This window comes from Enterobacter cloacae complex sp. P24RS, assembly GCF_014982165.1.
In the GTDB taxonomy this organism is placed as follows: Bacteria; Pseudomonadota; Gammaproteobacteria; order Enterobacterales; family Enterobacteriaceae; genus Enterobacter; species Enterobacter quasihormaechei.
The window spans coordinates 229,114-343,486 of sequence record NZ_JADCKU010000003.1; the positions used below are offsets into that span (position 1 = coordinate 229,114).

The window sequence follows — 114,373 nt, forward strand, 5'->3', positions numbered from 1 at the left end:
CCCGTTCCGTAACTAAGCATTGCCCGATGGCGCTTCGCTTATCGGGCCTACTGAATCGTAGGCCGGGTAAGCGCAGCGCCACCCGGCGCAAAATCCCCCCCGAACGTAAGCCAACGTAAAGATCCCCTGCATTTCGCCCCTCTTCGCTTCATTTTCAACCACTCATCCTCTATCCTGAGCGTTATTACCACTGGGTCCCGGAAGACAAATATGAAACGGACAAAAACGATGAATCACGCGTCGTTCCGCAAAAGCTGGAACGCACGCCACCTGACACCTGTCGCGCTGGCGGTCACTGCCGTCTTTATGCTGGCAGGCTGTGAGCAGAGCGACGAAACGGTCTCGATGTACCAAAACGCCGACGACTGTTCGGCTGCCACCGGTAAAGCCGCCGAATGTACAACGGCCTATAACAACGCCCTGAAAGAAGCGGAACGTACCGCGCCGAAATATGCCTCACGCGAAGACTGTGTCGCTGAATTCGGTGAAGGCCAGTGCCAGCAGGCGCCGGCTCAGGCGGGTATGGCTCCGGAAAACCAGGCGCAGGCTCAGTCCAGCGGCAGCTTCTGGATGCCGCTGATGGCGGGTTATATGATGGGCCGTCTGATGAGCGGCGGTGCGGGCTATCAGCAGCAGCCGCTGTTTAGCTCCAAAAACCCGAACAGCCCGGCGTACGGTAAATACACCGATGCCACCGGCAAGGGTTACGGCGCAGCAACGCCGGGCCGTACGATGACCGTACCGAAAACCGCGATGGCACCAAAACCCGCAACCACCAGCACCATCACCCGTGGCGGCTTCGGTGAGTCTGTGGCGAAACAAACCACCATGCAGCGTAGTGCGGCCGGCTCTTCGACTCGCTCAATGGGCGGCTAATCATGGAACGAGTCAGTATTGTCGAGCGCCCGGACTGGCGCGAAAAAGCCACCGAATACGGTTTCAATTTTCACACCATGTACGGCGAGCCGTACTGGTGTGAAGACGCTTACTATAAGCTCACGCTCGCTCAGGTTGAAAAGCTTGAAGAGGTGACCGCTGAGCTGCACCAGATGTGCCTGAAGGTGGTCGAGAAAGTCATCGACAGCGATGCGCTGATGACCAAATTCCGCATTCCAAAGCACACCTGGAGCTTCATCCGTCAGTCCTGGAAAACAAATCAGCCTTCGCTTTACTCTCGCCTCGATCTGGCATGGGACGGCGTGGGTGAGCCGAAGCTGTTAGAAAACAACGCGGATACGCCAACCTCCCTGTACGAAGCCGCGTTCTTCCAGTGGATCTGGCTGGAAGATCAGGCGAATGCCGGAAACCTGCCGGAAGGCAGCGACCAGTTCAACAGCCTACAGGAAAAGCTGATTGAGCGTTTCGCCGAACTGCGTGAACAGCACGGTTTCAACCTGCTGCACCTCGCCTGCTGCCGCGATACCGAAGAAGATCGCGGTACGGTTCAGTATTTGCAGGACTGCGCAGCCGAAGCGGAAGTGGCGACGGAGTTCCTCTATATCGAAGATATCGGTTTAGGTGAAAAAGGTCAGTTTACGGACATGCAGGATCAGGTGATCAGCAACCTGTTCAAGCTCTATCCGTGGGAATACATGCTGCGCGAGATGTTCTCGACCAAACTGGAAGACGCCGGCGTGCGCTGGCTGGAACCGGCCTGGAAGAGCATTATCTCTAACAAAGCCCTGCTGCCGATGCTGTGGGAGATGTTCCCGAACCACCCGAACCTGCTGCCTGCGTACTTTGCCGAAGATGAGTTCCCACCGATGGAGAAATACGTCGTTAAGCCGATCTTCTCCCGCGAAGGCGCGAACGTCTCCATTATCGAAAACGGTAAAACGCTGGAAGCGGTTGAAGGGCCATACGGTGAAGAAGGGATGATCGTCCAGGAGTTTTATCAACTGCCGAAGTTTGGCGACAGCTATACGCTGATCGGCAGCTGGCTTATTAACGATCAACCTGCCGGGATTGGCATTCGCGAAGACCGCGCGCTGATTACGCAGGATCTGTCACGGTTCTATCCGCATATTTTTGTTGAATAAAACTTGCCCGGTGGCGCTACGCTTACCGGGCCTACGCTCGACATGCAGGCCGGGTAAGGCGAAGCCGCCACCCGGCATGTTTTTACCCCACCTGCACCGACAGCATACTCAAACTCCCCATCTCAATGCCGTCGACCGGGATGGTAATCTCCTCCTGACCATTCCACGTGCCTAACACATACAGCAGCGGCAGGAAGTGATCCGCCGTGGGGTTAGAGAGCGAACCGCCTTCGTGATCCAGATAGTTCACCAGCGGATGCTGTTCAACCGGCCTCTGCCAGGCGAGGTTGTCTTTCACATAGTCGTTAAAAGACGTCGCCCAGGGATACGGGGTATTCTCCCCGTGCCAGCGCGCCGTACGCAGGTTATGCACCACGTTACCGCTCGCGACCAGCATGATGCCTTCATCACGCAGGGTTGCCAGATTGCGGCCCATCTCCATATGCCAGGCCGCTGGTTTAGTGCTGTCGACGCTCAACTGCACCATCGGGATATCGGCCTCGGGATACATTTTAATCAGGACGCCCCAGGAGCCATGGTCAAAGCCCCAGGCTTCTTTATCCAGCGTCACCGGAACCGGTGCGAGCAGATCCACCAGCCGCTGCGCCAGCGCAGGGGAGCCGGGCGCAGGATAGTGCGTGTCATACAGGGCCTGCGGAAAGCCGCCAAAATCATGGATAGTTTTCGGCGCTTCCATGGCCGTTACGCCGGTACCACGGGTAAACCAGTGCGCAGACACCACCACAATCGCCTTCGGCCGCGGCAACGTCTCACCCAGGTGATGCCAGGTGCGGGTATAGACGTTATCTTCCAGAACGTTCATTGGGCTGCCATGGCCTAAAAACAGTGCTGGCATACGAGATGAAGACATGGTGATATCCTTACAGGAGGTGTCAATTTGATGGTTCTACATTACGCGCATTCAGGTGAAGATGAACGCAGATAACCGTGAAGATCATCATCAGGAAATTTGAATGTCAGATACAGCTTAAGGAGAGTGCATGTCAGTACCCTTGATTTTGACCGTACTTGCGGGTGCCGCGACCTTTATCGGCGCGTTCCTCGGCGTGCTCGGACAAAAACCGTCTAACCGCCTTCTGGCCTTTTCGCTGGGTTTCGCTGCCGGGATCATGCTGCTTATCTCGCTGATGGAGATGCTGCCCGCAGCCCTTCATACCGAGGGAATGTCGCCAGTGCTGGGCTACGGCATGTTCATCGTCGGCCTGCTGGGCTATTTTGCGCTCGACCGCATGCTGCCTCACGCGCACCCTCAGGATCTGATGCAAAAGCGCGCGGCTCCCCTTCCGGGCAACATCAAGCGCACGGCCATCCTGCTGACGCTCGGCATCAGCCTGCATAACTTTCCGGAAGGCGTTGCCACCTACGTCACGGCCAGCAGCAATCTGGAAATGGGGTTTGGCGTGGCGCTGGCGGTAGCCTTACACAATATTCCTGAAGGACTTGCCGTTGCCGGCCCGGTCTACGCGGCCACCGGTTCAAAACGGACTGCCGTGCTCTGGGCTGGGGTTTCCGGCCTGGCTGAAATTCTTGGCGGCGTGCTGGCGTGGCTGATCCTCGGCAGCCTCGTTTCGCCAGTGGTGATGGCTGCCATCATGGCGGCGGTGGCCGGGATCATGGTCGCGCTCTCTGTCGATGAGCTGATGCCGCTGGCGAAAGAGATCGACCCTAACAATAATCCCAGCTACGGCGTGCTGTGCGGCATGTCGGTGATGGGGCTCAGCCTGGTTCTGCTGCAAACGGCAGGTATAGGCTGACTCGGATGCCCTCATTGATGAGGGCAATTCCTTGATGCGCCCCGGCGCAGCCGTTGCATTTTACAATGTCTGCGACTCTGTATTTACAATTGGAAAATCAAGAATTTTTATGGATATTTTTAAGCGCAATATTTCCCACTTAAATTGCGCGTAAAAAGCCGCTGCTGCATGAAATATTAACCGGTTACAATAGTAATAAATTATATATTAACCTCCTCTAAAAATATCTTTAAGTCTCATTAATCGCAAACGCCTCCCTCAACCCGTTATACTTTGCGAGTATTCTGAAAATTAATATTCAGATTATGAATTCAATTGAAAAAGGATATTTTCATGTATATGGGTAAAAAAGTACTGTTAGCGGTTGCGATGGCTGCCATTGTTTCGGGTTCTGCTTTTGCTGAAGAACAGGGTTCAGGCAAAATCAAATTCAAAGGTGTGGTCATCGATGCGCCGTGCAGCATTGCACCAGACAGCGTTGATAAAGAAGTTGACCTGGGTGAAGTCACCACCGCCGTTATCAATGCCAACAAAAAATCAACGCCTGTTCCGGTCGATATTAATCTGGAAAACTGCCAGCTTGACGATCCGGCAGACGAGACCGACACGCCAATTACCAAAGTCGATGTCACCTTCACCAGCGCAGCAACGGACGCGACGGATACCAGCCTGATGAGCAACACCTATGCCAGCGGTGCTCAGAACGTGGGTGTGCGTTTGATGGATAACGCGGAGTCTAACATTACGCTGGGACAAGCTAACGAGATTGACCTGCTGCCAAGTTCAACCACGCAGACGCTGCATTTTAAAGCGCTTCTGGAAGTCGCGGCAGGTAAAACCGCGACAGCAGGCCAGGTGGAAGCTACCGCTAACTATGTCCTGATGTACAAATAAAAACGTTGCGTCACGGTATAAACCGACTGGCATTTTATGCCAGTCGGCACGAAATATTATTCTTCGAGTAACAGGATGATGACATATAAATTACAATGGTTACTCATCATTACGTCCCTGTTAATGACGAAAGTCGCCTCTGCCACCGAATTCAACATTAATGCCATCGATAAAGATCAGCGCGGCGGCGTTGATTTGTCGCTTTTTAAAGATCAAATATCCGTTATCCCGGGGCGTTATTTCGTCACGGTTTCAATTAATGATATTCCGCTGGCCAACGGCTGGCAGCTAAGCTGGCGGGAAATAAACGATGCGGTTCAGGTCTGTATTCCTCCCGAGCTGGCCGATACGTTTGCGTTGCAGGATAACGTTCGTCAGGCGTTACCGGTAAAAGAGGGATGCGTTGACTTCACCGCCAGGCCAGACATCAAATTCAACTTTGAGCAGGCCAGCCAGACGCTGAAAGTGACGATCCCCCAGGCATGGTTGCAGTATCGCGCAGCCGACTGGATGCCCCCGGCCACCTGGGATAACGGCGTACCGGGCGTGCTGCTGGATTACAATCTTTTCGCCAGCCATTATCAGCCCGATAGCGGCAGCAGCAATGACAACGCCAACACCTACGGCACCGCCGGTGCGAACATGGGGGCGTGGCGGCTGCGCAGTGATTTCCAGTACACGCAAAGCCATACCGAAGCGGGCTCGGAGCACGACGGCCGTTTTTCTCGCGTCTATATGTTCCGCCCCCTGCCCTCGCTCGGCGCAAAGCTGACGCTCGGGGAAACGGATTTCCAGTCCGCGATTTTCGACGCCTTCACCTACACCGGCGCCTCGCTGATCAGCGACGAGCGCATGCTGCCGTGGTCGTTGCGCGGCTATGCCCCGCAAATTACCGGCATTGCCCAGACCAACGCTACGGTGACCGTTAGCCTTGCCGACCGCGTGATTTACCAGAGTAAAGTGCCGCCCGGCCCCTTTGTTATTCAGGATCTAAACCAGTCGGTTCAGGGTACGCTGGACGTTAAGGTGACGGAAGAGGACGGGCGCGTGAGTACCTTCCAGGTTTCTGCCGAATCTGTCCCCTTCTTAACGCGCAAGGGCCAGCTACGCTACAAGCTAGCGGCCGGGAAGGCGCGCAAGGACGCCTCTCACGACGTTGAAGATAACGGCTTCATGAGCGGCGAGTTTTCCTGGGGCGTACTGTCACAAACTTCCCTGTACGGCGGCACGCTGGCTGATGGCGACCATTATCGCTCCGTTGCCGCCGGGATAGGCCAGAACATGGCGTACCTCGGCGCGCTCTCGTTTGACGTTACGCAGTCCACCAGCCAGCTACCCGGCCAAAGCAGCCAGACAGGCTACAGCTACCGCGTTAACTACAGTAAGCGTTTCGATACGACTGGCAGCCAGCTCACGCTTGCCAGCTATCGCTACTCGGACCCGCAGTTTTTGAGCTACGCCCGTTATCTTGACTATGACGACAGTGACCGCCAGACCGAAAAACAGACGCTCAGCGTTACGGCAAGCCAGTATATTTCGGCATTATCGCTGAATCTGTATGTGAACATGCTGCGCCAGACCTGGTGGAACGACGCGCCTTCCACAACGGGCAGCGTCACGGCGGGCTACAACTTTGACGTGGGCCGCTGGAAAAACCTGGGCGTGAGCGTGTCCTGGAGTAAAACGCATTACGAAGATGAAGACGAGAACGACGACACCCAGTTTTACCTCTCGCTCAGCGTACCGCTCGATCCCGACCATCGCCTGAACTATGACCTGCGCAACAGCGACACGCTCAGCCATAACGTGTCGTGGTATGACACCTCGGACCGCAATAACACATGGGGCGTTTCCGCAGGTGCGGAAAGTGAAAAGCCGGACGCCGGCGCGCAGGTCAGCGGAAATTATCAGCATTATTCAACCTTTGGCGATCTGAACCTTTCCGGCAGCTATAAGGCTGATGAATACACATCCCTCAGCGCAAGCTGGAACGGATCGTTCACCTCAACGGCGAAAGGTGCCGCCCTGCACCGACGCAGCTACGGCAATGAACCGCGCGTGATGGTAAGCACCGACGGCGTGGGCAGTATCCCGCTGAACATGTCGCGGGATGAGACCAACCGCTTTGGCATTGGCGTTTTGCCGTCATTCTCCAGCTATACGCCCTCCAGCGTGCAGGTCAATATGAACAACCTCCCGGATGGCGTGGATGTGGACAACCGCGTCGTCACCTCCACCTGGACCGAGGGCGCCATTGGATACCGTCAGATTGCCACGCGGGCGGGTAAGGACATCGCGGGCATTTTACGAACGCCGTCAGGCACGCCGCCGCTGGGGGCGATCGTTCGACTTAAGGAGAGCGATTTGCAGGTTGGGATGGTCGCCGATGAAGGCCACGTCTGGCTGGGCGCGGTTGAGCCAGAACAACAGTTTCGGGTGACGTGGGGCGACAATCAGCAGTGTCGCTTCTCGCTACCTTCTCACTTAGAAAACAGTATGCAGCTGATACTGCCTTGTCAGTAAGAAATCATGATGAAATTAACCCCGCTTAAAAGTCTGTGCCTGATGCTCTTCAGCGCAGCATTTACCACTCACGCCGCCATTAACCTGGACCGCACGCGCATTGTCTTTCCCGAAAGCGATAAGGCCAGCAGCCTGAAAGTGGACAACCAGAGCAAGGCGCTGCCTTACCTGGCGCTTTCCTGGATTGAAGATGAAAAAGGGCGCAAAGAAGACGCGCACTTTATGGCGCTTCCGCCCATTCAGCGCATTGAGGCAGGCTCCTCATCCCAGGTGAGAATTGTGAAACAAGCCGCGACCGGTCAGCTGCCTAAAGACCGGGAGTCCCTGTTTTACTTCAACCTGCGCGAAGTGCCGCCTAAAAGCAGCAGCGCAAGCGAGGAGCGCAGCGTGATGCAGGTGGCGATGCAGAGCCGAATCAAACTGTTCTGGCGTCCAAAGGCGATCGCCAAAAAACCGGGGGAGATGACGGAAATGCGCATGGAAATTACCGCCAGCGCGAAAGGCCTGACGGTGCATAACCCGACGCCCTACTACATCACGCTGGCGTGGCTGAGCAAAAACGCCAAAACCATGCTGCCGGGCTTTGACAGCCTGATGATTGCGCCTTTTGCCACGGAAACCACCACCACCGGGGATTATCACGGCAGCTATTACAGCATCGGGTATATCGACGATTACGGCGCGCTCAGGAAAGTGGATGCGCAATGCGCGGGAACGGCTTACTGCAAGCTCACCGAACGGAAGGTCAGCCCTGATGCGAAAGCTCATTAACCTCATGCTGCTTCTGCTGGCCTTTTTACCGCTGAAAGAGGCGCTGGCGCTTAACTGCTATCTGGGCGGCTCGGGCGGGCCCGTCGAGGAGACAAAAACGATCTCGCCTTTTGCTATCCCCAGCAACGCGCAGGTTGGGCAAAAAATCTGGGAATCGAACGACATTAAGATTCCGGTGACGTGCGATCACAACGTCACCAGCGGGTTTGAGCCAGAAGATGTTTATGCCTGGGTCAACCCGTACCCCTCCGCAACCGATCCTTACTATGAGCTCGGCGTCACGTATGAAGGGATGGATTACGATGCGACAGGCCAGTCCAACGGCGTTGATACGCATCAGTGCCTGGATAACAATAACATCACGATCTACACCCCTTCACAGATACGCCAGATGGGCTGGGAAAACCGCATCTGCTCCGGTAACCCGGACGATATCCACACCTCGCGCACGTTTATCGCCCGCCTGCGTCTGTTCGTCAAAATCAAGGCCGTCCCGCCCCACGGCTACGTCAGCTCGCTGAGCGATTACATCGTGGTGCAGTTTGACGGCAAGGGCGGGGTGAACCAGATGGTTGACGCGAAGAACCTTAAGTACCACATCAACGGTCTGCAAAACATTACGGTACTGGACTGCGGGGCAACCTTCAGCATTTTCCCGGAAAATCAGGAAATTGATTTCGGCACCTTTAGCGCCCGCGACATTGTGAACCAGCAAACGCGCAAGCGGACCTTTTCGGTCAGAACCACGAAGGTTCAGGACGCCCAGTGCTCCGACGGTTTTAAGATGGATTCGTCGTTTTACACTACCGACACGCTCACCGCGGACGATACCGCGCTGCTGATTGGCAACGGCTTAAAGCTGCGTATTCTGAACGGGACGGAGCCCTATACGTTTAACCAGTATAAAGAGTATGCGGATTTTACGGGCAGCACGTTGCAGTATGAGCAAAACTATACCGCAGAGCTGTCACCGGTGGAGGGAAAAGCGATCCGGTCCGGGCCGTTTGAAACCGTGGTACTGTTCAAAATTAACTACCACTAGCAACAAAAAAGCCGGGTTTCCCCGGCTTTTTCACGTCAGCGCGTTCAGCTGGCCTTGCGCTCATGCGCCTGGCGGTACTCCACCAGATCGTCAATCGTCACCACCGGCATGTTGTGCAGACGAGCAAAGGTGATGCACTCCGGCGCGCGCGCCATGGTGCCGTCATCGTTGGTCAGCTCGCACAGGACGCCCGCAGGCTTGAAGCCAGCCAGCGTCACCAGATCGATGGTCGCTTCGGTATGACCACCACGGGTCAGCACACCGCCCGGCTGCGCGCGCAGCGGGAAGACGTGGCCAGGACGGTGCAGATCGGAAGGTTTCGCGCCATCGGCAATGGCTGCACGGACGGTAGTCAGGCGGTCAGCCGCCGACACGCCGGTGGTTACGCCATGCGCCGCTTCAATGGTCACGGTAAAACCGGTCCCGAAGGCGCTGGTGTTGTTTTCAACCATCATCGGCAGCTCAAGCTGCTGGCGGCGGTCTTCGGTAATACACAGGCATACGATGCCGCTGCCGTGACGAATGGTCAGCGCCATCTGCTCAACGGTCATGTTTTCGGCGGCGAAAATCATGTCGCCTTCGTTTTCACGATTTTCGTTGTCCAGCACCATCACGCCGCGGCCTTCGCGCAGTGCGTCCAGTGCATGTTCAACACGTTGAGTTGAAGTGCCAAAAGAGGAAAGTAGCGTCTGATTCATGGTAAAAAAACCTCATTAACTTTATGGTTACCAGAATCAGGGCAGTCTTAGGAGCGCCGTACAAGCGGCAAAAAAATAACGTGAGCGGGCCTCGCCCGACTTGATCGTTACTCTCTCCCATCCGGACTCTAACCGTCGGCCCCGGAATTACACCGGATCTGCTGACCTTTGAGAATTCACCCAAAGCGCTCGCGGGCTTTCAGCGCTAAGCTGATTTACCGCCGGTGGGGAATTTCGCCCCGCCCTGAGAATAAGCGAGATAACTATAACGCTATTGATTACCCTGGGCAATGCATAAGCTTCAAACAATTTTGTTTAACCCGCGGCATGACGCGCTACAATAGGCACTAACACCTTTTCATCAAGGGAAACGACAATGATTGACCCAAAGAAAATTGAGCAGATCGCGCGTCAGGTTCATGAGTCCATGCCGAAAGGCATTCGTGAGTTTGGTGATGACGTTGAGAAGAAAATCCGCCAGACGTTGCAGGCACAGTTGGTTCGCCTTGATTTAGTCAGCCGCGAAGAGTTTGATGTGCAGACTCAGGTTCTGCTGCGCACCCGCGAGAAGCTGGCGCTGCTGGAACAGCGTCTGAGCGATCTGGAAAACCGTAATGCGCCGGAAGAAGTGAAGCCGGCACCGGCTATTCCGCCGGTGGATGACCAGGAGTAAGTGCGGCCTGTTGTGCCCGGTGGCGGCTCTGCCTTACCGGGCCTGGATGATCGCGTAGGTCGGGTAAGGCGCAGCCGCCACCCGACATAAAAAAACGGGCCAATTGGCCCGTTTTTTACTGACTGTCTTTCTGAATCTTCCTGATGATGTTGGTGGTGGAACACCCGTCCTCAAAGTTGAGCACCATCACTTCACCGCCATTCGCCCAGACCTCTTCGCTACCCGCGATTTGCTCTGGCTTGTAATCGCCGCCCTTCACCAGCAGGTCAGGCAGGATCCCGGCAATCAGGCGCTGCGGGGTATCTTCTTCAAACGACACCACCCAGTCCACCGCTTCCAGCGCACCGAGCACGATCATGCGCTGCTCCAGCGGGTTCACCGGGCGCGTTTCGCCTTTCAGACGTTTGGTCGACGCATCGCTGTTGACCGCCACAATCAGGCGATCGCCCAGCTTGCGCGCGTTCGCCAGATACGAAACATGACCCGCGTGCAGGATGTCGAACACGCCGTTAGTCATCACCACTTTTTCACCGCGTTTACGCGCGGCCGCAACGGCCACCTTCAGCTCGTCTTCGGTCATGACGCCAAAGCCGGTATCCGCACGCCCGCGCACCGCGTTTTCCAGCTCGATTGGCGAAACGGTGGAGGTCCCGAGTTTACCGACAACCACGCCCGCCGCGGCGTTCGCGAAGTAGCACGCCTCTTCCAGGGAGTTACCCGCCGCCAGCGTTGCCGCCAGCACGCCGATCACCGTATCACCGGCACCGGTCACGTCGTACACTTCCTGCGCCTGGGTTGGCATATGCAGCGGTGCCTTGCCCGGTTGCAGCAGCGTCATGCCCTGTTCGGAACGGGTGACCAGCAGCGCAGACAGCTCGAAATCAGCGATGATTTTCATGCCGCGCTCAACCAGCTCTTCTTCCGTTTTGCACTTGCCCGCCACCGCTTCGAACTCAGAAAGGTTTGGCGTTAGCAGGGTTGCGCCGCGATAGCGCTCAAAATCGGTGCCTTTCGGGTCGATCAGCACCGGTACGCTGGCTTTACGCGCCAGCTGGATCATGGTCTGCACGCTCGCCAGCGCACCTTTGGCATAATCCGACAGCACCAGCGCGCCGATATTGCCCAGCGCCTGGCTGATGCGCTCGTGCAGCGGCTCAGGATCAACGCCTTCGAACCCTTCTTCAAAATCGAGGCGGATCAGCTGCTGGTTACGCGACAGCACGCGCAGCTTGGTGATGGTTGGGTGTGTCGGAACAGAAACGAAGTCGCACTTCACGTTCACGTCCGCCAGCGACTGACTCAGCGCACGCGCCGCATCGTCAATGCCGGTCAGGCCCACCAGACGCGAATGCGCGCCCAGCGAGGCGATGTTCATCGCCACGTTTGCCGCGCCGCCTGGACGCTCTTCAATGGTGTCGACCTTAACCACCGGCACCGGCGCTTCCGGAGAGATACGGCTGGTCGGCCCATACCAGTAGCGATCCAGCATCACATCACCGACAACCATAACTCCAGCACGTTCAAACTCTGGCAGTGTTACTTTCATTCCTGACTCCAGAAAGATTCACAATTTGCGCGCGATAATATCACACTTGTTTTGTTACGCACGGTTCCACCAGCCACTTCTGCCAGCTTGTGGTCACCTGCGCGCGTTCATCGCTGAAACAGTCCAGCGCCACATGGCCCGGCTGTTCTTGCAACGCCAGGTGGTGCAGCTCATCACGCAGCGTGGTGTAGGCGCGGGTTAAGGCCTGCGCCTCCTGCTCGTCCATGATGTCGTTCTGTGCCAGCAGTTCCAGAATGCGCACGTTATCGGACCAGCGGGTCAGCTTCGGCTTGTCGTGCGCGTGCAGCAGCACCAGATACTGGGTGATGAACTCAATATCGGTAATTCCGCCCTCGTCGGCTTTGATATCAAAGCGATCGCGATGTTTGTTGCCCAAATGCGCGCGCATTTTCTCACGCATTTCGCGCACTTCAGTTTGCAGGTTGCTGCCCTCACGCGGGGTCGTCATCACTGACTTGCGGATCGCATCGAACTGCGTTTTGAGCTGCGGATCGCCGTACACCACGCGGGCGCGCACCAGCGCCTGATGTTCCCACGTCCAGGCTTCGTTCTTCTGATAGTCAGCAAAAGCGTCCGTCGAGGTGACCAGCATGCCTGCCGCGCCGGACGGGCGCAGGCGCGCGTCCACCTCGTACAGAATGCCCGATGAAGTGCGGGTGCTGAACAGGTGCATGATGCGCTGGGCCAGGCGCAGGTAAAACTGCCGCCCGTCGATTTCACGTTCGCCGTCGGTCATCACGTCAACCGGGCAGTCGTGCAGGAAAATCAGATCCAGATCGGAGCTGTAGCCGAGCTCCCAGCCGCCCAGCTTGCCGTAACCCACCACCGCAAAACCACGGCCTTCGCGGTCGGCAAGGTGCGTCGGCTGGCCGTAGCGGGCCACCATCTGCACCCACGCCTGGTGGACTACCGCATCGATGATCGCCTCCGCCAGCCAGGTTAAGTGATCGCTCACTTTCATTACCGGCAGCGTACCGGCGATATCCGCCGCCGCCACGCGCAGCATCTGCGCCTGCTTAAACTGACGCAGCGCCTCCAGCTGCTGCTCTTCGTCCTCTTCCGGCACGCGCAGCAGATACTGGCGCAGCTCGTCGCGGTAGGCGTCCGTCGCCGTCGGCTGATAGAGCGTATTCGGATCGAGCAGCTCGTCCAGCAGCAACGGATAACGCGCCAGCTTGTTGGCGACCATCGGCGAGGCGGCGCAGAGGGAAATCAGGTGCTTCAGCGCGCCGGGAAACTCGCTCAGCAGTTCCAGGTAGGTGGTACGCGTGACGATCCCGCTCAGCAGCGGCATCATGCGCGACAGCGGCACCGGCGCATCCTCGCGGGAGCAGACGTCGCTCAGCAGATGCGGCATCAGATGATCCAGCACCTGCCGACCGCGCGGGCCAATGGCGCGCTTGTTCAGCTCAAGGCGAAAATCGGCAATCAACGCCACCACGCGATGGCGGGCGTCGTCGCTTAAGTGCGCCAGCACCGGCGTGGTGTCATCTTCCTGGAGCGCGTCCTGCCACAGTTCGCGCCAGTGCTCGGAGAGCGCATCGTCCTGCGTTTCACTTTCGTCGTCACCAATCAGATCGTTAAAGATGCGGCGCACGCCCGCCATATGGGCTTCCAGCCGTGCCGTCAGCGCTGCCCAGTCATCCACCCGCATGCCCCAGGCCAGACGCGCCCGGTTCAGCTCGTCGCCGGGCAACGTCTGGGTCTGTTCGTCGTTAATGCTTTGCAGCAGATTTTCCAGACGGCGCAGGAAGAGATAGGCCTCCCGCAGCGTTTGCGCGTCGCCTTCCGGCAGAAGATGCAGCCGATCGATTGCGCTCAGCGTCGGCAGCAGCGAGCGGGACTGCAACGAGGGCTCACGCCCGCCGCGAATCAGCTGGAAGACCTGCACGATAAATTCGATTTCACGTATACCGCCCGCGCCGAGCTTGATGTTGTCCTTCAGGCCGCGCCGGCGCACCTCACGGGCGATCATCCCTTTCATATTTCGCAGGGACTGGATCACGCTGAAGTCGATGTAGCGGCGGAACACGAACGGGCGCAGCATGGCGCGCAGCTCGTTGGCGTAGGCGTCTTCGCCGTCGCCCATGATCCGCGCTTTGACCATCGCGTAACGCTCCCAGTCGCGTCCCTGCTCCTGGTAATAATCCTCAAGCGCAGCAAAGCTCAGCACCAGCGGACCGCTGTCGCCAAACGGACGCAGGCGCATGTCCACGCGGTAGACAAAACCGTCCTGCGTGGGCTGATCCAGCGCCTTAATCAGCCGCTGGCCCAGACGGGTAAAGAACTGGGCGTTATCCAGCTCGCGACGACCGCCGCGCGTGGAGCCGTTCTCCGGCCAGGCAAAAATCAGGTCAATGTCAGAGGAGAAGTTCAGCTCGCAGCCGCCCAGCTTGCCCATCCCCAGAATCAACAGCGGCTGCGGAACCCCGTCTTCGCTGCACGGCGTGCCCCACTCCTTACAGCAGGCGGCGTAGAGCCAGTCCCGCGCGGCAACAATCAGCGTCTGCGCCAGCTCGCTCAGCTGCTGCAAGGTGCTCTCTTCGCTCACCAACGCCAGCGCCTGCGCCCAGGCAATGCGTACCATCACCCGGCGGCGGAACTGGCGCAGAACGCGCATCAGCGTGGCTTCATCCGCTACCCCTTCCAGCGCGGTTTGCAGCCAGCCAGCATAATGCCGCCACTCGTCAGCCTGCGGGGGCGCGCTTTCCAGCTCTACCAGCCAGTCCGGGTTGGCGCTGATGCTCTCCTGCACAAAATCACTGAACGTGAGCACGCTTTTCGCCTGCTCGCTTAACGATGACGCGGGTAACGACTCGGGCAGACGTTCGCAAACGGTCTGCCAGTGCTGCTGTAACTGCGAAGAAAGCGGCATATCAGGGGTTCCTTGCCAGAATTAACGTTTTCCGCTGTGCAGCCAGTACGGATCCTGCGAAATGGCCTCGTTGCGGAAATGCTCGATCTCAATCTGCTGACGGGTCTCGATGGCATGCTGAAGCCCCTGCCAGTTCTCCAGCCAGGCCTGCGCCTTCACGCCCTCATACGCACCGGACAGCAGCAGCATGCAGTCGATGTTACGCGCCAGACGGGGAAGCTGGTCGCCATACTGGTCGCCCAGCGGATGCGCGAAGGTGGTTCTCAGTTCGGCGGCGTGACGGGACAGATGGATATCCGCGAAGCGTTTGAAGTTCTCCGCGATTTTGGTCTGGCCTTTCGCATCCAGGAACGTGCGCCAGCCGCGGGTCACCAGAAACTCGGTCAGCGCCAGTTTCGCGCTGGCGTTTTGCGGGCTGTAGATTGCCGTTTGCGCCGACACGTCGGAAAGCATCAGCGTTTCGGTTTGGGTGAGCAAATCACGTAAGTGAGCGCTCGCTTTTCGCGGGACGATACCGCCGAACAGCGCCAGGGTATGACGCACCAGCCCCATGGCAGCAAGCACCTGTTTTTTTGCGTTTTTCACGTTACGCGCCCACAGCTCTTCGTGGTACTGCCACTGAGAGAGCGCCAGCTCCAGCGCCGCCTCCATGCCCTGCTCAACGCTGGCTTTCGGCACTACGCGCAGAATCGGGGTTTCCCGCAGCACGCGCGGCGCATTCCCGGCGGCCAGGTGATAGCCGCGCGCCGCTTTACTCAGGCTGCCCTGACGCAGGCCTGGCTGGTTCACCAGCTTGCGCGCCAGCTTCAGCACATCGCTCGCCTCGCCTTCCAGCAGTTCAAGTTCCAGCTCGCAGATCGGCTCCTGCTCTTCACCCGCCTTAATCTCACCCCGATCAAACGCGATTTCAATGCGGCTCTTGCCTTCCGTCACCAGCCATTTCTCGCGCCAGAAATCGGTGCTGAACAGCGGTTTTGCCTCTGCCGACAGCGTTGCGGGCAGCGTCCCTTCAGGCCAGACTTCCGCCGGAAAACGATCCAGCTCAAGTTCTGGCTTACTGATGTCGATATTGTATTCCGGACGCTGGTGCAAACCGCCGACCACGCGACCGGCGATTTTCATCGTCATCTCGTAACGCCCGTTCGCGCCGCGGATGCGCAGGCCCATATCGTGGTTGCGCAGCCAGTTGTCCGGCGTTTCGTAATAGATGTTGAGCAGCTGTACGGGTTCATGTTGCTCGCCGGACAGCGTGTTCAGATGCTGGCGGAGCGCGTCAGCGCTGTCTTTTTCGACGATAAACTTTAATTCAATCTCTTGTGCCATAGCCTTGTACTTTTGCGTGCGTCACAGACGCGTCGATGAAGGCGAACTTCCTCGCCATTTGTTTGTCAGTACATAGTATTTTGCGCCAAATTGCCACGCAATGAGCAATTTGACGGGCGTAAAAGTTTAAAGCGGTGGAAATCATGACACAGATGATTCCGATTGATGATGAATCCTTTGCGTAGCGACACTGATACCACTACTATCGTTCCACTTTTTATGAAAATAACGACTGATATGCTTAAATTACGCCTGATTGGACTTACTTTACTCGCTTTTAGCGCCGCAACGGCGGTCCACGCTGAAGAGAAACGTTACGTTTCTGATGAACTGAACACCTGGGTACGCAGCGGCCCTGGAGACAATTATCGCCTCGTGGGTACGGTAAATGCCGGCGAGGAAGTGACTCTGCTGCAAACTAACGCAGACACCAATTATGGTCAGGTTCGTGACAGCTCCGGCCGCACCTCGTGGATCCCACTGAAAGAGCTGAGCACGGTGCCAAGCCTGCGCACCCGCGTGCCGGATCTGGAAAATCAGGTGAAAACCCTGACCGATAAGTTGAACAACATTGACGGCACCTGGAACCAGCGCACCGCAGAGATGCAGCAGAAAGTCGCGCAAAGCGACAGCGTGATCGCCGGTCTGAAAGACGAAAACCAGAAGCTGAAAAACGAGCTGATCGTCGCGCAGAAGAAAGTGAACGCCGCTAATCTTCAGCTGGATGATAAACAGCGTACCATCATCATGCAGTGGTTTATGTATGGCGGCGGCGTGCTGGGCGTCGGCCTGGTGCTGGGCCTGGTGCTTCCTCACCTCATCCCAAGCCGCAAACGTAAAGACCGCTGGATGAACTAACTCGTCTTCTCTGCCACACTTACGTATCATCTTGCGAAAAGAGAAAACGGGAGTGTAAGGCGTGAAGAGTTATCTGGTCGGTGGTGCGGTACGTGATGCGTTGTTAGGTCTGCCGGTCAAAGATAAAGACTGGGTCGTGGTTGGCGCCACGCCCGAAGCGATGATTGACGCGGGCTACCAGCAGGTAGGCCGCGATTTTCCCGTGTTCCTCCATCCGCAAAGCCGGGAAGAGTACGCCCTGGCGCGTACCGAACGGAAATCCGGTTCCGGTTATACCGGCTTCACCTGTTACGCCGCACCGGATGTGACGCTGGAGCAGGATCTGCTGCGCCGCGATCTCACCATTAACGCCCTGGCTCAGGACGAAAACGGCCATATCATCGACGCCTACGGCGGGCAGAACGATCTGCGCGACCGTCTTTTACGCCATATTTCCCCCGCCTTTTCTGAAGATCCGCTTCGCGTGCTGCGCGTGGCGCGTTTTGCCGCCCGTTATGCCCATCTCAGCTTCCGTATCGCCGACGAGACGATGGCGCTAATGACGGCCATGACCGAGGCGGGCGAGCTGGAACACCTAACGCCAGAACGCGTCTGGAAAGAGACCGAAAACGCCCTGACCACCCGCAACCCGCAGGTCTTTTTCCAGGTTCTGCGCGACTGCGGGGCGCTGAAGGTGCTGTTCCCGGAAATAGACGCACTGTTTGGCGTGCCCGCCCCGGCGAAATGGCACCCGGAAATTGATACCGGCATTCACACCCTGATGACGCTGAGCATGGCTGCCATGCTCAGCCCTGAGGTGGACGTGCGCTTCTCTACCCTGTGTCACGATCTCGGTAAAGGATTAACGCCTAAAGCGCTCTGGCCGCGTCACCACGGGCATGGCCCGGCTGGGGTGAAGCTGGTTGAAGGGCTGTGCCAGCGCCTGCGCGTGCCGAATGACATTCGCGACCTGGCTAAGCTGGTCGCTGAATTTCACGACCTGATCCACACTTTCCCGATCCTCAAACCCGCCACTATCGTTAAGCTGTTCGACAATATCGACGCCTGGCGCAAGCCGCAGCGCGTGGAGCAGATTGCGCTGACCAGCGAAGCGGACGTGCGCGGCCGCACCGGGTTTGAAGCATCCGATTACCCGCAGGGGCGTTTGCTGCGCGAAGCGTGGGAAGTCGCAAAAGCGGTGCCAACGAAAGAGGTGGTGGAGGCTGGGTTTAAAGGCCCGGCGATCCGCGAAGAGCTGACGAAACGGCGGATTGATGCGGTAGCGGCGTGGAAGGAAAAACGTTGCCCTCAGCCGAAAGACTGAGGGCGGTTGGTCATCAGAAGAAGACCACGTACACGGCAGCCGCGACGATAAAGCGGTAGATCGCGAACGGAATAAACGAGATACGCTTAATCAGTTGCAGGAAGGTTTTGATGGCAATCAGCGCCACGATAAAGGCGGTGATAAAGCCTACGGCGAACATCGGAATGTCGCCCACGGTCAGGAAGTCGATGCTTTTGTAGAGGTCCAGCGCGGTGGCGCCCATCATCATTGGCACCGCCAGCAGGAATGAGAATTCAGAGGCGGCGTAACGGCTCACCCCCATCAGCATCCCGCCGGAAATGGTTGCTCCTGAACGGGAGAAGCCCGGCCACAGCGCCAGACACTGGAAGCAGCCAATGATAAACGCCTGGCGATAGGTCATATCGTCCAGACCTTCCGCACGCGGGGTTTTGGGCTTCAGCACTTCTGCGGCAATCAGCAGGAAGCCGCCGACGACCAGCGCGTACATCACGTTAATCGGGTTAAAGAGCGATTTAATGGTGTCGTGGAACACCAGCCCCAGCACCACTGCCGGGATCATCCCGAGCAGGATATGAATCAGCGTCAGGCGCCCTTTGCCCTCTCCTTCACGCTGCGGCAAACGCCCGAAATGGATGCCGATCAGACCAAACAGACGACGCCAGAACATCACGACCACCGCCAGGATAGAGCCCAGCTGAATCACCACCTCAAACGTCTTTGCGGTATCGCCTTCAAAGCCCAACAGATGGCCAACGATAATCATATGGCCCGTACTGGACACCGGCAAAAACTCCGTCAATCCTTCGACCACACCCAGTATTGCCGCCACCAGCAGCGAGTGCATATCGCTCATCTATAAACCCCTAAAAAGATATAAAAAAACGGTGCCCCACACGGACAACCGTGAAAGATACAGCGTTAAGACCGATATAACCTAAAATGGTTTAGCAATTATGACGTTAAATCTTTCCTTTCAGATTTGTGCCACGCTCGATGATGACGCCCACGTTGGCGGCGCGCGCCACCGCGCCCGGCTTGCTCAGCTTGATGCGCACCCACGGGGAGTTAAACTTGCTCAGCAGCAGTTCCGCCACCTCTTCCGCCACGCGTTCCACCAGCGCAAAACGTTGCCCTTCCACGTGGCCGATGACCGCTTCACTGATGTCGGCGTAGCTCAGACAGTCATTCACATCGTCGCTTTTTGCTGACTTGCGGTTATCCCAGCCCATTTCGATATCGAACACCAGTTTCTGCTCGATGGTCTGTTCCCAGTCGTAAACACCAATTGTGGTGATTACCGAAAGTTGCTCTATAAATACAATATCCATCACGACCTGCCTGCTTTTTGGCTAAACCGGATACCACTTCCGGCGAATTATGCGTATTATCCACAGATGCTGAGAATACAGATACATTTTCAAAACGGAACAGCGTTATGAGTGCAATCGCGCCTGGAATGATCATCCTCGCCTACCTTTGCGGCTCAATCTCCAGCGCCATTCTGGTCTGCCGCATCGCGGGGTTACCCGACCCACGCGAAAGTGGTTCCGGGAATCCGGGGGCGACCAATGTACTACGAATTGGCGGCAAGGGAGCAGCCGTAGCGGTTTTGATTTTTGATGTCCTGAAAGGAATGCTTCCCGTCTGGGGTGCGTATGCGCTGGGCGTCACGCCCTTCTGGCTGGGGCTGATTGCCATCGCCGCCTGCGTCGGCCATATCTGGCCCGTTTTCTTTGGTTTTAAGGGCGGCAAAGGCGTTGCCACCGCGTTTGGTGCGATTGCGCCTATCGGCTGGGATCTCACCGGCGTGATGGCGGGCACCTGGCTGCTGACCATCCTGCTCAGCGGCTATTCGTCGCTGGGCGCCATCGTCAGCGCGCTGATCGCTCCGTTCTATGTCTGGTGGTTCAAACCGCAATTTACCTTCCCGGTGTCGATGCTCTCGTGCCTGATCCTGCTGCGTCATCATGACAACATTCAGCGCCTGTGGCGTCGTCAGGAAACCAAGATCTGGACGAAGCTCAAGCGTAAGAAGAAAGACGCTCAGTAAACCGTTCGTTATGCCTTATAACCAAATGTGATTTTTGTCACCTTCTGCCTGTGGTAACTGTTAGGTACACAACACCACTACACAAAAAGAAAATGGCAGAAATCACAGACACAACTCCCCTTCCAACGTCAGGAAACACCCCGGATGGTGACATCAGGTGGGTACGCAGCGCCTCGGACGTTTCACGTCTCGTTAACGACGGCTCTCAGGGCCGGGCAAATGCCCGCATCGTGGTCGGTATCGCGCTCGGGGGAATTTTCCTCGATGCCTACGATCTGGGTGCACTGGCCTTTGGTATCAAAGACATCACCCGCGAATTTAACCTGACGCCCGCCGGTACCGGCATGGTGGCCTCGGCGATTACCTTTGGCGCCATTGTCGGGGCGCTGCTCGGCGGTTACCTCACGGATAAAATCGGGCGCTACCGCGTCTTTATGGCCGACATGGTATTCTTTGTCGTCGCCGCTATCGCCTGCGCGCTGGCCCCGAATGAATATGTGCTGGCGGGCGCGCGCTTTGTGATGGGCCTTGGCGTCGGGATCGACCTTCCCGTCGCGATGGCGTTTCTCAGTGAATTTGCCAGGCTGAAAGGCCCGGGGAATAAAGCCTCCAGCGTCGCGATGTGGTGCCCTACCTGGTATGCGGCGATCAGCATCTCTTACCTTCTGGTTCTCTTTTTCTACGCCGTACTGCCGGAAAGCCACAGCGACTGGCTCTGGCGTCTGATACTGGGCTTTGGCGCGGTACCCGCGCTGGTGATTATCGCCATCCGCAGCCGCTACATGAGCGAATCCCCGGTCTGGGCGGCGAATCAGGGCAACCTGAAAGAGGCGGCGTCCATTTTACGGCAGTCGTACAACATTAATGCCCACGTGCCGCAGGATGCGCTCGACCAGCCCGCGCCGGTGGTCAATAAGGCAAAATGGTCGAACTACCTGAATCTGTTCCGTGGCATCTATCTGCGGCGCACCACGCTCGCCACGCTGCTGTCGGTTGTCTCCTCGTTCGCCTATAACGCCGTGGCCTTTGGTCTGCCGGTAATCATCTCCAGCTTCTTCGTGCAGTCGATGCTGACCACCATTCTGATCTCCCTCGCGCTTAATCTGCTTTTCGCGTTTGTCGGTGGGCTGCTGGCGGTGCGCTATGTTCCGCGCTTCGGTGCGTGGCGAATGTCACTGGCGGGTTACGCCTGCCAGCTTGTGGCGCTGCTCGGGCTGGGGCTGATTGGCCGCCCTGACGGAGCAACGGAAGGCGTGGTCGCCGTCGCGATGCTGGCGCTGTTTCTGTTTGGTCAGGGTTTTGGACCCGGCGCGCACACCATGACGTTTGCCTCTCTGAGCTATCCAACCTCCCTGCGCGGCGTGGGCGTCGGCTTAAACCAGACGCTGATGCGCAGCAGTTCCACGCTATCGCTGTTCCTGTTCCCGCTGCTGGTCGCCTCGCTGGATACCGCCGTGTTCTGGGTGATTGCGCTGGCGCCGTTTATCGGACTGGCGTCCCTGCTGGCGGTCCGCTGGGAGCCGTCGGGGTATGATGTGGATGCAGAGGATTATCGCTAGCCTTTCTTGCCGGGTGGCGCTGCGCTTACCCGGCCTACATTGCACCACCATATCAACAAATTGCGCATCCCCTTGTAGGCCCGTGCAAGCGTAGCGCCGCCGGGCGAAACTTACAAAATGCACTTTATCAACAGTCTGAAACCGGCTCGCATGAGCCGGTTTTTTTATCCATAAGCGACTCATATGACAGCCTTCATTTCCGCCAGGGCATACTGAAACGTATCCCGATAGTGCGGAAATGGAAGCACCATGTTAGCAACTCAGGTCACTGATAATGCATACAAAGGCTGGCAGGCCTCGCTGGCCCTCCAGTTTTGTTATACCCCTGAGAAAACCCTCCTCCGTTCCGCGCGTCATACCGGGCCGCTCACCGTTCAGCGTCCGTTTTATCCCGAAGGGGAAACCTGCCACCTTTATCTGCTGCACCCGCCAGGCGGGATTGTGGGCGGTGATACGCTGGATATTTCTGTGAGGCTCGACGCCAAAAGCCATGCCCTTATCACCATGCCCGGCGCCAGTAAGTTCTATCGCAGCAGCGGTCCGCAGGCCTCTCTCAATCAGCATTTTTATCTCGATGAAGATGCCACGCTGGAGTGGCTGCCGCAGGACACCATTATCTTCCCCGGTGCGCACGCCGCGCTGCGTTCCGTCTTTCACCTGCACGCCACCAGCACGCTGCTGGCGTGGGAGCTGTACTGTCTTGGGCGACCGGTGATAAACGAAACCTTCAGCCACGGCACGCTGGAGAGCCGCGTTGAGGTGTGGGTGGATGGCGAGCCGCGCCTGATTGAACGCCAGCACCTCAGAGAAGGCGATCTCGCGCCCGTCGCGGGCCATCCGTGGGTCGGCACGCTGCTGTTCTATCCGGCCCGGGAAGCACATCTCGACACGGTGCGCGAACAGCTCACCCCGTCAGAAGACGTTGCCGGGGCAACGCTCACCGACGGCCTGCTGTCGGTGCGTTTTCTCTCCCACGACAACCTGATTTGCCAGCGGATGATGCGCGATATCTGGCAGTCGCTTCGCCAGCTGTTAACCCCCAAAACCGCCTGTTCGCCGCGTATCTGGCAGACATAAGAGAAACGCTATGGAACTGACCCCCAGAGAAAAAGACAAGCTGTTGCTGTTCACCGCCGCGCTGGTTGCCGAACGTCGCCTTGCGCGCGGGGTAAAGCTCAATTATCCCGAATCGGTCGCGCTGATCAGCGCCTTCATCATGGAAGGCGCACGCGACGGCGAAACCGTCGCCACGCTGATGGAGGCGGGCCGCCACGTCCTGACGCGCGATCAGGTGATGGAGGGCGTACCGGAGATGATCCCGGATATACAGGTGGAAGCCACCTTCCCGGACGGATCCAAGCTCGTCACCGTCCACAACCCGATCGTGTAAGGAGCGCGTGATGATCCCAGGCGAATACCGGATCCAGCCCGGCAGCATTACCCTTAACGTCGGGCGAGACACCCAAAGCGTGATTGTGGAAAACCACGGCGACAGGCCGATCCAGGTGGGATCGCACTATCACTTTTACGAGGTCAACCCCGCGCTGAAGTTTGACCGGGAAGCCACCAAGGGCTACCGACTGAACATTCCGGCGGGCACTGCCGTGCGCTTCGAGCCAGGCCAGAAGCGGGAAGTGACGCTGGTTCAGGTGACGGGCGCTCAGCGCATTTTTGGTTTTCGCGGCGAGGTCATGGGAGAGGTGAAACATGGCTGACATTTCACGCCAGGCGTATGCCGATATGTTTGGCCCCACTACCGGGGATAAAGTGCGGCTGGCGGACAGCGAGCTGTGGATCGAAGTGGAAGACGATCTCACGATCTACGGCGAAGAAGTTAAATTCGGCGGCGGGAAGGTGATCCGCGACGGCATGGGGCAAGGGCAGATGACCGCCGACGACTGCGTGGATCTGGTGCTCACCAACGCGCTGATCGTCGATCACTGGGGGATCGTCAAGGCCGATATCGGCGTGAAGAACGGGCGGATCTTCGCCGTCGGCAAAGCCGGAAATCCGGATATTCAGCCCGGCGTGACGATCCCGATCGGTGCCGCAACGGAAGTCATCGCCGCCGAAGGGAAGATCGTCACCGCCGGCGGGATCGACACCCACATTCACTGGATCTGTCCGCAGCAGGCGGAAGAGGCGCTGGTTTCCGGCGTCACCACCATGATCGGCGGCGGCACCGGCCCCGCGGCAGGCACGAACGCCACCACCTGCACGCCGGGGCCGTGGTATATCGCCCGCATGTTGCAGGCCGCCGATACGCTGCCGGTGAATATTGGCCTGCTGGGCAAAGGGAACGGATCAAACCCGGACGCCCTGCGCGAGCAGATCGCCGCCGGCGCCATCGGGCTTAAGATCCACGAGGACTGGGGCGCGACGCCCGCGGCGATCGACTGCTCGCTGGAGGTGGCTGAAGAGATGGACATTCAGGTGGCGCTGCACAGCGATACGCTGAACGAGTCCGGTTTTGTCGAAGATACCCTGGCGGCCATCGGTGGACGCACCATCCACACCTTCCACACCGAAGGCGCGGGCGGCGGCCACGCGCCGGATATCATCACCGCCTGCGCGCACCCGAATATTCTGCCCTCCTCCACCAACCCAACGCTGCCCTACACGGTTAACACCATCGACGAGCACCTCGACATGCTGATGGTTTGCCATCACCTCGACCCGGATATCGCCGAAGACGTGGCGTTTGCCGAATCCCGCATTCGCCGGGAGACCATCGCCGCCGAAGACGTGCTGCACGATATCGGCGCGTTCTCGCTCACCTCGTCAGATTCGCAGGCCATGGGCCGCGTGGGGGAAGTGATTATCCGCACCTGGCAGGTGGCGCACCGCATGAAGGTTCAGCGCGGCGCGCTGCCGGAAGAGACCGGCGATAACGACAACTTCCGGGTGAAGCGCTATGTCGCCAAATACACCATCAACCCGGCGCTGACCCACGGCATCGCCCATGAAGTGGGATCGATTGAGGCGGGCAAGCTGGCGGATCTGGTGGTCTGGTCCCCCGCCTTCTTTGGCGTAAAACCGGCCACCATCGTCAAAGGCGGGATGATCGCCTGCGCGCCGATGGGCGATATCAACGCCTCGATCCCCACGCCGCAGCCGGTGCATTACCGCCTGATGTTTGGCACCCTGGGCGCCGCACGCCACGCCACGCGGCTGACGTTTGTCTCGCAGGCTGCTCATGCCAGTGGCGTGCCGCAGCAGCTCAACCTGCAAAGCGCTACCGCAGTGGTGAAAGGCTGCCGGACGGTGAAAAAGGCCGACATGATCCACAACGATTTACAGCCCAATATCACCGTTGACGCGCAAACCTACGAGGTACGCGTCGACGGCGAACTGATTACCAGCGAACCGGCAGAGGTTTTGCCGATGGCGCAACGCTATTTCCTGTTCTGAGGAGTGATGATGATCTATCTAACCCAACGCCTGGACCACGCGCACCCGATCACCGCCAGCGTCACGCTGCCCATTGACGTGCGGGTGAAAAGCCGCGCCCGCGTGGCGCTGAACGACGGTCGCGAAGCCGGGCTGATGCTGCCGCGCGGTTTGCTGCTGCGCGACGGGGATCTGCTGACCACCGACGACGGCAGCGAGGTGATCGAAGTGATCGCCGCCCCGGAGTCGGTTTCCGTGGTGCGCTGCACCGACCCGTTCCTGCTCGCCCGCGCCTGTTATCACCTGGGCAACCGTCACGTGCCGCTGCAAATTATGCCCGGCGAGCTGCGCTACCACCATGACCACGTCCTTGACGACATGCTGCGTCAGTTCGGGCTGGAGGTGACCTTCTCCAGCCTGCCGTTTGAACCGGAAGCGGGCGCTTACGCCAGCGATGCCCACGGCCATAGCCATTCTCACGCCCATTCACATTAAGGATCCATCATGCGTAAGTATTTACCCTTGTTATTGCTGGCCTTTTCCGTTCCGGCGCTTGCCCATCCGGGACACGGCACCGACAGCTTCCAGGCCGGCTTTCTCCATCCGCTTACCGGGCTCGATCACCTGCTGATGCTGACCGGCGCGGGCGTGCTCTCGGCGCTGAGCGGCCGCAAGCTCCTGCTGCCGTTTGCCACCCTCGGCATGATGCTTATTGGCGCGATTGCGGGCAGTCTGCTCGGCGGCTTTAGCGGCATGGAGATGCTGATTATCGCCTCGCTGGCGGTCTGCGGCGTGATGATGTTTAAGACCGAAAAACGCCTGCTGCTGGCGGTGCCTGCCCTGGCGATGTTCCACGGCTGGGCGCACGGCGTGGAGATGTCTGGCCACAGCTTCTGGCTGTTCACCAGCGGTTTTATGCTCGCCAGCGCGACGGTGCTGGGCGCCAGCTTCGCGGCGGGGCTGCTGCTGCGCCGCCACGACGGTCTGCGTAAAACCTTCGGCGGCGGGCTGATCGTCTCCGCCCTGCTGGCGCTGATGAGCTAATGGAGCACGCCCGCCAGTGGCTGCGCCTGATGCAGCTCTCCAGCAGTAGCCTGCCGGTCGGGTCGTTTACCTGGTCGCAGGGGCTGGAGTGGGCCGTCGAGGCCGGGTGGATCACCAGCGCCGACGCGTTCAGACGCTGGCAAATCCAGCAGATGGAGCAGAGCTTTTTCTGCGTCGACCTGCCGCTGTTCATCCGCCTGTACCGTGCCTGCGAGCAGCAGGACGTCGCGGCAGCAAAACGCTGGACGGCATACCTGCTCGCCTGTCGGGAAACGCGCGAACTGCGCGAGGAAGAACGCAACCGCGGCGCGGCCTTTACGCGCCTGGTTAAAAGCTGGGAACCCGCCTGCCCGGCAGAATGGCTGCCGCTGTTGATGCAGAGCCAGCTCGGCGGCATGGCGTGGCTCGGCGTGCGCTGGGGAATTGGCGCGCGCGAGCTGGCGCTGAGCCTCGGCTACAGCTGGATTGAGAGCGCGGTGATGGCGGGCGTCAAGCTGGTACCGTTCGGGCAGCAGGCGGCGCAGCAGCTGATTATCGACCTGAGCGACCATTTTGCCGCCGGGTTTGAACAGGCCTTTTCACGCAGCGACGACGCGCTGGGGGCCGCTACGCCGCTGTCCGCCATCGCCTCTGCGCGCCACGAAACCCAATATTCACGACTATTTCGTTCCTGAGGAGTCAACATGGCTGATTACAAACATCCCCTGCGCGTTGGCGTGGGCGGCCCGGTAGGCTCGGGCAAAACCGCCCTGCTGGAAGCGCTCTGCAAGGCAATGCGCGACACGTACCATCTGGCGGTGGTGACTAATGATATCTACACCAAAGAGGATCAGCGCATCCTGACCGAGGCGGGCGCGCTTGAGCCAGAGCGCATCGTGGGGGTAGAGACCGGAGGCTGCCCGCATACCGCTATTCGTGAGGACGCCTCGATGAACCTCGCGGCGGTAGAAGCGTTAAGCGAGAAGTTCGGCAATCTGGACCTGATCTTCGTCGAAAGCGGCGGCGACAACCTGAGCGCGACCTTCAGCCCGGAGCTGGCGGATCTTACCCTCTACGTGATCGACGTGGCCGAAGGGGAAAAAATTCCGCGCAAGGGCGGACCGGGGATCACCAAATCCGATTTCCTGGTGATCAACAAAACCGATCTTGCGCCCTACGTGGGGGCGTCGCTGGAGGTAATGGAGCGCGATACCAACCGCATGCGCGGCGAGCGCCCGTGGACGTTTACCAACCTGAAGTCGGGTGACGGTCTGGGAACGATTATTGCATTTCTGGAAGAGAAAGGGATGCTGCGGGTGTAGTGCGGATATTGCCCGGTGGCGCTGCGCTTACCGGGCCTACAAAACCGTAGGCCGGGCAAACGAAGTGCCGCCCGGCAAAAAAACTCACGCCTCCGGCAGTTCCGCCAGCGGCCAGCGCGGACGGACGGACACGCTCAGGTCAGCCGTGGCGCCGGCGTTCAGGCGCACCATCCCGGCGTAGGCGATCATCGCCCCGTTATCGGTACAGAATTCCGGACGCGCATAGAACACTTCCCCGCGACGCTTTTGCATCATTTCGGCGAGCTTCGCGCGCAGCGTACGGTTGGCGCTGACGCCGCCCGCCATCACCAGGCGCTTAAACCCGGTCTGATCCAGCGCGCGCTTGCACTTGATCATCAGCGTATCCACCACCGCGTCTTCAAACGCACGGGCGATATCGGCGCGGGTCTGCTCGCTGTCGTCGTTATTGCGGATGGTATTCGCCGCGAAGGTTTTCAACCCGGAGAAGCTGAAATCCAGCCCCGGACGATCGGTCATCGGGCGCGGGAAAACAAAGCGCCCTTCCGTTCCCTGCGACGCCATTTTAGAGAGCATCGGGCCGCCCGGGTAATCCAGGCCCAGCAGCTTGGCGGTTTTATCGAAGGCTTCACCGGCGGCGTCGTCGATCGATTCCCCCAGCAGCTCGTACTTGCCAATACCCGTTACGCTAATCAGCTGGGTATGCCCGCCGGAAACCAGCAGCGCCACAAACGGGAACTCAGGCGGATTGTCTTCCAGCATCGGCGCCAGAAGATGCCCTTCCATGTGGTGAACCGGAATGGCGGGAACGTCCCACGCGAAGGCCAGCGAACGCCCTACCGTTGCGCCGACCAGCAGCGCACCGACCAGGCCCGGCCCTGCGGTATAGGCCACGGCATCAATATCTTTTGCACTCAACCCGGCCTCTTTCAGCGCCGCCTGAATCAGGGGAACCGTCTTACGCACGTGGTCACGAGAGGCCAGTTCAGGCACGACGCCGCCGTAGTCAGCGTGCAATTTCACCTGACTATACAGCTGGTTGGCCAGAAGCCCTTTTTCGTCGTCGTAAATGGCGATGCCGGTTTCATCGCAGGATGTTTCAATACCCAGTACACGCATGACTTGTTTTACCTCGTTTCAATACCGCGCAGTGTAGAGCCTGGGCGGATTGTTGTAAAACTTTGTTCGCCCCAGGAAGAAGCCTCGTGTATACTCCTCACCCTTATTAAAGTCCCTTTCAAAATCGCATCGGTGCTTTACAAAGCAGCAGCATTTGCAGTAAAATTCCGCACCATTTTGAAATAAGCTGGCGTTGATGCCAGCGGCAAACCGAATTTATTAAAGGTGAGAGTTACATGCCGGTAATTAAAGTACGTGAAAACGAGCCGTTCGACGTAGCACTGCGTCGCTTCAAACGTTCATGCGAGAAAGCAGGTGTTCTGGCTGAAGTTCGTCGTCGTGAGTTTTATGAAAAACCAACGACCGAACGTAAGCGCGCTAAAGCTTCCGCTGTGAAACGTCACGCGAAGAAACTGGCTCGCGAAAACGCACGCCGTACTCGTCTGTACTAATCTGTTGAGGGCCAACGCCCTCAATTGACAGACAGAGTTGTAGTCGTAAGGCCGTGCTTCCGGAAGGAATGCGCGGCTTGTTTTCGTTTATAAGTCGCTTAAATTTTTGGGGCATATGGCCGGAAGAATCCCACGCGTTTTCATCAATGACCTGCTTGCCAGAACCGACATCGTCGATCTCATCGACGCGCGGGTGAAGCTAAAAAAGCAGGGCAAGAACTACCATGCGTGCTGTCCGTTCCATAACGAAAAAACCCCCTCTTTCACCGTAAACGGTGAAAAGCAGTTCTACCATTGCTTCGGCTGTGGCGCACACGGTAATGCCGTCGATTTTTTGATGAACTACGACAAGCTCGAGTTCGTTGAAACCGTCGAAGAGCTGGCGGCGATGCATAACCTTGAAGTGCCGTATGAAGCGGGCAGTGGGCCAAGTCAGATCGAGCGCCATCAGCGGCAAACGCTGTATCAACTGATGGATGGCCTGAATTCGTTTTATCAACAGTCTCTTAAGCACTCTGCGGCTGAGCCTGCGCGTCAGTATCTGAACAAGCGCGGACTGAGCGACGATGTGATTGCGCGTTTCGCTATTGGTTACGCCCCGCCCGGCTGGGACAACGTGTTAAAGCGTTTTGGCGGCAATAGCGAAGATCGTAAATCCCTCATCGACGCAGGCATGCTGGTCACCAACGACCAGGGACGAAGCTACGACCGCTTCCGTGAACGGGTGATGTTCCCGATCCGCGACAAGCGTGGCCGGGTGATCGGTTTTGGTGGTCGCGTGCTGGGTGATGCCCTGCCGAAATACCTCAACTCCCCGGAAACCGATATTTTCCATAAGGGCCGCCAGCTGTACGGTCTTTATGAAGCGCAGCAGGAAAATGCGGAACCTCCGCGGCTTCTGGTCGTCGAAGGTTATATGGACGTCGTTGCGCTGGCGCAGTACGACATTAACTATGCCGTTGCGTCACTGGGTACGTCCACTACGGCGGACCATATCCAGCTGCTGTTTCGCGTCACCAACAACGTGATTTGCTGCTACGACGGTGACCGCGCAGGACGCGACGCGGCCTGGCGCGCGCTGGAAACCGCGCTGCCGTACATGACCGACGGACGTCAGTTACGCTTTATGTTCCTGCCCGACGGTGAAGACCCGGATACGCTGGTGCGTAAAGAGGGCAAAGCGGCATTTGAAGCACGGATGGAGCAGGCACAGCCGCTCTCCACGTTTCTGTTTAACAGCCTGATGCCGCAGGTGGATTTGAGTACCCCGGACGGGCGCGCACGGCTCAGTACGCTGGCGCTGCCGTTAATCAGCCAGGTACCCGGCGAAACGCTGCGCATCTATCTGCGACAGGAGCTAGGCAACAAGCTCGGCATACTGGACGACAGCCAGCTTGAACGTTTAATGCCAAAGCAGGCTGAAAACGGCACGGCACGTCCGGCGCCTCAGCTAAAACGCACAACCATGCGTATACTGATAGGGTTACTGGTGCAAAACCCCGAACTTGCTCCGCAAGTGCCGTCGCTGGCGGGTTTGAACCACGAAAAATTGCCCGGACTTGGCTTATTTTCAGAATTGGTCAACACTTGTTTGTCTCAGCCAGGTCTGACCACCGGACAACTTTTAGAGCATTATCGCGGCACAAAAGAGGCCGCTACCCTTGAAAAACTGTCGATGTGGGACGATATAGCAGATAAGGATATCGCAGAAAAAACGTTCACCGACTCACTCAACCATATGTTTGATTCGATGCTTGAGCTGCGCCAGGAAGAGTTGATAGCTCGCGAGCGCACCCATGGCTTAAGCAGCGAAGAACGCCGGGAGCTCTGGATGATTAACCAGGAACTGGCGAAGAAATAAAAAATTTAACGGCTTAAGTGCCGAATATCGATCGGGAAGCCCCCGGCAGCCGCACTGAGAGGCAGCGGCAAAAATATAAGTACGCCCTCGCTTTAAAGGTTGGCAGCCTCATCGCCGACACCAATCAAACGAATTAAGTGTGGATACCGTCTTATGGAGCAAAACCCGCAGTCACAGCTGAAACTTCTTGTCCAACGCGGTAAGGAGCAAGGCTATCTGACCTATGCCGAGGTCAATGACCATCTGCCGGAAGATATCGTCGATTCAGATCAGATCGAAGATATCATCCAAATGATCAATGACATGGGCATTCAGGTGATGGAAGAAGCACCGGATGCCGATGATCTGTTGCTGGCTGAAACCTCCAACAACACTGACGAAGATGCGGAAGAAGCTGCTGCACAGGTCCTGTCCAGCGTGGAATCTGAAATCGGGCGTACCACTGACCCGGTCCGCATGTACATGCGCGAAATGGGTACCGTTGAACTGTTGACCCGCGAAGGCGAAATTGACATCGCAAAACGCATCGAAGACGGGATCAACCAGGTTCAGTGCTCTGTTGCCGAATACCCGGAAGCGATTACCTATCTGCTGGAGCAGTACGATCGCGTTGAAGCGGAAGAAGCGCGTCTGTCCGATCTGATCACTGGCTTTGTCGACCCGAACGCTGAAGAAGATATGGCGCCAACCGCCACTCACGTCGGTTCTGAGCTGTCTCAGGAAGAGATGGATGACGACGAAGACGAAGATGAAGAAGAAGACGACGACAGCAGCGACGACGACAACAGTATCGACCCGGAACTGGCGCGCGAGAAGTTTGCCGAGCTGCGTACCCAGTACGAAGTGACGCGTGACACCATCAAAGCGAAAGGCCGCAGCCATGCCGCCGCTCAGGAAGAGATCCTGAAGCTGTCTGAAGTGTTCAAACAGTTCCGCCTGGTGCCAAAGCAGTTCGACTACCTGGTAAATAGCATGCGCGTGATGATGGATCGCGTACGTACCCAGGAACGCATCATCATGAAGCTGTGCGTTGAACAGTGCAAAATGCCGAAGAAGAACTTCATTACCCTCTTCACCGGCAATGAAACCAGCGAAACCTGGTTCAACGCCGCTATCGCGATGAACAAGCCGTGGTCTGAAAAGCTGCACGACGTGAAAGAAGACGTCCAGCGCGGCCTGCAAAAGCTGCATCAGATTGAAGAAGAGACCGGCCTGACCATCGAGCAGGTGAAAGACATTAACCGTCGTATGTCCATCGGTGAAGCGAAAGCCCGCCGTGCGAAGAAAGAGATGGTTGAAGCGAACTTACGTCTGGTTATCTCTATCGCCAAGAAATACACCAACCGTGGTCTGCAATTCCTGGATCTGATTCAGGAAGGCAACATCGGTCTGATGAAAGCGGTAGACAAGTTTGAATACCGTCGTGGTTACAAGTTCTCCACCTATGCTACATGGTGGATCCGTCAGGCGATTACCCGCTCTATCGCAGACCAGGCGCGTACCATCCGTATTCCGGTGCATATGATTGAGACCATCAACAAACTCAACCGTATTTCTCGCCAGATGTTGCAGGAGATGGGCCGCGAGCCGACGCCGGAAGAGCTGGCTGAACGCATGCTGATGCCGGAAGACAAGATCCGTAAAGTGCTGAAAATCGCGAAAGAGCCTATCTCCATGGAAACACCAATCGGTGACGATGAAGATTCGCATCTGGGTGATTTCATCGAGGATACCACCCTCGAGCTGCCGCTGGACTCGGCCACCACCGAGAGCCTGCGTGCCGCCACGCACGACGTTCTGGCTGGCCTGACCGCCCGTGAAGCCAAAGTGCTGCGTATGCGTTTCGGTATCGATATGAACACCGACCATACGCTGGAAGAAGTGGGTAAACAGTTCGACGTTACCCGCGAACGTATCCGTCAGATCGAAGCGAAGGCGCTGCGTAAGCTGCGTCACCCAAGCCGCTCTGAAGTACTGCGTAGCTTCCTGGACGACTAACCCAGGTAAACAGCAAAAAGCTCCCAATCGGGAGCTTTTTTTTTGTTTATTCCCTCTCCCTGTGGACGAGGGCCAGGGAGAGGGCATCAGGCCGCAGTGGAGCTAAAGCCCCCGCACCATCAGCGCCTCATCAAGTTCCCGGTATGCCTCCACCAGCTTATCCAGCGTCGCCCTGTTCAGCCCGCTCGGATTCGGCAGCACCCACACCTGCGTTACGCCAATAGTAATGTTTTGCTTACCCCACTGAGCACCGCGCTGGCTGAACGCCTGCTCGTAAGCCTGCTTGCCGAGGATCGCCAGCGCTGCGGGTTGGTAGTCTTCAATCTTCTTCACCAGTTCCCGACCGCCAGTGCGCAACTCATGCAGATTCACTTCGCTTGCCTGTACCGTGGGTCGCTCGACCAGCATGGTGATACCGCAGCACGTATCCAGCAGTTGCTGCTCTTCTTCCGGCTTAAGCTGTTTTTCGGTAAAACCGGCCTGATGGATCACCTTCCAGAAGCGATTTCCCGGATGAGCAAAGTGAAAACCGGTGTGCGCCGATGACTTGCCCGGATTGATACCGCAGAACACCACCCGCAGGCCAGGGGCCAGAATATCGTTGATCATCTCTACTCCTGTTTATGCATCATAAGATAAGTATAAAGGATTGATTATGCATTGTTTATAAAAACAGCAGGCAGGTGTGAATGGCTGGATTGCTGAGGGGAGTTACTTTATAATTCACCGCCACGGCCCCTTAGCTCAGTGGTTAGAGCAGGCGACTCATAATCGCTTGGTCGCTGGTTCAAGTCCAGCAGGGGCCACCAAATTTTAGCTTTAGAATCATGCGATTACGCCACTTTCTCATTAAGTGGCGTTTTCATTTCTGCGGTCAGTGTCCCCTTTTTGTCCCCTCATGATCCCCTTTCAGTGCAATGGATCGCAATTCCAACATCCAAAAAAGGAATTTTCATGGCTCTCACAAAGTGTAAAGAGTGTAAAAAAGAAGTCTCAGCGTCAGCAAAAACTTGCCCACATTGTGGCGTTAAGAATCCAGGCGTCACAGCAAAACAGACTCTAGGCGGTTGCCTGGTACTGATTGTTCTGGCTGTTGGGTTTGGTGTTTACATTGCTTCTGACAATGATGAACCGGCGAAGGCCGCACAGAACTGCTCAAATACAGACACGCAGTGTAATTTCGATCAGAACCTTGTAGACGCTGTGACCAAATGCAAGCCGTTAATCCAACAAGCTGCAAAATACGAATATGAATGGACAGACAGCCTTGTGGACACGATTTTTTCTCATGGCCGTATTGATTCAAAAAAAAATCAGCTCACTTTCATAGGCGATAAAGTCAGATTCACCAACGGCTTTAACCCAAAGGTCAACATGACTATGCGTGCACAATGGATCTCAAGTCAAAAAAAATTGTTGGCCTCAAGATGACTGAAGGGAAACTCTGACAGGTAATTGTCATGTTTTTTCGGCGGCGCGGTAATTTTACTTCGATTCATCCAGTGCTCGTATGCTGCTTGCCACGCCTCTGGTTCATCGGCAAAAAGATGTTCTGCAATAGGCAACCACTCAATGCCTTTTGAGCCAAACTCCGAGTAACGTAACCCACATCGAGACGCACCAGCTTCCCCGTATAGTCCTGCGTTGTTCCGGCCGTAATAAACCCCCGGCCGCAGCTGTTCAGCTCCAGCACCAGGCTGGCATCAGCCAGGTGAATTTCATCCGTTGAAAGATATAAACGTTTAATCGGTTTCATGATTATGCCAGTGCGTCATTTACGGGCTTGAGCACGTTGCTTTCAAACCACGTCAGTTTTTCTTCATCCTCGCCAGCGGCCTGGCCACCGTTCTGACCTCCGCCACTTCCCGCCGTTTGCTTCACGGCTTTGGTTTTGCCGCTTGCCCTGGCCTCGCGTTTTTCCTGCACGCTGATATGTTCGGTCAGGGTGAACGTAACCAGCCAGGACATGCGCCCGTCCTGCGGCGGCGCGTCCAGTGTTCCGGTAAAAATCGCCTCGCGGAAATTCACCGCCCGCGCTGCCTCATGTGCAACGCGGTATTTCTGGCGCTGGCCGCTGGCATCCGTCGCGCTGGCCAGCTCAAAGATACGGCGCAGGATCTCCGGATTTTTATACGGAATTTCGCCGGAAACGCGCAGCTCCTTGCCTTTGATGCCCTGCTCGGATTTCGTGGTTGCACTCGTCTGGCCGGACTGGTCTTTGTCCTGAAATTGCTGCGATACGGTCACGCGCATGTTCTTCAGCAGAATTGCTTCACCGTTAAGCGCCAGTGTCGGGTTCGAGGTCATGTATCATTCCTTTTATGCCGTCGAGATTGTCGCCAACCAGCATCATGGCGGCGGTATACACGGAGGACTGAAGCGGGATCCCTTTTACCAGCTCCAGAAGCGTGGACGGCAGATCGCCGCTGGCGGTAAATACCCATGCCCTGGCGCTTTTTCCCTGCAATTCCGTTAAGCCGCTGGCAATGCCAGAAATCAGGCTTTCGCGCTGCTGTTTAAAATCCCCCATCAGCTTTTTTACGCCCGTCAAATCCGCGACGGCTGCGGCCTCCTGCTGGGCTTTCTTCACAGCTGCGGCCGCCAGAGCAGTGCGGCTTGTAGGCACAGAAAGCGGGATCGCCGCGGGCAAACTCTGACTGTATTTCGCCGGAATTTGCATCTTCTCCGCAGCCAGCTGCGCGGCGGACTGCGCCAGCCTCCGCACCTGGGTATCTCATGAAGGAATTGTGAGCGCCATTCGTAGTCCTGTGGGTTACTCATCAATAGGCAGATAGGGCGTAGGGATGGTGATTGTAATATTCGGGCGCATAGTGCAAACTCCTCTTTTCGTCTGAGTGCGTCAACACTCAGTAATATTCACTAAAAGCTACAGAACGGATGTTATTTTAGAACCGATCTATAAATAAAGAGAAATTAGTGTGAGCCTACAAATTAATTTTGACTCAGGTAGTCCTGAGGTTCTGGACAGAGTTATCGAAGCTTACGGATTCAAGACAAAACTAGCCTTAGCCGACCACCTTGGTATCGCAAGCAGCAGTTTAGCTATGCGCTACAAAAGAGGTTTTTTTCCGTCTGATATTGTCGTGCGCTGTATGGCCGAAACTGGAGTCACCCTGGAATGGCTCGCTACAGGTAAAGGCAAAAAGTTTGATGATGAAGCGCTAGACATACTTAACCTCCCCCGCAAGAAGTTGGTAGACGGTCAACTTTATGAAAGCGGATATGCAATGCTTGATAAAGTGTTCTTCCGTGCCGGAGTTCCTCTACCTACTAATCCTTTTTGCCTTTTGGATGAAAAATCACAGTACATCGTTGATAAGTCTTTCTCGGAGGTATATGACGGTGACTGGTTAGTAGATATTGAAGGTAAGATCAGCATCCGAACATTGACTCGAATCCCGATAGGCAAAGTGCGTGTAAGCGGCGTGGGCATGGCATTTGATTGTGCCGTAGAGGATATTGAAGTAATAGGGAGAGTTGTTTTAATAATTTCAGAGAGTAAGTAAATGAATAATCCTGAATCTTTTGAAAAAGAACCTCGTGATAGTACTCAAAAAACGTGCTTCATAATCATGCCTATAGCTGATCATCCGGATTATGATAATGGGCATTTTAACCGTGTTTACGAACATCTGATTAAACCTGCGTGCCTTAAAGCCGGTTATAAAGCAATTAGAGCTGATGATTCAAAAGCCTCCCACATGATAATGTTCGACATTTTGAAAAAAATAATTGAATGTGACATGGCTATTTGTGATTTAAGCTCTAAAAATGCAAATGTTTTTTATGAGCTAGGTCTTAGGCAAGCATTTAACAAAAAGACCATTCTTATCACCGATGGGTTAACCAATACTCCTTTTGATATTACAGGTTTTAGATATGTTCAATACAACCCTAATCTAAGGATTGATACTGTTATTCGCGATGTCAGCGAAGTATCCGCAATGCTAAAAGAGACAGAGGCAGCGCCTGAGGATGATGTAAACTCAATAATTAAACTTCTGAGAATTCAACCTGCGCATATCGATCGTTTACAATTGAGTGCTCAAGACTCAGTTTTATTCGACATGATTAAAAACCTTGACAGTAAAATAAACAAACTCACATCACCACCTACTTTCCCAAAAACTTTAAAACGAGATAATAATTTCACCCTGAGTTTCTCAGAGGCATTACGCCTCGCTCCAAAAACGATAGCTGGAAGAAAATTCAGGAACGCGAGAGGTGTTATTGGGGTCTACGCAGGTGAGACATCAGACGGTTTTCATATATTTAAACAGGATGGCCAAGACATTATATTTGAACCATGGTCTGAATATTTAGACGAGATTTATTGGGATAAGGAAACCGAACAAAAGAATGAACTAGGTTCATAGTTATGTCGATAAGAAAAAAAAAGGATGGCAAATGGATTTTGGACTTTTACCCTGAAGGAAAACCCCAGGGGAAAGCCAGCAAACGCATCCGCAAGACGTTCCCAACCAAAGGCGAGGCTCTTGCATACCAAAATCACATCTTGGAAAACGTCCACGTTAAACCTTGGCTGGACGGAAAAGAGGATCGCCGTAAATTGCGCGACCTAGTAAACCAGTGGTTTGATGAACATGGCGTTACGTTGGACGATGGTGAAAAGCGCAAATCCACAATGGAATTTGCCTGTGAAAGCATGGGCGATCCCCTAGCACATGAATTTGATGCAACCATGTTTTCCCTATATAGGAAAAAACGTCTATCCGGTGAAATATCCCGTACCGTTCGCGTTAAGCAGGTTTCTCCCAGAACTATGAATTTAGAGCTGGCCTATTTTCGGACAGTGTTCAATGAACTAAAGCGACTAGGGCACTGGAAGCTAGACAACCCATTGACCAATGTTCGGCCTTTTAAATCTGAAGAAGCTGAACTGGCATACCTAGAGAGTGAAGAAATAACTAGACTCTTAGATGAATGCTTGAAGAGTCGAAATGAGAGCACTTATTGGGTGGCTTGCTTATGCCTTTTAACTGATGCGCGATGGGATGAGGCTGAATCTTTAACAACCAAACAAATTAAAAACCTGAAAGTCAGCTTTTTCAAGACAAAAGGCAACAGAAACAGAACGGTGCCAATCAGCCATAATTTTTATGAATCACTCCCAAAACCTGAGAGACCTGGTCGTTACTTCAAATCATGTTATTCAGCATTTCGTAAAGCTGTAGAACGTGCCGAATTGAATTTACCAGATGTCCAACTCTCTCACGTTCTACGACATACTTTCGCAAGCCATTTTATGATTAATGGCGGTAATATATTATTACACAACGCATACTAGGGCATACCGATATAAAAATGACCATGCGTTATTCACATTTCGCTCCTGACCATTTAGAAGAAGCGATAAAGTTAAATCCTCTGAATAAGATGAACTATCATGGAACCTAGAAACTCAGTATATGAAATATTCAAAACTTCACGTGATATTCCTGCTAACTATGTAGAAAGACCTCATGTTGATGAAGTTTTTATTGAAACACTCCTTCAAGAAAACCATATCGTTATTTATGGAAGTTCAAAGCAAGGTAAAACCTCATTACGAAAAAAACATTTAGAAGAAAATGATGCTGTTGTTATCACATGCGATAATAACTGGAGTATTGCGGACCTACAGCTAGCAATACTTAAAAAGGTTGGTTTCACCATTGAGGACTCTACAAACATTAAGGTAGATGGCTCCTTGAAAATAAAATTTAAAATCCCTGGGATTGCTGAAATTGAAGCCGGAGGTGGTGCAGGTCGAGATAAAAAAACACATGATTTTGCCATAAACTCCAATGATATCAATGACATAATCCATGTCATTAATAAGATTGGGTTTTCAAAGTATATTATTTTAGAAGAGTTTCATTATCTCCCTATTCAAACACAAAGGGATTTTTCAATTACATTAAAGGCTTATCACGAGCTCTCGAAAGTTTGTTTCATAATCATCGGAGTTTGGTTAGAGAACGATCGAATAACAGCTGCCAATGGTGATCTTACTGGAAGAGTAAAATCTATAAATGCAGACCTGTGGAAAAATGATGATTTAAATAATCTTTTTAGTAAAAGTGAACGTTTATTAAATATTGTTTTTGATGATAAGTTCAAACGAAATCTTATATTAAAAGCAAATGGAAATGTCTTTCTCGTTCAAAAAATATGCCTTAAGGCATGTCAATTAAGCGATGTTCACTTTAGACAACTTGAGAGTAAAACCGTCGGCACCAATATTGCCCTTGACAACGAGATCAAAGAAGAACTTGATATGCAAAATGCAAGATTTCGTCGTCTATTGATGGATTTTAGCAAGGGCTTTGGTAAAACAGAATTAAATCTCTACAAATGGATACTATTTGCTCTGCTAAAAATTGAGAAAAGCATCCTTGAAATTGGGGTGTATGAGAAAGTAATAAGAGAGACTATTAAAGAATCGCATCCTAATAAATTCAGCGTGACTTCTAGGAAGTTATCACAAGCGCTTGCCCGAAGTGTAGAACTACAAACAAGACATGGGATTAAACCTATCGTCTTTGAGTATGACGAAAACAAAACAAAATTAAAGGTACTTGATAAGTATTTTATGATGTGGCGTGAATATCAAGATGTTGGTGAACTTTTTGAACTCGCATCAATATTCTCTGATGATGACACTGAATAACATTTTATCAAGAAACTTGGCTAGTAGGCGGGGTGTCTTGTGGATGCCCCCTTTCTGACCCCTCAGAACTCAAACGCCCAATAAACACCGACAGCATTCAATCTTTAAGTTTATGATATCAATGTAACTTATTGTTTTTAATAGCAGGTGTATCGTTCTCATAATCGCTTGGTCGCTGGTTCAAGTCCAGCAGGGGCCACCAAATTTTGGTTTTAGAATCATCCAGTTAAGCCACTCCCGCGAGTGGCTTTTTTGTTACTTAATGCATGGGTGAGGCAAAAGTGTCGCACAAAAGTAAGAGTGCTCCCTCCCCTCAAGATTATGACAAGCCCTCTCCACATAACTACTACGCCAAAAAGTTGCTTTCCGTAGACTTTTGACTTTAAATTCTCGCGACAAATGAAAGGGAAAGATAAGTAATGGATAAACAAGCGAGATCAACTCATTTACGTGAATGCTTACGTCAGGAAGTAATGATGAGTTCTAAGACATTTTCGTGGTTCAGTGTGCTGCATAAAGCTATCAAATGTCCGGATCGCCGCTTCCACTTCTGGTGGCGCATCGCGTCGCACTGGCATCGCTCGGGCAACAAGTTCCTGAAAAAACGAGCCGCTAAATTAAACAGAAACCTCATTTTCAAATATGGAACTGAGATTCAGTTGGGGGCGCACATCGGACCCGGCATGGTGATTTCTCATCATCACGGGATTGTAATAAATGGTTCGGCTGTAATAGGTCATTCTCTCCGGATAAGACAAAACATCACGATTGGCATTACCGGCGCGAATGTTAATAAAGGACCAATATCCATTATAATTGGCAACAACGTCAGTATTGGTGCGGGTTCCTGCATCATCGCAGATAAGATTCGCATCGGTGACAACGTTGTGATCGGCGCTATGTCATTTGTGAACAAAGACATTCCCAGCAACACCACCGTCTATAGCGAAAAGACTTTGCATGTCATGTCTAACAAATTACATGCAGCATGAGCAGACACTGCTACACATTTCAGTTTTTAAAAGTGACTTCCTGCCCCCAAACCCGCGCCAGCTCTCACCGCGCGGATTTTCCATGTACTTCTCGCCTCCTGTATTTTGATCTTCTTTTTTCACATAAAATCTAAAATATCATTCATTATCTTATAGTTATAAATTTCACTAGATCCTCCGCAGATCCATAAAAGTGAAAAACACTGAAATTCTTTTAATCTTTTCAGTTTGGTTTTCCGCAAAGCCGCCAACCGCATAGCGGGGACGGAACGGATCGGAGAAATTGCCGCTTTTCACTGCCTCAACGAGATCCATCACACGGCCAAACGCTGGCAAATGCATCCCGATGTCAGCTCCGGATAATGGCTTTCAATCTGGCGCTGAACGGGCGTTTTTTCCAGTGGCTTACCCGTAGTACGGTTGCAGGATGTCCTGGTGACAGCCATCGTGTCATTTTGCAGGTGGACTTTTGTCACCCTTTCCCCGCCGGGGCGCAGACTCTGCACCATGTGAAGCGTCATTGAGTTCCCCCGGCTGCCCCCTGATTAAATACATGCGGGATCTCAATCGGGCGATCAGCAAACAGAGCTTTTTCCGCGCCGCCAACATATACCGCACCGCCCGGCAACTGATACCAGACGTAATCCGTAATGCCGAAAGCCTTTCCGAGATTACGCCGTGAAAACTTCCACGCGGCTCATCGGGTCATTGACCCGACCACAAGGGATTTTAATCAAATATTTATCTATCGACTAAATTTCCCCTTGTCCCAGCTCTCGCCGCGGGCCGTTAAGTCGATTGACGGCGCGGCCGCTATTCCCTCAGCATCATAAAAAAATGCGGACGTTGTAAAGCTGTACACGGTGCCGTAAACAGTAAATGAGATATTGTTGCCTATGCCGTCAACTTTCGCGCGGGCGGTGTTCGCTGTAAGCGTGGGCGGGATATGTTGTTTTTCGAGAGCCACCAGCGGATCACCGTCAATCTTGCTCGCTAAAAAATAACGATACACTTCCCCCGTGGTCATGTTCGAGCCGTCATACTCAGTAATATATAACCAGGTCCGGGGCGTAAGCTGGCGAACTTCATATAGCCGATCACTAACAGTTAAACGCTGTATATGTTGGAAATAACAGTACCCCGCGACCGCCAGGGCCATAAGGATAGTGGCGATCCAGTGCAGCGTCCTAAAAGTGATGCTGTTTAACATAGTCGATGCCTTGCTTTATCCAAAATTGGTCAATCGGATCATCACCAAACGGCGGAGCCCCCGTGAAATCACCCCACTCGGGTCTTGATGTGCCGGCTTTCCACTGCGCCGCGCCGGCAGCAATAAGCAAAATCTTTGCAGGGATGCACGCTGCATAACCCACAGCGCCGTAATGGAAATTCCCGAAGTCAGCATAAGCCCGTTTTTGTTGTTTGTAATCCCACGGCCCGCCATTCCTTACTCGCTCATAAAACCATGTATACGTAAGCGGGGCGGCCATATCCTGGACTTCGTGACGCGCCCGCGCGAGCCTTATGTGTTCGCGCAATATCTCCAGCCCGCGGGGTGGATAAATCGGTATACATGCCATCGTTATTCCTTTCTGCCAGGCAAAAAGGGCAACATAAGAGCAATAATGCTAACGCGTACTGCTTAGGATCAATTTATTAATTTTATTTGCAATATCAATAAGTAACGAAATTAAATAACACTAACTTATAACACAATTTGTATCACCTGCGATCCGTTTTTAGCCGTTAATGAGGGTTTACCCTCAACGGAAATGGAGTTTTCAAAATGGCTATTCCTGCTTATCTATGGCTTAAGGATGATGGTGGCAACCCGATTAAGGGATCTGTGGATGTTCAAAATAGAGAAGGTAGTATAGAGATCCTCTCTTTTAGTCACGGCTTGTTAGTTCCGACCGATAACAACACCGGCAAGATCACCGGTACGCGCTTACATGCGCCGCTCGTAATTGAAAAGGAGTTTGATAGCTCCAGCCCGTATCTCTACAAAGCGGTAGCCACTGGCCAAACGCTGAAAAGCGCAGAGATCAAGTGGTATAAGATCAACGATGCGGGCCAGGAGGTTGAATATTTCAATATGCTGCTTGAAAACGTCCGGGTAGTCAGCATTAACCCCGTCATGCATAACTGTAAAGAGCCAGCGTTACAGATACACAATCATAATGAGGGAATACAGCTCCGTTATGAGCGGATCACCTGGAAGTATTGCGATGGGAACGTCCAATACTCGGACGCGTGGAACGAGCGGGTTACAGCGTAAAATAAGGTCGGTTAATCCGCCCTATATTGTTTTTAGAGCCATTTCTTTCGCCCCGTGGGTCTGCCAGCACGTAGTCTCCCCTCGATGGCAATACCCCGTGCGATCACCCGATGCTGTTAAGCATTCTCTGACAGTTATTGCGGCGTACCGCTGCCGCTGCGCGCCTCCGAAGCCCCAAATTTTGGAGTTTCTCGGCTCCCGCATTCAAAAGTGAATTCTAAGGCCACGTATAACTTTGCGTTCATCGTTCCAGAAGGAACGTTCCATCACCCTCACTCCTTCACAACCCCTAAAAACTAAAGAAATCCCCCATCGCGCCGATCATCATCCGTGTGTATTATTTCCTGTAGCGTTGACCACAACTACCCTTAACTCAAATACTTAAGCGCCAGAGCGAAAGGCATCATGAGCACACCGATCAAACGGCTAGAAATCATTAAAAATGCCATTGAGCTGGAAGATGACGACATCATCCAGAGCCAGCTAAAACGCCTCAAAGATGAAGCCTTTGACGATGATCTCCTTTCCATCGTCGCGGCGCTTGAGCAGCAAAACTACACCGCTGCCATCCGTGCTATCACCGCCTGGCTGCAAAACCAGCGTGCCGTTGCCCCGTGGCGCGATCCGCAGCTGGCGGCCAGCAAGCTGGAGCTGAAAGCGCTGGAGGAGCGCCTGCGTGACCTGATTGACCGCCGTAACGCCCGGGTGCAGCAGCTTGATGAGTTCAACGATCTCTATTTTTCGCGCCTCGGGCCGCTGATGCAGCAGATCCTCGTCCTGCGTAAAACGCTGGCGGAGCTGAACCTGCGTCGTCAGCAGGCGGAGGCGCGTCGCCGGGAAGAGGATTACCGCCGCTGCCAGCGCTATATGGCGCAGGCCGTGGAGGTTCTGTCGACGCTCACCCAGCGCTGGCAACAACTGCCTGCGGATTCCGTTCAGGCGGCAGAGGCGCGCAAGCATCTTCAGCAGCAAAGTCATCTTATTGCCACCCTGTTGGCCGAAGCGCAGGAGCTGGAGACCGGACTAACGCGTGAAGAAGAGCCGGCGCGTCAGGCGCGCGATGAGGCCAATGAAGAGTACAGGAAGTATCGCGAACAGCATCATGATGCCGAAGTGCGCCTGCGTAAAGGCAAGGCTCTTTCTGAAGAGGATCGGAACGAACTGAAGCGGCTCTGGCGCCAGGCGAGCAGGCTATGCCACCCGGATCTGGTTGCCGATGACTTAAAAGAAGAAGCCAACCGGATGATGGTGCAACTCAACCAGGCCAAACAGCGCGGCGACGTGAAGGCCATACGCTCGCTGGTCGCCCGTCTGCAACACGGGTTCGAACCGATGATGGCGAGCGACAGGCTGAACGACCTGGAACGTATTCGTAAAAAGATGGCGCAGGTGCGTGAGCAAATCGACGCCCTGGTGAGCGAACTGGCAGAGCTGGAGAAGGAAGAATCCTGGCTGCTCGTCTCGTCGCTCAGCAATATGGAAGCCTACTTTGCCCAGCAGGAGAAAGCGCTGAAAGAGGTATGCGCCTCGCTCGAACATCAGGTGAGCGAAGCGCAACTGGATCCCGCCGCCTGACTATTTTGCGTGCCAGTACGCGCTGGCACGCACCAGCTGCGGGTCAATCGCATCGGTTTCAAACTGACGGCTCAGGCTTTTCACCACCTTTCCCTCTCCGGTCAGCCAGATAAAGTAATCCTCTTCCGGCACGGTCAGCGCGGCCAGATGCTCCGCCACCGCCTGCTCGCTGTGGCCGATAACCCAGGTGATGTTGAACTCGCTCAGGTGCGCCAGGTAGTCTTTATACGACGCATCGCCCACGGTGACGATGGCGTGGATCGCCGGGCGAACCGGCAGTTTTGCGATACCTTCCAGACGGCGGCGCAGCGCGGGCATGCCCGACTCGTCGCACACGTACAGCTGCCAGGCATAATCTTCCGGCACCACCAGCGAACCGCGCGGACCGCCGATGGTCAGCTTGTCGCCCACCTTCGCCTCTACCGCCCAGTTGCTGGCAATGCCGCCATCATGAACGAAGAAATCGAGCACCAGCTCATTTTTTTCGTCATTGTACAGCGGAGTGTAGTCACGCGCCTGCGGACGCACGCCGTCGCCCCAATTAATGCCTTCATCGGTGACGACAGGCGGCACGAAGGTCGTGCCCGGTGCCGGGAAAAAGACTTTGGTATGGTCGTCAAAGCCGCGTGAGCTAAAGCCCTCCAGCGCTTCGCCGCCTAACACAATGCGCTGAAATCCTGGGCTGACGCGCCCGGCGCGGAGCACGTTCAGCTCGCGAAAACGCAAATCGTTGCGGACACGTTGAGGGTAACGGGTAGATGCCATGGTAATGCCCTTCTCAGGTGAATACGATATATCGGAATGAATTTTTAATGATAATGATTGCTATTAACTCAGAAATCAAGATTTTTTAGATTGCATCTGAATATATCTAAGATATAGTTTAGATATATCAAATTGAGGAAAAAACATGCGACACGAACACGACGGGGGTGGACGCAGGCCACGATTTTTTGGCCATGGCGATTTACGGCTGGTGATCCTGGACATCCTGACGCGCAGCGCGAGCCACGGTTACGAGCTGATTAAGGAGATCGAGAACCTGACGCAGGGTCATTACACGCCAAGCCCCGGGGTGATTTACCCGACGCTGGATTATTTGCAGGATCAGACGCTGATCGCCATTACCGAAGAAGAGAACGGCCGTAAGCGGATTGCGATTAACGCCGCCGGAGAGCAGTGGCTGGAAGCTAACCGGGAACAGCTGGAGCAGATCCAGACGCGTATCAAGGCGCGTTCCGTCGGGTTCCAGCTGCGCAAGAACCCGCAGATGAAGCGGGCTTTAGATAACTTCAAAGCGGTGCTGGATCTGAAGGTGAACCAGGAAGAGCTCAGCGACGCGCAGCTCAAACAGATTATCGGCGTGATTGACCGCGCGGCGCTGGAGATCTCCCAGCTGGATTAAGCCAGCACACCGTCGCTCACGCGGAACACGCGCACCAGCTCTTTCAGGTGCATCGCCTGTTCTTTCAGGGATGCCGCCGCCGCAACAGACTCCTCCACCAGCGCGGAGTTCTGCTGGGTGGTGGCGTCTATCAGGCCAATCGCGCTGTTGATCTGCGAGATGCCTTCCGTCTGCTCGTGGCTGGCCTGGCGGATTTCACGCAGGATAACGTCCATCTCCTCCACGTTACCGACCATCCCGTTGATAAGCCCGCTGGCTTTCTCCACAAGGTTCATGCCGTCCTGCGTCTGGCTTGTCGAGCTTTCGATCAGCTGGCGGATCTCACTTGCGGATGTCGCACTCTTCTGCGCGAGCTGGCGCACTTCGCCCGCCACCACCGCAAAACCACGGCCATGCTCACCCGCCCGGGCCGCTTCGACCGCCGCATTCAGGGCCAGAATGTTCGTCTGGAAGGCAATGGCATCGATCAGGTCGATAATGTCGGACATCCGGTTCGATGTTTCGTTAATCAGGCGCATTTTGCTGGTAACCTGCTTCATCATCTCCCCGTTGTTTTTCACCACCGCAGCCGCATCGGCAGACAGGTTGGTCGCTTCCCCGGTGTGCGAGGCGGTGTTCTTCACCGTGGCGGTGATCTGCTCCATCGACGCCGCCGTCTGTTCAACAGAACTGGCCTGCTCCTCCGTGCGCGCGGCAAGATCCTGATTGCCGGCGACAATCTGCGCGGCGGCGCTGGAGATGTTTTCCGACCCGGTCTGCACCTGCTGCACAATCTCCAGCAGGCGCGTTTTCATCTCCATCAGTGCGGTAAGAAGCAGTCCGGTTTCATCTTTACCGTGCGAGGTAATGCTGCGCGTCAGATCGCCATCGGCAATGGCTTGTGCAAAATTCACCGCGTCGTTCAGCGGTCGCGTAATGGATCGCACAATGAGCCAGCCAATCAGGCTGGCTGCCACGACGCTGAACAGCGTAATCACGATCAGCAGGAGACGATTGGTGCGGAAATCGCCTTCCACCTGCACGCCCGCGCTCTGCATTGCCCGGCCCTGGATCGCAATCAGCGCCTGCACTTTCGCTTTGTAGGACTGTTGCAGGTTCAGGGTGTTGGTCATCATCTCGTTTATCGCAGCCGCACGGTCGTTATTCTGCACGGCCTGCAAAATGCGATAGCGCGAGTCGAGATATTGCTGACGTACGCCGCGGATATCCGCCAGCGCCTGTTGAGATTTCTTATCCTCGAGAGCGTTGTCCAGCTCGCTCAGGATTGCGGTGATGCGCTCGCTGATGGCCTTCAGGCGCTGCTCTGACTGCGTCGTGTACGTCCCCTGTTCGTCCAGTAGCATAAGCTGCTGTGTGCTTATAAATTCCTGGAAGTTGTCGATTAGCTGGTTCGCTTTAACCGTGGTTGGATAGTCGCTGGTAAGGATGGTTTGCATTCCATTGTTTGCCCGATTCAGGCTCATCAGAGACAAACTTGCGCTGACGACCATCAGGACAATAAATAATCCAAACGCCAGAAATAATTTCGTGCCGATCTTTACGTCATGTATGAACATATTTACCCCATCGATGTGATTATTTCTCAGACGATCGCTGTTATCGGAAGAAAACTTGCTAACTTTATGACTTTGATCGTTTTTTTCTTTTTCACTCGTAATGAAGTCGGGGCACAAGAATTAAAAATCGGCAGGTTTTTTTAGTTACTTAATATTTCATTAACAACATAACTTATACTGAAAAACAAAAAAGCCGTTTACCCCCGGGGGAATAAACGGCTTTTTCGAAGCAGGCATTTCTTAATGCAGCACGGTAACCGCATCTTCAAGGCGTCCGGCCCGGTGCTTAACCATCGCGGAAATATGTGCGCTCTCTTCGACCAGGTCCGCATTTTTCTGCGTAATGCTGTCCAGCTCCGCCACGGCACGCGTCAGCTCGGTCAATCCCGTGGCCTGCTCGGAGGTGGAATGGCTGATCTGCGCGATAAGCTGCGTGACGTTTTTCACCTGCTCGACAATATCATCCATCGTACGACCCGCAGCGTGTACCTGACTGGCGCCGGACTGCACTTTGCTGGCGCTGGCGTCGATCAGCTTGCGAATATCGTTCGCCGCATTGGCGCTGCGGCTGGCAAGATGGCGCACTTCGCCAGCCACCACCGCAAAGCCTTTCCCCTGCTCGCCCGCGCGGGCCGCCTCAACCGCGGCGTTCAGCGCCAGAATATTGGTCTGGAAGGCGATATCGTTGATAAGAGACGTAATTGAGCCAATGCGCTGGGTACTGTCGGCAATGTCATCCATGGTTTTCACCACGGTCTGCATCACGGTGCCTCCCTGCGTGGCCGCGCTGCTGGCGGCCATCGACAGCTTGTCGACTTCGGCTGCGGTCTCAGAGTTGCTCTGCACCGACGCCGCCATCTGGTTCATTGTGGCCACGGTCTGCTGCACGTTCGCCACGGTCTGGCGCGTGCGGTCGTTGAGATCTTCATTGCCCTGCGCCAGCCTGTCGCTACCGTCGCGCACGCTCACGACCTGGCTGGACACGTCGTTGATCAGCCAGCGGCACATCAGACCCAACTGTCCGACGGCCCGTAGCGTCAGGCCCAGCTCGTCGCTGCGGTTAAGATGCTGAACGCTGTTACGCTCTCCGGTGGCGACCTTCAGCGCCTGGCGCGCCACGTTTTCAACCGGGCGGACGATCTGCTGTTCAAACACCAGGGTGCCAAGCAGCATCACCACGGCCGCCGCTACCAGCGACGTCCATCCCGCAGCACTGGCAACCAGCGTTGCGGCCATCACCGCAAACAGTACCGCCATTACGCTACGCACGCGCCAGCGCAGCGGCATCGCCGGTAATTTACCGAGCCAGCCTTTGCGCACCACCAGCCCTTTATGAATGCGTTTTTTGCAGCGTCCTTCGTTGAGCGCCTTGTAAAGCGGCTCCACCGCGGCTATCTCCTCCTCCGTGGCGCGAGTACGAATCGACATATAGCCCGTCTTCTGGCCATTACGCACCATCGGTACCGCATTCGCGCGTACCCAATAGTGATCGCCATTTTTACGTCGGTTTTTGACAATCCCGCTCCAGGGCTCGCCTTTTTGCAGCGTGTACCACATGTCGGCAAAAGCCGCTTTCGGCATATCGGGATGACGCACGATATTATGCGGCTGCCCAAGCAGCTCCTGGAGCGTAAAGCCGCTCACCTGCACAAAGGTGTCGTTAGTGTGGGTCATGTAGCTGTGGAGGTCGGTGGTCGACATAAGCGTGGTGTCATCGTCCAGCGGATATTCATTCTGGGTGACATAGTCAGGAGAGGACATAGTGAGCATCCCTTGCAGGTTATTTGAATGTTAATTTTGTGGCTTATGTTTTTTCGGCGATAAAAAATTTATCTTTAGTTGTTAACTATGATTGAGATCGCAAATTCGGGTTAAACCGCACTTTTCGTACGTTTTTCTAATTAATTGATTTAAAATACTTTCGTAATGAAACTACCCACAAAGCATCATCCTGTAATGCACCCTTACGTCGCATTCCCTGCCCTGGAGCAGTGCAATTGCTGAAACCTCATCACCGGCCCGCTATCCCTTATTCCGTGCGGCGCGCAATGGCATGATTAAATATTGCACAACTTTGATTTAACCTGGCGTTTATCCCGATTTTCGTTAAGCCCTCTGAGGTGGCGTAATCCCTGCAATACTTACCTCAGTATCATGTGATACGCGATCCCCGGGAGCATATTTTGAACAGGTTACCTTCCAGCGCCTCGGCTCTTGCCTGTACCGCGCACGCACTGAATCTCATTGAAAAGCGAACGCTCGATCATGAGGAGATGAAACAACTTAACCGAGAGGTCATTGATTACTTTAAAGAGCACGTCAATCCTGGTTTTCTGGAGTATCGCAAATCTGTTACCGCCGGCGGGGATTACGGAGCCGTAGAGTGGCAAGCGGGCAGTCTGAATACGCTTGTCGACACCCAGGGACAGGAGTTTATTGATTGCCTGGGTGGCTTTGGTATCTTCAACGTGGGGCACCGTAATCCAGTTGTGGTTTCCGCCGTACAGAATCAACTTGCGAAACAACCTCTCCATAGCCAGGAGCTGCTCGACCCGCTTCGCGCCATGCTCGCGAAAACGCTGGCGGCCTTAACGCCCGGCAAGCTGAAGTACAGCTTCTTTAGCAACAGCGGTACGGAATCGGTCGAAGCGGCAATCAAGCTCGCCAAAGCGTACCAGTCGCCGCGCGGGAAATTCACCTTCATTGCCACCAGCGGCGCGTTCCATGGTAAATCCCTGGGTGCGCTGTCTGCGACCGCCAAATCCACCTTCCGCAAGCCGTTTATGCCGCTGCTGCCGGGCTTCCGCCACGTGCCGTTCGGCGACATTAACGCCATGCGCACCGTGCTGAGCGAATGCCGTAAAACCGGTGACGACGTGGCGGCGGTGATCCTGGAACCGATTCAGGGTGAAGGCGGCGTGATTTTGCCTCCGCAGGGTTATCTGCCCGCCGTGCGTCAGCTGTGCGATGAGTTTGGCGCGCTGCTGATCCTCGACGAAGTGCAGACCGGGATGGGGCGCACGGGCAGGATGTTTGCCTGCGAGCACGAGAACGTCCAGCCGGACATTCTGTGTCTGGCAAAAGCGCTCGGCGGCGGCGTGATGCCGATTGGCGCGACGGTTGCTACCGAGGAGGTGTTCTCCGTGCTGTTCGACAATCCGTTCCTGCACACCACCACCTTTGGCGGTAATCCGCTGGCCTGTGCGGCGGCGCTGGCGACCATCAACGTGCTGCTGGAGCAGAACCTGCCCGCGCAGGCGGAGCAGAAAGGCGATATGCTGCTGGACGGCTTCCGTCAGCTGGGCCGGGAATACCCGGACCTGGTGCAGGAGGCGCGCGGCAAAGGCATGCTGATGGCGATTGAGTTCGTTGATAACGAAATCGGCTACAGCTTCGCGAGCGAGATGTTCCGCCAGCGGATTCTCGTGGCAGGAACGCTCAACAACTCGAAAACCATCCGCATTGAACCGCCGCTGACGCTCACCATTGAGCAGTGCGAGCAGGTGCTGAAGGCGGCGCGCAAGGCGCTGGCGGCACTGCGGGTAAGCGTGGAGGAAGCCTGAAAAACGCCGGGTGGCGCTACGCTTACCCGGCCTACAATAGCCCGGTAAAAGGACAACGCGATGTTTCACGGCTTAAGTGCCTTTCCGTTAACGCCCCTGAAAGACGGGAAGTTTAACGAGCAGTCTTTCATAAAACTTTTGGCACCGCTGGTCGACGCGAGGGTGGATTCGCTGGGCATACTCGGCTCGACGGGCAGCTACGCATATCTCACCGTTGAAGAGCGCACGCAGATCGCCCGCTGCGCGGTGGAGCATGCCAACGATATTCCCGTTATGGTCAGCATCGGCGCACTCCGGCTGGACGATATTCTGCGTCTGGCAGATAACGCGCAGGCGGCAGGCGCGGCCAGCGTACTGATGGCACCGGTGTCGTATCAGCGGCTGACGTCCGATGAGGTGTATTCGCTTTATGAAACGGTGACACGGCAGCTCTCCGTGCCGCTGTGCGTTTACGATAACCCCGCCACCACCGGGTTTACGTTTAGCGACGAGCTGATGGTTGCCGTGGCGGCGCTGCCCAATATCGGCTCGGTGAAATTTGGACGCGTGCCGGAGGATATTGCGCTGGTTCGTGCTCGCCTGCCGGATACGGTCACGATGGGCATCAGCGGGGACTGGCAGGCAGCATCCGCACTGCATGCCGGGTTTGACGTCTGGTATTCAGTGATCGGCGGGCTGTTCCCGCATACGGCGCTGGCGATTGCGCGTTCGAAAGAGACGGCGCAGTCCGATCGGCTGGAACCGCTCTGGGCGCTATTCCGCCGCTACGGCAGTTTGCGGGTGATAGCGGCAGCGGCCGAAATGATGGGGAAAGTGGAAGCGCCGGCGCTGCCGTTCCCGCTACGGGCGATTCAGGGGGAGCCGCGGGAAGCGCTTTCTGCGATCCTTGCGGATTTTGAGCTGGCCTGAAATACGCCGGGTGGCGCTACGCTTACCCGGCCTACAAAATCACCACAACCCCGTACTCGCAGGCCCGGTAAGCGTTAGCGCCACCGGGCAAACCCGGCACCATACCCGTAGGCCCGGTAAGCGTAGCGCCACCGGGCAAAACGTTACTCCGGCAACAGCCCGACGAAACAGCGCTTTTTGCGCGGCTCCGACATCAGCTCCTCAAGCTTATCCACGCACGCCAGATAGTGCGGGGTTTGCTTGTGCGCCAGCACCGCCGCTTCATCCTTATAGGCCTCGTAGATAAAGAACCGGGTTTTCACCCGCGGGTCCTGCAACACGTCAAAGCGCAGGTTGCCCGGCTCCCTGATGGCCCCCTCGTGGTTGGCGCGAAACACCTCCAGAAACTCATCCACCCGCTCGGGCTTGATGTTGATCTCCACTAACGTCACGTTCATTTCGCTTCTCCCTGTTTCTCTTCCTGCCAGAACTGGAACGCCTCGCGAGCGCTCACGTTCTCGTGAACCACTTTTTTCACCGCCTTCAGCATGGCGAGCGGCGCGCTGGACTGGAAGATGTTGCGCCCCATGTCCACGCCCGACGCGCCCTGGTCAATCGCCCGCCAGCACATCTCCAGCGCCTCGAGCTCCGGCAGCTTTTTGCCCCCGGCGATGACGATCGGCACCGGGCAGCTGGCGGTCACTTTTTCAAAGCCCTCGTCCACGTAGTAGGTTTTGACGAACTGCGCGCCCATCTCGGCGGCGATGCGGCTGGCCAGCGAGAAGTAGCGCGCGTCACGCGCCATCTCTTTTCCTACGCCTGTCACCGCCAGCGTCGGCATCCCGTAGCGCGCGCCCGCGTCAACCAGCTTGATGATGTTGTTGATAGACTGATGCTCAAACTCGCTTCCGATGTACACCTGCGCCGCCACCGCACAGACGTTCAGGCGCAGGGCATCCTCCATCGCCACCGCCACGCACTCGTTCGACAGCTCGCCCAGAATCGAGTTACCGCCGGAGGCGCGCAGCACCACCGGTTTGTTCGTCGCGGCGGGCACCTGGCTCCTGAGGATACCGCGCGTGCACATCAGCACGTCGGTTTCGCCAAACAGCGGCGCAATGGAGAGATCGATACGCTCGAGGCCGGTAGTTGGCCCCTGAAAGTAGCCGTGGTCAAAGGCCAGCATCACCGTGCGGTTGCTCTGCGGATTGAAGATGCGCGAAAGCCGGGACTGCATACCCCAGTCGAGCGAGCCGCAGCCCTTCAGGGTGTACGGTACGTTGACCTGCGGCGTACCGATGCCAAAATCCTTGCCGTCTTTGATGTCGTCTAAATCAGCCATTTGCTCCCCCGTCAGAAATCGTATTTGCTGATGTTCTCTTTGGTGAACACCACACGCTCCGGCAGCAGCACGATGCCGTTGCCCTTCGCCTCATACTGATAGCCCTGCACGCTGTTCGGCTCCACCTTCAGCGCTCCGATACCTTTTACGTCAACGCTGTCGCCAGGGTTAAGATCGCCCTTTTTCAACAGACGATCGGCGACGTTTACCGCAATTTTTCCCTGCTGGACCACGTCCCACAGGCCGAAGGCTTTCACCGTCCCGCGTTCAACGTACGGACGCAGGACGTTCGGCGTGCTGAAGCCGACAATCGCCACCCCTTCCCGCTTCAGGTTCTCCGCCGCCTGCGCCGCCGCCGGCAGGGCGTTGGCGTCCGGCGCAATGATCGCATCCAGGTCCGGATACGCTTTTAAGATCCCCTCGGCGGTTTGCAGGGATTTGGTGGCGTCGTTATAGCCAAACTGGGTGGTCACGACCTGCCACTGCGGGTGATCTTTCTCGATTTTCGCCTTCGCCTCTTTCACCCACTGGTTCTGGTCGGTGACGGTGGGGCTGGAGTAGAAGAACGCCACTTTGGCATTCGGTTTGGTGACCTGTTTGCCCGCCATCTCCACCAGCAGGCCGCCCAGCTGTTCCGGCGTCCCCTGGTTGATATAAATGCTGCGGCACTCCGGTTTGGTGTCGGAATCCCAGGTCAGTACCTTTACGCCGCGCTGCATCGCGCGCTTCAGCGCCGGGCAGAGGCCGTCCGGCGACACGGCGGAGACGATGATGGCGTTATAGCCCTGGTTGACGAAGTTATTGATGAGCTGCACCTGGCCGGAAACGCTCGGCTCGGTCGGGCCGTCGTAGGTCACGTCCACGCCAAGATCTTTCCCCGCCTCTTTCGCGCCGTTGCCGCCGCTGGTGAAGAAACCCACGCCCACCAGCTTTGGGATAAAGGCAATACGGTCCGCCGCCTGCGCCGAAGCGAAGCTGAGGGCCATTGCCAGGACGAGCAGTTTTGTTTTCATCATTACGCTCCGGATAGTTTTCTGAAGAGAGATCGCACCCATTCGCGGTGCAGACTCAGCGAACGTCCCATCACCACCACAACCAGCAGCGCCCCCGACAGCGCGCTCGACACCTGGTTGGGGATGCCGACCATCTGTAAACCCTGCTGGAGATACCCCACCAGCAGCGCCGCCAGCGCCGTACCCAGCACCGACCCTGAACCGCCGTAAATATTGGCCCCGCCGAGTACGGCGGCGGTGAGCGCGGGCATCAGCAAATCGCGCCCCAGATCCGAACGCGCAGAGCCGAAATAGGAGACCATCACCAGCGCGGCCACCGCCGACGCCACGCCCACCAGACCGTACAGCGCGTACGGCATGCCGTTCACCGACAGCGCCGCATAGCGTGCCGCGCGCGGGTTTTGCCCAATCAAAAACAGATGGCGGCCAAAGCGCCCGCGATGGGTAATCAGCCAGAAGAAGGCGGTAATTAACGCGAACAGCACCAGCGGGATCGGCAGCCCCAGCACCGTGAGGTTAGCGAACGCGGTAAAACTGTCCGGGAAGCCGCCGATGCCCTCGTAGCCCGTCGCCCCCGCTATGCCGGAGAGCAGCAGCGCGCCGCCGCCGTAGAGGTAGAGCGTGCCGAGGGTAATGACTAAAGGGCTGATGCCGGTGTAGTGGATCAGCGCCGCATTCACCAGTCCGCACAGCAGGCCAAGCAGCAGCGTCAGCGGAACGGCGACCGCCATGGGCCACCCCGCCTGCATCATCACCCCCAGCGCGATGGCGCACAGGCCGATGGTGGAGCCCAGCGAAATGTCGATCCCGCCGCTGATAATCACCAGCGTCAGCGGCAGCGCCACGATGCCGATGCAGATGAAATCGCTGGTGCTGAACAGCAGCATGTTAACGTCGAGCATGCGCGGGTTAATGGCGCCGAAGAGCAGGATCTCCAGCACCAGCAATATCAGCAGCGCGCTTTCCCAGTTGAGCCTCATTTACGCCACCTCTTTGTTGCGTTTGGGAAAGGGGGTGACGTGCTTTCCCCCTCTGTTGCCAGGCTGGAACCGGCCGTACTTCAGCGCCCGCTGATGGCGTGACAGCGCCTGGCGCAGCCGCCCGTCGAGCACCAGCACGCCCAGCAGCACCAGCCCGGCGATAAAGTCGTTCCACCATGCCGGCAGCCTGAACAGCACCAGCACGGTGTCGATTTGAGTCAGGAAGAACGCGCCGAGGAACGCACCGACCAGCGTGCCGGTGCCGCCCAGCAGCGAAAGGCCGCCGAGCACGCAGGCGGCAATGGCCTTCATCTCCAGCCCGCTGCCGGTCTGGTTGGGCACAAAGCCAATCTGCGCGGCAAAGACAATCCCGGCACAGGCCGCCAGCATGCCGTTAAGGGTGAAGGCGATCATGCGCGTGCGGTTCACCGCCACGCCCAGCTGGCGCGCGGCGGCGAGATTATCCCCCACCGCGTAAAAATCACGCCCGAACGCGGTGCGCGACAGCGTCCACGCGCCAACGACCACGAGCATCAACACTCCCACGTCGAGCGGTGAAATGCCGATGGCGGCAGGTTCAGAGAGAGACTTCAGCCCCGGCGGCAGCCCTTCAATCCACTTTCCGCCCGTCCAGAGCAGCATCGCGCCGCGGTACAGCCCCAGCGTGCCGAGGGTGGCGACAATCGCCGGAATGCGCAGGCCCACCACCAGAAAACCGTTGAACGCCCCCGCCAGCGCGCCAATCGACAGCGCGAAGAGAATGGAAACGGGCAGGCTGTAGCCGCCGTTAAGCGCCACGCCCACGGCAATGGCGGACAGCCCGACGGTGGAACCCACGGAGACGTCGATATTGCGGGTCAGCATCACCAGTGCGGCGCCGATGGCCAGCAGGATCAGGATCTGCGCGCTGGCGAAGATCATCCCCAGCGTTTGCAGGCTGAAGTAGGACGGATTCAGCGCCACCAGCACGGCGAACAGCGCCAGAATGGCGAGAAACGCGCTCAGCTCGCGGTTTTTGAGTAAGATCTTCATGATTGACCTCCAAACGCCAGCGCCATCATCCGGTCGAGGCTGACGGCGTGGCGCGGCAGCTCGCCGCTGAGTACGCCCTGATGCATCACCAGCACGCGGTCTGCGAGGCCGGGAAATTCATCGAGATCGCTTGAGATCATCAGCACCGCAACGTTCTGCGCCGCCACGCTTTTAATGAGCTGGTAGATATCGGCGCGTGCCGACACGTCCACGCCGCGCGTCGGCTCATCGACGATCAGCAATAAAGGATTGGCCTCCAGGCAGCGCGCCAGCAGCACCTTCTGCTGATTGCCGCCTGAGAGCGTGCGCACGGTTTGATCCGCATGGTTGAGCTTGATCCCCAGCGCCCGGTGATAGCGCTCCACCACCGCAGACTCACGCTTTCGCTGCTGCCAGAGCGACGGCTCGTTCAGCGCCACCGTGTTCCAGCGCACAGGCGCGTCGAGAAACAGGCCAGACACCTGCCTGTCTTCCGGCAGATAAACCAGCCCTTTTTCCAGACGTGAACCCACCGGATCGGTGGTGATCTCCCGGCTCTCCAGCCACACCCGCCCGCCGCGTACGGGACGCAGGCCGTAGAGCGTTTCGGCAAACTCGGTGCGCCCGGAACCCACCAGTCCGGCAAGGCCGACGATCTCCCCGGCGTAAATCTCCAGGCTGAGATCGATAAAGCCCTCTCCGGTGAGATCTTCCACGCGCAGCACCGGAAAATCCTGCGGCTGGGTGCGGCGGTTGCCCGGCAGCGCCAGCCACAGCTTTTGCGCATCGCTTAAGCCTTTCTCGCGGCTGACCGGCGTCATGGCGGCGATCAAAGCGCTGTCGTCAAACTGGGCGGTTTCGCCGCTGAGCACTACCGCGCCGTCGCGCATCACCGAAACGTGGCTCGACAGCGTGCGGATTTCCGGCAGCTTATGCGAGATAAAGACAATCCCGACGCCGAACGCCTGTAAGGCGCGGATCTGGCGAAACAGCCGTTCGGTTTCGCCGGGCGTCAGCGAGGCCGTGGGCTCGTCGAGGATCAGAATTCTGGCGTTGCGCATCAGCCCGCGCAGGATCTCCACCATCTGCTGGTCCGCCACTTCCAGGGTGCTGGCGGTGGCGTCGAGGTTAAGCTGACATTGCAGCTGCTGGAGTTTCTCCGCCAGGCGTTTTTCCCGATCGCGCTCTCGCGGCAGGCGGAACAGGATGTTTTCCCGCACCGTCAGGTTGGGGAAAAGCAGAGGCTCCTGCGGTACCAGATAAATGCCTAACCGGTGCGCCTGCGCCGGGTTAAGCCGTGCAAAAGACTCGCCCGCAACCGAAAGTTCACCGCTATCCGGCGTTTCCACCCCGGCGATGATCTTCATTAGCGTCGATTTTCCCGCGCCGTTACCGCCCATCAGCGCATGCACCTGCCCCGCAAGCAGCGTGAAATCAATGCCTTTTAAGACCGGCACGCCTGAGAACTGCTTGCTGATATTCCGCGCGTTGAGAAGTGGTGTCATCATCGCTCCGCTATTGAACAAATGATTTTTAGATTTAATAATGTTCAAAAGCGTAGACGGTGAACTATATTTACAACCGTGCAGGGATCACAGTTTTATCGATTGAGATTCAGATTAACCAGAAACGATCTAAAAGATCCGTTTTGCCGCGTGGCTCACATTTTCACGCCGCGCCATTACGAACATATGATCTAAATTTTTATAAGAGTTCAACTATGAGCGATAAACGCACTGCGGAAGAAGGACGGTTTGCCGGGCTGGCACTAGCAGAAGAGGAGCTGGTGGCGCGTGTCGCCTGGTGCTACTACCACGACGGGCTGACCCAGAATGATATCGGCGAACGGCTCGGTCTGCCGCGCCTGAAGATCTCCCGCCTGCTGGAGAAAGGCCGTCAGTCGGGGGTGATCCGCGTGCAGATCAACTCCCGCTACGAGGGCTGCCTGGCGCTAGAAACTGAGCTACAGCAGCGCTTTGGCCTGAAGCTGGTGCGCGTGATGCCTGCCTTAAACACCCCGCCGATGAACGTGCGGCTGGGCATTGGCGCGGCGCAGTCGCTGATGGGCGTGCTGGCGCCCGGCCAGCTGTTAGCGGTGGGCTTCGGTGAAACCACCATGAGCAGTCTGCAACACTTAAGCGGCTTTATCAGCTCGCAGCAGATCCGCCTGGTGACGCTTTCCGGCGGCGTGGGGCCGTATATGACCGGTATCGGCCAGCTGGATGCGGCCTGTAGCGTCAGCATGATCCCCGCCCCGCTTCGCGTGTCATCCGCTGAAGTCGCCGGGATCTTAAAGCGCGAAACCAGCGTGCGGGACGTGATCCTCGCCGCGACCGCCGCTGACGTGGCGGTGGTCGGCATTGGTTCCGTGAACCAGCGCCGTGACGCGACGATACTGCGCTCCGGCTATATCAGCGAAGGTGAACAGCTGATGTACGCCCGTAAAGGGGCGGTGGGCGATATCCTCGGCTATTTCCTTAACGCCGAAGGGGAATGCGTCGAGGAGCTGGAGATCCACAAAGAATTACTGGGCGTCACGCTCGATGAACTGGCGCAGCTGCCCACCATCGTCGGCGTGGCCGGAGGGGAAGAGAAAGCCGATGCGATTTACGCCGCACTGAAAGGTCGCCGTATTAATGGCCTGGTGACGGAAGAGACGACAGCCCGCGCGGTGCTGGCTCTGGCCGAATAAGAGTCGCCCTGCGCTAACAGCGAGGCAAGCTCATGAGTTACCTTTTAGCGTTAGATGCAGGGACAGGCAGCGTTCGCGCCGTGATTTTCGATTTACAGGGCAACCAGATTGCCGTCGGCCAGGCCGAGTGGAAGCACCTGAGCGTGGAGAACGTGCCGGGATCGATGGAGTTCGACCTCGACACCAACTGGCAGCTGGCCTGCCGGTGCATTCATCAGGCGCTGGAGCGCGCGCGCCTGAGCGCGGCGGATATTCAGTCCGTCGCCTGCTGTTCGATGCGCGAAGGGATCGTGCTGTACGACCGCAGCGGCGAGGCCATCTGGGCCTGCGCCAACGTCGACGCCCGCGCCAGCCGCGAGGTGGCTGAACTCAAAGAGATCCACGACTACCGTTTTGAATCCGAAGTGTATGACGTTTCCGGGCAGACGCTTGCCCTTAGCGCCATGCCGCGCCTGCTCTGGCTGGCGCATCATCGCCCTGATATTTATCGTAAGGCCGCCACTATCACCATGATCAGCGACTGGCTGGCGGCAAAGCTTTCCGGCGAGCTGGCGGTGGACCCGTCCAATGCGGGCACCACCGGCATGCTGGATCTCTTTTCACGCGACTGGCGTCCGGCGCTGCTCGACATGGCCGGACTGCGCGCCGATATTCTCTCGCCGGTGAAAGAGACCGGCACCGTGCTGGGCGCTATCACCAAAGAAGCCGCACAGCAGAGCGGCCTGCGCGAAGGCACCCCGGTCGTGATGGGCGGTGGCGATGTGCAGCTGGGCTGCCTGGGGCTGGGCGTGGTCCGCGCCGGACAAACGGCGGTGCTGGGCGGCACCTTCTGGCAGCAGGTGGTTAACCTGCCGCAGGTGCGCACCGATCCTGAGATGAACATCCGCGTGAACCCGCACGTCATTCCCGGCATGGCGCAGGCGGAGTCGATCAGCTTCTTTACCGGGCTGACCATGCGCTGGTTCCGCGACGCCTTTTGCGCCGAAGAGAAGCTGATTGCCGAGCGGATGGGCATGGACACCTATTCCCTGCTGGAAGAGATGGCGGGCCGCGTGCCCGCTGGCTCCCACGGCGTAATGCCAATCTTCTCCGACGCGATGCATTTTAAGCAGTGGTACCACGCCGCGCCGTCGTTTATTAACCTCTCCATCGACCCGGAAAAGTGCAACAAAGCGACGCTGTTCCGCGCGCTGGAGGAGAACGCGGCGATCGTCTCGGCCTGTAACCTGACGCAGATTTCGCGCTTCTCCGGCGTGACGTTTGATAGCCTGGTGTTTGCGGGCGGCGGCGCGAAGGGCGCCCTGTGGAGCCAGATTTTAAGCGACGTCACCGGCCTGCCGGTGCGCGTGCCGGAAGTCAAAGAGGCAACGGCGCTCGGCTGCGCCATTGCCGCCGGAACGGGCGCGGGGCTGTTTGCGGATATGGCCTCGACGGGCGAGCGGCTGGTGAAGTGGAGCCGCGAGTTTACGCCAAACCCGCAGCACCGGGAGCTGTACGACGGCATGATGCAGAAGTGGCAGGCGGTGTACGCCGACCAGCTCGGCCTGGTGGACAGCGGGCTGACGACGTCGATGTGGCAGGCGCCGGGGTTAGCGCGGGCAGCGACGCCGTAAAAAACGCCGGATGGCGCTGCGCTTATCCGTCCTGGGGTTTTGTAGCCCCGGTAAGCGTAGCGCCACCGGGGAAGTTCTTTGAGATCTATCACAATCATTCGATCCCGCTTTTACCTTTCTGCTGCCGCTGGCTAAATTAGTAACTCATCCGACCACATAACAATAATTTTACACTGGAAGAGACTATGAGCCGCTATCCGTCGCTATTCGCCCCCCTCGATCTGGGGTTTACCACCCTCAAAAACCGCGTGCTGATGGGCTCGATGCACACCGGGCTGGAGGAGCGTCCGGACGGGGCTGAACGTCTGGCGGCCTTCTACGCCGAGCGCGCGCGCCACGGGGTGGCGCTGATTGTCACCGGCGGCGTAGCCCCTGCCCCTTCCGGCGTGACGATGGGGGGCGGTGCAGTTCTGAATGATGCGACACAGCTGCCGCATCACCGCATTGTCACGGACGCGGTGCATAACGAGGGCGGCAAAATCGCCCTGCAAATTCTGCATACCGGGCGCTACAGCTATCAGCCAAAGCTGGTTGCGCCATCGGCTATTCAGGCGCCGATTAACCGCTTTACCCCTCACGCCCTCAGCCACGACGAGATCCTGGCGCTGATCGACGATTTTGCTCGCTGCGCCGCGCTGGCGCGTGAGGCGGGCTACGACGGCGTGGAGGTGATGGGCTCTGAAGGCTATCTGATTAACGAGTTCCTCGCCGCCCGCACCAACCAGCGCGAGGACGAATGGGGCGGCGACTATGCCCGCCGGATGCGCTTTGCCGTGGAGGTGGTGCGCGCGGTGCGCGAACGTGCGGGTGCGGACTTTATTATCATCTTCCGCCTGTCGATGCTCGACCTGGTGGAAGGCGGCGGCACGTTCGACGAAACCGTACAGCTGGCGCAGGCGATCGAGGCCGCAGGCGCCACGATTATCAACACCGGGATTGGCTGGCACGAAGCGCGCATTCCGACCATTGCCACGCCGGTGCCGCGCGCGGCGTTCAGCTGGGTAACGCGCAAGCTGAAGGGCAAAGTCTCCGTTCCGCTGGTCACCACTAACCGCATTAACGATCCGCAGGTGGCGGACGATGTGATCTCACGCGGCGATGCCGATATGGTCTCAATGGCGCGTCCGTTCCTCGCGGATGCCGAACTGCTCTCTAAAGCGCAAAGCGGCCGTGCGGATGAGATCAATACCTGCATCGGCTGCAACCAGGCCTGTCTGGATCAGATCTTCGCCGGCAAAGTCACCTCATGCCTGGTGAACCCCCGTGCCTGCCATGAAACCAAAATGCCGGTCGTCCCGGCGGTCAGTCAAAAACGCCTGGCCGTCGTGGGTGCCGGCCCCGCTGGCCTGGCGTTTGCGGTCAATGCCGCCACGCGCGGGCACCGCGTGACGCTGTTCGATGCCGCCGGTGAAATTGGCGGGCAGTTTAATATCGCCAAACAGATCCCCGGCAAAGAGGAGTTCTATGAAACCCTGCGCTATTACCGCCGGATGATCGACCTGACGGGTGTTGATCTGCGACTTAACCAGTTTGTCAACGCGGCGGATCTCATCGACTTCGACGAGGTGATCCTCGCGAGCGGGATCGCCCCGCGCACGCCTGCGATCGAGGGCATCGATCATCCGAAGGTGTTGAGCTATCTGGACGTACTGCGCGATAAAGCGCCCGTTGGCGAGAAGGTGGCGATTATCGGCTGCGGCGGGATCGGATTTGATACCGCGATGTATTTAAGCCAGCCGGGCGAGGCCACCAGCCAGAACATCGCCGAGTTTTGCGTGGAATGGGGCATTGATACCAGCCTCAGTCAGTCCGGGGGCCTGCGCCCGGAAGGTCCACAGCTGCCGAAAAGCCCGCGCCAGATCGTGATGCTCCAGCGTAAGGCCAGCAAGCCGGGCGAAGGGCTGGGCAAAACCACGGGCTGGATCCACCGCGCCACCCTGCTCTCACGCGGGGTGAAGATGATCCCGGGGGTGAGCTACCAGAAGATCGACGACGACGGGCTGCACGTGCTGATCGGCGCTGAACCGCAGCTGCTGCGCGTGGATCATGTGATTTTGTGCGCCGGACAGGAGCCGAAGCGCGATCTGGCCGATCCGCTGCGCGAAGCCGGTAAAACGGTGCATTTGATTGGCGGGTGCGACGTGGCGATGGAGCTGGATGCGCGGCGGGCGATTGCTCAGGGGACAACATTGGCATTAGCGATTTGATTTCTTGCCCGGTGGCGCTGCGCTTACCGGGCCTACAAAACCGTAGGCCTGTGCAAGCGCAGCGCCGCCAGGCAAAACCATCTTACCGACGACGCCCCAGCTTCACCGCTTTCAGCACCACAAACTTGTTGTTCGTCGCAATGGTGACGCAGTTACCGAAGATCTTCTTCAGCTTGTGGAAGTAGTCCAGGTGGCGGTTTGCCACGATGTACAGCTCGCCGTTGATTTTCAGGCAGCGGCGCGCGTGGTGGAACATCTCCCACGCGACGTTATCCGTCAGGGCGTGCTTCTGGTGGAACGGCGGGTTGCAGAACACGGCGTTAAAGCGGAAAGGCTCTACGCCGGAGAGCGCGTTGTTAATCATAAACTCGCAGCGATCCAGCGCCTCCGGCATGTTGGTTTCCACGTTCAGACGGCTGGAGGCCACCGCCATCGGCGACTCGTCACTGAACACCACGCTGGCTTCCGGGTTCTTCGCCAGCAGCGTCAGGCCAATCACCCCGTTGCCGCAGCCCAGATCGACAATTTCCCCTTCCAGATTTTCCGGCAGATGTTCCATAAAGAAACGCGCTCCGATGTCCAGACCGGTGCGTGAGAAAACGTTCGCATGGTTGTGGATGGTCCAGTCGGTGCCTTCCAGCGTCCAGCTCAGGGTCTCCGGCGCGTCGGCCAGTTCCGGCGCGCTAAAGGTACAGTTGATCAGGCGCGCTTTTTTCCAGGCCAGCGTGGTGGTGGTCGGACCGAGCACTTTCTCGAACAGCTCCAGCGTCGAGGTGTGAATATCGCGCGCCTTCGCACCCGCGATAATACGCGTTTCTGGCGTCACGACCTTACGCAGCGCGCGCAGCTGCTGTTCCAGCAGCGCCATGGTTTTGGGCACTTTGATCAGCACCACGCCCGGCGCCTGCGGGTAGTCCGCGGTGCTGTCGAGGAACTTCACGCTGGATTCGTCGATGTCGTTGTGACGCAGGTTTTCACGCGTCGCCAGCTCGCTCAGGTAAGAATCGCCGATACTGTAAGGTGCGTGTTCCGCCAGCGCGCAGCCCAGCGCGCCAAACGCGTCATTCAGGATCAGAACCGGGCCGCGGATTTCAGTCTCATCCAACTGTTGCAGCAGATATTCATCCGCCGCTTCCCACGCCTGAAGCGGGTTTACGTCGTCCGTTTCCGGGAAACGTTTAAGGTTGAGTGAACGGAAACCGTTGTCTAAGTGGCTCATCGGCCCTCCTGAATGGTAAAATTTGGCGTATCCCTGAAAAGGGTGCGTGAGTATACCCGTTTTATTGTCGATTTGGGGCGTTGATGAACCAACTTACTTATCTCCAGGGCTACCCGGAGCATTTACTTTCCCAGGTTCGCAGCCTGATTGCCGAGCAGAAGCTCGGCGCGGTGCTGGAAAAACGCTATCCCGGCACCCACGATTTCGCGACCGATAAGGCGCTCTGGCAGTATACGCAGGATCTGAAAAACCGTTATCTCAGAAGCGCCCCGCCGATCAACAAGGTGATGTACGACAACAAGATCCACGTGCTGAAAAATGCGCTCGGCCTGCACACCGCCATCTCCCGCGTGCAGGGCGGCAAGCTAAAGGCTAAGGCGGAGATCCGCGTGGCGACCGTTTTCCGTAACGCGCCGGAAGCCTTTCTGCGGATGATCGTGGTGCACGAGCTGGCGCACCTGAAAGAGAAAGAGCACGACAAAGCCTTCTATTCCCTGTGCTGCCATATGGAGCCGCAGTACCACCAGCTGGAGTTTGATACCCGGCTGTGGCTGACGCATTTATCGTTAAAGAGTAATGCGCAGTAGCGCACGCGAAATGTCATGATGACGTGCTACAGTGGTTTTAAGTTCCCTGCTACGGAGTACGTAAACGTTTATGATACGTTTCGCAGTCATCGGTACGAACTGGATCACGCGCCAGTTCGTCGACGCCGCCCACGAAACCGGCAAATATAAGCTCACCGCAGTCTATTCCCGCAGCCTTGAGCAGGCGCAGAGTTTTGCGAATGACTACCTGGTTGAACATCTGTTCACCTCGCTCGATGAGATGGCGCAAAGCGACGCTATTGACGCGGTCTATATCGCCAGCCCGAATTCTCTGCATTTCCCGCAAACGAAGCTGTTCCTCAGCCACAAAAAGCACGTGATCTGCGAGAAGCCGCTGGCCTCGAATATTGAGGAAGTGGAAGCCGCCATTCAGCTTGCCCGGGAAAACCAGGTGGTGCTGTTTGAAGCGTTCAAAACCGCCAGCCTGCCGAACTTCCTGCTGTTGCAGCAGTCCCTGCCGAAAATTGGCAAAGTGCGTAAAGCCTTTATCAACTACTGCCAGTATTCCTCGCGCTACCAGCGCTATCTGGACGGCGAAAACCCGAATACCTTTAACCCGGCCTTCTCGAATGGCTCAATTATGGATATCGGTTTTTACTGTCTGGCCTCTGCGGTCGCGCTGTGGGGTGAGCCGCACGGCGTGACGGCCACCGCCAGCCTGCTGGAGAGCGGCGTGGATGCCCACGGTATCGTGGTGCTGGACTACGGTGATTTCAGCGTGACGTTGCAGCACTCGAAGGTCAGCGACTCCGTACTGCCAAGCGAAATTCAGGGCGAAGACGGCTCGCTGGTGATCGAAAAAATCTCTGAATGCCAGAAGCTCAGCATCGTCCCGCGCGGCGGAAAAGCGCAGGAGCTGACGCAGCCTCAGCATATTAACACTATGCTTTATGAGGCAGAGGTCTTCGCCCGTCTGGTAGAAGACAACGAAGTGAACCACCCTGGGCTGGCGATCAGCCGCACCACGGCGAAGCTGCAAACGGAGATCCGCCGACAGACCGGCGTAGTCTTCCCCGCAGACGGCGTGAATGTGGAAGCCGTCGCGTAAAGCTGTGTAATGAAACCGTGCAGAGCATTGACGAAATCGATGGTCTGACATATTTTGTTACCTGCAAAGGGGAGTAACTTCTTCGCCGGTGGATCGTCATTACGATGCGTGCAAAACCGCATCCGGTCGCCGGGCAACCTTCATGGTTGTAAGTGAGACCTTGCCGGAAGGCGAGGTCTATGCATAAAAAGCTAACGGCTATCGTCTTCTGACCATAGCCGTTTTTGTTTTTTTATGTGTAAGGAAAATAGTATGCATTCTGTCGGCACTCCAATGCTGTGGGGCGGATTCGCGGTAGTCGTGCTCATCATGCTGGCAATCGACCTCTTTTTGCAGGGTCGTCGCGGCGAGCATGGCATGAGCGTCAAGCAAGCCGCCGTCTGGTCGCTGGTATGGGTATCCCTCTCACTCCTCTTCTGCGCCGTCTTCTGGTGGTACCTGGCCTCAACCGAAGGCCGTGCGGTGGCGGATCCTCAGGCACTCGCCTTCCTCACCGGCTATCTGATTGAAAAAGCGCTGGCGGTTGATAACGTCTTCGTCTGGCTGATGCTGTTCAGCTATTTTGCCGTGCCTGCGGCCCTGCAACGCCGCGTGCTGGTCTACGGCGTGCTGGGTGCCATCATCCTGCGTACCATCATGATCTTCGCCGGGAGCTGGCTGATTACCCAGTTCGAATGGCTGCTGTACGTGTTCGGCGCGTTCCTGCTGTTCACCGGGGTCAAAATGGCGCTGGCGAAAGAAGACGATACCGGTATCGGTGATAAGCCGCTGGTGAAGTGGATCCGTGGTCATCTGCGCATGACGGACAAAATCGAGAGCGAGCATTTCTTCGTGCGTAAGAACGGCCTGCTGTTCGCCACCCCGCTGCTGCTGGTGCTGATTCTGGTCGAGCTGAGCGACGTTATCTTTGCGGTGGACAGTATTCCGGCAATCTTCGCGGTCACCACCGACCCGTTCATCGTCCTGACCTCGAACCTGTTTGCGATCCTCGGCCTGCGTGCGATGTACTTCCTGCTGGCAGGGGCGGCAGAGCGCTTCTCCATGCTGAAGTACGGTCTGTCGGTGATTCTGGTCTTCATTGGTATCAAGATGCTGATTGTCGATTTCTACCATATCCCGATCGCCATTTCGCTCGGCGTGGTGTTTGGCATTCTGCTGGTGACGCTGGTTATCAATACCTGGGTTAACCGCCAGCACGATAAAAAGCAGCAGGTTTAGTGCGTTTTGCCCGGTGGCGCTGCGCTTACCGGGCCTACACGGACACGATTCGTAGGCCGGGTAAGCGTAGCGCCACCCGGCCTTTCCGTTAATCAATAGTTAAAAAACATGACGCAACACGTAAAATCCAGCATTTTACTCTTCCGCCTTTCCCCGCTTTCCTTGATACTCAACCAGGCAAACAAATATTTACATCCTGAAATAAATGTGACTTAGAGCACATCCAGGATGGAACACAATTTCACTTAGGAATTTAGTATGAGCACACAATCTAAGGGCCTGCTTGCGCGTCTGACGCAGGGCAGCCTGGTTAAACAAATCCTGGTAGGTCTGGTTCTGGGTATTCTGCTGGCGCTGGTATCAAAACCTGCCGCGGAAGCAACGGGGCTTCTCGGAACGCTTTTCGTGGGCGCGCTGAAGGCCGTTGCGCCGGTGCTGGTACTGATGCTGGTCATGGCTTCTATCGCCAATCACCAGCACGGACAAAAAACCAACATTCGCCCGATTCTCTTTTTATATCTGCTGGGCACGTTTTCTGCTGCGCTGACCGCAGTGGTCTTTAGCTTCCTCTTCCCCTCCACGCTGCATCTGACCTCTGCGGCGGGCGACGTTACGCCGCCCTCAGGCATTGTGGAAGTGCTGCGCGGCCTGCTGATGAGCATGGTTACGAACCCCATTGATGCCCTGCTGAATGCCAACTACATTGGCATCCTGGTGTGGGCGATCGGCCTGGGCTTCGCCCTGCGTCACGGCAACGAAACGACGAAAAATCTGGTCAATGACATGTCCAACGCCGTGACCTTTATCGTGAAGGTCGTGATTCGCTTTGCGCCTATCGGTATCTTCGGCCTGGTGTCGTCTACCCTGGCCACAACCGGCTTTGACGCGCTGTGGGGCTACGCGCAGCTGCTGATGGTGCTGGTCGGCTGTATGCTGCTGGTGGCGCTGGTGATCAACCCGCTGCTGGTGTTCTGGCAGATCCGCCGTAACCCGTATCCGCTGGTGCTGACCTGCCTGCGCGAGAGCGGCGTATACGCCTTCTTTACCCGCAGCTCGGCGGCAAACATTCCGGTCAACATGGCGCTGGCGGAGAAGCTGAACCTGGATCGCGATACGTATTCGGTTTCAATTCCACTGGGTGCAACCGTGAACATGGCGGGTGCGGCGATCACCATCACCGTACTGACGCTGGCGGCCGTGCATACGCTGGGTATTCCGGTCGATCTGCCAACCGCCCTGCTGCTGAGCGTGGTGGCATCGCTGTGCGCCTGTGGCGCCTCCGGCGTGGCGGGCGGCTCGCTGCTGCTGATCCCGCTGGCGTGTAATATGTTCGGTATCCCGAACGAGATTGCCATGCAGGTCGTCGCGGTCGGCTTTATTATCGGCGTATTGCAGGATTCCTGCGAAACGGCGCTGAACTCCTCTACCGACGTGCTGTTCACCGCTGCGGCCTGTCAGGCGGAAGACGCGCGTTTAGCGAAGAATGCTCTGCGAGGTTAAAAAGAAAAGCCCGGTGGCGGCTACGCCTTACCGGGCCTACAGAATATCGTATGTCGGGTAAGCGTTAGCGCCACCCGACATAACGCTTACAGCGTCACACCACTCTTAAAGAGCGCCAGCTCGCGGAAGTCGTTCTTCTCGTTACAGGTTTGCTTGCCGCTGGCAATTTCCACGATGACATCAACAAATTCATCGAGCAGCTGTGGCATCGCCTTGCCGTGGATCAGCTGGCCCGCGTCAAAGTCGATCCAGTGCTTTTTCTTCGCCGCCAGTTCGCTGTTGGTGGCGATTTTCACCGTCGGCACAAATCCGCCGTACGGCGTACCGCGACCGGTACTGAACAGCACCATGTGGCAGCCCGCCCCCGCCAGCGCGCTGGTGGCGACCGCGTCGTTACCCGGCGCGCTCAGCAGGTTCAGACCGTGGGTTTTCAGCCTTTCGCCGTAGCGCAGCACATCCACAACCTGGCTGGCCCCCGCTTTCTGAGTGCAGCCGAGGGATTTCTCTTCCAGCGTGGTGATGCCCCCCGCTTTGTTACCCGGCGACGGATTCTCATAAATCGGCTGGTTATGGGCGATGAAGTACTGCTTGAAGTCGTTGACCATGGTGACGGTCTTCTCAAACGTCTCTTCATCGCGGCAGTGGCTCATCAGAATGCGCTCCGCGCCAAACATCTCCGGCACTTCGGTCAGCACCGTGGTGCCGCCGTTGGCAATCACGTAATCCGAGAAGCGGCCCAGCATTGGGTTAGCCGTGATGCCGGAAAGACCGTCAGATCCGCCGCACTCCAGGCCAAACTTCAGCTCGCTCAGCTTGCCCGGCTCGCGCCTGTCGTGGCGCATCACCTCGTACAGCTGATGCAGCTGTTCAACGCCCGCTTCCACTTCGTCGTCCTGGTGCTGACACACCATAAAGTGCACGCGCGCAGGGTCAAATTCGCCCAGCGTGTCGCGGAAGGCATCCACCTGGTTGTTCTCGCAGCCCAGGCCGATCACCAGCACCGCGCCCGCATTCGGGTGGCGCACCATGTTTTGCAGCATGGTGCGGGTGTTGATGTGGTCGTCACCCAGCTGCGAACAGCCGTAGGTGTGGCTGAACAGGTGCACGCCGTCGGTGCCTTCAGCATCGTTGGTCTCTTTCAGGAAGCGCGTCTGGATTTGACGCGCGATCCCGTTCACGCAGCCGACGGTAGGAAGGATCCACAGCTCATTGCGGATCCCCACCTCGCCGCTGGCGCGGCGGTAGATCTGCACCTCACGATCGGCCGTCTGTCCTTCTTCTGGCTGGAAGTCAGGTTGATAGCTGTACTCGTCCAGATCGCTGAGATTGGTGCGGGTATTGTGCGAATGAATATATTCACCCGGCGCAATATCCGCCAGCGCATGACCGATGGGCAAACCGTACTTCACCACGTTCTCCCCTTTCGCGATGGGGATCAGGGCAAACTTATGTCCACGTCCAATGGCCTGGCGTAACGTTACCGACTGGTTGTCGAAGGTAACTTCCGTCCCTTCGGCTAAATCTGCCAGCGCGACGGCAACGTTATCCAGCGAATGGATTTTGATGTATTGCATATCAACCTCAAACGGCCTAGTTCAGTTCAATGGCGAAGTAGTCACGCGCATTGTTAAAGCAGATGTTTTTCACCATTTCGCCCAGCAGCTGGATATCCGCTGGCGCTTCACCCGCGTGCACCCAGCGGCCAATCATCTGGCACAGAATGCGGCGGAAATATTCATGGCGGGTATAGGACAGGAAGCTGCGGCTGTCGGTCAGCATACCCACAAAGCGGCTTAACAGACCGAGCTGCGCCAGTTGCGTCATCTGACGCTCCATGCCGTCTTTCTGATCGTTGAACCACCAGCCGGAGCCGAACTGCATCTTGCCCGGCATACCTTCACCCTGGAAGTTGCCGATCATGGTGCCCAGCACTTCGTTATCGCGCGGGTTCAGGCAGTAAAGAATGGTTTTCGGCAGCAGGTTTTGCTCGTTCTGTTTGCTCAGCAGCTTAGACAGCTCTTCCGCCAGCGGGCGGTCGTTGATGGAGTCGAAGCCCACGTCCGCGCCCAGCAGTTTGAACTGACGCTGGTTGTTATTACGCAGCGCGCCGATGTGGTACTGCTGCACCCAGCCGCGACGGGCATATTCCGCGCCGAGGAACACCAGCACCGCCGTTTTGAACTGGGCGACTTCATGCTCGCTTAACTGTTCGCCGGAGAGACGACGCGCCAGAATGCTGTCCAGTTCGGCTTCGTTGGATTCCGCGAACAGCACCACGTCCAGCGCGTGGTCAGACACTTTACAGCCGTGTGCGGCGAAGTGATCCAGACGTTTGGTCAGCGCAGATTGCAGATCGGCAAAACGGCGGATGTCGGTATCAGACACTTCCGCCAGCTTCGCCATGTAGTCGTTAAAGGTTGCCAGCTCGATGTTGAAGGCTTTATCCGGGCGCCAGCTTGGCAGCACCTTGATGTCAAACGTGCTGTCCTTCGCTACAACCGCGTGGTGCTCCAGGGAGTCGATCGGATCGTCGGTGGTGCCCACCATTTTCACGTTCATCTGCTTCATAATGCCGCGCGCCGAGAAGCTATCCTGCGCCAACAGTTCGTTGCACTGGTCCCAGATTTCATCCGCAGTGGCGGGAGACAACAGCTTACCGGTGATACCAAACGGACGACGCAGTTCGAGGTGCGTCCAGTGGTAAAGCGGGTTCCCGATGGTGTGCGGCACGGTAGCGGCCCAGGCGTCGAACTTCTCGCGATCGGTGGCGTCACCGGTACACAGGCGCTCGGCCACGCCGTTGGTGCGCATTGCGCGCCATTTATAGTGGTCACCCTTCAGCCAGATATCATACAGGTTTTTGAAACGGTAATTTTCGGCAACCTGCTGCGGCGGTAAGTGGCAGTGGTAGTCGAAAATCGGCTGGTCTTTCGCGTAGTCGTGGTACAGGCGGCGAGCAAATTCGGTATCTAACAGAAAATCTTCGGTCATAAACGGCGTCATTATCGTCTTCCTCATTACGGGAGCGTCAGAAAGCTTATGTTCAGATGCTGCAAAGTTATCACACCAATTTCCAGAGTCCGACGTTTTTTTCGTGAGTTAGATCAATAAACGTCGACAAATAAATTACCCTCAAAGGGGTAAACCCTCCTGCAAGCCGCGCCATATCTGGCTTTGCGCGCGTCGCTTAATGACCACACAAAGATTCACACTTTTGTGATGTCACTCACCTTTTAAAGTTGTATGACAAGTTATCTTTTCGCCGTCGCAAACTATAAGCCGACGGAATGCATTACCGGTGTTTGATACATCGGATTTAACGGTACGGAAGCCGACTTAGCACGATTATTTATGGCAAGGTTCGGGCCGTTCCGGGACAGGTTCCCGGTTACGCCCCTCCCGTTACAGAACAGCTCCCGGCAACGGTTGAGTTGTTGCCGTGTCCCGACACGGAAATAACATAACGATGAGGTTTTACATGCGTAAAATTAAAGGGTTACGTTGGTACATGATTGCACTGGTGACGCTCGGCACCGTGCTGGGCTACCTGACACGTAACACCGTGGCAGCAGCGGCACCAACGTTGATGGAAGAGTTGCATATCTCCACGCAGCAATACTCTTACATCATTGCGGCCTATTCTGCCGCTTACACCGTAATGCAGCCTGTTGCAGGTTATGTTCTTGATATTCTGGGTACAAAAATTGGTTATGCCTTCTTCGCCGTTGCCTGGGCCGTGTTCTGCGGCGCGACCGCACTGGCAGGCAGCTGGGGCGGTCTGGCGCTGGCGCGTGGCGCGGTAGGTGCCGCCGAAGCGGCGATGATCCCCGCAGGTCTGAAAGCCAGCTCTGAGTGGTTCCCGGCAAAAGAGCGTTCCATCGCGGTGGGTTACTTCAACGTGGGTTCATCCATCGGGGCGATGATTGCGCCGCCGCTCGTGGTGTGGGCTATCGTGATGCACAGCTGGCAGATGGCGTTCATCATCTCCGGGGTGCTGAGCTTCGCCTGGGCCATGGCGTGGCTGATCTTCTACAAGCACCCGCGCGACCAGAAAAAGCTGTCTACCGAAGAACGCGACTACATTATTAACGGCCAGGAATCTCAGCATCAGACCGATAACGGCAAAAAGATGTCCGTCTGGCAGATCCTGGGCACCCGTCAGTTCTGGGGTATCGCCCTGCCACGCTTCCTGGCAGAGCCGGCCTGGGGTACGTTCAACGCCTGGATCCCGCTGTTCATGTTTAAAGTTTACGGCTTTAACCTGAAAGAGATCGCGATGTTCGCCTGGATGCCAATGCTGTTTGCTGACCTGGGCTGTATCGTCGGCGGCTACCTGCCACCGCTGTTCCAGCGCTGGTTTGGCGTGAACCTGATTGTCTCCCGTAAGATGGTGGTCACCATGGGCGCGCTGCTGATGATCGGCCCGGGTATGATCGGCCTGTTCACCAGCCCTTACGTGGCTATCGCGCTGCTGTGTATCGGGGGCTTTGCTCACCAGTCCCTGTCTGGCGCGCTGATTACGCTCTCTTCCGACGTGTTTGGCCGTAACGAAGTGGCCACCGCCAACGGCCTGACCGGTATGGCCGCCTGGACAGCGAGCACGATGTTTGCCCTGGTGGTCGGCGCGCTGGCGGATACCATCGGCTTCAGCCCGCTGTTCGCGGTACTGGCTATCTTCGACCTGCTGGGTGCGGTGGTTATCTGGACAGTGCTGAAAAGCAAATCTGCCGACGAGCTGGCGAAAGAGTCCCTTGGGGGACCGGCGACGCAGAGTTAGCGTTGTTGTGTCGGGTGGCGGCTTCGCCTTACCCGGCAAAAGCGACGCAAAAGCCGCCTCCGGGCGGCTTTTTTAATGGCGAAATCTGGAGACTGGCACGCAAAAGTGGTATAACAAATCAATCGCCGTACCCTGCCTGGAGCGCATATGGAAATCACCGAATCACGTCGTTTATATCAACAACTTGCCGCCGAGCTGAAAGATCGCATCGAGCAAGGTGTCTATCTTGTCGGTGATAAACTGCCCGCCGAGCGTTTCATTGCGGATGAAAAAAGCGTCAGCCGTACCGTGGTGCGCGAAGCCATCATCATGCTGGAAGTGGAAGGCTACGTTGAGGTTCGCAAAGGTTCCGGCATTCACGTGATTTCCAACCAGGCAAAACACTCCCCCGCCCCGGACGAAAGCCTGGAATTTGCCAGCTACGGCCCGTTTGAGCTTCTCCAGGCTCGCCAGCTGATTGAGAGCAACATTGCGGAATTTGCGGCGACGCAGGTGACCAAGCAGGACATCATGAAGCTGATGGAAATTCAGGACCACGCGCGTAAAGAAAAATGCTTCCGCGATTCCGAATGGGACCTGCAATTCCACGTCCAGGTTGCCCTTGCGACTCAGAACACGGCGCTGGCGGCAATCGTTGAAAAAATGTGGACTCAGCGCGTTCACAACCCGTACTGGAAGAAATTGCACGATCACATTGATTCCCGCACGGTAGACAACTGGTGTGACGACCACGACCAGATCCTCAAGGCGCTGATTCGTAAGGATCCGCATGCGGCAAAACTGGCGATGTGGCAGCATCTGGAGAACACCAAACAGATGCTGTTTAATGAAACCAGCGATGACTTCGAATTTAACGCTGACCGCTATCTTTTTGCCGATAATCCGGTGGTTCACCTCGATACTGCGACCAATCTCGCAAAATAAGCCTTCGTACTGCCGGCAGGCGCACCGCCGCGCCCTCCGGCCAGACAGGGTAAGAAAACCTCTATAGTGTCAGCCTTTGTAAAATCTCTCGCTCCCCTCCATGGCTTACGCCAAAATCGTGTTTCCCCTCAAATTCTGTGACGCAGAACGTCGGGCTTTGTTACAATTGGATTCACTTCGTTATTTTGTAAGTTAGTGCTTGCTAACCAGCCAATTAACAGGGAACAGTGTTGGCCACACCTCAATGTGTCCGCGAGCGACCATAATGAAATCATAACAATGTCGCCGTGCTGTTTTCCCGAATGACAGGCGTGACGTTAACCGATTTCCAGGAACACTGAATGGAACTTTTGACCCAACTACTGAATGCCCTCTGGGCTCAGGATTTCGAAACGCTGGCCAACCCATCCATGATTGGCATGCTCTACTTTGTGTTATTTATGATCCTGTTCCTTGAGAACGGCCTGCTGCCTGCCGCCTTTTTACCGGGCGACAGCCTGCTGGTGCTGGTTGGGGTGCTCTGTGCAAAAGGGGCGATGGCTTTCCCGCAAACGGTCCTGCTTTTGACCATTGCCGCCAGCCTGGGTTGCTGGGTGAGTTATATTCAGGGGCGATGGCTGGGCAACACGCGGATCGTCCAGAACTGGCTTTCGCATCTTCCGGCACATTACCACCAGCGAGCCCACCACCTGTTCCATAAGCACGGGCTTTCCGCCTTACTGATCGGCCGCTTTATCGCCTTTGTACGCACCCTGCTGCCGACCATCGCGGGCCTGTCTGGCCTCAGCAGCGCGCGTTTCCAGTTCTTTAACTGGATGAGCGGCTTGCTGTGGGTTCTGATCCTGACCACGCTCGGCTACGCGCTCGGGAAAACCCCGGTCTTTATGAAGTATGAAGACCAGCTGATGTCTTGCCTGATGCTGCTGCCGGTCGTTCTGCTGGTGTTTGGCCTGGTCGGTTCACTGGTTGTACTGTGGAAGAAGAAATACGGAGCCAGGGGTTAACGATGGTTATCTCCCCGCTCGCCTTGCGTCGTTTCTCTTACGCCATCGTTGCGCTGATGATGTTCAGCGCCCTCATTCTGCTGTGGTCTGCGCTACAGCATCAGGAGTCGACGCTGGCTATCCGTCCTGTGAATCAAGGAACCAGCGTGCCGGATGGTTTTTCCATCTGGCATCATCTGGACGCAAACGGGATCCGCTTTAAGAGCATCACGCCGCAAGACGATGTCCTGCTGATAAAGTTTGACTCCAGTGCGCAAAGCGCCGCGGCGAAAGCGGTGCTGGACCGAACGCTGCCGCAGGGTTACATCATCGCGCAACAGGATGATGACAGCCACGTCGCCTCCTGGATGTCACGGCTACGCGACACGTCGCATCGATTTGGTTAACGACTAATATTCCGAATATTTTCACCTACTTTGGTGAAACTCCCGTTTACTTACTATGCTTAAGTACGCGGAGCACCCCTCAGATGTTCTCCGCAAAGTTCTGGAACACGGCTTACGCCGTAACACAATGGAAGGTTTCTATAATGAAATACCGCATCACCCTTGCTCTGGCCCTTTTTTCTTTAAGCACAGCTTCCTTCGCGATGTCTCTTTGTCAGGAGAAAGAAAAGGATATCCAACGCGAAATCAGTTATGCCGAGAAGCATAACAATCAGCACCGGATCGACGGTCTGAAAAAGGCGTTGAGCGAAGTGAAAGATAATTGTACGGACAGCAAGCTGCGTGCCGATCATCAGGAAAAAATCGCTGAACAGAAGGACGAGATAGCCGAGCGCCGTCAAGACCTGCAAGAAGCGAAAGAGAAAGGTGATGCGGAAAAAATTGCCAAGCGCGAGAGGAAGTTGCAAGAGGCGCAGGACGAACTGAAAGCGCTGGAAGCTCGCGATTATTGAGTTAACGGAAATCTCAACAGGAGAGAATCATGTCAAAAGATACAACTTCAGAAAATCTGCGCGCTGAACTGAAATCCCTGGCGGACACCCTGGAAGAGGTGCTGAACTCTTCTGCCGATAAATCGAAAGAAGAAGTGAGCAAACTGCGCAGCAAAGCGGAGCAGGCGCTGAAAGAGAGCCGTTACCGTCTGGGTGAAACCGGCGACGCGCTGGCGAAACAGACCCGCGAAGCGGCTGCGCGCGCAGACGAATATGTACGTGATAATCCATGGACGGGTGTAGGTATTGGCGCCGCAGTGGGTGTGGTGCTGGGTGTCCTGCTGACGCGTCGTTGATTATGGAAGATCCACGTCACGCACAAGGGCCTGCTAAAAACGTCCTCGGCATCGGCCAGCGTATTCTTACGACGCTGGTCGGGATTGCCGAAACGCGCGTCCGGCTTGCGGTAGTGGAGCTGGAAGAGGAGAAAGCCAACCTCTTCCAGATGCTGCTCATGCTCGGGCTTACGATGCTCTTTGCCGCGTTTGGCCTGATGAGCCTGATGGTGTTAATCATCTGGGCTATCGATCCACAGTATCGTCTGAACGCGATGATTGCCACAACCGTGGTTCTGCTGGTTGCAGCGCTGATAGGCGGTATCTGGACCCTGCATAAAGCGCGCACCTCGACCTTCCTGCGCCACACGCGTCAGGAGCTGGCCAACGACCGCGCCCTGCTGGAGGATGATAAGTCGTGAGCGACAAAGCCGAACGTCAGAAGCGTAAAGCGTATCTGCTGAGCCAGATCCAACAGCAGCGGTTGGATCTGTCCGCCAGCCGACGCGACTGGGTTGAAGCCACGCATCGGTTTGACCGGGGCTGGAACACTGTTCTGAGCCTGCGCTCATGGGCGCTGGTCGGCAGCAGCGTGATGGCGATCTGGTCGGTTCGGCATCCTAATATGCTGATCCGCTGGGCACGCCGCGGCTTTGGTGCCTGGAGCGCCTGGCGTCTGGTGAAAACCACGCTGCGTCAGCAGCAGCTGCGCTAGCCTTCTCGCCGGGTGGCGCTGCGCTTACCCGGCCTACGGTAAAAAGTAGGCCGGGTAAGGCGTAGCCGTCACCCGGCAACATCTCTTCATGCTCCCTTACTCAATATCTTTGAAAAAGATTGACAGTTTTCCTTGCTAACAATTGCCACCCGCCCCGTTTACACTCCTCTCCATCGACAGCAAAGACGCGGTATCTACCCGATTTTGCAAGCAAATAACGTTTAGCCGCTGATGTGGTTTCCTGGAGAGTAAAATGAAAAAATTAGAAGATGTGGGTGTACTGGTAGCGCGTATTCTGATGCCAATTCTGTTCATCACCGCGGGCTGGGGCAAAATCACCGGTTATGCGGGTACCCAGCAGTATATGGAAGCCATGGGCGTGCCGGGGTTCCTGCTGCCACTGACTATCCTGCTTGAGTTCGGCGGCGGCCTGGCGGTGTTGTTCGGTTTCCTGACCCGCACCACGGCGCTGTTCACCGCAGGCTTCACCCTGCTGACGGCGTTCCTGTTCCACAGCAACTTTGCCGAAGGCGTGAACTCCCTGATGTTCATGAAAAACCTGACCATTGCAGGCGGCTATCTGCTGCTGGCCATCACGGGCCCTGGCGCTTACAGCATCGACCGTCTTCTGAATAAGAAGTGGTAAGCACGCTATACTGATTAAATTCAAAGCGAGGAGACATCTCCTCGCTTTTGCTATCTGACGGAGGAGTAAAAAATGGGACAACTCGTAGACGGCGTCTGGCAGGATGTCTGGTATGACACCAAATCCACCGGCGGACGCTTTAAGCGCTCTGTTTCGGCCTTCCGTAACTGGCTGACCGCCGACGGCGCACCCGGCCCGAGCGGCGAAGGGGGCTTTGCGGCGGAGAAAGATCGTTATCATCTGTACGTTTCTCTCGCCTGCCCGTGGGCGCACCGCACGCTGATTGTGCGCAAGCTTAAAGGCCTCGAATCGTTAATTCCGGTTTCGGTGGTGAACCCGCTGATGCTGGAAAACGGCTGGACCTTCGACAGCGATTTCCCTGCCGCGACGGGTGATGAACTTTATCACCACGATTTCCTGTATCAGCTCTATCTGCGCGCCGATCCGCACTACACCGGACGCGTAACCGTACCTGTGCTGTGGGACAAGAAAAACCAGACGATCGTCAGCAATGAATCCGCTGAAATCATTCGCATGTTCAATACCGCGTTTGACGCGCACGGCGCCCGCGCCGGGGATTATTATCCGGTGGAGCTGCGCGAGAAAATTGACGAGCTGAACGGCTGGATCTACGACAACGTGAACAACGGCGTCTATAAGGCCGGTTTCGCCACCAGCCAGGAAGCCTACGACGAAGCGGTCGGAAAAGTTTTTGAATCCCTGGAGCGGCTGGAGCAGATCCTCGGCCAGCATCGTTATTTAACGGGCGATCGTCTGACCGAAGCGGACATCCGCCTGTGGACGACGCTGATCCGCTTTGATCCGGTTTACGTCACCCACTTCAAGTGCGACAAGCATCGCATCAGCGACTACCTGAACCTGCACGGTTTCCTGCGCGACATCTATCAGATGCCCGGGATTGCGGAGACGGTCGATTTTGACCATATTCGCACCCACTATTTCCGCAGCCACAAGACCATCAACCCAACGGGCATCATCTCCATTGGCCCGTGCCAGGATCTGGATGAACCGCACGGGCGCGACGTGCGTTTCGGATAATTATTTAGGGAATCAATTGATTCCCTTTTTTAATTCACAGCATACATCTATCCTTACCTCGATCGCTTAGAAAACAAGTGATTGACTGATTAAGAGGCAAGGAAAATGGACTGGTATTTAAAAGTACTGCGCAACTACGTTGGATTTGGTGGCCGCGCCCGCCGCAAAGAGTACTGGATGTTCGTTCTGGTGAACTTCGTCCTGATTATGGTGCTGGGCATTGTGGACAAAATCCTCGGCTGGGAGCGAGAGGGGGGTGAAGGCATACTCACCACCATTTATGGTGTGTTAGTTCTGCTGCCTTCATGGGCCGTGCTGTTTCGTCGTCTCCACGACACCGATCGTTCGGCGTGGTGGCTGCTGTTGCTGTTGATCCCGCTTATCGGCTGGATCGTGATTTTGATTTTCAACTGTCAGAGCGGAACGCCGGGCGAAAACCGCTTTGGTCCGGATCCTAAGACAAGCGCGTAAATTCTGCCCGGTGGCGCTTACGCTTACCGGGCCTGCACGCTTATTTGTTGTGATGCGCAAAGAGCTTGGGTATTTCTCGCAAACACCACGATTTGGCTTCGCCCATGCTGTCGCGACGCCACGCCATAATGATATCCACTTCACTGGTGTATTCCGGGCTGACCACGCGCAGCCGCCCCTCAGCAATATCCTTTTCGACGAACGGATACGGCATGGTCGCCACGCCCAGCCCGGCGAGCAGCGCCTGGCGCTTATCTTCCAGCGACGTCACCGTCAGACGCGGCTGTTTATCCAGCAGCTGAACCGTCAGCACCGGACGCTCGCGCGCGGTATCCGCCACCGCCACGCCGCGGTACTTCACGCGCGTCACTTCAGAGAGCGGCTCCGGCTCCTGGTGAATCGGGTGATCCGGCGCGGCGACGTAGACGTTCATCACGCTGTAAAGTTTGCGCGAGTTGATTTCTGACGATGAGCGGAAATGCATGTCCGGCGCAATGACGATATCCGCCCTGCCCGTCTCGAGCCGCTCCCATGCCCCTGCCAGCACCTCGGTGATGATCGACAGCTGGGTATTGGCTTTTGCGGCCAGCCTGTCCACCAGCGGGAACAGCGCCTCGGTGGGCACCAGCGCTTCGGTCACTAACGTCAGATGGGTTTCCCAGCCGCGGGCCAGCGCCTCGGCGTCCGTCGTCAGCTTATCCGCCGCTTCCAGCAGCACGCGGCCGCGTTCCAGCAGCATTCGCCCCACGTTGGTGAATTTTGTTCGATGACCGGAGCGATCGAAGAGCACAACATCCAGCTCCTCCTCCAGCTTTTGCATGGTATAGCTCAGCGCAGACGGAACGCGCCCCAGTTCATCTGCCGCGGCGGCAAAACTGCCACGCCTGTCAATCGCGTCCATGACGCGAAGCGCCTCAAGCGTCAATGCTCTCTCTTTAGCCATCTCGTTCTCATTCAGGAAATTTGAACATACCGGGCAGAATATCTGGCTAACAATGCAGCGTCCATACCTTTACCATTGATTTAGTGTAAAGAGAGGTCAAGTTTATGATTACGACAAGAACAGCGAAACAGTGCGGACAAGCCGATTTCGGTTGGTTGCAGGCCCGCTACACCTTTTCCTTTGGACACTACTTTGACCCTAAACTCCTTGGTTACGCTTCACTGCGCGTACTGAATCAGGAGGTGCTCGCTCCGGGGGCGTCCTTCCAGCCGCGCGCGTATCCGAAAGTCGATATCCTGAACCTGATCCTGGAAGGCGAGGCAGAATACCGCGATAGCGAGGGCAATCATGTCCAGGCAAAAGCTGGCGAGGCGCTGTTAATTTCTACGCAGCCCGGTATTAGCTATAGCGAGCATAACCTCAGCAAAGACAAGACGCTGACCCGCATGCAGCTGTGGCTGGATGCCTGTCCGGAGCGGGAAAATCCCCTTGTGCAAAAGATCGACCTGAAGGGCGATAAACAGCAGCTGATTGCCTCGCCAGACGGCAGCAAAGGCAGCTTGCAGTTACGCCAGCAGGTATGGCTGCACCATATTGAACTGAAAAAAGGTGAACAGGTGAGCTTCCAGCTTCATGGCCCGCGCGCCTATTTACAGTCCATTCACGGTACGGTACATGCGGTAACGCATACGGAAGAGAAAGAAGCGCTCACCTGCGGTGACGGGGCGTTTATTCGTGATGAGGCGAATATCACCCTGGTGGCAGATACGCCGCTGCGCGCGCTGCTGATTGATTTGCCGGTTTAACCCCCCTCACCCTGACCCTCTCCCCAATGGGGAGAGGGGAAATTTTTACACCTTACTCGCCATAATCTCAATAATCTGCCGGTCCGTTGCCTGCATTGAGCGACACGCCAGCGCGCACAGGTTAGAGATAGACTGTTCCACGTCGTGGGCCACAATCCCCTCGTTACCCGTCACGGCTGTATCATCCAGCGCCATCATCACGGCTTTCCAGGCGCTGGTGACGCTGGTCGAGACCTTCATGGCGCAGCTGTTAGACGCCCCGTCGCAGATCATCCCGCTGACGTCACCGATCATACTGCCGATAGCCATTGCAATCGTCTGATAGCTTCCGTCCATCAGCCACGCCATTCCCGCCGCAGCGCCCATCGCCGCCGTTGTCGCCGCACACAGCGCGGACAAACGCGGAAGCTGGTAATGGATGTAGATAGCCGACAGATGCGAGAGCATCAGCGCCCGCGCCAGCCGTTCGTCATCGGCCTGAATGTGTTCAGCGACCACGACAACCGGCATGGTGGCCGTAATCCCCTGATTCCCGGAGCCCGAGTTGCTAATCGCCGGCAGCGTCGCGCCGCCCATGCGAGCATCCGAAGCCGCGCTGGTGCGGATAACGATGTCTGAACCCAGATCCTGCCCCATCCATCCGCGTGCGCGCTGCTTATTGAGCGTCGCGCCAACGTGCAACCCCCACTTCCCATTGAGTCCTTCACGAGAGAGCGCATCGTTCAATTGCCCTGCTTCCAGGATAAAGCGGATCGCGTCGAACGGCACCTGCTCCACAAACTCCAGGATCTGCGAGAGCGTGGTGTTTGACAGTACCGCCAGCGAATCTTTATTTACATCGGTCTGCCGATCGTCAAGCCTGAAGCGCGTTTCGCCCTGACAAACCACCTCCACCACTCGGGTATGCCCGCCGGCGATAGTCACCATCGCCGAGGCGTCTCCAGCGTACACGCAGGCACGTGAATAAAGGATCTCATCGCACGGCTCCTGCAATTTCACCTGCACCAGGCCTACTTTGAGCATGGCTTTGGCGCGCGTTAGCGCCTCGGCAGAAGCGTCTTTCAACACCTCCAGCCCGGCGTGGGCATTACCGCCCGTCGCCCCCAGCGCCGCCGCGATGGGTAAACCGACCATGCCGGTGCCGGGCACCGTTACGCCAAGCCCATTTTTCATCAGGTTTGGCGATACCCACGCCTCAATACGCGTCACCTCACCGGAAAGCTCTCCGGCAGCCATCGCACAGGCCAGCGCCAGCGAGACGGGTTCGGTACACCCCAGCGCAGGCTTTACCTCCTCCTGCACGGCGCGAATAAAATGGTTCCATAAAGGATTAATTTGCTCAGACATCGTTACGACCTTATTTAACCTCATGAGAAGGCGAGGAAAGGAGAAACACAAAGCAGCAGCCCGGTAATCACAATAATCACCAGCGACACGCCTTTATATTTATGAAGGGCGGGTACTTTGTAGACCAGCCACGCCGGAATTAAGCAGCCCACCATCCCGAAAATAGGGCTACAGATGGAGGTGAAGCTCAGCACCGGCGCGTTTAACACAATCGCGCTCCAGGCGAGCAGGATGGCGAACAGCATAATCCCGCGCTGGACGGTGCTTTCATTAATACGTTCAGCCGGCATTTTGCGGCGCAGGATATTCATCACGATGCCCTGCGTCGCTTCACGAAAGCCCAGGTAGACGCCGAAGAAGGCAGTCATGACGGCAAAGATATTGAGAACCACGCTGACGATTTTGACCCAGCCCGCGCCGTCGCCGCTGATAAACTGCGCCGCGATTGCCAGGGCGGAAATGTTCTGCTCGTAGGCTTTTACCGCCTCATCGTGCCCCATCGCCAGGGTGAAAGAGACGGCGTAGAAGAAGACCGTCACAAACAGTATGCCAAAGGCGATATTCATCGCCCGCAGCGCCTTATGACGCGCCACCTCAACGGATTTTTCCCGCGAACGATAGGAAATCACCATCGGGCTTAATGTCTGGATAAACAGAATGGAGGTTAAGGTGAAAGGCAGCGTAATAATGGCGTTTTTAATCAGCAGCCCCATCGGCGGCAGCATACCGACGTTGGCTAAATGCCAGAGGCCGATCATCGAAAGCCCCAGCGCCGCCACCACAAATAATTTGGTCAGCACCATCAGGCTGGAGACTTTAAACAGCAGCTTCTCACCGCGCGACGAAATGGCGACCAGAATGCAGATCAGGAATAAGCCGTAGAAGGGATTTTCCGACAGCAACCCCTCGGTGACGCCGAAGGTGTGCAAATAGGATGCGCTGTCGTTGGTGATAGCCGTGGAATAAACAAACATCCAGATGACCAGCATCACGAAATAAAGTGCACCCAATAAGATGCCCCAGTTTTTACCTAAATAACCGCTAATCACGCTCGGGTAGTCTTTGCATTCCGGGGATTCCGCCAGTGTATTAATAAATAATCGCTGGAAGAGGTACATGGCCGGATAGCCAATTATCGACGAGAGCAAAAAGACCCACAGCCCCATTAATCCAACCTGTACCGGAAGAAAAACGATACCCGCGCCGATAGCCATCCCGATACTCATGATGACCCAGCCGGTATCGGTGCTGTCGAATTTGATCGCCTCTCGCCATTCGCTTTCGCTCATTCCCGCCCGCCTTGCCGCCGAGGAATCACTCACAATCACACTGCTGTTTGTTGTCATATTCATTGGGCACTCGCTTATTTTGTAGGGTAAGTAATTGTTTTTATGCGGTTCCGATCGCCAGCGATTGCGAGTCAGAGAGTGCAGGTGTGTGTTATTGGTATGGGATGATCATATCCGTAGCGCGGGAGAAAAAAGTCACAATCTTTATGCGGCCTTCCTGAATTTAGAGAAAAAGCGCCTCATTTTTAATGATAGTTGGTAAAAAATTCTAAAAGTGATGCATTTCACAGAATCACTATGTTGAGGAAATGGTTCTTTTTTAGGAATTTATAAAGATGATTGTTCTACTTTCAGCCTTCAAATTTTTATACGATAGCATCACTGAAACCACTCTATTAGTATGGCTATGATATGGATACCGTTGAAGAGCTCAATGGAACATACTTCTATAAAGGTATATGTAATATCTCGGCGTCTGAGTTATTTTTTTGGATTTTCCTTGATAATACCGATGAACAGTTCGGCGGATTAAAAGATGCAGTAATGATGGCTACTATGATCCTTGGTTTACCTATACTTGAGACCAGAACAAAGCCAGAAACAGCTACTATAGGTACCTCCGTGGCTTCTAAGTATCTTCGCGATCTTCTGAATGTACAGCTACCACACCGATTACCTTCGATTACACTCGCAAGCTTTAAATACCGAAAACCAATGTATACCAAAAACTTAGGTGCATTCATTGGTCGATGGATCCCTGCATTGGGGATAACCATACTTGCTGCTGATCTTGCAACGATAAGTTACAAAACACTCTCACGATATAATACGATTGCTCACCCTAAAGATCGGATTTGGTGAATATGAATAGTGAAAATGATGTTTTGAAGTTCTTCAGGGAAAATTTACCAGAACAGGGAACATTTACGGGCAAGAGGATCCCGCTCGAGTTAGACGATGTTCTACAGGATTACACCGATCTGGATGATATCGTTTATGCCATTGAGAAGTTTGAGAAAAACTATCTTATCAATGTGCCCACGCAAAACTATTTCCCATGGACTCAAACCTGGTTTTTCAGAAAATGGTTTACGCAAGAACCCGTTGAACAAATATCAAAACCATTAACCGTAAGAATGTTTGCTGAGGCGGTAAAAGCAGGCACATGGATCCACCACTGATTTTCGAAAGGAGCATGATTTATGGCTGTACCGGTTCATATTTGGTTTTTTGATGATGGCGGCTCACTTATTAAGGGTTCAAGTGATGTACAGGATCGGGAAGGGAGTGTTGAAATTAGAGGGTTAACCCATAATTTAAGTATTCCAACAGATCCTCTTTCCGGGAGATTAACCGGAACGCGCAAACATGCCCCTTTCTTGTTCGAGAAGGAGATAGATAGTTCATCTCCGTATCTTTATAAGGCTGTGGCTACAGGGCAAAACCTAAAAAAAGTTGAGATAAGATATTATCGAATTAACGATGCGGGAAGGGAAGTTGAATACTTCAGAACTGAACTGGAAGGTGTAAAGGTCGTATCAATCTCCCCTATTGTTAACGATACACGTAACTGTCCCGGTACGGGCCACCTTGAATCCATTCAGTTGAGATACGAAAAAGCAATTTGGACTTACTGCGACGGCAATATTCAATTTTCTGATGCATGGAATGAACGAACATCTACATGATTTTCAGCAGACAAAAAAGCCCCCTTATCTGAAGGGGGCAGATTATTTGGCCTGCGTCACATCGCCTGCGTAAACGTCCGCGAAATCACGTCCTGCTGCTGCTCGCGCGTCAGGGCGTTAAACCGCACCGCATACCCCGAAACGCGGATGGTCAGGTTCGGGTAGTTCTCGGGATGAGCAATGGCATCCAGCAGCATCTCCCGGTTCATGACGTTGACGTTCAGGTGCTGCCCGCCTTCGATAGACGCTTCGTGATGGAAATACCCGTCCAGCAGCCCCACAAGGTTGGTTTTGCGCACCAGTTCATCCTTGCCCAGCGCCTGCGGCACGATGGAGAAGGTGTAGGAGATCCCGTCCTTCGCATAGGTGAACGGCAGCTTGGCAACCGAGGTTAACGACGCCACCGCCCCTTTCCTGTCGCGACCGTGCATCGGGTTGGCGCCAGGCGCAAACGGCGTACCGCCGCGTCGTCCGTCCGGCGTGTTGCCCGTTTTCTGGCCGTAGACCACGTTGGAGGTGATAGTCAGGATCGACTGCGTCGGCACCGCGTTGCGATACGTCGGCAGCGCCTGGATCTTCTTCATAAAGCGCTCCACCAGGTCGCAGGCGATGCTGTCCACGCGATCGTCATTATTGCCGTACTGCGGATAGTCGCCTTCTATGACGAAGTCCACCGCCAGGCCGGTGTGGTCGCGCACCGGTTTCACCGTGGCGTATTTAATCGCCGACAGGGAATCCGCCGCCACCGACAGCCCGGCGATGCCGCAGGCCATGGTGCGGTAGACGTCCCGATCGTGGAGCGCCATCAGCGAGGCTTCGTAGCTGTATTTATCATGCATATAGTGAATGAGATTCAGCGCGCTGATGTACTGCACCGCCAGCCAGTCCATAAAGTGATCCAGGCTCGCCATCACGGTGTCGTAATCCAGCACCTCATCCAGCAGCGGCTCGGTTTTCGGGCCGACCTGGATCTTCAGCTTCTCATCCACCCCGCCGTTAATCGCGTACAGCAGCGTTTTCGCCAGGTTGGCGCGGGCGCCGAAGAACTGCATCTGCTTGCCGATCACCATCGGACTGACGCAGCAGGCAATGGCGTAGTCGTCTCTGTTGAAGTCGGCGCGCATCAGATCGTCGTTCTCATATTGCAGCGAGGAGGTGACGATCGACACCTGCGCGGCGTATTTTTTGAAGGCGATCGGCAGCTGTTCGGACCAGAGGATCGTCAGGTTTGGCTCCGGCGCAGGCCCCATGGTGTGCAGGGTATGCAGGTAGCGGAAGCTGTTTTTGGTCACCAGCGTGCGACCATCCAGCCCCATGCCGCCGATCACTTCCGTGGCCCAGATCGGATCGCCGGAGAAGAGCGTGTCGAACTCCGGCGTGCGCAGGAAGCGCACCATGCGGATCTTCATGATGAAGTGGTCGATCAGCTCCTGGGCCTGCATCTCGTTCAGCCTTCCTGCCTGAATGTCGCGCTCAATGTAGATATCAAGGAACGAGGCCGTGCGCCCCAGCGACATCGCCCCGCCGTTCTGGGATTTCACTGCGGCAAGGTAGGCAAAGTAGACCCACTGCACCGCTTCCTGCGCGTTCATCGCCGGACGTGAAATATCAAAGCCATAGTTCGCCGCCATCTGCTGGATCTGGAGCAACGCACGCTTATGCTCCGCCAGCTCCTCGCGCAGGCGGATCGTTGCCTCCAGATCTTCTCCGCGCTCCAGTTTTCCCTGAAGATCGGCGAACTGGAGTTCACGCTCGCGCACCAGATAGCTGATGCCGTACAGCGCCACGCGGCGGTAATCGCCGATAATGCGCCCGCGTCCGTAGCCGTCCGGCAGACCGGTCAGCACGCCAGATTTACGGCAGCGCATCATCTCCGGGGAGTAAACGTCAAACACGCCCTGGTTGTGGGTTTTGCGCAGGTCGGTGAACAGGTATTCAAACTGCGGATCCATCTCGCGACCGTAGGCTTCGAACGAGCTGCGGATCATGTTGATCCCGCCGTACGGATGCAGGGCGCGCTTGAGCGGCTTGTCGGTTTGCAGGCCGACGATCGTCTCCAGCGCCTGGTCAATATAACCCGGCCCGTGAGCGGTGATGGTGGTAGCGATGTTGGTGTCAAAATCTACCGGAGCGTGGGTGGCATTCTCCTGGCGAATGCCGACCATCACCTTCTGCCACAGCGCCGTCGTTGCAGGCGTCGCCTGCGCGAGGAAAGCTTCATCGCCTTCATAAGGGGTGTAGTTATGCTGAATAAAATCGCGGACGTTAACGGCATTTTTCCATTCTTCACCGCGAAACCCGGCCCATGCGTCGCTGTAGGGCGCGACGCCCGTATCGATTGTTACTTTCATCAGATTCTCGCTTTATCAGGCGTAAGCCGCAGCCGGGGTGACCTTCCCAAGACGGAGGGCGTCCAGCGCGATCATTTTTTCTTCATTGGTAGGGATAACCGCGCAGGTTACGCGGGAGGTATCAGTGGAGATGACGCGCTCACCCGCGCTGCCCGGCAGAGCGTTTTTGGCCTCGTCGAGCGCGATGCCAAACACCTTCAGGTGTTCCGCCACCAGCGCGCGGATCAGCGTGGAGTTTTCACCGATGCCGCCAGTGAAGATCACGCCATCCAGACGGTGCAGGGACGCGGCGTGACCGGCGATATGCCGCGCTATGCGGTGGACAAAAGTGTGTATCGCCAGCTCCGCCCGCTCGTTGCCGTCATGCCAGGCTTTCTCCAGCGCGCGTAAATCGGAGGAGATGCCGGAGATCCCGAGCAACCCGGACTCTTTGTTGACCACGCGCTCCAGATCCTCGAACGACTGGCCGGTCTGCTGGGCAATCCACGCCATCGCGCCGAAATCCACGTCGCCGCACCGCGTGCCCATCACCAGCCCCTCCAGCGGCGTCATGCCCATGGACGTGTCCACGCTCTCGCCGTTACGCACCGCGCAGATGGACGCCCCGTTGCCGAGGTGGGCGATCACCAGGCCGCTGTCCTCGGGGAACAGCCCGAGGAGCACGTGTGCCTGCCCGGACACATAGCGGTGAGAGGTGCCGTGGAAACCGTAGCGGCGCACGCCCAGCTCTTCAAAATAGCGGTACGGCAGACCGTACAGATACGCCTGCGGCGCCATGGTCTGGTGGAAGCTGGTGTCAAATACCGCCACCTGCTGCACGCCGGGGAACAGGCGCTCTGCGGCTTCCACGCCGCTCAGGTTGGCGTAGTTATGCAGCGGCGCCAGCGGGGAAACCAGGCGGATCTGCTCAATGACCTCTTCCGTGATGAGGGTCGACTCGCTGAAGAGATCGCCGCCGTGAGCGATGCGGTGGCCAATCAGGGCCACGCTGCTCATCAGGTCGCGCTTCTCCAGCTCGAGGGCGATGGCGGCCAGCGCCCCTTCGTAGTCCTGGTGAGCCAGTCTGACCGGCTCACCCCCGTTCACGGAAATAAAGGCTTTTTCAGTGTTGATGCCGTCCGCAATGCCCGTCAGCAGGGCATCGCAGCCTGCTGCGTCCAGCACCGAAAACTTAACGGAGGACGATCCGCAGTTAATAACCAGTACTACCGGAAATTCAGTCATGTGTTACTCCGCTCTTCCTGAGCTTTGGCTTAAAACAGTTTGTAGACGATGTTCAGAATGGTCAGCAGGCCGACCACGGTCACGAAGATGTTCTCGGTCCGGCCTTTGTATTTCGCCAGCGCGGGCGCTTTACGGATCGCGTACATCGGCAGCAGGCACAGCAGAGAGGCGATAATTGGTGCTCCCATGGCTTCAATAAGGTCGAGAATGTTCGGGTTGGCGTAGGCCACAATCCAGGTGGAGCCCATGATGAAAATCATGCTGATGGTGTTCAGCTTGCCAACAGAGACGCTCTTCTTATCGCCTTTGTAGCCGAACTTGAGGATCAGGCCGTTCAGCCCCTCCAGCGTGCCCAGGTAGTGGCCGAAGAAGGATTTAAAGATAGCGACCAGCGCGATGATGGATGCGCCGTATTCCAGCACCGTGGCGAACGTGGATTTACTGCCCGACATCGAGGCAAAGTGGTTCGCCAGGTAAGAGAGCACCGGAATATTCTGCGCTTTGGCATCCGCCATGTTCTGCGGAGAGAGCGTAAACAGGCAGCTAAAGGCGAAGAACATCACCACTGCCACCATCAGCAGGCTGGCGCGACCGATGATTTTGGAACATTTCTGCTCGGTGAATTCTTTCCCGAACTCCGGCTCGTACTCTTCGCGCTTGGAGACCACAAATGAGGAGACGATAGGCGAGAAGTTAAAGGAGAAGACCATGATGGAGATCCCCAGCCACACCGTGACCAGAATGCCGTCATGTCCGGTGAAGGCGATATCGCTCAGGTTGACCTGGTCGATCACCGCCGAGTTCCAGTACGGGATCAGCGACAGGGAAATCAGCACCAGACTGGCGATGAACGGGAACACCAGGTAGCTCATCACCTTCACCATCAGGTCTTTCCCGAACCAGATCACAAAGGCCATCAGCAGCAGCAGGAACAGCGCCACCACGCCGCGGTTCAGGGCTGGCAGCTGGAGCTGGTTTTCCCAGAAGGTCATAAAGGTGTTGGTAATGGTTACACCGTAGATCCACAGCAGCGGGCAAATGGCGAAGAAGTAGAGGAAGGTGATCACCACCCCGCCGGTTTTGCCGAAATGCTCTTCCACCGTTTCGGTGATGTTGCCGGAGACGTTACTGCCGGACAAACAGAGGCGCGCCAACGCGCGGTGGCAGTAAAACGCAATCGGGAAGGCGAGAACCAGCATCAGCAGGATAGGGATCAGGCCGCCAAACCCTGCGCGAATGGGGAAGAACAGCACGCCTGCACCAATGGCGGTCCCGAACAGGCCCAGCGTCCAGGTGGTATCCGATTTACGCCAGGTAGACGTTTTTGTCTGGCCAACGGTAATGCTTTCAGTGTTGCTCATAAGTCATCCTTTATGCGTCAACGAAGCCGGTAATTTGTGAAACACGGGAGAGATCGATATTGCCGCCGGAAATAATGCAGACGGTTTTACGGCCCTGAATATAGTGGTCCAGTTTGCCGCTTAATAACGCCGCGCAGGCCAGCGCGCCCGCGCCTTCCGTCACCACTTTATTTCGCTGAATAAGGGCAATCATGCTGTTGCGAATTTCATCTTCACTGACCAGCACAATGTCATCGACCAGTTCACGAACAATTTCGAAGGTTAAATTACCCGGACGAGACACGTCGCAACCGTCGGCTAATGTGCCGGTAACGCGATGGCTGGTTATTTCTCCGGCCTGCCAGGAAGCCGCCATGCCGTGAACGTTTTCAGACTGCACGCCGATAATATTGATTGTCGGGTTAATAGATTTAATCGCCGTTGCAATACCGGCAATTAAGCCGCCGCCGCCGATAGGGACAATGACGTTATCCACGTCGTAGAGATCTTCGAGAATTTCGAGGCCGATGGTACCCTGGCCGGCAATGACTTTCGGATCGTCATAAGGCGGAATAAAAATGCGCCCCTCCATCTCGACGATTTCGCTCACCTTAGCGATGGTGTCGTTGAAGTTCTCGCCGTGCAGCACCACTTCCGCCGAATAGTCGCGGGTAGCGGCGACCTTGGATTTTGGCGCGCCCATCGGCATCACCACTTTGCCGTCGATACCGAGCATGGCGCAGGAGAGCGACACCCCCTGTGCGTGGTTACCTGCGGAGCAGGCCACCACCCCTTTGCGTTTTTCTGCATCCGTCAGCGAACTTAACTTATTAAACGCCCCGCGTATTTTAAACGAACCGGTACGCTGCATATTTTCAAACTTAAGAAATATCTCGCCCTTACAGCGTTCGCTGAGATAATTTGAGCGCGGCATGCCGGTTTTATAAATTTTTCCCGCCAGGCGTTTTCTGGCGTCCTGAATATCTTCAATGGTCACCGGGAGATCGTAGGTAATGTGCATAATATCCTCGTTATAATAATTCATTGTTTTCAGGCAAAGTCAGGGTATCAGAGCGTTAAAAAGCGTCGCTCCGGGTGTTTTAAAGCGTGATTATTTTTATCGTCGTTTATCGATATTCATCGACGAATATTGTTTTGCCAGTTCAACTAATACTGACGCCGATTTTTTAATACTGTAATTTTTCGACCACACGGCGGCATAACGCGCCACGGGTAATTCATCCTCCACCGGCAGGACGATAAACTGGTCCGAACCGAACGGCGCAATCATGTCACGGGGGATCACCGTCAGGTAATCGGCATTAAGGACAAGGTTATAGATAGTGACGACGGAATCAGTCTGGACGATGTTTTCAATGCTGATGTGGTTGTCTTGCAGGGTGGTCAGGAGTTCGTTGTAGTAGCCCATATCGGTTTGCGGCATCACCCACTGCTCATGCGTAAGTGATGCCAGTCTGGTCGGGCCGGTGCACGTTCGTGATTTACTCGCCACCAGCACAAACTCGGATTCAAACAGCGGCTCAACGTGAAGATCCTGAAGCAACATTCCGTCGCTCAGCGTGCCGATGGCAAAATCCAGCCGTCCATCGCGAATGGCGGGCAGGAATGAAGAGAGCTGCGCTTCATACATGGAGACGCGCGCTTTCGGGAACACTTCCCTGAATTTTTTGATCATCCCGGACAGGAAGGTGAAGCCAATCAGCGACGGATAGCCAAAGGAGACGTCCATGACGGTACTAAAGCTGAGACTGTTGATTTCGCTCACCATGTTTTTCATTTCGCGGGTGATCGACTCAGCGTATGACAGCAGCACCTGACCGGCGGCAGTGAGTTTTACGCCGGTGTTTTTACGCACCATCACCTCTACCCCGAAGTAGGATTCGATGTCGCTGATGATTTTGCTGACGGCAGGTTGCGTCAGCCCCAGTTGTCTTGCAGCAGAACCTATGGAGCCACTTTTAATGACTTCCTGAAATACCACGAGGTGCTGTGTTTTCGGTAGAATAATAGTATTCATCATATTCCGCGCTTATTTCCCTATGACGCAGCGGATTCTACCTAATAATGTTTAAGGGGGTATGTGCTGTTACTCACAATTCGCCGGAACGCCCTATTTACACCCATCATCAAAACCATTTAAATACTTATAAATCAATAACATAACACAATTAAAATACGCAATTACGCTGATATTGATCAACAAATTACGAGGTAATAAATTTATTCTATGGCAATAACCCGCGTGAATTTTTTTGCCTTAGAAATATTAATAAAGGCTATCTTTCAGGCAATTAAATGTTAATAAATCAACACTATCAATTTAAAACATTTTTGTGGTTTATCAACTTTACCAGGAATATTAATACTATTTCAGAATAAAGAGTGGGATATATCACACATTCACCAGAAGAATGTTTTTAGATTCAATATTTGATTATCAATTAGAAAAACATTTATTTTCAGCAAATCAACAAATGCAACATCTAATCAACACTAAAATTTTCTTATTTTATAGCGTTAAATTTCGTGATTACGATCATCTACGGAGGATGAGAGGAGCGCGTGGCGGAGTAAACAGTGAAATGTGCTTAGCGTCGCAAAATTGAGAATTGATGTCGTCTGGCGCAGCGCTTACCCGGACTGTTTTCTTCAGAAAGCAAAAACCCCGCCGAAGCGGGGTTTCGTAAGAAGTTGAAGCTGACCGATAAGGCGGCTTCGTTCAACGATACGTCAGGTATCTGCGGCGCTGGGGTTGTCGTGTGTCGCAGACTCGATCGCAGTTTGTGTTACAGAGCAAACCCACCGAGTGAAGCACTTTTCACACCCAGCCATGCCTAATTGCTAACATTTGTAACACGCCAATGATAAAAAACAACAGACTGACAACCGCCAAGTATATCTCCACGTAGAACGGGCCAATAAGCCGTTTTGGTAGCCCACGTATAAAGTCCTTGTCATCGTTTTTGGTCAGGATTGAGCTTTTATTCCACAACAGCGGCATGTATATAAAACTCACTTTTGTGCTATATGCTACTTTGACATAAAGCGTGTTGACGTTCTCGAACAGCAATACAGCATCGGGCAGACTACCGTATTTTTCTTTGTACAGGATGCAGATCTCCTTAAATCTATCCCTGTTCAGAACTGAGGCTATGATACTGGCTATACCGAAGCCGAAAGCAAGTGCTCCGATGATTACTGTTACCTTGGCGCTAAGTAGGGCATTAATGGTCATTACTTGTAACCTCATATAGCGATTCACCAACGAAGCCACCGAACGCAGATGTAGCTTTATCGCTACCATATGCAATAGCGCCATTTACTCCGAGCGTACAAAGTAATGCTCCAGCACCTGCGGCTTCTATAGTTGCAGCGCCAAGCATTATCGCACAGACAGTATTTGCTGCGGCTGTACCCGCAATTTTTCCAGCTATCGCACCGCCGATCAGGCTCCCGGAAAATTCACCAATGGAGGTAAACGACGTTTTCGCACAATCTCTGCCCACAGTGCAGGCTTCCGTGATCTTTGCGGCGGTATCGAGTGCAGACATGCCAATCCCGATCTTCCCAGCGGTTTCCATCCACTTGACGTACTTCGCCAGCTTCTCGATGTGGGTGGCGTAACCCTCAATATCGCTAACGCCTGTTTCATTCCAGCGATGGGTGATTGAACTACTGGACAGGCCAAGGGCGTTTTTCAGGTCTGCGTATTCATTGAACATGAAACGATGCTTCATGAACATCTTCAGCACACTATCGAGTTGACCGAATAACCGGCGGCGCTCGACAAAAAATTGTTCACCGATCAGTGTGCCACTGGTGATGTACTGGTTCTTGTAGGTTTTCTCTATCTCGACAAGGATTTTTTCTACCTGTTCAAAATAACCTTTCGCGGCTTCGGTTGCTTTTCCTGAGTATCCATAAGTATCGCTCGCCGTACTGGCAGCAGCAGCGAACATCTCAATGGTGTCTTTGTACTTGTAGAGAAAGTTAGCTTGCTGAATGGAGAGAGGAGCTAACGCTGCATCAACTCGCGCTTTCGCGGCCTGCATATGTGCAATTTGTTCGCTGTCCTGCTTATCAGGGTCAACCACCAGCATAATAGAACCAGCTTTATATCTTTCATGCGGGCCGTTCAACGCGGCAAAGAGTTCTTTTACCCCTGCTGGTGGGTTCTCTGTGAATAACAGACGTTGCCAGGCTTCTGTTGTCCCACCATACGGAATAATGGTAAAACCAGCATCTATACCTTTAGGTTTATCAGATTTGGAATCTTTCTTTGTAGATTGTGCCTGATGAATGGGTTCAGGCACTTCAGACAGGTTGGCAATTCGCTGTGAGCCAATGCTGGCTGGCGTCACTTCAATATCAAGCTCGTAATTATCATCAAAGTTTGAGGGAACAAGGCGCGATCTACATGGGCAAGAACTGCGGCTATGCAAAGTACCTGCAATTCTCTTACCATGGATAGTGTCGCGAATCCCTCCCGCAATACGGTAAAGCCCTTTATGCTTGCCACAGGTTACTCTGTGACCTTCGCAGACCATGTCTTTCCCAAAGTGCTGATGGTCAGGACATCCATCTATGATTACACCGCCACAGGTGGTTTTATCACCTCTGAAAAGATAATTACCTTTGACTCCCATTATAAGTCCCTTTACTTGATGTCGTTCTATTTAACCCAAATCCTCATTGTACAAATAAACTACATCATTCGGAATGTATTGTTGTTAAAATAAAATGGCATCTCGAATTATTCATTATACGGATATTACTGTGTTCTTATTCTGTTGATGAATTAACGAAGCTCTTATTATTGAGCCTCAACAGTAAACATTTTTATGATCAGAATAGTAGAATTTGTATATGGTGTTGCAGGAGGTAATAATAAAGGTTATTGCGACCGTTGATGTATCTCATTTCACTACCTGAGACACATCAACGATCGTTTTAGAAGAAGTTGAAGCTGACCGATAAGCCGGGTTCTGTCGTGGACAGTCATTCATCTAGGCCAGCAATCGCTCACTGGCTCAAGCAGCCTACCCGGGTTCAGTACGGGCCGTACCATGTGAACCCCTATTTGGCCTTGCTCCGGGTGGAGTTTACCGTGCCACGGACTGTTACCAGCCGCGCGGTGCGCTCTTACCGCACCCTTTCACCCTTACCTGATCCCGCTTGCGCGGGCCATCGGCGGTTTGCTCTCTGTTGCACTGGTCGTGGGTTTCCCCCCCAGGCGTTACCTGGCACCCTGCCCTGTGGAGCCCGGACTTTCCTCCCCTCCGCCCGTCTCCCCCGAAAGGGACGACGACGAAGCGGCGACTGTCTGGTCAGCTTCGGCGCGCAGTATAGAGGGTTTGCGCGCCGCTGTCACCCCTGGCTACGCATGCCTATCTGCAATGTGGCCGCGATATTGCGCGAGGCGCGGTAAATGTTGTCATACGCGCCCCGGAACGCCTCTTCCAGTGAGCCGATGCTGGTCAGTACGCTGAACACCGCGTCGATGCCGTACTGGTGTACCACGCCCACGTCCTGCGTCAGACTTCCGGCAATCCCTATCACCGGCTTATGGTATTTTTTGGCGACGCTCGCCACGCCGACGGGCACTTTACCGTTAATGCTCTGGCTGTCGATGCGCCCTTCGCCCGTCAGTACCCAGGTGCAGTCGTGAATATGTTCTTCAAGATTGAGCGCCTGAGTGACAATCTCAATGCCGCTTTTCAGCTCAGCCCCCAGAAAGGCCATCAGCGCCGCGCCCATGCCGCCCGCCGCTCCTGCCCCCGGAACCGGGTTCACGTCGATGCGCAAAGATTTTTTGATCACCCCGGCATAGTGGCTAAGATTGGCGTCGAGTTCGAGGATCATCTCCTCGGTGGCGCCTTTTTGCGGGCCAAAGATACGCGACGCGCCGCTTTCACCGACCAGCGGATTCGTCACGTCACAGGCGACGCGGATTGCGCATCCCTGAAGACGCGGATCGAGCGCCGAAATATCAATACGGTTAAGCGCCATCAGGCTACCGCCGCCGTAGCCGATCTCCGTCCCGTTGGCATCCGTAAACCTCGCGCCCAGCGCCTGCATCATGCCGGCGCCCCCGTCGTTGGTGGCGCTCCCGCCGATACCGATGATGATATTGCGCGCGCCTTTATCCAGTGCGCTGAGGATCAGCTCCCCCGTCCCGCGAGACGTTGTGACCAGCGGGTTACGCAGCGCGGGAGGAACAAGAACCAGGCCGCTGGCGGCGGCCATCTCGATGAACGCGGTCGTCCCGTCGCCAGAGATCCCCCAGCGGGCATTCACCTTTTCCCCTAACGGACCGGTGACGACAGCCTGCTGCCAGGTGCCCTGAGTCGCGGCGATCATCGCTTCAACCGTACCTTCCCCACCGTCAGCAACGGGAACCGACACGTAATGAGCGTCGGGGAAAATCTCACGAAATCCTTTTTCTATCGCCTGCGCCACCTCGGTGGCAGACAGGCTTTCTTTATAAGAGTCTGGCGCGATTACGATTTTCATAGTTATAAGCCTGGACCGTAGGCCCGGTATGCGTTGCGCCACCGGGCAGGACGTCATTAGCGAGTAATTTCGACCTTCGCCAGTTTTTCGTAGTAGCACGCGAGCGCGCTGTGATCGGCAGTGCCAAGACCGTCCGCACGCAGCGCCTGCATCATCTCCATGACGGCGGCAGTCAGCGGCAGCTGCGCCCCCACGCCGTGTGACGTATCCAGCGCATTCGCCAGATCTTTAATGTGCAGGTCGATACGAAAACCTGGCTTAAAGTTACGATCCATCACCATCGGTGCCTTGGCATCCAGCACGTTGCTACCCGCCAGACCACCGCGAATGGCCTGATAGACCAGATCCGGATTCACCCCCGCTTTGGTGGCCAGCGTCAGCGCCTCCGACATGGCCGCGATGTTCAGCGCCACAATCACCTGGTTTGCCAGCTTGGTGACGTTACCCGCGCCGATGTCACCGGTGTGCACCACGGAGCCAGCCATCGCTTTCATCAGGTCGTAGTATTTGTCGAAGACGGCTTTATCGCCGCCCACCATCACCGACAGGGTGCCGTCGATGGCTTTGGGCTCGCCGCCGCTGACCGGTGCGTCCAGCATCTCCACGCCTTTCGCCTTCAGCGCCTCGCTGATTTCGCGGCTCGCCAGCGGTGCGATAGAACTCATGTCGATCACCACCAGGCCCGGCTTCGCGCCGTCGATAATGCCGTTCTCACCCAGCGCCACCTCTTTCACGTGCGGAGAGTTTGGCAGCATGGTGATGATGACATCGCACTGCTCGGCGATCGCTTTTGCGGTTGTCGCCGTTTCCGCGCCGGCCGCAATCACCCCGGCCACCGCGTCTGAATTACGGTCGAGAACCACCAGCGAGTAACCTGCTTTGATGAGGTTTTTGCTCATTGGTTTGCCCATGATACCCAGGCCAATAAAACCCACTTTCAGCGTCATAATCTGTTTCCTCAATGATGGTTATTTTTTAAAAGCGTCTGCTAATCTCTGCGTGGCCGCGCGGAATACGCCGAGGTCGCTGCCGACGGCAACAAACGTTGCGCCCCACTCCAGGTAGCGGCGGGCGTCAGCTTCCACCGGCGCCAGAATGCCGCACGGCTTACCGTGGGCTTTGGCACGGGCAAAAATGTGCTGGATCGCGCGCTGTACGTCCGGGTGGCTGGCATTGCCCAGATGACCTAAGGCGGCAGCCAGATCGCTCGGGCCAACGAAAATACCGTCTACGCCTTCGGTCGCGGCAATGGCGTCGACGTTATCGACACCCTGCTGGCTCTCGATCTGAACCAGGATGGTGATGTTCCTGTTGGACTGGGCGAAATAGTCCGGCACGGTGCCAAACATGTTGGCGCGGTGCGAAACGGACACGCCGCGGATCCCTTCCGGCGGATAGCGGGTCGCCGCTACGGCCAGCACCGCTTCTTCTTCCGTTTCAACAAACGGGATCAGGAAGTTGTAGAAGCCGATATCCAGTAAACGCTTGATGATAACCGGCTCGTTGGTGGGCACACGCACCACCGGCGCGCTGTGGCTGCCTTTCAGCGCCATCAGCTGCGGAATAAACGTGCTGATATCGTTTGGCGCATGTTCGCCGTCCAGCACCAGCCAGTCGAATCCGGCCAGGCCCAGCACTTCCGTGCTGATGGGGTTTGCCAGCGCAGACCAGCAGCCAATCTGGATCTGGTGCGCCGCGAGGGCTGCTTTAAACTTATTCGGGAAGATATCGTTACTCATCGCTTATACCTTTTTTAATTCCGCAGTTTTAGCCAGCATCATTTTTATTTATTCCGACGCAGCGTCAGGGTTATATTTATTTTCTGACTGAATTTTGGCGTTATAAAATCGTCATTCAGTATAATCGCCGCCCGACGGCAGTACATTGTTTCAATGCTCAGTTATCGAGTGGAATCTGAACGCTATCTTGAGCATATGCACAAAGCAGTGGGCGCTGATGCACAGAATCAACGATTAGTGTTTCGGGAGCGATCGCGATCACATTCTCACCTTTCCTCTCCTGACATTCTTTATTTCTTCAATAAGAAACAATTAACCATCTGGCTATATTTAGTATCAGATATTTTGCTGGAGAAGCGTAAACAATGGCCGATATTCAAATTCGACAGGCGTCGCCGACGGCGTTCTATATAAAAGTGCACGATACCGACAACGTGGCGATTATTGTCAACGACAATGGCTTAAAAGCGGGTACCCGGTTCCCGGACGGGCTGGAGCTGATTGAGCACGTTCCGCAGGGGCACAAGGTCGCGCTGGTCGATATCCCCACGCACGGCGAAATCGTGCGTTACGGCGAAGTCATCGGCTATGCGGTACGCCCTATCCCGCAGGGCAGCTGGGTTGAAGAGTCGCTGGTTGAGCTGCCAGCGGCCCCGCCGCTGGAGACGTTGCCGCTGGCGACCCGCGTCCCTGAGCCGTTGCCGCCGCTGGAGGGCTATACCTTCGAAGGTTACCGCAACGCGGACGGCAGCGTGGGAACCAAAAACCTGCTCGGCATCACTACCAGCGTGCATTGCGTGGCGGGCGTCGTGGATTACGTGGTGAAAATTATTGAGCGCGATCTGCTGCCGAAATACCCCAACGTTGACGGCGTGGTGGGGCTTAACCACCTGTACGGCTGCGGCGTGGCGATCAACGCGCCCGCGGCGGTCGTGCCAATCCGCACAATCCACAATATCGCCCTCAACCCAAACTTTGGCGGCGAGGTGATGGTGATTGGCCTCGGCTGTGAGAAATTGCAGCCTGAACGCCTGTTGCAGGGTACTGAGGATGTGAAAGCCATTCCGGTAGACGATGCCAGCATTGTTCGTCTCCAGGACGAACGTCACGTCGGATTTCGTTCCATGGTCGACGATATTCTTCAGGTGGCGGAGCGCCATCTGGACACGCTGAACAAACGCCAGCGCGAAACCTGCCCGGCCTCTGAGCTGGTAGTGGGGACACAGTGCGGCGGCAGCGATGCGTTTTCCGGCGTCACCGCCAACCCGGCGGTGGGTTACGCGTCGGATTTGTTCGTGCGCTGCGGCGCCACGGTGATGTTCTCCGAGGTCACCGAAGTGCGTGACGCCATCCACCTGCTTACGCCGCGCGCCGTCAACGAGGAGGTGGGCAAACGCCTGCTGGAGGAGATGGCCTGGTACGATAACTATCTTGATATGGGCAAAACCGACCGCAGCGCCAACCCGTCCCCGGGTAACAAGAAAGGCGGCCTGGCGAACGTGGTGGAAAAAGCCCTCGGATCAATTGCCAAATCTGGCCAGAGTGCGATTGTGGAAGTGCTCTCTCCGGGCCAGCGGCCAACCAAACGCGGCCTTATTTACGCGGCAACGCCTGCCAGTGATTTTGTTTGCGGCACCCAGCAGGTGGCGTCCGGCATTACGGTACAGGTCTTTACCACCGGGCGCGGCACGCCGTACGGCCTGATGGCGGTACCGGTGATCAAAATGGCGACCCGCACCGAGCTGGCAAACCGCTGGTATGACTTAATGGATATCAACGCGGGCACCATCGCCACCGGGGAAGAGAGTATTGAGGATGTGGGCTGGAAGCTGTTCCACTTCATTCTGGACGTGGCGAGCGGGCGGAAGAAAACCTTCTCTGATCAATGGGGATTGCATAACCAGCTGGCGGTGTTTAATCCGGCGCCGGTGACGTGATGGCCCTCACCCTGTCCTCTCCCCACAGGGGAGAGGACAGGGTGAGGGGACAAAACCCTACACCAGCACCACATCAATCCCGCTTTTCCGCAGCCCGTCGAGGCTCTCCGCCGGAATACCTTCATCAACAATAATCATATCGATCCGCTGGGTATCAATGATTTTATGCAGGCTTGAACGGTTAAACTTGCTGGAGTCGGTCACAACGATAATGCGCTCTGCCACCTCGCACATTTTTCGATTCAGGCGGGCTTCATCCTCATTGTGCGTACTCACCCCCCGATCGAGATCGATGGCGTCGACGCCCAGGAACAGCAGGTCAAAATGGTAATTCTGTAACGACTGCTCCGCCTGGTCGCCGTAGAAAGACTGCGACTGACGGCGCAAGTGTCCACCGGTCATCAGCAGCTCCACTCCCTCTGCTTCCAGCAGCGCGTTCGCCACGTTCATCCCGTTGGTCATGGCAATAACGTCGGTGTGCTGGCGCAGCATACGGGCGATTTCACAGGTCGTAGTACCCGAGTCCAGAATAATCCGGTGGCCCGGCTTCACCAGCTCAGCCGCCGCCTGCGCGATGCTGCGCTTCACTGCCGTATTAAGGGAACTTTTGTCCTCAACGGACGGCTCCACGCCGGGCATATTGCCTTCGCAAATCAGCGCGCCGCCGTAAGCGCGAACGGCAATCCCCTGCTTTTCCAGAAAGGCCAGATCGTTACGGATCGTCACCGTCGACACGCCGTATAAAAGAGAAAGATCGTTAACCTGCACGCTTCCCTGCGCCCGCAACCGCTGAATGATCTGCTCTCGCCTTTCGCTGGTGCCGGTGATGCGCTTCTCTGCGGATGGATCGGTGCTGCTCATACGAGCTCCTTAGTAAATAAACTTTCGTTTCATTTCGTTTTGCTTATTAACGCCTTTCTTTTAAGGGAATGCAAGCCCTGTAAGGCGCGCTGACGCACGCTTACCCGCCGCTGAAACCTTTCATTATGTTTCTTTTGTGAAACAGATCGGAAAACTATTATCTTTCGTTTTATTTTTACCTCACCATAATGCAGTATAAAATGAAACAAAACGAAAGATGAATGCCAACACCATCCGAAATGGAGAGGAAAGTGAAACATCTGACAGAAATGGTGGAACAACATAAACGGGGGAATACAAACGGGATTTATGCCGTCTGTTCCGCACATCCACTGGTACTTGAAGCTGCAATTCGTTACGCCCATTCTCAACAGACGCCTCTGCTGATTGAAGCCACCTCAAACCAGGTGGATCAGTTTGGCGGCTATACCGGTATGACGCCCGCCGATTTTCATGGGTTCGTCTGCACGCTGGCGGGATCTCTCGGTTTCCCCACCTCGCAACTGATCCTTGGCGGCGATCATCTCGGTCCCAACCGCTGGCAAAATCTGCCGGCTTTGCAGGCGATGGCGAACGCCGACGATCTCATCAAAAGCTACGTGGCTGCCGGGTTCAAGAAGATCCATCTCGATTGCAGCATGTCCTGCGAAGACGATCCGGTTCCTTTAACCGATGCGATCGTTGCCGGGCGCGCCGCGCGTCTGGCAAAAATTGCCGAAACAACCTGTCTTGAGCAATTTGGTGTAGCCGATCTGGTCTACGTTATCGGCACGGAAGTTCCGGTTCCCGGCGGCGCGCACGACACGCTGACCGAGCTTGAGGTCACCACGCAAGAGGCGGCACGCGCCACGCTTGAGGCACACCGCCACGCATTTGAGAAGGAAGGGTTAAGCGACATCTGGCCGCGCATTATTGGCCTGGTGGTTCAGCCCGGCGTTGAGTTCGATCATGCGCACGTTTGTGACTATCAGCCGCATAAGGCCGTCGCGCTGAGCAAAATGGTTGAAGCCTATGACACGCTGGTATTTGAAGCACATTCTACCGATTACCAGACGCCGCAGGCGCTGCGCCAGCTGGTGAACGATCACTTCGCCATTCTTAAAGTCGGCCCTGCCCTGACCTTTGCCCTGCGCGAAGCGCTGTTCTCGCTGGCGGCCATTGAAGAAGAGCTTCTGCCGGCAAAAGCCTGCTCCGGGCTGCGTCACGTCCTGGAAAACGTGATGCTCGATCGCCCGGAATACTGGCAAAGCCACTATCACGGTGACGACAACGCCCGACGCCTGGCCCGCGGCTACAGCTACTCCGACCGCGTGCGTTATTACTGGCCAGACAGCCAGATTGACGACGCCTTTGAGCGACTGGTACGCAACCTTGCGGATGAACCGATCCCGCTGCCGTTGATCAGCCAGTATCTGCCTTTGCAGTACAGCAAAGTTCGCGAGGGCGCTCTCACGTCAACGCCACGGGAACTCATCCTCGACCACATTCAGGACATACTCCAGCAGTACCATGCCGCCTGCGAAGGCGTAACGACTCAACACGCATAATTAAAAAGAGGAAAACGCTATGCCAAACATTGTCTTATGCCGCATTGATGAGCGCCTGATCCACGGACAGGTGGGCGTGCAGTGGGTGGGGTTTGCGGGGGCAAACCTGGTGCTGGTGGCAAATGACGAGGTTGCAGACGATCCGGTTCAACAAAACCTGATGGAAATGGTGCTCGCGGAAGGCATCGCCGTGCGTTTCTGGTCTTTGCAAAAGGTCATCGACAACATTCATCGCGCCGCTGACCGCCAGAAAATTCTGCTGGTCTGCAAATCACCGGCTGATTTTTTAACGCTGGTAGAGGGCGGCGTACCCATCACCCGTATCAACGTCGGAAATATGCATTATGCCAGTGGCAAACAGCAAATTGCCAAAACGGTATCTGTAGACGCGAACGATATCGCCGCGTTTAACGGCCTGAAGGCGGCCGGCGTGGAATGCTTCGTTCAGGGCGTTCCAACAGAGACTGCTTTGGATCTCTTTAAACTGCTCTGAGGGATTCACAATGGAAATCAGTCTTTTGCAGGCTTTCGCGCTCGGGCTTCTCGCCTTTATCGCGGGCCTGGATATGTTTAACGGCTTAACACACATGCACCGTCCGGTGGTGCTCGGGCCGCTGGTTGGCCTGATACTGGGCGACCTGCACACCGGTATTCTGACCGGCGGTACCTTAGAACTGGTCTGGATGGGCCTGGCGCCGCTGGCGGGCGCGCAGCCGCCGAACGTGATTATCGGCACCATCGTTGGCACCACGTTTGCCATTACCACGGGCGTGAAGCCGGATGTCGCCGTTGGGGTCGCCGTACCGTTTGCCGTGGCGGTGCAGATGGGTATTACGTTCCTCTTCTCCGTGATGTCCGGCGTAATGTCCCGCTGCGATCGCATGGCGGCCAACGCGGACACCGACGGCATTGAGCGAGTCAACTATCTGGCGCTGCTGGCGCTCGGCGTTTTTTATTTCCTGTGCGCGTTTCTGCCCATCTACTTTGGGGCCGAACACGCGAAAACCGCCATTGCTATTCTGCCGGAGCGTCTGATCGACGGTCTCGGCGTCGCGGGCGGCATCATGCCAGCGATCGGCTTCGCCGTGCTGCTGAAGATCATGATGAAAAACGTTTACATCCCTTACTTCATTATCGGTTTTGTCGCCGCGGCCTGGCTGAAGCTTCCGGTGCTGGCGATTGCGGCGGCTGCGCTGGCGATGGCGCTGATCGACCTGCTGCGTAAGTCGCCTGAACCGACGACGCCTGCGGCCCAGAAAGAGGAATTTGAAGATGGCATCTAATCACACCACCCTGCCGGGCGCGTCCGTCAGTGAAGAGACGCTGCTGAGCGGCGTGAATGAAAACGTCTATGAAGACCAGACCATTGGCGCGGAGCTGACCAAAAAAGACATTAACCGCGTGGCCTGGCGCTCCATGCTGTTACAGGCCTCGTTCAACTACGAGCGTATGCAGGCCTCCGGCTGGCTGTACGGGCTGCTGCCCGCGCTGAAAAAGATCCACACCAATAAACGGGACCTGGCGCGCGCCATGAAGGGCCATATGGGCTTCTTCAACACCCATCCGTTCCTGGTGACCTTTGTTATCGGCATTATTCTGGCGATGGAACGATCAAAGCAGGACGTGAACAGCATTCAGAGCACGAAAATTGCCGTCGGTGCGCCGCTCGGAGGCATTGGTGACGCCATGTTCTGGCTGACCCTGTTACCCATCTGCGGCGGTATTGGTGCCAGCCTGGCGCTACAGGGCTCCATTCTTGGCGCGGTGGTTTTTATCGTGCTGTTCAACGTGGTGCATCTCGGCCTGCGCTTTGGCCTGGCGCACTATGCCTACCGAATGGGTGTCGCCGCGATCCCGCTGATCAAGGCCAACACCAAAAAGGTTGGCCATGCTGCGTCCATTGTCGGGATGACGGTAATTGGTGCGCTGGTGGCAACCTATGTCCGCCTGAATACCACACTCGAGATTAAAGCCGGGGATGCGGTCGTCAAACTGCAAACCGACGTGATCGACAAGCTGATGCCGGCGTTTTTGCCGCTGGTCTACACCCTGACCATGTTCTGGCTGGTACGCCGTGGCTGGAGCCCGCTGCGCCTGATTGGTATCACCGTGGTGCTGGGCGTTGTCGGTAAATTCTGTCACTTCCTGTAAAAGCAAAGAGGTTGCGATGTTAGGCATTATTTTGACGGGTCACGGCGGCTTTGCCAGCGGGCTTGAACAGGCGATGAAGCAGATCCTCGGCGAACAGCCGCAGTTTATCGCCATCGATTTTCCGGAAAGTTCCACCACTGCGCGGCTGACCGCGCAGCTTGAGCAGGCAGTGACTGAACTGGACGCAGAGCACGATATTGTGTTTCTCACCGATCTTCTCGGCGGGACACCGTTTCGTGTGGCCTCTACCCTCGCGATGCAGCGGCCCGGCAGCGAAGTGATCGCCGGCACTAACCTCCAGCTTTTGCTGGAGATGGTGCTGGATCGCGACGGATTAAGCAGCGAAGCGTTTCGTTTGCAGGCGCTGGAGTGCGGCCATCGCGGCCTGACCAGCCTGGTGGATGAGCTAGCCCGCTGTCGCGAGGACGTGCCCGCCGGGGAAGGGATATGAGCCAGGTGCTGCGCGCGCGTCGTCTGCTTACCGGGCAGGGCTGGCTGGATGACCACCAGCTGCGTATCGAAAGAGGCGTCATCACCGCCATCGAGCCGATACCGGCAGGGGTTAACGTCCGCGAGGCGGACCTGCTTTGCCCGGCATATATCGATATCCACGTTCACGGCGGCGCGGGAGTGGACGTGATGGATGATGCACCCGACGTGCTGGACCGGTTAGCCATGCATAAAGCACGTGAAGGTGTGGGGGCGTTTTTACCCACCACCGTCACCGCTCCGCTGGAGGCGATCCATGGCGCGTTAAGGCGTATTACCCGACGCTGTCATGCCGGTGGCCCCGGCGCGCAGGTTCTGGGGAGCTATCTGGAAGGCCCGTACTTTACGCCGCAGAATAAAGGGGCGCACCCGCCAGAACTGTTTCGCGAACTGGATCTTGCGGAACTTGATGCGCTGATTGCGGTTTCGCAGGACACGCTGCGGGTTGTGGCGCTGGCCCCGGAAAAAGCGCACGCCCTGAAGGCGATCCATCACCTCAGCCAGAAAGGGATACGCGTCATGCTGGGCCACAGCGCCGCTACATACGCGCAGACCCTTGCCGCATTTGACGCAGGCGCAGCCGGGCTGGTGCACTGCTACAACGGCATGACGGGGTTACACCACCGGGAGCCCGGCATGGTTGGCGCCGGGCTGACGGACCCACGCGCGTGGCTGGAGCTGATTGCCGACGGTCACCACGTTCACCCTGGAGCCATGCGGCTGTGTTGTTGCTGTGCGAAGGATCGCACGGTGCTGATTACCGATGCCATGCAGGCGGCGGGGATGCCCGACGGGCGCTATACGCTATGTGGTGAAAATGTCGAGATGCAGGGCGGCGTTGTCCGCACGGCCTCCGGCGGGCTGGCGGGCAGCACGCTCGCGCTGGATGCCGCCGTGCGACATATGGTGGAGCAGACGGGGGTTCCCGCAGAGAACGCTATTCATATGGCCTCGCTGCATCCCGCCCGTCTGCTCGGTATGGACCACCTGCTGGGATCGTTAGCGCCAGGCAAACGCGCCAACATTATTGCGCTGGACGCAGGTTTACACCTCCGGCAGATCTGGCTTCAGGGTCAGGTGTTTTCGCTATAGCCCTTTCACAGTCTGCTCTGTTGGCCTTACGGAATGCGATCGTAAGGCCTTTCTTTTCCTTTCCTTAATCTTTACCTTTCCTTTCGCGATCACACTTTTCGTTTTATTTCTTTTTCGCCATTGAACTTTCGATTTCTTTTCTATAGATTTTCTTTAACTGCTTAAGTGAACAAGTGAAACGAAACGAAAGATAGCGACACGTTTGCCAGCGTCTGATGTGGAATTCACACGACTAAGGACTGAGTTATGCCACAAACCACTACCGCCACCACCGGCACCTGGACCGAAAAAGAGATCCGCCAGCAGCCAGCCAGCTGGCTTCGCTCGCTCAGCAATATCGATAACTTGCGCGCGTCGATCGACGGTTTTCTGACGCCACTGTTGCGCAAGCCCGATCTGCGGATCGTTCTGACCGGTGCGGGCACGTCCGCTTTTATCGGTGACATCATTGCGCCATGGCTTGCCAGCCGCACAGGGAAAAACATTACCGCGATCCCAACGACCGATCTGGTCACCAATCCGATGGATTATTTCAGCCCTGCGCACCCGCTGCTGCTGGTCTCTTTTGCCCGTTCCGGCAACAGCCCGGAGAGCGTCGCCGCCGTTGAGCTGGCGAACCAGTTTGTGCCGGAGTGCTACCACCTGTCGATCACCTGTAATGAAGCGGGCAGCCTGTACCAGAATGCCGTCGACAGCGATAACGCCTGCCCTCTGCTCATGCCGGCTGAAACGCACGATCGCGGGTTCGCGATGACAAGCAGCATCACCACCATGATGGCGAGCTGCCTGGCGGTATTCGCACCGGAAACGATCAACAGCAAAACGTTCCGCGACGTATCCGATCGCTGTCAGGCGATCCTCACGTCGCTCGGCGATTTCAACCACGGCGTTTTTGGTAACGAACCGTGGAAGCGCATCGTTTATCTGGGCAGCGGCGGACTACAGGGCGCCGCGCGGGAATCTGCGCTGAAGGTGCTGGAGCTGACCGCCGGCAAGCTGGCGGCATTCTACGATTCGCCAGCGGGTTTTCGTCACGGGCCTAAGTCGCTGGTAGACAACGAAACGCTGGTCGTCGTGTTTGTCTCCAGCCATCCGTATACGCGTCGGTACGATCTGGATCTGCTCGCCGAGCTGCGTCGCGATCGCCAGGCCATGCGCGTGGTAGCCATTGCAGCCGAAACGGATCCGGTCATTGAAGCGGGCCCGCATATCCTGCTGCCGCCTTCCCGTGCGTTTAACGATATGGAGCAGGCGTTCTGCTTCCTGATGTACGCCCAGGTCTTTGCACTCACCCAGTCCCTGCACGTTGGCAATACGCCGGATACGCCGTCCGCCAGCGGTACGGTTAACCGTGTGGTCCAGGGCGTTGTTATTCATCCGTGGCAGGCTTAAGAGGACAGGCTCATGAGCATTATTTCTACCAAATACCTTTTGCAGGACGCGCAGACGAAGGGCTATGCCGTTCCGGCCTTTAACATCCACAACGCCGAGACGATCCAGGCGATCCTCGAAGTCTGTAGCGAAATGCGCTCGCCGGTGATCCTCGCGGGTACGCCGGGTACGTTTAAACATATTGCACTGGAAGAGATTTACGCCTTGTGCAGCGCCTATTCCCACACTTATGACATGCCGCTGGCGCTCCACCTCGATCACCATGAATCGCTGGACGACATTCGCCGCAAAGTCCATGCCGGCGTACGCAGCGCAATGATCGACGGCAGCCACTATCCGTTTGAACAAAACGTGAAGCTGGTGAAGTCGGTCGTCGATTTCTGCCACCTCAACGACTGTAGCGTCGAGGCCGAGCTGGGACGACTGGGCGGGGTGGAAGATGACATGAGCGTCGACGCCGAAAGCGCGTTTCTGACCGACCCGCAGGAAGCGAAACGCTTTGTCGAGCTGACTGGGGTGGACAGCCTCGCCGTTGCCATCGGTACCGCACACGGCCTCTATACCAAACGGCCAAAAATCGATTTCCAGCGGCTGGCCGAGATCCGCGAGGTGGTGACGGTGCCTCTGGTGCTGCACGGCGCGAGCGATGTGCCGGATGAGGACGTGCGCCGCACCATTGAGCTGGGCGTCTGCAAAGTGAACGTTGCAACAGAACTGAAAATCGCCTTCTCCGACGCCGTTAAAGCCTGGTTTGCCGAAAACCCGCAGGGCAACGATCCGCGCTTCTACATGCGCGTCGGCATGGATGCCATGAAGGAGGTGGTCAGAAGCAAAATCACCGTTTGCGGCTCGGCAAACCGACTGCTGCTTCCGGCTGAAGCCTGATCCCATCGCGCATTACATCAATACCTAAAAAATAACTATAAGCCTCGCAAATATGAAGGCGCGTCCTTAAGCCGGACAGCGCCTTCCATTATCCTAAAAAATCCGAGGAGTCCCTACATGACACAGGAAAAGTCGTTTAAATCGAAAGCGTGGGCGTTTTTCCAGAGCCTGGGAAAGACCTTTATGTTCCCGGTGTCCCTGCTTGCCTTTATGGGGCTGCTGCTGGGTATTGGCAGTTCCGTTACCAGCCCCTCCACCATCAAAAGTTTTCCTTTTCTGGGCGGCGAGTTAACGCAGCTCACCTTTGGTTTTATCGCCATGGTCGGCGGATTTGCCTTTACCTACCTGCCGCTGATGTTTGCCATGGCGATCCCGATGGGCCTTGCCAAACGCAATAAAGCGGTAGGCGCCTTTGCCGGATTCGTTGGCTACATGCTGATGAACATGAGCATCAACTATTACCTGACCGCCACCCACCAGCTTGCCGATGCCGCCACCATGAGACAGGTGGGACAATCGATCGTACTGGGGATCCAGACCCTGGAGATGGGCGTGCTGGGCGGCATCGTGGTGGGGGTCATCACCTACTTCCTGCACGAACGCTTTCAGGACACGGTGCTGCACGACGCCTTTGCCTTCTTTAGCGGCATTCGTTTTGTCCCGATTATTACCGCCCTCACCCTGTCGCTGGTCGGTTTGTTCATCCCCCTGCTGTGGGAATATGTGGCGATGGGCATTGCCGGGATTGGTCATATTATCCAGAGCACCAGCGTTTTTGGGCCGTTCCTGTATGGCGTGGGCGTGCTGCTGCTCAAGCCGTTTGGCCTGCATCATATTCTGCTGGCAATGGTGCGCTTCACCCCGGCGGGCGGCGTGGAAATGGTCAACGGCCATGAGGTGGCCGGTGCGCTGAATATTTTCTACGCCGAGCTGAAGGCCGGACTGCCGTTTAGCCCGCACGTTACGGCATTTTTATCGCAAGGTTTTATGCCGACCTTTATCTTCGGCCTGCCTGCCGTGGCCTATGCCATCTACCGCACCGCGCGCCCGGAGAACCGTCCGGTGATTAAAGGGCTGCTGCTTTCCGGCGTGCTGGTTTCGGTGGTCACCGGCATTTCGGAGCCGATTGAGTTCCTGTTCCTGTTTATCGCCCCTGTGCTTTATGCCTTCCATATCGTTATGTCGGGCCTGGCGCTGCTGGTGATGGCGCTGCTCGGCGTCACCATCGGCAATACCGACGGCGGTATTCTGGACCTGCTGATCTTCGGCGTCATGCAGGGAACGTCGACCAAATGGTATCTGCTGTTCCCGGTGGGTATTGCCTGGTTTGCTATCTACTTCTTCGTCTTCCGCTGGTACATCCTCAAACACGATATTAAAACGCCGGGCCGTGAGGTTGACGCGCAGGGTGCGCTCCAGGCGGTGGAAGCCAATACCCGGGCACGTGGAAAATCGAAATACGATCATGGGCTTATTCTTCGTGCGCTTGGCGGCAAAGAGAATATTGAGTCGCTCGACAACTGCATTACCCGCTTGCGTCTGGTAGTGAAAGATATGGGGCTTATCGACCAGCAGGCGCTGAAGGCCGCGGGCGCCCTGTCCGTCGTGGTGCTTGATGCCCACAGCGTTCAGGTGATCATCGGCCCGCAGGTGCAGAGCGTCAAAACCGGCATTGAAGCCTTAATTTAACAGGGGGTCGTTGTGTTTGATTTCGACAGGATCATTGAGCGTAAAAGCGATAAGTGCCGTAAATGGGATCATGCGTTTGTGTGCTCGCGTTTCGGTGATGTTCCGGAGGGATTTATCCCGCTGTGGATAGCAGATATGGACTTCACCTCGCCACCCGCCGTAACTGAAGGCTTCCAGCGCATCGTGGAGCATGGCACCTTCGGTTATACCTGGTGCTTCGACGAATTCTACGATGCGGTCATCGCCTTCCAGCGCATCCGTCATCAGGTTGAGGTGGAGAGGTCATGGATCACCCTGACCTACGGCACCGTGTCCACGCTGCACTATACGGTTCAGGCGTTCTGCACACCCGGCGACTGCGTGATGATGAACACCCCGGTGTACGATCCGTTTGCCATGGCGACGCAGCGACAGGGCGTGCAAGTACTCGCCAACCCGCTGCGCGTGGAAGATAACCGCTACCAGCTTGATTTTAACCTCACCGAAGCGCTGCTCAGAACGCACCGGCCCGCGCTGTGGTTCTTCTGCTCGCCGCATAACCCCTCCGGCAGGATCTGGCGCGCGGATGAGATCCGCCAGGTCTCCGAGCTCTGCAAACGCTACGGCACCATTCTGGTGGTTGATGAGGTGCACGCGGAACATATTCTCGACGGCACGTTCGTGAGCTGTTTGACCTCCGGTTGCGCCGCGCTGGATAACCTGATTGTGCTGACCTCCCCGAATAAAGCGTTCAATCTGGGGGGGCTGAAAACATCCTACTCGATGATTCCAGACGATTCGCTGCGCCAGCGCTTCCGTCAGCAGCTTGAGAAGAACTCCATTACCTCGCCAAATATCTTCGGCGTGTGGGGGATTATTCTGGCCTATCAGCACGGCCTGCCGTGGCTCGACGCGCTGAACGGTTATCTGCGCGGCAATGCCCGCTACCTGGCGGATGCCATTCAGACCCACTTCCCGGCGTGGAAGATGATGAACCCGGAGTCGTCGTATCTCGCCTGGGTAGACGTCAGCGCGGACGATCGCAGCGCGACGGCGCTCACCCAACATTTCGCAAAACAGGCTGGCGTGGTCATCGAAGACGGCAGCCACTACGTCCAGAACGGCGAAAACTACCTGCGGATTAACTTCGGCACCCAGCGCTACTGGCTGGAGCAGTCCATCAACCGAATGCTGAAGCATTACTGATAAGGATCTTACCCGATGAAAAAAGTGCTCACACTCTCGCTGCTGGCGCTTTGCGTGTCCCACGGCGCGGCGGCAGCGAACTACGCGCTCAGCAACGACGCTATTGCCCTCTCGTTTGATGATGCAAACGCAGCGGCCGTGGTGAAGGACAGCAGGGCTAACCATCCGCTCGCGCCGCAGGAGCTGTTCTTTCTGACGCTGCCGGATGAAACAAAAATCCATACCGCTGATTTTAAAATCAAGCACGTCGAAAAGCAGGACAACGCGATTGTCGTCGATTTTACGCATCCGGATTTTAACGTGACGGTGAAGCTGAACCTGGTGAAGGCTAAATACGCCAGTATCGATTACACCATCGCTGCGGTCGGCCAGCCGCGGAACGTGGCGAAAATTACCTTCTTCCCGACGAAAAAGCAGTCCCAGGCGCCTTACGTTGACGGGGCGATCAACAGCTCGCCAATCGTGGCCGACTCATTCTTCATTCTGCCAGACAAACCGATTGTAAATACTTACGCTTATGAAGCCACCACGAACCTGAACGTCGAACTGAAAACGCCCATTCAGCCTGAAGCGCCGGTCAGCTACACCACCTGGTTTGGCACCTTCCCGGAACCCGGTCAGCTGCGCCGCAGCGTGAACCAGTTTATTGATGCCGTGCGTCCGCGGCCGTACAAGCCTTATCTGCACTACAACAGCTGGATGGACATCGGCTTCTTTACCCCGTACTCCGAGCAGGATGTGCTGGGGCGGATGGACGAATGGAACAAGGAATTTATCGCCGGGCGCGGCGTAGCGCTGGACGCGTTCCTGCTGGACGATGGCTGGGACGATCGCACCGGACGGTGGCTGTTTGGCCCGGCATTCAGCAACGGTTTCGGCAAGGTCAGGGAGAAAGCCGACAGCCTGCACAGCTCGGTTGGGCTGTGGCTTTCACCGTGGGGCGGCTACAACAAGCCGCGCGATATTCGCGTCTCGCATGCAAAAGAGTACGGATTTGAAACCGTAGACGGGAAGCTGGCGCTGTCAGGGCCGAACTACTTTAAAAACTTTAACGATCGGATCATCAAGCTGATCGAAAACGAGCACATTACCTCGTTTAAGCTCGACGGCATGGGCAACGCCAACTCGCATATCAAGGGGAGCCCGTTTGCCTCGGATTTCGACGCGTCAATCGCCCTGCTGCATAACATGCGTAGCGCCAACCCAAACCTGTTTATCAACCTGACAACCGGCACCGACGCCAGCCCGTCCTGGCTATTCTACGCTGACGCGATCTGGCGTCAGGGCGATGATATCAACCTGTACGGCCCCGGCACGCCGGTACAGCAGTGGATGACCTACCGCGATGCCGAAACCTGGCGATCCATCGTGCGCAAAGGTCCGCTGTTCCCGCTGAACTCGCTGATGTATCACGGGATTGTCAGCGCCGAAAATGCGTATTACGGTCTGGAGAAGGTGCAAACGGACAGCGATTTTGCCGACCAGGTGTGGAGCTACTTCGCAACCGGCACCCAATTGCAGGAACTGTACATCACGCCATCCATGCTCAACAAGGCGAAGTGGGATACCCTGGCGCAGGCCGCAAAATGGTCGCGTGAGAATGCCAGCGTGCTGGTGGATACTCACTGGATTGGCGGTGACCCGACTGCGCTTCAGGTTTACGGCTGGGCTTCCTGGAGCAAAGACAAAGCGATTTTTGGCTTACGCAACCCGTCGGATAAGCCGCAACGTTACTATCTGGATTTAACGAAAGATTTTGAGATCCCAGCAGGAGAGCGTTCGCAGTTCACCCTGAAAGCCGTGTACGGCAGTAATTCAACCGTACCGGAGGAGTATAAAAACGCCGTGGTGATCACCCTGCAACCGCTGGAAACGCTGGTGTTTGAGGCGATGCCTGGGAAATAAAAAGTGTTCAGCTGGCAGGTTAAGGCATGACCTGCCAGCTTCCCCCTTTCCTTGCCCCCAGGCGTTTTAATTTACCCTTTGTTTGCAAAGAACGAAGATAACGTTCCGCAGTGCGGGAAGTCACCCCCAATACAGAGGCCAACATCACCGCAGTCATTTGCGGTTGAACGGTAAGCAGCTCAAGGATAGTGTTTTCCTTTTCCGACAATTCTTCCGACATTTTTTCCGACATGACGGATGTCATATCGATGCCTTCCCGCAAAGCTTCGGCCAAATTTTGTAACATAAACGCCACGAATGCCGTGCAATCACTGGCCCGATCGCATTGTCCTAAAATCTGGTAATAGCGCGATTGCTGGAAGTGAATGAGTGTTTCAACGGGCAGCCATGCAAGTTCTGCACGCCACTGGCTTAAGATCAACGTTTGCCACAGCCGCCCCATGCGTCCATTTCCATCCGAAAAGGGATGAATAAATTCGAACTCGTAGTGAAATACCGAGCTGGCAATCAACGGGTGAAGATCGGTCTGCTTAAGCCAGGAAAGAAGATCGTCGATAAGGCGGTTCATTTGTGACGCTGGCGGGGCCATGTGGACTAACTGGTTTCCACGGTACACCCCTACGTCCCCCTTTCTGAGCTTTCCGGGGTGATCGACCAGACCCATCATCAATAATCGGTGTGCACTGAGTAAGT

General features: G+C 56.0%; 108 protein-coding genes, 1 tRNA gene, 1 other RNA gene, 3 pseudogenes and 1 riboswitch (2 of these 114 running past the window's edge). Of the genes and pseudogenes, 70 read left to right on the forward strand and 43 right to left on the reverse strand.

Annotated elements, in window-relative coordinates:
• The 3 genes from tolC to INF58_RS03690 form a co-directional block, all read left to right on the forward strand.
• Window positions 1-16, forward strand: the end of a protein-coding gene (gene tolC / locus INF58_RS03680; protein WP_063867721.1) for an outer membrane channel protein TolC. The gene continues 1,463 nt to the left of window position 1, outside the view; only the last 16 of its 1,479 coding nucleotides appear in the window; the start codon falls outside the window, past its left edge; it ends in the stop codon at window positions 14-16.
• Window positions 17-210: 194 nt separating this feature from the next.
• On the forward strand, window positions 211-876 hold the full coding sequence (locus tag INF58_RS03685; protein WP_063867719.1) for a DUF1190 family protein: 666 nt from the start codon (window positions 211-213) through the stop codon (window positions 874-876).
• A gap of 2 nt (window positions 877-878) precedes the next feature.
• Window positions 879-2,039: a glutathionylspermidine synthase family protein gene (locus INF58_RS03690; RefSeq protein ID WP_107533828.1), complete on the forward strand. Its 1,161-nt coding sequence runs from the start codon at window positions 879-881 to the stop codon at window positions 2,037-2,039.
• Window positions 2,040-2,121: 82 nt separating this feature from the next.
• On the opposite strand, the gene ygiD is transcribed toward INF58_RS03690, so the two are convergent.
• Entirely contained in the window at window positions 2,122-2,910 is a 789-nt protein-coding gene (gene ygiD / locus INF58_RS03695) for a 4,5-DOPA dioxygenase extradiol (protein ID WP_193527030.1), read from the reverse strand.
• Between the two features lie 130 nt (window positions 2,911-3,040).
• On the opposite strand from ygiD, the gene zupT reads away from it, so the two are divergent.
• The 5 genes from zupT (at window position 3,041) to INF58_RS03720 (ending at window position 9,044) form a co-directional block, all read left to right on the forward strand.
• The gene (gene zupT / locus INF58_RS03700) at window positions 3,041-3,814 is read left to right on the forward strand and encodes a zinc transporter ZupT (RefSeq protein WP_063867714.1); all 774 of its coding nucleotides are present in this window, start codon (window positions 3,041-3,043) and stop codon (window positions 3,812-3,814) included.
• A gap of 333 nt (window positions 3,815-4,147) precedes the next feature.
• Entirely contained in the window at window positions 4,148-4,708 is a 561-nt protein-coding gene (locus tag INF58_RS03705; protein WP_193527032.1) for a fimbrial protein, read from the forward strand.
• A 75-nt stretch (window positions 4,709-4,783) separates the two neighbouring features.
• Window positions 4,784-7,231, forward strand: a complete 2,448-nt coding sequence (locus INF58_RS03710; RefSeq protein WP_193527033.1) for a fimbria/pilus outer membrane usher protein — start codon at window positions 4,784-4,786, stop codon at window positions 7,229-7,231.
• Window positions 7,232-7,240: 9 nt separating this feature from the next.
• Window positions 7,241-8,002 carry a molecular chaperone gene (locus INF58_RS03715; RefSeq protein ID WP_193527101.1) on the forward strand — a complete coding sequence of 254 codons (762 nt, stop codon included), beginning with the start codon at window positions 7,241-7,243 and terminating at the stop codon, window positions 8,000-8,002.
• A complete protein-coding gene (locus tag INF58_RS03720) occupies window positions 7,986-9,044 on the forward strand; it encodes a type 1 fimbrial protein (protein WP_131636410.1) in 1,059 nt (352 codons plus the stop codon). The genes INF58_RS03715 and INF58_RS03720 overlap by 17 nt, the downstream gene beginning before the upstream one ends.
• A 44-nt stretch (window positions 9,045-9,088) precedes the next feature.
• On the opposite strand, the gene ribB is transcribed toward INF58_RS03720, so the two are convergent.
• A complete protein-coding gene (gene ribB / locus INF58_RS03725) occupies window positions 9,089-9,742 on the reverse strand; it encodes a 3,4-dihydroxy-2-butanone-4-phosphate synthase (RefSeq protein ID WP_063451142.1) in 654 nt (217 codons plus the stop codon).
• Window positions 9,743-9,847: 105 nt separating this feature from the next.
• A riboswitch (FMN riboswitch) is annotated at window positions 9,848-9,998 on the reverse strand.
• A gap of 120 nt (window positions 9,999-10,118) precedes the next feature.
• Between ribB and ubiK the strand changes: the two genes are divergently transcribed.
• Window positions 10,119-10,415 (forward strand): ubiquinone biosynthesis accessory factor UbiK, encoded by a 297-nt coding sequence (ubiK, locus tag INF58_RS03730; protein ID WP_063451141.1) that lies wholly within the window; start codon window positions 10,119-10,121, stop codon window positions 10,413-10,415.
• A gap of 115 nt (window positions 10,416-10,530) precedes the next feature.
• On the opposite strand, the gene hldE is transcribed toward ubiK, so the two are convergent.
• The 3 genes from hldE to INF58_RS03745 are packed head-to-tail and all read right to left on the reverse strand — an operon-like array spanning window position 10,531 to window position 16,180.
• Window positions 10,531-11,961: a bifunctional D-glycero-beta-D-manno-heptose-7-phosphate kinase/D-glycero-beta-D-manno-heptose 1-phosphate adenylyltransferase HldE gene (hldE, locus tag INF58_RS03735; protein WP_063867704.1), complete on the reverse strand. Its 1,431-nt coding sequence runs from the start codon at window positions 11,959-11,961 to the stop codon at window positions 10,531-10,533.
• A 40-nt stretch (window positions 11,962-12,001) separates the two neighbouring features.
• Complete coding sequence (gene glnE / locus INF58_RS03740; RefSeq protein WP_193527034.1) at window positions 12,002-14,857, reverse strand: bifunctional [glutamate--ammonia ligase]-adenylyl-L-tyrosine phosphorylase/[glutamate--ammonia-ligase] adenylyltransferase; 2,856 nt, start codon at window positions 14,855-14,857, stop codon at window positions 12,002-12,004.
• 21 nt (window positions 14,858-14,878) lie between these two features.
• Entirely contained in the window at window positions 14,879-16,180 is a 1,302-nt protein-coding gene (locus INF58_RS03745) for an inorganic triphosphatase (RefSeq protein WP_193527035.1), read from the reverse strand.
• A 237-nt stretch (window positions 16,181-16,417) separates the two neighbouring features.
• Between INF58_RS03745 and INF58_RS03750 the strand changes: the two genes are divergently transcribed.
• Entirely contained in the window at window positions 16,418-17,038 is a 621-nt protein-coding gene (locus INF58_RS03750; RefSeq protein WP_001303390.1) for a TIGR04211 family SH3 domain-containing protein, read from the forward strand.
• A 61-nt stretch (window positions 17,039-17,099) separates the two neighbouring features.
• Window positions 17,100-18,341, forward strand: a complete 1,242-nt coding sequence (locus tag INF58_RS03755) for a multifunctional CCA addition/repair protein (protein ID WP_112792140.1) — start codon at window positions 17,100-17,102, stop codon at window positions 18,339-18,341.
• A gap of 13 nt (window positions 18,342-18,354) precedes the next feature.
• On the opposite strand, the gene bacA is transcribed toward INF58_RS03755, so the two are convergent.
• Entirely contained in the window at window positions 18,355-19,176 is an 822-nt protein-coding gene (bacA, locus tag INF58_RS03760) for an undecaprenyl-diphosphate phosphatase (protein WP_063451135.1), read from the reverse strand.
• Window positions 19,177-19,282: 106 nt separating this feature from the next.
• Complete coding sequence (gene folB, locus INF58_RS03765) at window positions 19,283-19,651, reverse strand: bifunctional dihydroneopterin aldolase/7,8-dihydroneopterin epimerase (RefSeq protein WP_063451134.1); 369 nt, start codon at window positions 19,649-19,651, stop codon at window positions 19,283-19,285.
• A 107-nt stretch (window positions 19,652-19,758) separates the two neighbouring features.
• On the opposite strand from folB, the gene plsY reads away from it, so the two are divergent.
• The 10 genes from plsY (at window position 19,759) to ureG (ending at window position 27,667) form a co-directional block, all read left to right on the forward strand.
• A complete protein-coding gene (gene plsY, locus INF58_RS03770) occupies window positions 19,759-20,373 on the forward strand; it encodes a glycerol-3-phosphate 1-O-acyltransferase PlsY (RefSeq protein ID WP_022649440.1) in 615 nt (204 codons plus the stop codon).
• 92 nt (window positions 20,374-20,465) lie between these two features.
• Window positions 20,466-21,932 (forward strand): MFS transporter, encoded by a 1,467-nt coding sequence (locus INF58_RS03775; RefSeq protein ID WP_193527036.1) that lies wholly within the window; start codon window positions 20,466-20,468, stop codon window positions 21,930-21,932.
• 249 nt (window positions 21,933-22,181) lie between these two features.
• On the forward strand, window positions 22,182-23,009 hold the full coding sequence (locus INF58_RS03780; protein ID WP_193527037.1) for an urease accessory protein UreD: 828 nt from the start codon (window positions 22,182-22,184) through the stop codon (window positions 23,007-23,009).
• A 10-nt stretch (window positions 23,010-23,019) separates the two neighbouring features.
• Entirely contained in the window at window positions 23,020-23,322 is a 303-nt protein-coding gene (locus INF58_RS03785; protein WP_063438602.1) for an urease subunit gamma, read from the forward strand.
• 10 nt (window positions 23,323-23,332) lie between these two features.
• A complete protein-coding gene (locus tag INF58_RS03790; RefSeq protein ID WP_193527038.1) occupies window positions 23,333-23,647 on the forward strand; it encodes an urease subunit beta in 315 nt (104 codons plus the stop codon).
• The gene (ureC, locus tag INF58_RS03795; RefSeq protein ID WP_193527040.1) at window positions 23,640-25,343 is read left to right on the forward strand and encodes an urease subunit alpha; all 1,704 of its coding nucleotides are present in this window, start codon (window positions 23,640-23,642) and stop codon (window positions 25,341-25,343) included. Before INF58_RS03790 ends, ureC begins: the two co-directional genes overlap by 8 nt.
• Window positions 25,344-25,352: 9 nt before the next feature.
• Entirely contained in the window at window positions 25,353-25,817 is a 465-nt protein-coding gene (gene ureE / locus INF58_RS03800) for an urease accessory protein UreE (protein ID WP_107533846.1), read from the forward strand.
• Window positions 25,818-25,826: 9 nt separating this feature from the next.
• Window positions 25,827-26,366, forward strand: a complete 540-nt coding sequence (locus tag INF58_RS03805; RefSeq protein WP_193527042.1) for a HupE/UreJ family protein — start codon at window positions 25,827-25,829, stop codon at window positions 26,364-26,366.
• Window positions 26,366-27,040, forward strand: coding sequence for an urease accessory protein UreF (locus INF58_RS03810; RefSeq protein WP_193035205.1), 675 nt, complete (start codon window positions 26,366-26,368; stop codon window positions 27,038-27,040). The genes INF58_RS03805 and INF58_RS03810 overlap by 1 nt, the downstream gene beginning before the upstream one ends.
• 9 nt (window positions 27,041-27,049) lie before the next feature.
• On the forward strand, window positions 27,050-27,667 hold the full coding sequence (gene ureG / locus INF58_RS03815) for an urease accessory protein UreG (RefSeq protein ID WP_193527044.1): 618 nt from the start codon (window positions 27,050-27,052) through the stop codon (window positions 27,665-27,667).
• Window positions 27,668-27,751: 84 nt separating this feature from the next.
• Here ureG and tsaD read toward each other — a convergent pair whose 3' ends face one another.
• The gene (tsaD, locus tag INF58_RS03820) at window positions 27,752-28,765 is read right to left on the reverse strand and encodes a tRNA (adenosine(37)-N6)-threonylcarbamoyltransferase complex transferase subunit TsaD (protein ID WP_063451126.1); all 1,014 of its coding nucleotides are present in this window, start codon (window positions 28,763-28,765) and stop codon (window positions 27,752-27,754) included.
• Window positions 28,766-29,001: 236 nt separating this feature from the next.
• Here tsaD and rpsU point away from each other — a divergent pair, with 236 nt between their 5' ends.
• From rpsU to rpoD, 3 genes are all read left to right on the forward strand, one after another.
• A complete protein-coding gene (gene rpsU, locus INF58_RS03825; RefSeq protein WP_001144069.1) occupies window positions 29,002-29,217 on the forward strand; it encodes a 30S ribosomal protein S21 in 216 nt (71 codons plus the stop codon).
• Window positions 29,218-29,332: 115 nt separating this feature from the next.
• Window positions 29,333-31,078, forward strand: coding sequence for a DNA primase (gene dnaG / locus INF58_RS03830; protein ID WP_063867680.1), 1,746 nt, complete (start codon window positions 29,333-29,335; stop codon window positions 31,076-31,078).
• Between the two features lie 153 nt (window positions 31,079-31,231).
• On the forward strand, window positions 31,232-33,076 hold the full coding sequence (rpoD, locus tag INF58_RS03835; RefSeq protein ID WP_006812010.1) for an RNA polymerase sigma factor RpoD: 1,845 nt from the start codon (window positions 31,232-31,234) through the stop codon (window positions 33,074-33,076).
• Window positions 33,077-33,178: 102 nt separating this feature from the next.
• Here the strand turns inward: rpoD and mug are convergent, their stop codons facing one another.
• The gene (gene mug, locus INF58_RS03840; protein ID WP_193527045.1) at window positions 33,179-33,685 is read right to left on the reverse strand and encodes a G/U mismatch-specific DNA glycosylase; all 507 of its coding nucleotides are present in this window, start codon (window positions 33,683-33,685) and stop codon (window positions 33,179-33,181) included.
• Window positions 33,686-33,809: 124 nt separating this feature from the next.
• On the opposite strand from mug, the gene INF58_RS03845 reads away from it, so the two are divergent.
• Window positions 33,810-33,885, forward strand: a tRNA-Ile gene (locus INF58_RS03845).
• 145 nt (window positions 33,886-34,030) lie between these two features.
• Entirely contained in the window at window positions 34,031-34,507 is a 477-nt protein-coding gene (locus INF58_RS03850) for a hypothetical protein (RefSeq protein ID WP_227415001.1), read from the forward strand.
• Between the two features lie 64 nt (window positions 34,508-34,571).
• Here the strand turns inward: INF58_RS03850 and INF58_RS03855 are convergent, their stop codons facing one another.
• The 3 genes and pseudogenes from INF58_RS03855 to INF58_RS03865 form a co-directional block, all read right to left on the reverse strand.
• The gene (locus INF58_RS03855; protein WP_193527108.1) at window positions 34,572-34,832 is read right to left on the reverse strand and encodes a hypothetical protein; all 261 of its coding nucleotides are present in this window, start codon (window positions 34,830-34,832) and stop codon (window positions 34,572-34,574) included.
• A 2-nt stretch (window positions 34,833-34,834) separates the two neighbouring features.
• The gene (locus tag INF58_RS03860; RefSeq protein WP_045891393.1) at window positions 34,835-35,383 is read right to left on the reverse strand and encodes a protein phage; all 549 of its coding nucleotides are present in this window, start codon (window positions 35,381-35,383) and stop codon (window positions 34,835-34,837) included.
• Window positions 35,355-35,807: pseudogene (locus tag INF58_RS03865) on the reverse strand (hypothetical protein); the annotation flags it as partial. The gene INF58_RS03860 and the pseudogene INF58_RS03865, both read right to left, overlap by 29 nt.
• Before the next feature lie 208 nt (window positions 35,808-36,015).
• Here INF58_RS03865 and INF58_RS03870 point away from each other — a divergent pair.
• The 5 genes and pseudogenes from INF58_RS03870 (at window position 36,016) to INF58_RS03890 (ending at window position 40,762) form a co-directional block, all read left to right on the forward strand.
• A complete protein-coding gene (locus INF58_RS03870) occupies window positions 36,016-36,603 on the forward strand; it encodes a phage repressor protein CI (protein ID WP_193527046.1) in 588 nt (195 codons plus the stop codon).
• Window positions 36,604-37,473 carry a hypothetical protein gene (locus INF58_RS03875; RefSeq protein WP_193527047.1) on the forward strand — a complete coding sequence of 290 codons (870 nt, stop codon included), beginning with the start codon at window positions 36,604-36,606 and terminating at the stop codon, window positions 37,471-37,473.
• A 2-nt stretch (window positions 37,474-37,475) separates the two neighbouring features.
• Window positions 37,476-38,515: pseudogene (locus tag INF58_RS03880) on the forward strand (tyrosine-type recombinase/integrase).
• On the forward strand, window positions 38,505-39,770 hold the full coding sequence (locus INF58_RS03885) for a hypothetical protein (RefSeq protein ID WP_193527048.1): 1,266 nt from the start codon (window positions 38,505-38,507) through the stop codon (window positions 39,768-39,770). Before INF58_RS03880 ends, INF58_RS03885 begins: the two are co-directional and overlap by 11 nt.
• Before the next feature lie 419 nt (window positions 39,771-40,189).
• Window positions 40,190-40,762 carry a serine acetyltransferase gene (locus INF58_RS03890; RefSeq protein ID WP_193527049.1) on the forward strand — a complete coding sequence of 191 codons (573 nt, stop codon included), beginning with the start codon at window positions 40,190-40,192 and terminating at the stop codon, window positions 40,760-40,762.
• A gap of 225 nt (window positions 40,763-40,987) precedes the next feature.
• Here the strand turns inward: INF58_RS03890 and INF58_RS20895 are convergent.
• From INF58_RS20895 to INF58_RS03900, 3 genes and pseudogenes are all read right to left on the reverse strand, one after another.
• Window positions 40,988-41,435 (reverse strand): annotated as a pseudogene (locus tag INF58_RS20895) (hypothetical protein); the annotation flags it as partial.
• A gap of 72 nt (window positions 41,436-41,507) precedes the next feature.
• Window positions 41,508-41,972, reverse strand: a complete 465-nt coding sequence (locus INF58_RS03895; protein WP_193527050.1) for a hypothetical protein — start codon at window positions 41,970-41,972, stop codon at window positions 41,508-41,510.
• Window positions 41,950-42,342, reverse strand: a complete 393-nt coding sequence (locus INF58_RS03900; RefSeq protein WP_193527051.1) for a polymorphic toxin type 44 domain-containing protein — start codon at window positions 42,340-42,342, stop codon at window positions 41,950-41,952. The genes INF58_RS03895 and INF58_RS03900 overlap by 23 nt, the downstream gene beginning before the upstream one ends.
• 206 nt (window positions 42,343-42,548) lie before the next feature.
• On the opposite strand from INF58_RS03900, the gene INF58_RS03905 reads away from it, so the two are divergent.
• Together INF58_RS03905 and INF58_RS03910 are read left to right on the forward strand one after the other, a co-directional pair.
• Complete coding sequence (locus tag INF58_RS03905; RefSeq protein ID WP_193527052.1) at window positions 42,549-43,040, forward strand: Hcp family type VI secretion system effector; 492 nt, start codon at window positions 42,549-42,551, stop codon at window positions 43,038-43,040.
• A gap of 405 nt (window positions 43,041-43,445) precedes the next feature.
• Window positions 43,446-44,615: a DNA repair protein gene (locus tag INF58_RS03910; RefSeq protein WP_193035209.1), complete on the forward strand. Its 1,170-nt coding sequence runs from the start codon at window positions 43,446-43,448 to the stop codon at window positions 44,613-44,615.
• Here the strand turns inward: INF58_RS03910 and INF58_RS03915 are convergent, their stop codons facing one another.
• Window positions 44,616-45,380 (reverse strand): siderophore-interacting protein, encoded by a 765-nt coding sequence (locus tag INF58_RS03915; protein WP_193527053.1) that lies wholly within the window; start codon window positions 45,378-45,380, stop codon window positions 44,616-44,618.
• Between the two features lie 145 nt (window positions 45,381-45,525).
• Here INF58_RS03915 and INF58_RS03920 point away from each other — a divergent pair, with 145 nt between their 5' ends.
• A complete protein-coding gene (locus INF58_RS03920; protein ID WP_193527054.1) occupies window positions 45,526-46,020 on the forward strand; it encodes a PadR family transcriptional regulator in 495 nt (164 codons plus the stop codon).
• Here INF58_RS03920 and INF58_RS03925 read toward each other — a convergent pair.
• Together INF58_RS03925 and INF58_RS03930 are read right to left on the reverse strand one after the other, a co-directional pair.
• Window positions 46,017-47,576 (reverse strand): methyl-accepting chemotaxis protein, encoded by a 1,560-nt coding sequence (locus tag INF58_RS03925; RefSeq protein ID WP_193527055.1) that lies wholly within the window; start codon window positions 47,574-47,576, stop codon window positions 46,017-46,019. The two genes, INF58_RS03920 and INF58_RS03925, sit on opposite strands and share 4 nt — an antisense overlap.
• A 240-nt stretch (window positions 47,577-47,816) precedes the next feature.
• On the reverse strand, window positions 47,817-49,337 hold the full coding sequence (locus INF58_RS03930; RefSeq protein ID WP_193527056.1) for a PAS domain-containing methyl-accepting chemotaxis protein: 1,521 nt from the start codon (window positions 49,335-49,337) through the stop codon (window positions 47,817-47,819).
• Window positions 49,338-49,759: 422 nt separating this feature from the next.
• On the opposite strand from INF58_RS03930, the gene ygjG reads away from it, so the two are divergent.
• Complete coding sequence (ygjG, locus tag INF58_RS03935) at window positions 49,760-51,139, forward strand: putrescine aminotransferase (RefSeq protein ID WP_193527057.1); 1,380 nt, start codon at window positions 49,760-49,762, stop codon at window positions 51,137-51,139.
• 60 nt (window positions 51,140-51,199) lie between these two features.
• Entirely contained in the window at window positions 51,200-52,048 is an 849-nt protein-coding gene (locus INF58_RS03940; RefSeq protein ID WP_193527058.1) for a dihydrodipicolinate synthase family protein, read from the forward strand.
• Window positions 52,049-52,191: 143 nt separating this feature from the next.
• On the opposite strand, the gene lsrG is transcribed toward INF58_RS03940, so the two are convergent.
• The 6 genes from lsrG to lsrA are packed head-to-tail and all read right to left on the reverse strand — an operon-like array spanning window position 52,192 to window position 57,878.
• The gene (gene lsrG, locus INF58_RS03945; RefSeq protein WP_047355093.1) at window positions 52,192-52,485 is read right to left on the reverse strand and encodes a (4S)-4-hydroxy-5-phosphonooxypentane-2,3-dione isomerase; all 294 of its coding nucleotides are present in this window, start codon (window positions 52,483-52,485) and stop codon (window positions 52,192-52,194) included.
• Entirely contained in the window at window positions 52,482-53,369 is an 888-nt protein-coding gene (gene lsrF / locus INF58_RS03950) for a 3-hydroxy-5-phosphonooxypentane-2,4-dione thiolase (protein WP_193035217.1), read from the reverse strand. Before lsrF ends, lsrG begins: the two co-directional genes overlap by 4 nt.
• An 11-nt stretch (window positions 53,370-53,380) precedes the next feature.
• Window positions 53,381-54,382: an autoinducer 2 ABC transporter substrate-binding protein LsrB gene (lsrB, locus tag INF58_RS03955; RefSeq protein WP_193527102.1), complete on the reverse strand. Its 1,002-nt coding sequence runs from the start codon at window positions 54,380-54,382 to the stop codon at window positions 53,381-53,383.
• 2 nt (window positions 54,383-54,384) lie between these two features.
• A complete protein-coding gene (gene lsrD, locus INF58_RS03960) occupies window positions 54,385-55,362 on the reverse strand; it encodes an autoinducer 2 ABC transporter permease LsrD (protein ID WP_193527059.1) in 978 nt (325 codons plus the stop codon).
• Entirely contained in the window at window positions 55,363-56,394 is a 1,032-nt protein-coding gene (lsrC, locus tag INF58_RS03965; protein ID WP_193527060.1) for an autoinducer 2 ABC transporter permease LsrC, read from the reverse strand. It lies immediately after the preceding gene.
• Window positions 56,391-57,878, reverse strand: coding sequence for an autoinducer 2 ABC transporter ATP-binding protein LsrA (gene lsrA, locus INF58_RS03970; protein WP_193527103.1), 1,488 nt, complete (start codon window positions 57,876-57,878; stop codon window positions 56,391-56,393). The genes lsrC and lsrA overlap by 4 nt, the downstream gene beginning before the upstream one ends.
• A gap of 215 nt (window positions 57,879-58,093) precedes the next feature.
• Between lsrA and lsrR the strand changes: the two genes are divergently transcribed.
• The 3 genes from lsrR to INF58_RS03985 all read left to right on the forward strand — a co-directional run bounded on the left by lsrR (window position 58,094) and on the right by INF58_RS03985 (window position 62,885).
• Complete coding sequence (lsrR, locus tag INF58_RS03975; RefSeq protein WP_063867652.1) at window positions 58,094-59,065, forward strand: transcriptional regulator LsrR; 972 nt, start codon at window positions 58,094-58,096, stop codon at window positions 59,063-59,065.
• A gap of 32 nt (window positions 59,066-59,097) precedes the next feature.
• Complete coding sequence (gene lsrK / locus INF58_RS03980; protein WP_193527061.1) at window positions 59,098-60,678, forward strand: autoinducer-2 kinase; 1,581 nt, start codon at window positions 59,098-59,100, stop codon at window positions 60,676-60,678.
• Between the two features lie 185 nt (window positions 60,679-60,863).
• Window positions 60,864-62,885 (forward strand): NADPH-dependent 2,4-dienoyl-CoA reductase, encoded by a 2,022-nt coding sequence (locus INF58_RS03985; protein ID WP_193527062.1) that lies wholly within the window; start codon window positions 60,864-60,866, stop codon window positions 62,883-62,885.
• Window positions 62,886-62,967: 82 nt separating this feature from the next.
• On the opposite strand, the gene rlmG is transcribed toward INF58_RS03985, so the two are convergent.
• On the reverse strand, window positions 62,968-64,104 hold the full coding sequence (gene rlmG / locus INF58_RS03990; RefSeq protein WP_193527063.1) for a 23S rRNA (guanine(1835)-N(2))-methyltransferase RlmG: 1,137 nt from the start codon (window positions 64,102-64,104) through the stop codon (window positions 62,968-62,970).
• Between the two features lie 83 nt (window positions 64,105-64,187).
• Here rlmG and INF58_RS03995 point away from each other — a divergent pair, with 83 nt between their 5' ends.
• The 4 genes from INF58_RS03995 to sstT all read left to right on the forward strand — a co-directional run bounded on the left by INF58_RS03995 (window position 64,188) and on the right by sstT (window position 68,478).
• A complete protein-coding gene (locus INF58_RS03995) occupies window positions 64,188-64,691 on the forward strand; it encodes a YgjP-like metallopeptidase domain-containing protein (RefSeq protein WP_063451100.1) in 504 nt (167 codons plus the stop codon).
• Between the two features lie 70 nt (window positions 64,692-64,761).
• On the forward strand, window positions 64,762-65,760 hold the full coding sequence (locus tag INF58_RS04000; protein ID WP_063867643.1) for a Gfo/Idh/MocA family protein: 999 nt from the start codon (window positions 64,762-64,764) through the stop codon (window positions 65,758-65,760).
• 252 nt (window positions 65,761-66,012) lie between these two features.
• Complete coding sequence (locus INF58_RS04005; protein WP_063867641.1) at window positions 66,013-66,978, forward strand: TerC family protein; 966 nt, start codon at window positions 66,013-66,015, stop codon at window positions 66,976-66,978.
• 258 nt (window positions 66,979-67,236) lie between these two features.
• A complete protein-coding gene (gene sstT, locus INF58_RS04010) occupies window positions 67,237-68,478 on the forward strand; it encodes a serine/threonine transporter SstT (protein ID WP_063867639.1) in 1,242 nt (413 codons plus the stop codon).
• Window positions 68,479-68,564: 86 nt separating this feature from the next.
• Here the strand turns inward: sstT and INF58_RS04015 are convergent, their stop codons facing one another.
• Window positions 68,565-70,052 carry a UxaA family hydrolase gene (locus tag INF58_RS04015; protein WP_193527064.1) on the reverse strand — a complete coding sequence of 496 codons (1,488 nt, stop codon included), beginning with the start codon at window positions 70,050-70,052 and terminating at the stop codon, window positions 68,565-68,567.
• A 16-nt stretch (window positions 70,053-70,068) separates the two neighbouring features.
• Complete coding sequence (uxaC, locus tag INF58_RS04020) at window positions 70,069-71,481, reverse strand: glucuronate isomerase (protein WP_107533925.1); 1,413 nt, start codon at window positions 71,479-71,481, stop codon at window positions 70,069-70,071.
• Between the two features lie 475 nt (window positions 71,482-71,956).
• On the opposite strand from uxaC, the gene INF58_RS04025 reads away from it, so the two are divergent.
• The 11 genes from INF58_RS04025 to INF58_RS04075 all read left to right on the forward strand — a co-directional run bounded on the left by INF58_RS04025 (window position 71,957) and on the right by INF58_RS04075 (window position 79,286).
• Window positions 71,957-73,255, forward strand: a complete 1,299-nt coding sequence (locus INF58_RS04025; RefSeq protein WP_063451094.1) for an MFS transporter — start codon at window positions 71,957-71,959, stop codon at window positions 73,253-73,255.
• A 147-nt stretch (window positions 73,256-73,402) separates the two neighbouring features.
• Window positions 73,403-74,179, forward strand: coding sequence for a transcriptional regulator ExuR (gene exuR / locus INF58_RS04030; protein WP_063451093.1), 777 nt, complete (start codon window positions 73,403-73,405; stop codon window positions 74,177-74,179).
• Window positions 74,180-74,520: 341 nt separating this feature from the next.
• On the forward strand, window positions 74,521-75,183 hold the full coding sequence (gene yqjA, locus INF58_RS04035; protein ID WP_022649475.1) for a DedA family general envelope maintenance protein YqjA: 663 nt from the start codon (window positions 74,521-74,523) through the stop codon (window positions 75,181-75,183).
• A 2-nt stretch (window positions 75,184-75,185) separates the two neighbouring features.
• Complete coding sequence (mzrA, locus tag INF58_RS04040) at window positions 75,186-75,569, forward strand: EnvZ/OmpR regulon moderator MzrA (protein WP_063867631.1); 384 nt, start codon at window positions 75,186-75,188, stop codon at window positions 75,567-75,569.
• Between the two features lie 143 nt (window positions 75,570-75,712).
• On the forward strand, window positions 75,713-76,081 hold the full coding sequence (locus tag INF58_RS04045; RefSeq protein ID WP_063451091.1) for a DUF1090 domain-containing protein: 369 nt from the start codon (window positions 75,713-75,715) through the stop codon (window positions 76,079-76,081).
• 29 nt (window positions 76,082-76,110) lie between these two features.
• Window positions 76,111-76,416: a YqjD family protein gene (locus INF58_RS04050; RefSeq protein ID WP_003862645.1), complete on the forward strand. Its 306-nt coding sequence runs from the start codon at window positions 76,111-76,113 to the stop codon at window positions 76,414-76,416.
• 2 nt (window positions 76,417-76,418) lie between these two features.
• Window positions 76,419-76,817 (forward strand): phage holin family protein, encoded by a 399-nt coding sequence (locus INF58_RS04055; protein ID WP_003862647.1) that lies wholly within the window; start codon window positions 76,419-76,421, stop codon window positions 76,815-76,817.
• Window positions 76,814-77,110: a YqjK-like family protein gene (locus tag INF58_RS04060; protein ID WP_003862649.1), complete on the forward strand. Its 297-nt coding sequence runs from the start codon at window positions 76,814-76,816 to the stop codon at window positions 77,108-77,110. The genes INF58_RS04055 and INF58_RS04060 overlap by 4 nt, the downstream gene beginning before the upstream one ends.
• Before the next feature lie 253 nt (window positions 77,111-77,363).
• Window positions 77,364-77,756, forward strand: coding sequence for a DoxX family protein (locus INF58_RS04065; RefSeq protein ID WP_063867629.1), 393 nt, complete (start codon window positions 77,364-77,366; stop codon window positions 77,754-77,756).
• 72 nt (window positions 77,757-77,828) lie between these two features.
• A complete protein-coding gene (locus tag INF58_RS04070; RefSeq protein ID WP_193527065.1) occupies window positions 77,829-78,815 on the forward strand; it encodes a glutathione S-transferase family protein in 987 nt (328 codons plus the stop codon).
• A gap of 105 nt (window positions 78,816-78,920) precedes the next feature.
• The gene (locus INF58_RS04075; RefSeq protein ID WP_063451088.1) at window positions 78,921-79,286 is read left to right on the forward strand and encodes a DUF805 domain-containing protein; all 366 of its coding nucleotides are present in this window, start codon (window positions 78,921-78,923) and stop codon (window positions 79,284-79,286) included.
• 40 nt (window positions 79,287-79,326) lie between these two features.
• On the opposite strand, the gene yhaJ is transcribed toward INF58_RS04075, so the two are convergent.
• Window positions 79,327-80,229: a DNA-binding transcriptional regulator YhaJ gene (yhaJ, locus tag INF58_RS04080; RefSeq protein ID WP_003862655.1), complete on the reverse strand. Its 903-nt coding sequence runs from the start codon at window positions 80,227-80,229 to the stop codon at window positions 79,327-79,329.
• 104 nt (window positions 80,230-80,333) lie between these two features.
• Here yhaJ and INF58_RS04085 point away from each other — a divergent pair, with 104 nt between their 5' ends.
• Window positions 80,334-81,035: a pirin family protein gene (locus INF58_RS04085; RefSeq protein ID WP_063451087.1), complete on the forward strand. Its 702-nt coding sequence runs from the start codon at window positions 80,334-80,336 to the stop codon at window positions 81,033-81,035.
• A 45-nt stretch (window positions 81,036-81,080) separates the two neighbouring features.
• Here the strand turns inward: INF58_RS04085 and INF58_RS04090 are convergent, their stop codons facing one another.
• Complete coding sequence (locus INF58_RS04090) at window positions 81,081-82,382, reverse strand: serine dehydratase subunit alpha family protein (protein WP_193527066.1); 1,302 nt, start codon at window positions 82,380-82,382, stop codon at window positions 81,081-81,083.
• Between the two features lie 20 nt (window positions 82,383-82,402).
• Window positions 82,403-83,734, reverse strand: coding sequence for an amino acid permease (locus INF58_RS04095; protein ID WP_193527067.1), 1,332 nt, complete (start codon window positions 83,732-83,734; stop codon window positions 82,403-82,405).
• Window positions 83,735-84,082: 348 nt separating this feature from the next.
• On the opposite strand from INF58_RS04095, the gene INF58_RS04100 reads away from it, so the two are divergent.
• Genes INF58_RS04100 through INF58_RS04110 form a run of 3 tightly spaced genes read left to right on the forward strand, consistent with a single transcriptional unit; the run spans window position 84,083 to window position 85,359 of the window.
• The gene (locus tag INF58_RS04100) at window positions 84,083-84,532 is read left to right on the forward strand and encodes an STM2901 family protein (protein ID WP_193527068.1); all 450 of its coding nucleotides are present in this window, start codon (window positions 84,083-84,085) and stop codon (window positions 84,530-84,532) included.
• Between the two features lie 2 nt (window positions 84,533-84,534).
• Window positions 84,535-84,852, forward strand: a complete 318-nt coding sequence (locus tag INF58_RS04105; RefSeq protein ID WP_193527069.1) for a DUF1493 family protein — start codon at window positions 84,535-84,537, stop codon at window positions 84,850-84,852.
• A 21-nt stretch (window positions 84,853-84,873) separates the two neighbouring features.
• A complete protein-coding gene (locus INF58_RS04110) occupies window positions 84,874-85,359 on the forward strand; it encodes a type VI secretion system tube protein TssD (protein WP_193527070.1) in 486 nt (161 codons plus the stop codon).
• Window positions 85,360-85,415: 56 nt separating this feature from the next.
• Here INF58_RS04110 and pflB read toward each other — a convergent pair whose 3' ends face one another.
• From pflB to garL, 11 genes are all read right to left on the reverse strand, one after another.
• A complete protein-coding gene (gene pflB / locus INF58_RS04115) occupies window positions 85,416-87,710 on the reverse strand; it encodes a formate C-acetyltransferase (RefSeq protein WP_193527071.1) in 2,295 nt (764 codons plus the stop codon).
• Window positions 87,711-87,725: 15 nt separating this feature from the next.
• Window positions 87,726-88,934: a propionate kinase gene (tdcD, locus tag INF58_RS04120; RefSeq protein ID WP_193527072.1), complete on the reverse strand. Its 1,209-nt coding sequence runs from the start codon at window positions 88,932-88,934 to the stop codon at window positions 87,726-87,728.
• Between the two features lie 29 nt (window positions 88,935-88,963).
• Window positions 88,964-90,295, reverse strand: a complete 1,332-nt coding sequence (gene tdcC / locus INF58_RS04125; RefSeq protein WP_063867614.1) for a threonine/serine transporter TdcC — start codon at window positions 90,293-90,295, stop codon at window positions 88,964-88,966.
• Between the two features lie 10 nt (window positions 90,296-90,305).
• Window positions 90,306-91,295 carry a bifunctional threonine ammonia-lyase/L-serine ammonia-lyase TdcB gene (gene tdcB / locus INF58_RS04130; RefSeq protein WP_063867937.1) on the reverse strand — a complete coding sequence of 330 codons (990 nt, stop codon included), beginning with the start codon at window positions 91,293-91,295 and terminating at the stop codon, window positions 90,306-90,308.
• A gap of 96 nt (window positions 91,296-91,391) precedes the next feature.
• Window positions 91,392-92,312, reverse strand: coding sequence for a transcriptional regulator TdcA (gene tdcA / locus INF58_RS04135; protein WP_193527104.1), 921 nt, complete (start codon window positions 92,310-92,312; stop codon window positions 91,392-91,394).
• Between the two features lie 801 nt (window positions 92,313-93,113).
• Window positions 93,114-93,530 carry a hypothetical protein gene (locus tag INF58_RS04140; protein ID WP_193527073.1) on the reverse strand — a complete coding sequence of 139 codons (417 nt, stop codon included), beginning with the start codon at window positions 93,528-93,530 and terminating at the stop codon, window positions 93,114-93,116.
• Complete coding sequence (locus tag INF58_RS04145; protein WP_193527074.1) at window positions 93,520-94,941, reverse strand: PAAR domain-containing protein; 1,422 nt, start codon at window positions 94,939-94,941, stop codon at window positions 93,520-93,522. The genes INF58_RS04140 and INF58_RS04145 overlap by 11 nt, the downstream gene beginning before the upstream one ends.
• A gap of 312 nt (window positions 94,942-95,253) precedes the next feature.
• Window positions 95,254-95,630: RNase P RNA component class A (gene rnpB, locus INF58_RS04150), an RNA gene on the reverse strand.
• A gap of 32 nt (window positions 95,631-95,662) precedes the next feature.
• A complete protein-coding gene (gene garK / locus INF58_RS04155; protein WP_193527075.1) occupies window positions 95,663-96,808 on the reverse strand; it encodes a glycerate 2-kinase in 1,146 nt (381 codons plus the stop codon).
• A gap of 56 nt (window positions 96,809-96,864) precedes the next feature.
• Complete coding sequence (garR, locus tag INF58_RS04160; protein ID WP_193527076.1) at window positions 96,865-97,755, reverse strand: 2-hydroxy-3-oxopropionate reductase; 891 nt, start codon at window positions 97,753-97,755, stop codon at window positions 96,865-96,867.
• 21 nt (window positions 97,756-97,776) lie between these two features.
• Window positions 97,777-98,547 carry a 2-dehydro-3-deoxyglucarate aldolase gene (gene garL, locus INF58_RS04165; RefSeq protein ID WP_193527077.1) on the reverse strand — a complete coding sequence of 257 codons (771 nt, stop codon included), beginning with the start codon at window positions 98,545-98,547 and terminating at the stop codon, window positions 97,777-97,779.
• Between the two features lie 365 nt (window positions 98,548-98,912).
• Here garL and garD point away from each other — a divergent pair, with 365 nt between their 5' ends.
• The gene (garD, locus tag INF58_RS04170; protein ID WP_063451078.1) at window positions 98,913-100,484 is read left to right on the forward strand and encodes a galactarate dehydratase; all 1,572 of its coding nucleotides are present in this window, start codon (window positions 98,913-98,915) and stop codon (window positions 100,482-100,484) included.
• 57 nt (window positions 100,485-100,541) lie between these two features.
• On the opposite strand, the gene INF58_RS04175 is transcribed toward garD, so the two are convergent.
• Complete coding sequence (locus INF58_RS04175; protein ID WP_063867605.1) at window positions 100,542-101,345, reverse strand: DeoR family transcriptional regulator; 804 nt, start codon at window positions 101,343-101,345, stop codon at window positions 100,542-100,544.
• 239 nt (window positions 101,346-101,584) lie between these two features.
• Here INF58_RS04175 and kbaZ point away from each other — a divergent pair, with 239 nt between their 5' ends.
• The 11 genes from kbaZ to INF58_RS04230 all read left to right on the forward strand — a co-directional run bounded on the left by kbaZ (window position 101,585) and on the right by INF58_RS04230 (window position 113,680).
• Window positions 101,585-102,892 carry a tagatose-bisphosphate aldolase subunit KbaZ gene (gene kbaZ / locus INF58_RS04180; protein WP_193527105.1) on the forward strand — a complete coding sequence of 436 codons (1,308 nt, stop codon included), beginning with the start codon at window positions 101,585-101,587 and terminating at the stop codon, window positions 102,890-102,892.
• Window positions 102,893-102,911: 19 nt separating this feature from the next.
• Entirely contained in the window at window positions 102,912-103,385 is a 474-nt protein-coding gene (gene agaV / locus INF58_RS04185) for a PTS N-acetylgalactosamine transporter subunit IIB (RefSeq protein ID WP_063451076.1), read from the forward strand.
• Window positions 103,386-103,395: 10 nt separating this feature from the next.
• Window positions 103,396-104,175 (forward strand): PTS N-acetylgalactosamine transporter subunit IIC, encoded by a 780-nt coding sequence (gene agaW, locus INF58_RS04190; RefSeq protein ID WP_063451075.1) that lies wholly within the window; start codon window positions 103,396-103,398, stop codon window positions 104,173-104,175.
• Entirely contained in the window at window positions 104,165-105,043 is an 879-nt protein-coding gene (gene agaE / locus INF58_RS04195) for a PTS N-acetylgalactosamine transporter subunit IID (protein ID WP_063451074.1), read from the forward strand. Before agaW ends, agaE begins: the two co-directional genes overlap by 11 nt.
• A gap of 16 nt (window positions 105,044-105,059) precedes the next feature.
• The gene (agaF, locus tag INF58_RS04200; protein WP_063867601.1) at window positions 105,060-105,494 is read left to right on the forward strand and encodes a PTS galactosamine/N-acetylgalactosamine transporter subunit IIA; all 435 of its coding nucleotides are present in this window, start codon (window positions 105,060-105,062) and stop codon (window positions 105,492-105,494) included.
• Window positions 105,491-106,624: an N-acetylglucosamine-6-phosphate deacetylase gene (nagA, locus tag INF58_RS04205; protein ID WP_193527078.1), complete on the forward strand. Its 1,134-nt coding sequence runs from the start codon at window positions 105,491-105,493 to the stop codon at window positions 106,622-106,624. Before agaF ends, nagA begins: the two co-directional genes overlap by 4 nt.
• Window positions 106,625-106,870: 246 nt before the next feature.
• Window positions 106,871-108,016 carry an SIS domain-containing protein gene (locus INF58_RS04210; RefSeq protein ID WP_193527079.1) on the forward strand — a complete coding sequence of 382 codons (1,146 nt, stop codon included), beginning with the start codon at window positions 106,871-106,873 and terminating at the stop codon, window positions 108,014-108,016.
• Between the two features lie 12 nt (window positions 108,017-108,028).
• Window positions 108,029-108,901: a tagatose-bisphosphate aldolase subunit KbaY gene (gene kbaY, locus INF58_RS04215; protein WP_107533950.1), complete on the forward strand. Its 873-nt coding sequence runs from the start codon at window positions 108,029-108,031 to the stop codon at window positions 108,899-108,901.
• Between the two features lie 117 nt (window positions 108,902-109,018).
• Window positions 109,019-110,590 carry a maltose/glucose-specific PTS transporter subunit IIBC gene (gene malX, locus INF58_RS04220; protein WP_063867597.1) on the forward strand — a complete coding sequence of 524 codons (1,572 nt, stop codon included), beginning with the start codon at window positions 109,019-109,021 and terminating at the stop codon, window positions 110,588-110,590.
• 12 nt (window positions 110,591-110,602) lie between these two features.
• Entirely contained in the window at window positions 110,603-111,775 is a 1,173-nt protein-coding gene (locus INF58_RS04225; protein WP_193527080.1) for a MalY/PatB family protein, read from the forward strand.
• 15 nt (window positions 111,776-111,790) lie between these two features.
• Window positions 111,791-113,680 carry an enterotoxin gene (locus tag INF58_RS04230; RefSeq protein ID WP_193527081.1) on the forward strand — a complete coding sequence of 630 codons (1,890 nt, stop codon included), beginning with the start codon at window positions 111,791-111,793 and terminating at the stop codon, window positions 113,678-113,680.
• Between the two features lie 19 nt (window positions 113,681-113,699).
• Here the strand turns inward: INF58_RS04230 and INF58_RS04235 are convergent, their stop codons facing one another.
• Window positions 113,700-114,373, reverse strand: the 3' portion of a protein-coding gene (locus tag INF58_RS04235; RefSeq protein ID WP_193527082.1) for a Fic family protein. Its footprint extends 307 nt past the window's final position; 674 of the gene's 981 nt are visible here — the last part of the coding sequence; its start codon lies beyond the right edge, outside the window — the gene reads right to left on this strand; the stop codon is at window positions 113,700-113,702.

Coding starts and splice junctions, on each gene's coding strand:
- INF58_RS03685 (WP_063867719.1), top strand. CDS start 211: ATGAAACGGACAAAAACGATGAATCACGCGTCGTTCCGCAAAAGCTGG.
- INF58_RS03690 (WP_107533828.1), top strand. CDS start 879: ATGGAACGAGTCAGTATTGTCGAGCGCCCGGACTGGCGCGAAAAAGCC.
- ygiD (WP_193527030.1), bottom strand. CDS start 2,910: ATGTCTTCATCTCGTATGCCAGCACTGTTTTTAGGCCATGGCAGCCCA.
- zupT (WP_063867714.1), top strand. CDS start 3,041: ATGTCAGTACCCTTGATTTTGACCGTACTTGCGGGTGCCGCGACCTTT.
- INF58_RS03705 (WP_193527032.1), top strand. CDS start 4,148: ATGTATATGGGTAAAAAAGTACTGTTAGCGGTTGCGATGGCTGCCATT.
- INF58_RS03710 (WP_193527033.1), top strand. CDS start 4,784: ATGATGACATATAAATTACAATGGTTACTCATCATTACGTCCCTGTTA.
- INF58_RS03715 (WP_193527101.1), top strand. CDS start 7,241: ATGAAATTAACCCCGCTTAAAAGTCTGTGCCTGATGCTCTTCAGCGCA.
- INF58_RS03720 (WP_131636410.1), top strand. CDS start 7,986: ATGCGAAAGCTCATTAACCTCATGCTGCTTCTGCTGGCCTTTTTACCG.
- ribB (WP_063451142.1), bottom strand. CDS start 9,742: ATGAATCAGACGCTACTTTCCTCTTTTGGCACTTCAACTCAACGTGTT.
- ubiK (WP_063451141.1), top strand. CDS start 10,119: ATGATTGACCCAAAGAAAATTGAGCAGATCGCGCGTCAGGTTCATGAG.
- hldE (WP_063867704.1), bottom strand. CDS start 11,961: ATGAAAGTAACACTGCCAGAGTTTGAACGTGCTGGAGTTATGGTTGTC.
- glnE (WP_193527034.1), bottom strand. CDS start 14,857: ATGCCGCTTTCTTCGCAGTTACAGCAGCACTGGCAGACCGTTTGCGAA.
- INF58_RS03745 (WP_193527035.1), bottom strand. CDS start 16,180: ATGGCACAAGAGATTGAATTAAAGTTTATCGTCGAAAAAGACAGCGCT.
- INF58_RS03750 (WP_001303390.1), top strand. CDS start 16,418: ATGCTTAAATTACGCCTGATTGGACTTACTTTACTCGCTTTTAGCGCC.
- bacA (WP_063451135.1), bottom strand. CDS start 19,176: ATGAGCGATATGCACTCGCTGCTGGTGGCGGCAATACTGGGTGTGGTC.
- folB (WP_063451134.1), bottom strand. CDS start 19,651: ATGGATATTGTATTTATAGAGCAACTTTCGGTAATCACCACAATTGGT.
- plsY (WP_022649440.1), top strand. CDS start 19,759: ATGAGTGCAATCGCGCCTGGAATGATCATCCTCGCCTACCTTTGCGGC.
- INF58_RS03775 (WP_193527036.1), top strand. CDS start 20,466: ATGGCAGAAATCACAGACACAACTCCCCTTCCAACGTCAGGAAACACC.
- INF58_RS03780 (WP_193527037.1), top strand. CDS start 22,182: ATGTTAGCAACTCAGGTCACTGATAATGCATACAAAGGCTGGCAGGCC.
- INF58_RS03785 (WP_063438602.1), top strand. CDS start 23,020: ATGGAACTGACCCCCAGAGAAAAAGACAAGCTGTTGCTGTTCACCGCC.
- INF58_RS03790 (WP_193527038.1), top strand. CDS start 23,333: ATGATCCCAGGCGAATACCGGATCCAGCCCGGCAGCATTACCCTTAAC.
- ureC (WP_193527040.1), top strand. CDS start 23,640: ATGGCTGACATTTCACGCCAGGCGTATGCCGATATGTTTGGCCCCACT.
- ureE (WP_107533846.1), top strand. CDS start 25,353: ATGATCTATCTAACCCAACGCCTGGACCACGCGCACCCGATCACCGCC.
- INF58_RS03805 (WP_193527042.1), top strand. CDS start 25,827: ATGCGTAAGTATTTACCCTTGTTATTGCTGGCCTTTTCCGTTCCGGCG.
- INF58_RS03810 (WP_193035205.1), top strand. CDS start 26,366: ATGGAGCACGCCCGCCAGTGGCTGCGCCTGATGCAGCTCTCCAGCAGT.
- ureG (WP_193527044.1), top strand. CDS start 27,050: ATGGCTGATTACAAACATCCCCTGCGCGTTGGCGTGGGCGGCCCGGTA.
- tsaD (WP_063451126.1), bottom strand. CDS start 28,765: ATGCGTGTACTGGGTATTGAAACATCCTGCGATGAAACCGGCATCGCC.
- rpsU (WP_001144069.1), top strand. CDS start 29,002: ATGCCGGTAATTAAAGTACGTGAAAACGAGCCGTTCGACGTAGCACTG.
- dnaG (WP_063867680.1), top strand. CDS start 29,333: ATGGCCGGAAGAATCCCACGCGTTTTCATCAATGACCTGCTTGCCAGA.
- rpoD (WP_006812010.1), top strand. CDS start 31,232: ATGGAGCAAAACCCGCAGTCACAGCTGAAACTTCTTGTCCAACGCGGT.
- mug (WP_193527045.1), bottom strand. CDS start 33,685: ATGATCAACGATATTCTGGCCCCTGGCCTGCGGGTGGTGTTCTGCGGT.
- INF58_RS03850 (WP_227415001.1), top strand. CDS start 34,031: ATGGCTCTCACAAAGTGTAAAGAGTGTAAAAAAGAAGTCTCAGCGTCA.
- INF58_RS03855 (WP_193527108.1), bottom strand. CDS start 34,832: ATGAAACCGATTAAACGTTTATATCTTTCAACGGATGAAATTCACCTG.
- INF58_RS03860 (WP_045891393.1), bottom strand. CDS start 35,383: ATGACCTCGAACCCGACACTGGCGCTTAACGGTGAAGCAATTCTGCTG.
- INF58_RS03875 (WP_193527047.1), top strand. CDS start 36,604: ATGAATAATCCTGAATCTTTTGAAAAAGAACCTCGTGATAGTACTCAA.
- INF58_RS03885 (WP_193527048.1), top strand. CDS start 38,505: ATGGAACCTAGAAACTCAGTATATGAAATATTCAAAACTTCACGTGAT.
- INF58_RS03890 (WP_193527049.1), top strand. CDS start 40,190: ATGGATAAACAAGCGAGATCAACTCATTTACGTGAATGCTTACGTCAG.
- INF58_RS03895 (WP_193527050.1), bottom strand. CDS start 41,972: ATGTTAAACAGCATCACTTTTAGGACGCTGCACTGGATCGCCACTATC.
- INF58_RS03900 (WP_193527051.1), bottom strand. CDS start 42,342: ATGGCATGTATACCGATTTATCCACCCCGCGGGCTGGAGATATTGCGC.
- INF58_RS03905 (WP_193527052.1), top strand. CDS start 42,549: ATGGCTATTCCTGCTTATCTATGGCTTAAGGATGATGGTGGCAACCCG.
- INF58_RS03910 (WP_193035209.1), top strand. CDS start 43,446: ATGAGCACACCGATCAAACGGCTAGAAATCATTAAAAATGCCATTGAG.
- INF58_RS03915 (WP_193527053.1), bottom strand. CDS start 45,380: ATGGCATCTACCCGTTACCCTCAACGTGTCCGCAACGATTTGCGTTTT.
- INF58_RS03920 (WP_193527054.1), top strand. CDS start 45,526: ATGCGACACGAACACGACGGGGGTGGACGCAGGCCACGATTTTTTGGC.
- INF58_RS03925 (WP_193527055.1), bottom strand. CDS start 47,576: ATGTTCATACATGACGTAAAGATCGGCACGAAATTATTTCTGGCGTTT.
- INF58_RS03930 (WP_193527056.1), bottom strand. CDS start 49,337: ATGTCCTCTCCTGACTATGTCACCCAGAATGAATATCCGCTGGACGAT.
- INF58_RS03940 (WP_193527058.1), top strand. CDS start 51,200: ATGTTTCACGGCTTAAGTGCCTTTCCGTTAACGCCCCTGAAAGACGGG.
- lsrG (WP_047355093.1), bottom strand. CDS start 52,485: ATGAACGTGACGTTAGTGGAGATCAACATCAAGCCCGAGCGGGTGGAT.
- lsrF (WP_193035217.1), bottom strand. CDS start 53,369: ATGGCTGATTTAGACGACATCAAAGACGGCAAGGATTTTGGCATCGGT.
- lsrB (WP_193527102.1), bottom strand. CDS start 54,382: ATGAAAACAAAACTGCTCGTCCTGGCAATGGCCCTCAGCTTCGCTTCG.
- lsrD (WP_193527059.1), bottom strand. CDS start 55,362: ATGAGGCTCAACTGGGAAAGCGCGCTGCTGATATTGCTGGTGCTGGAG.
- lsrC (WP_193527060.1), bottom strand. CDS start 56,394: ATGAAGATCTTACTCAAAAACCGCGAGCTGAGCGCGTTTCTCGCCATT.
- lsrA (WP_193527103.1), bottom strand. CDS start 57,878: ATGACACCACTTCTCAACGCGCGGAATATCAGCAAGCAGTTCTCAGGC.
- lsrR (WP_063867652.1), top strand. CDS start 58,094: ATGAGCGATAAACGCACTGCGGAAGAAGGACGGTTTGCCGGGCTGGCA.
- lsrK (WP_193527061.1), top strand. CDS start 59,098: ATGAGTTACCTTTTAGCGTTAGATGCAGGGACAGGCAGCGTTCGCGCC.
- INF58_RS03985 (WP_193527062.1), top strand. CDS start 60,864: ATGAGCCGCTATCCGTCGCTATTCGCCCCCCTCGATCTGGGGTTTACC.
- rlmG (WP_193527063.1), bottom strand. CDS start 64,104: ATGAGCCACTTAGACAACGGTTTCCGTTCACTCAACCTTAAACGTTTC.
- INF58_RS03995 (WP_063451100.1), top strand. CDS start 64,188: ATGAACCAACTTACTTATCTCCAGGGCTACCCGGAGCATTTACTTTCC.
- INF58_RS04000 (WP_063867643.1), top strand. CDS start 64,762: ATGATACGTTTCGCAGTCATCGGTACGAACTGGATCACGCGCCAGTTC.
- INF58_RS04005 (WP_063867641.1), top strand. CDS start 66,013: ATGCATTCTGTCGGCACTCCAATGCTGTGGGGCGGATTCGCGGTAGTC.
- sstT (WP_063867639.1), top strand. CDS start 67,237: ATGAGCACACAATCTAAGGGCCTGCTTGCGCGTCTGACGCAGGGCAGC.
- INF58_RS04015 (WP_193527064.1), bottom strand. CDS start 70,052: ATGCAATACATCAAAATCCATTCGCTGGATAACGTTGCCGTCGCGCTG.
- uxaC (WP_107533925.1), bottom strand. CDS start 71,481: ATGACGCCGTTTATGACCGAAGATTTTCTGTTAGATACCGAATTTGCT.
- INF58_RS04025 (WP_063451094.1), top strand. CDS start 71,957: ATGCGTAAAATTAAAGGGTTACGTTGGTACATGATTGCACTGGTGACG.
- exuR (WP_063451093.1), top strand. CDS start 73,403: ATGGAAATCACCGAATCACGTCGTTTATATCAACAACTTGCCGCCGAG.
- yqjA (WP_022649475.1), top strand. CDS start 74,521: ATGGAACTTTTGACCCAACTACTGAATGCCCTCTGGGCTCAGGATTTC.
- mzrA (WP_063867631.1), top strand. CDS start 75,186: ATGGTTATCTCCCCGCTCGCCTTGCGTCGTTTCTCTTACGCCATCGTT.
- INF58_RS04045 (WP_063451091.1), top strand. CDS start 75,713: ATGAAATACCGCATCACCCTTGCTCTGGCCCTTTTTTCTTTAAGCACA.
- INF58_RS04050 (WP_003862645.1), top strand. CDS start 76,111: ATGTCAAAAGATACAACTTCAGAAAATCTGCGCGCTGAACTGAAATCC.
- INF58_RS04055 (WP_003862647.1), top strand. CDS start 76,419: ATGGAAGATCCACGTCACGCACAAGGGCCTGCTAAAAACGTCCTCGGC.
- INF58_RS04065 (WP_063867629.1), top strand. CDS start 77,364: ATGAAAAAATTAGAAGATGTGGGTGTACTGGTAGCGCGTATTCTGATG.
- INF58_RS04070 (WP_193527065.1), top strand. CDS start 77,829: ATGGGACAACTCGTAGACGGCGTCTGGCAGGATGTCTGGTATGACACC.
- INF58_RS04075 (WP_063451088.1), top strand. CDS start 78,921: ATGGACTGGTATTTAAAAGTACTGCGCAACTACGTTGGATTTGGTGGC.
- yhaJ (WP_003862655.1), bottom strand. CDS start 80,229: ATGGCTAAAGAGAGAGCATTGACGCTTGAGGCGCTTCGCGTCATGGAC.
- INF58_RS04085 (WP_063451087.1), top strand. CDS start 80,334: ATGATTACGACAAGAACAGCGAAACAGTGCGGACAAGCCGATTTCGGT.
- INF58_RS04090 (WP_193527066.1), bottom strand. CDS start 82,382: ATGTCTGAGCAAATTAATCCTTTATGGAACCATTTTATTCGCGCCGTG.
- INF58_RS04095 (WP_193527067.1), bottom strand. CDS start 83,734: ATGAATATGACAACAAACAGCAGTGTGATTGTGAGTGATTCCTCGGCG.
- INF58_RS04100 (WP_193527068.1), top strand. CDS start 84,083: ATGGATACCGTTGAAGAGCTCAATGGAACATACTTCTATAAAGGTATA.
- INF58_RS04105 (WP_193527069.1), top strand. CDS start 84,535: ATGAATAGTGAAAATGATGTTTTGAAGTTCTTCAGGGAAAATTTACCA.
- INF58_RS04110 (WP_193527070.1), top strand. CDS start 84,874: ATGGCTGTACCGGTTCATATTTGGTTTTTTGATGATGGCGGCTCACTT.
- pflB (WP_193527071.1), bottom strand. CDS start 87,710: ATGAAAGTAACAATCGATACGGGCGTCGCGCCCTACAGCGACGCATGG.
- tdcD (WP_193527072.1), bottom strand. CDS start 88,934: ATGACTGAATTTCCGGTAGTACTGGTTATTAACTGCGGATCGTCCTCC.
- tdcC (WP_063867614.1), bottom strand. CDS start 90,295: ATGAGCAACACTGAAAGCATTACCGTTGGCCAGACAAAAACGTCTACC.
- tdcB (WP_063867937.1), bottom strand. CDS start 91,295: ATGCACATTACCTACGATCTCCCGGTGACCATTGAAGATATTCAGGAC.
- tdcA (WP_193527104.1), bottom strand. CDS start 92,312: ATGAATACTATTATTCTACCGAAAACACAGCACCTCGTGGTATTTCAG.
- INF58_RS04140 (WP_193527073.1), bottom strand. CDS start 93,530: ATGACCATTAATGCCCTACTTAGCGCCAAGGTAACAGTAATCATCGGA.
- INF58_RS04145 (WP_193527074.1), bottom strand. CDS start 94,941: ATGGGAGTCAAAGGTAATTATCTTTTCAGAGGTGATAAAACCACCTGT.
- garK (WP_193527075.1), bottom strand. CDS start 96,808: ATGAAAATCGTAATCGCGCCAGACTCTTATAAAGAAAGCCTGTCTGCC.
- garR (WP_193527076.1), bottom strand. CDS start 97,755: ATGACGCTGAAAGTGGGTTTTATTGGCCTGGGTATCATGGGCAAACCA.
- garL (WP_193527077.1), bottom strand. CDS start 98,547: ATGAGTAACGATATCTTCCCGAATAAGTTTAAAGCAGCCCTCGCGGCG.
- garD (WP_063451078.1), top strand. CDS start 98,913: ATGGCCGATATTCAAATTCGACAGGCGTCGCCGACGGCGTTCTATATA.
- INF58_RS04175 (WP_063867605.1), bottom strand. CDS start 101,345: ATGAGCAGCACCGATCCATCCGCAGAGAAGCGCATCACCGGCACCAGC.
- kbaZ (WP_193527105.1), top strand. CDS start 101,585: ATGGAGAGGAAAGTGAAACATCTGACAGAAATGGTGGAACAACATAAA.
- agaV (WP_063451076.1), top strand. CDS start 102,912: ATGCCAAACATTGTCTTATGCCGCATTGATGAGCGCCTGATCCACGGA.
- agaW (WP_063451075.1), top strand. CDS start 103,396: ATGGAAATCAGTCTTTTGCAGGCTTTCGCGCTCGGGCTTCTCGCCTTT.
- agaE (WP_063451074.1), top strand. CDS start 104,165: ATGGCATCTAATCACACCACCCTGCCGGGCGCGTCCGTCAGTGAAGAG.
- agaF (WP_063867601.1), top strand. CDS start 105,060: ATGTTAGGCATTATTTTGACGGGTCACGGCGGCTTTGCCAGCGGGCTT.
- nagA (WP_193527078.1), top strand. CDS start 105,491: ATGAGCCAGGTGCTGCGCGCGCGTCGTCTGCTTACCGGGCAGGGCTGG.
- INF58_RS04210 (WP_193527079.1), top strand. CDS start 106,871: ATGCCACAAACCACTACCGCCACCACCGGCACCTGGACCGAAAAAGAG.
- kbaY (WP_107533950.1), top strand. CDS start 108,029: ATGAGCATTATTTCTACCAAATACCTTTTGCAGGACGCGCAGACGAAG.
- malX (WP_063867597.1), top strand. CDS start 109,019: ATGACACAGGAAAAGTCGTTTAAATCGAAAGCGTGGGCGTTTTTCCAG.
- INF58_RS04230 (WP_193527081.1), top strand. CDS start 111,791: ATGAAAAAAGTGCTCACACTCTCGCTGCTGGCGCTTTGCGTGTCCCAC.